Source organism: Rheinheimera soli (assembly GCF_031457405.1).
GTDB classification, from domain to species: Bacteria; Pseudomonadota; Gammaproteobacteria; order Enterobacterales; family Alteromonadaceae; genus Pararheinheimera; species Pararheinheimera soli_A.
The window spans coordinates 863,177-978,519 of record NZ_JAVDWR010000001.1 but is presented as its reverse complement, the minus strand read 5'-3'; the positions used below and the strand labels follow the sequence as shown (position 1 = coordinate 978,519).

The following is a 115,343-nucleotide window of genomic DNA, read 5'->3' as shown; positions in this document are numbered from 1 at the left end:
ACGGGTAGAATAGGGCTCATTTACAACTTTGGGTTTAAAAGCTGTGCCAAATCAAACGGATCCTTTTCAGGATATTCGCCCTTATTTTGACCATGAAGTACCAGAAGCGATTAGTCGTTTATTGGACGACGCCGATTTTTTGCATGCCATTTTAAATTACCGTCTGGCCAACTGGCCTAAAACCGTTCGTTATTTGTTTACTCCTGTATTGCGCTGGTTACTGGCGCGCAAAGCCAAAGGCCTGCGGACTGTGGCCGATGTGCAAAATATGGTGGCAGACTTCTTACAGCAAAGCCTGCAGAAAAGTTCGGCGGGTGTCAGTGTCAGTGGTCTGGAACACTTGGATCCAAAACAAGCTTATTTATTTATATCCAACCATCGCGACATTGCTATGGATCCGGCATTGCTGAACTGGTGTTTGCATCAAAAGAGCATGGACACTGTGCGTATTGCCATAGGCGATAATCTGCTGAAGATGCCTTGCGCCACCGAGCTGATGAAGCTGAATAAAAGCTTTATCGTTAAGCGCTCTATTAAAGCCCCCCGCGAAATGCTGAAAGCTTTGGGCCATTTGTCGGCTTATATCAAAGATTCTCTTGAGACGGGTCACTCTATCTGGATAGCGCAAAAAGAAGGCCGGGCTAAAGATGGCCTGGACCAAACCGACGAAGCTATTTTAAAAATGTTTAATATCGAAGGTAAAAAACGCGGTATGGATTTTGCGACTTATATGCAGTCGCTGAATATAGTGCCAGTGTGTTTATCTTATGAATTTGACCCTTTGGATCAGGCCAAAGCCAATGAGCTGTATATGCTTGCCAGCACGGGTGAATACAAAAAATCTGAAATGGAAGATATTCAAAGCATAGTGCAGGGCATAGTAGGCCAAAAAGGCCGGGTGCATGTGCACTTTGGCGAAGCCATTCAGGCTGTTTTTCAGGACCCTGCCGCTTTAGCTGCGGAGATTGACCGCCAAATCTGGGCTGGTTATCGGTTATATCCGGTTAATTATTTAGCCGCAGAAATGGACGTAGAATTGGACCCTGGTGAAGACAGTTTGTGGTATCAGACCAAAATGGCTTCATTACCGACAGAATTAAGATCCTATGTGCAGCAAATGTATGCAGCACCGGCACTGAAACAACAGCAAACCTTAGCGCAGCAAGAACAGCTGGCTGCACAACACAAGGAGCTGGAAGATGGCGCGACATATCAGTTATAAATTCAAAGGTGAATGGAAAAAAATTCCCTTCAGCTACGACAAATACGCCGATAGCTACGAGGCCGTAGCAGCAGCCGAAGGCATAGACCTCACTGCGTTTCGTAAAATGGAGCAGCAAGTCGCCATGACCGCCAAAGGCACAGGTGCGCTGAAGGACTATCGCAAAAACGCTTTTGTCAAAATGGGCTTTAGCGAAATTCTGCTGCTGCGGGATGATCAGGAACCTTTTAATCTTTGATCGGCAGGGTTTTTAGTGTGCAATAGCATCAAGCTATTGCACTTGTACAAGTACTAATATTTTTCTCACTCAGTTACAGATAAACCTCTATAAGTTTTCCATTCTTCACGATGGGGGCTATTAAATGCTGCCAATAGTCTGTAAAGCTTTAGGTATTAACTTCTCGTCAAAGCCCCACTGATTAACAAGCAGTGATAATGCGGAGTGTTCTTTTTCTTTGTCTTTTAAATGATCTGCCATAGTTCGTTGCCTTTCTTCCTTGTTTTCACATGAGGTGAATATCTGAACCGCCTTAGCGCTGTTTATGGAAACAAGATGATATGCGACAAAGTTTTTTTAAATTCAGATTAGTGCCTCTCATAGTGAGAGGTTAAATATACTTGCCTGCGCATATTGATGCGCATATGCTATTTTTATCGAATGGATAATAATACGGAGGCTTTTATGGCCGATTTTTATGATGTAGCAGCACCAAAAAAAGCAGCGAATCTCAGTGTGAATAGCGATCTGCTGCTTAAAAGCCGGGCGTTGAATATCAATCTTTCCGCCACCCTGGAGAGAGCACTGAAAGAAGAGTTGGCGAAGTACGAAGCGGCTCAGTGGGTTAAAGAGAATAGTGCAGCCATTAAAAGCTACAACGATTTCGTTGAACAACATGGCTGTTTTGGTGATGAATTCAGGAGCTTTTGATGGCTCAGTTTGATGTGTATGCTAACCCCGGTAGCCACAGCAAAGTCCATTATCCCTATTTGGTTGATATTCAAAGTGCCGTGCTTACTAGCCTTGCGACTCGTATCGTTGTTCCTTTGGGCAGAAGTTCAGCTTTTGGTGGCGAAGCAATGAAGGGACTGACGCCACAGATAAGTTTCGATGGCGAAGAATTGCTGTTACTCACGCCACAAGTTGCGTCGATACCACAAAAGCAGCTGAGGAAGCCGGTAGGTTCTCTCGCGCATTTCAGAGATCAGATTGTCGCAGCTTTGGATCTTGCTATTACGGGTATTTAATTAGTCTTTTTATAGCTTACTAAACATCAACAGCCACTTCTCATCCACCCAAGGGATAAGCACTAACATGGATAGTTCTGCTTCTGATAAAAGTCGCCTTAACGGCTTGGACACGCTGCGTGCCATCGCTATTATCATAGTACTGATTTATCACTACAAGGTCGTTGTCAGCCGTGAAAATCTGTTTGGCTTTATCAGTTCAGTGGGCTGGACAGGGGTTGATCTGTTTTTTGTATTGAGTGGCTATTTGATTGGTAACCAGATCCTGTCGGCCTTTTCCAAAGGGCAGGATTTTTCACTCAAGCTGTTTTACATTCGCCGTTTTCTGCGCACTCTACCTAATTATTATTTTGTGCTCGGGCTTTATTTCATTTTTCCTGTGGCGCTCGGCGGCACTGCGACTGCACCGATCTGGTCATTTTTAACTTTTACTCAAAATCTGGGATTAGGTCCGGGAGAAACTTTTACTCACTCCTGGTCGCTGTGTATTGAAGAACAGTTTTATTTAATCTTTCCCGTTATTGCATTACTCATCGCGTATAGCCGACGTTCTATTGGCCTCGCCTGGACGGCTATTGTTGGCGCTATGTTGCTGGCTATGTTTCTGCGTGGATTTAATTGGTATGCACATGGCGAAGAGAACATCTCCGCTCGATCTTTTATGGAACATATTTATTACTCAAGCTTTACCCGCTTTGATGAATTACTGCCCGGTGTGGCCATTGCTTTATTGAAAAACTTTCATCCCACTGTTTATGCAGCACTATTACGCAGAGGTAATCTGCTATTGCTCGCCGGATTGGCAAGTGTGGGAACCATGTTTTATGTATTTCTGAACTATGAGTACATCAGCGGCTATGGCCGCACATTCCAGGTAGCGACCTTTGGTTATTCATTTCTGGCAATCAGCTTTTCAATTCTTGTACTCGCAGCCCTGAGCCCTGGTTGTTGGCTGAACCGTATACGAATTCCCGGCGCCACATACATTGCACTTTGGTCCTATGCGATTTATTTGATCCACAAACCCTTATTTCAAGTGCTGAAAGCGCCACTCACAGAATATGGCATTGATATTAATGGGGGCTTGGGTGTAACCATTATTATGACTGTGAGTATTTTTTGTGGCTGGGCACTGTACTTTTTGGTAGAAAGCCCCTTTATGAAAGTGCGGGAACGGTTTTATCCGTCCAATACCCGAAGCTCTTCCTTTACTCATCAACAGAGGGCTTAATCCTCTCAAGCAGATTTTTTCCTGCTATAGATCTGCCTTATGTAGATGTTGCAATGCCGCTTCGCAGCGACTGCAACTTAATCACACTTCTTCCCACAGCGGATAATCTTAGTGCCAGCTGCTAAACCCTGAGCTTTAAACCAGCCTTGCGGCATTTCCAAAGCTCCTATGGCCGGGCCTTGGGATTTTTTGCCTTTTTTATCATAGGGATAAAGGAATTGTATTGGCTCTATGGTCCAGTCCGCTTTGATATAGGCTATATCCAGTGGCACTTTGGTGTTCAGCATCCAAAATGACAATATGCGCTCTTCGTCGTAAATAAATAACATGCCGTTTTCTACTTTATCGCGATACATCAGGCCACGGGCGCGTTGCTCTGTGGTTAAGGCCAGTTCTACTTCCAGTTCAAGGTGGCCGACTTTGATCCATTCTTTTTCAAACTGGATATCTTCAACAGCAACAACAGAAAAACTTAAAGCAAAAAGTGCAGATAACAGATAGTTCATCAGAAGAACCCTTTGAGAATCAAGCAGAAAGACTAACGGAATTTGCAGTAAAAAAAAAGGGCGACCCTAAGGCCGCCCTGACAAGAAGTGCTGTACAAATTACAGTGCAGCTAAAGCTTGCTTAGGCTCAACAAATGGCAGATTTAACGCATCAGCGACGTGTTGGTTTACCACATGACCGTTGATCACGTTTAAGCCGTTTAACAGGTGTGCGTCGTCCAGCAATGCCTGTTTGTAGCCTTTGTTAGCTAAACGGATAATAAATGGCAAAGTGGCGTTGTTCAGTGCAAAAGTAGAAGTCAGTGGCACTGCGCCTGGCATGTTGGCTACGCAGTAGTGCACTACGTCATCCACAATGTAGGTAGGTTCAGCGTGAGTCGTGGCTTTAGAGGTCTCTACACAACCGCCCTGATCGATTGCCACGTCCACTATGGCTGAACCTGGTTTCATACGTTTGATATGATCTGCAGTCACCAGTTTAGGAGCTGCAGCACCTGGAATTAGTACGCCACCAATGACTAAGTCAGCAGACAATACATGTTTTTCCAGCGCATCTACAGTGGAGTACACAGTTTTGACTGCACCGTTAAACTGAGCATCGATACGACGTAATACGTCTACGCTGCGGTCCAGGACTACTACGTCAGCACCCATACCTACAGCCATCTGAGCTGCGTTAGTACCGACCATACCGCCACCAATGATAACCACTTTGGCTGGTTCAACACCTGGTACGCCACCTAACAACATACCGCGGCCAGCACATGATTTTTCAAGTGCACGGGCACCAGCCTGAATAGACATACGGCCAGCAACTTCAGACATAGGGGCTAATAAAGGTAAGCCGCCACGGTTGTCTGTCACTGTTTCGTAAGCAATACAAATAGCTTTGGATTTGATCAGGTCTTCTGTTTGTGGCAGATCCGGTGCTAAGTGCAGGTAAGTAAACAGGATTTGGCCTTCACGCAGCATGGCGCGCTCGACAGCCTGAGGCTCTTTTACTTTTACAATCATGTCCGCCTGAGCAAAAACCTCAGTTGCAGTGGCTAATACTGTTGCGCCAACGGCTTGATAGGCGTCGTCACCAAAACCAATGCCACTGCCCGCATTGTGTTCAACAATAACGCTGTGGCCCAGAGCCGTCAGTTCACGCACGCTGGCTGGGGTCATACCGACGCGGTATTCGTGGTTTTTAATTTCTTTAGGTACGCCAATAATCATGATATTCCGCCTGTGTAGGGTTGGGTAAAATTTTTGCCTAGTATAGTTATAGATTTGTAGTTTTACCTGTTGTTTTTTCGATGAAGTGCAGTTATAAATCCCGTTATAAATTCAAAAGTGAAATTTTTATCTGCTATGTACGAAACCAGTAAAAGTGTTAAAAAATTAGACCGGATCGACCGTAAAATTCTGACTGAATTACAACAGGATGGCCGTATTGCCAATGTTGAATTGGCCAAAAGGGTAGGGCTCAGCGCCACTCCTTGCCTGGAACGGGTGCGTAAATTAGAAGCCGAAGGTTATATACTGGGCTATACAGCACAGGTCGACCCGAATAAAGTAGGTTCCGCGTTACTGGTTTTTGTTGAGATCACCTTAAGTAAAACCTCACCCGAGGATTTTGATGAGTTCAGCAAAGCGGTGCAGAAGTCGCATGAGATACAGGAATGCCATCTAGTGTCCGGTAGTTTCGACTTCTTACTCAAAACCCGGGTTGCTAATATGGCGGCTTACCGTGAATTGTTGGGCGAAACCTTATTACGTTTACCCAGTGTGCGCGAAAGCCGTACTTATGTGGTAATGGAAGAAGTAAAACAGACCACTTTTATTGCGGTGAACTGATTCAGGCGTCTTCAATAGGGCTATAGCATCAAAGACGCAGGGGGTTTGTACAGCCGGTGTTCAGGCGTTAAAGTTTATATAAGCCTTAGTCGCTGTAGTTATAGTCAATAAGGCTGTAGCTTCAGGTTATGCGGCCATAAAGGGGTGCATCAGAGTTGTCTCTCTGGTATCTTAAGTGGGTAGAATTCTTAGAATAAATGGGACTTGTTGTGTTGAGTGAAGCCAGAAGGTTGCGAGCCAAATTATTGTTTTCTTTAAACGGAATGCAGCGTTTATCTGAAGTCGGGTTAATCCTCAGCTTTGGTTTAGCTGCCTTTATGTTATTGGCTTTGATGTCATTCGATCCGGCCGACCCAAGCTGGTCTCAGGCGGGTTATCAAACTGCTGTGCATAATTACGCAGGGCCTAAAGGCGCCTGGATTGCTGATATTCTGTTATTTACCTTTGGCTGGATAGCTTATTTAGTGCCGCCACTGGTGGCCTTTGCTGGTTATTTGTTAACTCGCCGCGCTAAAGCGCTGATGGAGATGGACTTTCTGATCCTGGGTTTACGCCTTATAGGTTTAGTTTTAACTATCCTCTGTGCCAGCGCCATCAGCAGCATTAACTTCAACGATATTTTCTATTTTTCATCCGGCGGCGTAGTAGGGGATGTTGTCACTTCTATGCTGATGCCGAACTTTAATTTTATTGGCACCATACTGTTGCTGCTTTGTGGTTTATCTATGGGCTTAACTTTGGCTACAGGTATTTCCTGGGTCACAGTGGCGGATGAGTTGGGCGCTTTAACTATGCGTATGCTGGTGGCTTTGTATCAGGCTCCAACCCGTTTAGGACATTATCTGGCGCAGCGTTCTGCGGCTAAAGCTGCGTCGCCTTTATCCTTTCAAACCGAATCCACAGTACCGCAACAGCGTCGTGAACCAGAAATGGACACTGAAGTGTCCAGACTGACGCACACCGAACCTGCTGTAGTGCCGGAAATTATCAGATTAAGCCCGGTTCGTAACGACGCCACAGATCCGGCCTTTGTTGCACCTGAAGAAGTACAAATTCCTTTGCCAGAGATTGAAGAAGTGCAAACTCAGCCAAGCCGGGCTTATTTCCCCGGGGTAGAACGGGTAGAGCCTTTGCCTTTTCCACCTTTGGATGAAAAAACCGAAGCTGTGGCTTTTGTCAGTGTCGATACGCTGGCCGATGATGATTTAAGTTTTTCTGCTGTGGACGATGCTTATTATCCTGAGCAATTGCAGCATCTGGAACAAAGTTTTGCAGAGGTAGAACGTCAGGCTGTGGTTGAGCCTGTGATTGTCGACGAGGAAGAAGACGATACACCGGAAGCGGCTCATTTCAGTCCGGATGATTTACCTTCGTTAGCTTTGTTAGACAGACCTGACAAGGCCACTAATCCGATAGACCCAGCTGATTTAGAACGGGTATCCCGTTTAGTGGAAACCAAACTGCTGGATTTTGGTGTCGATGCCAAAGTGGTGGCTGTATTGCCTGGCCCTGTAGTGACCCGTTTTGAGCTGGATTTAGCACCAGGCGTGAAGGTCAGTAAAATTACCGGTTTATCCAAAGATTTAGCCCGTTCTTTATCTGCTATCAGCGTGCGGGTAGTAGAAGTGATCCCTGGTAAATCCTATATAGGTTTAGAGCTTCCAAACCAGTTCCGCGAAATAGTACGTTTATCTGAAGTGATAGGCGACGAAATTTTTATTCAGTCCAAATCACCTTTAACTATGGTGTTAGGTAAAGATATTGCCGGTAAATCTGTAGTGGCGGATTTAGGCCGTATGCCGCATTTGTTGGTTGCCGGTACTACAGGCTCTGGTAAGTCTGTGGGCGTCAACGTGATGATTTGTAGTTTGCTGTATAAATCTACGCCTGAAGATGTGCGCTTTTTAATGATTGACCCCAAGATGCTGGAATTGTCTGTCTATGAAGGTATTCCGCATTTGCTGACCGAAGTAGTCACAGATATGAAAGAAGCAGCCAATGGCTTACGCTGGTGTGTTGGTGAAATGGAACGTCGTTATAAACTGATGTCGGCTTTGGGTGTGCGTAACTTAAAAGGCTACAACCAGAAAATTCAGGACGCTATAGCTGCAGGTACACCTATTCGTGACCCGATTTGGAAGCCAAGCGATAATATGATGACCATGCCACCAGAGCTGGAGAAGTTGCCTTCTATAGTGGTGGTCATTGACGAATTTGCCGACATGATGATGATTGTCGGTAAAAAAGTAGAAGAGCTGATTGCCCGTATAGCGCAAAAAGCCCGTGCTGCCGGTATTCACCTGATTCTGGCAACACAACGTCCGTCTGTGGATGTGATCACAGGGTTAATTAAAGCCAATATTCCAACCCGTATGGCCTTTCAGGTATCGTCAAAAATTGACTCCAGAACTATTTTGGATCAGCAGGGCGCGGAAAGCTTATTAGGTCAGGGCGATATGTTGTATCTGCCGCCTGGTTCTGGTGTGCCTACCCGTGTGCATGGTGCTTTTGTGGATGACCATGAAGTGCATGCAGTGGTATCGGACTGGAAACGCCGTGGTAAACCGAATTACATTTCCGAGATTTTAAACGGTGAGCCATCGGAAGATAGTTTGCTGCCGGGCGAGAGTATGGAAGGTGATGATGCCGAATCCGATCCGCTGTTTGATCAGGCGGTGGCTTTTGTTACAGAAAGCCGCAAAGCTTCGGTTTCAGGTGTACAAAGACGCTTCCGTATTGGCTATAATCGCGCCGCCCGTTTGGTGGAACAAATGGAAATGAGTGGAATTGTCAGTGGTGCAGGCCACAACGGCAACCGCGAAGTATTGGCGCCTCCTCCTCCTAAAGTATTTTAACTAAGGTGTATATGAAAAAAACTGTAGCAAATAAAGCTGTTGCCCTGGTGTTGTCTGTGATGCTGCCTGCTTTTATGGCTGTGGCGGATCAGGCGGATGCGTTACAGAACAAATTGGCTCGTTTAACCAGTTTTCAGGCCAGTTTTGATCAAACCGTCGTGGATGCCAGCAATAAGCTGATCCAACAAGGCGAAGGCATGTTGTCACTGAAGCAGCCATCTTTATTTCGTTTTGAAACCCAGACCCCAGAACCAAATTTGTTTATCGGCGATGGTAAAACACTGTGGTTTTATGCTGAAGTTTTAGATCAGGTCAGTATTTATGATGCCAAAGAGCAAGTGCAGAAAACCCCTTTTGTGCTCTTAACTTCGCATGACCCTAAATTATGGGCTCAGTATGATGTCACAGGCGCTGATGAGCAGTTTGATATCACACCAAAAGATCCTGGCAATGCAGTGAAAAAACTCAGCCTGAAATTCTCTGGTTTGGCGTTATCGCAAATGGTCGTGATGGACAGCAATGGTCAGAACAGCACTTTTGAATTTAATCTGGTGCAATACAACACGCCGCTGGCATCAGAGCTGTTCCAGTTTGTGATTCCAACGACTGCTGAAGTGGATGATCAACGCGTCAAGTGAACAACCTCGGCTTTGAATTTCACGACGATATAAGGCCTCTGGCAGCGCTGCTGAGGCCAACTCAACTATCGGACTATGTAGGGCAGCAGCAAGTGCTGGGGCCTGGCACACCGCTGCGTAAAGCGATAGAAGCAGGGCGCATCTCTTCGCTTATTTTATGGGGCCCTCCTGGTACAGGCAAAACGACTTTAGCAGAGCTCATCGCCATTTATGCCAAAGCCGCTATTGCCCGTTTATCTGCCGTGACAGCTGGTGTCAAAGAAATACGTGAAGAAATTCAGGCGGCCAAACAACGTTTAGCCCAGAACCAGCGTACTTTGTTATTTGTTGATGAAGTGCACCGCTTTAACAAAGCGCAGCAGGATGCGTTTTTACCTCATATCGAAGATGGCACTATTATTTTTATTGGGGCGACCACAGAAAATCCTGCCTTTGCACTGAATAACGCTATGTTATCCCGCGCCCGTGTCTGTATTTTAAAAAAGCTGACAGCAGAAGATCTGACCTCTGTGACAGAGCGTGCCTTGGTTCATTATCAGCAGCAAGGCCAGCTGGTACAGATAAGCAGTGACGCCCAATCTTTATTGCTGCAGCTGGCTGATGGCGACGCCCGGCGTTTATTAAACTTATTTGAACAAGCGGTTGAAACTGCGCAGCAGGGTGTAGCTGTCACTGAATTAACGGCTGACTTATTCCGCCAGTTGGTGCCACGGCAATTGCCGGGTTTTGATCATCAGGGAGATATTTTTTACGATTTAATTTCTGCCTTTCATAAATCGGTGCGTGGTTCAAACCCAGATGCGGCTTTGTACTGGTACTGCCGTATTTTAGAAGGCGGTGGCGATCCTTTGTATGTAGCACGCCGATTGCTCGCTATCGCCAGTGAAGATATAGGCAATGCCGACCCACGAGCTTTAACTATAGCTTTGGATGCCTGGGATACCTTTGCCCGGGTAGGACCTGCTGAAGGTGAGCGGGCTATAGCTCAGGCTGCTGTGTATATGGCGTTAGCGCCTAAATCCAATGCGGTCTATAGCGCCTTTAACCAGATGCGCCAATACGTGCAGCAACACCCCTCTTATGAAGTGCCGGATCATTTACGCAATGCGCCTACTGCTTTGGCAAAACAACAAGGTTTTGGTAAGGCCTATCGTTATGCCCATAACGAGCCCGGCGCTTATGCGGCCGGGGAAGTCTATTTGCCCGCAGAGATGGCAGGCATGAAGTTTTATCAGCCTTCTGATCGTGGTTTAGAGAAACAACTGCAGGACAAAATGGCCTATTTAGCTATGCTGGACCAACACGCAAAAGGACAGGATTAATGCATGCCTATCTGGCTGTGGCTATTGGTGGCGCTTTGGGCGCTTGTTGCCGTTTTGGTTTAGGCGAATTAATGCTGCATCTTTGTGGTAAATCATTCCCTTTTGCGACTTTGCTGGTTAATATTCTCGGGTCTTTTGTATTGGGTCTGCTTTATGGCCTGTTTTTAGCCGAACATCTGACGGTTGATCCGTGGAAAACCTTGATCGGCGTAGGTTTTTTAGGTGCCTTTACTACCTTTTCGACTTTTTCACTCGACACTGTTTTATTGCTGCAACAAGGTGATTTGGTGAAAGCCGGCCTGAATGTTGTGCTGAACGTGCTGATTTGTTTAACACTCGCCTGGCTGGGTTTAAAGCTGGGCTCAATGAAGTAATCACTATGTTAGATGCAAAATTTTTAAGAGCCGAATTGGCTCAGACCGCCCAACGTTTAGCGGACCGTGGTTTTGTGCTGGATGTTGCTACGCTAGAGACGCTGGAAGCACAGCGCCGCGAGTTGCAAATGGCGACTCAGGACTTACAGAATTCACGTAACACCAAATCCAAGGCGATAGGCCAGGCCAAAGCCCGTGGTGAAGACATCGCGCCATTACTGGCGGAAGTGGATGGTTTAGGTGCACAGCTCGAAGAGGCCAAGCAAAAGCTCGATGCTGTATTAGCCCAGTGGGATGCTATTGTCAGCGCTATTCCAAACTTACCGCATGAGTCTGTGCCGGCAGGTAAAGATGAAACGGGCAATGTGATGGTGCGTCAGTGGGGGGAAGCCCGTGCTTTTGATTTTGAACCTAAAGATCATGTGGCTTTAGGCGAAGCGCTGGACAAAGGTCTGGATTTTGAAAATGCGGTAAAAATCGCAGGTTCACGTTTTGTCGTGATGCGTGGTCAAATTGCCCGTCTGCATCGTGCTTTAAGCCAGTTTATGCTGGACTTACACACAGAGCAGCATGGTTACACTGAATTGTATGTGCCTTATCTGGTCAACGCTGCGTCTTTGTACGGCACTGGCCAGTTGCCAAAGTTTGGTGCAGATTTATTCCATACCAAACCAGCCACTGAAGAAGGTGTGGGTATGTCGTTGATCCCAACGGCTGAAGTACCAGTGACTAACTTAGCCCGCGACTGTATTTTTGAACTGACTGAATTACCACAAAAATACACTGCACATACGCCTTGTTTCCGCAGTGAAGCTGGCTCTTATGGCCGTGATACCCGTGGTTTAATCCGTCAGCATCAGTTTGACAAAGTGGAATTAGTACAGTTAGTGCATCCGGATCAGTCTTTTGCTGCTTTGGAAGAGTTAACAGGCCATGCAGAAAAAGTACTGCAGCTGTTAGGGTTGCCTTACCGCACCATGTTGCTTTGTACTGGTGATATGGGTTTTGGCTCAACCAAAACCTATGACCTGGAAGTCTGGTTACCTGCGCAAAATACTTACCGTGAAATTTCTTCCTGCTCAAGCATGGGCGATTTTCAGGCCCGTCGTATGCAAGCCCGTTTCCGTCCGGGTGAGGGCAAAAAGCCTGAGCTGCTGCATACCTTAAACGGTTCTGGTTTGGCTGTGGGTCGTACTTTGGTTGCTATTTTAGAAAATTATCAGCAAGCTGATGGTTCTATTCAGATCCCAGTTGTGTTACAGCCTTATATGGGTGGTAAAACGGAGATCCGCTGTTAATCTGAACTCCTTGTTCTTTCTGAAAGGAGCAGCTTTCTGCTCCTTTGTACTGGGTAAAACTGATGTCATTAATCAAAGAACAACAACAAAATTCAAAAAAAACTCCTATACCCCGTCATGTGGTTGTGCGTAAAACCAGACCAAATCCGGTAAAGACCATGTTGCGCTGGGTGTATTGGCTGCTATTGATTGGTGTGATTGCAGCGGTGGTGATCACCAGTTTTGACGCTGGAATGAGCATGTACAAAGGGCTGAATTAACAGCCTTTGTTTTTAAGCCGCCAGATTCAAAGGCACTTGGCAGGTTTTGGCAAACCGGCAATACGTGTGGCTTGTTTCGCCGGACCTTCCGGAAACAACAAAAACAGATACTTGCTATTGCCTTTATCTGCTCCCAGTTTTTCTCCCATACTTTTGACTAATAAACGTATGGCAGGAGAGGTTTGATACACCTGGTAAAAAGCACGGACAAAATTCACCACTTCCCAGTGTGCATCTGTCATTTCGATCTGTTCTAAACGGGCAAATTCGTCTGCCAGCTCCGGCGTCCACAAGGTCAAATCAGCCAGATAGCCATGTTTATCCAGAGGGTAGTGCAAGTTATTTAAAATCAGTTCTGTCATCAGAGTTGTTGCTTCGCTTGTAGCACTAATGCGAACCACTGGCTGTCATTGAGTGCGGTAAAAGGTTCGGAGATAATCACGCCGCGAGCTGCGGCATCTGTGGCCAGGCAATAAAGAGTGCAAGGCAGCTTATTGAGCTGAGCGCTTTTCATTAAATACACAGCCTCTTGCCTTAACAGCACTTTATCTTCTGTGCTGACTAAGCGTAACAGAGCAGGCAACTGGTTATGGCTTAGATCAAAGAGTCTCATATCAGGCCTTAATCAGATGCTGCTGCGTTAAAAGCAATTGGCCAAGCTCTGTACTATCCAGAGGCTGAACATCCAGCACAAGCTCAGTGGCTTCGAGTTTACGTTGCCGTAACGATTCGGCGCATACATACAACTGCTCAATCTCGTACAGCTCAAACAGTTTAAAACTACGTCTGAAGTCTTTGACCATTAAACCAGAGCTGTCATCGGCTTTTAGCAACTGATACACAGCATCATCGCTAAATATAACGCTGACCTGATGGTCTACCGCAGCTAAAGCAAAAATTAAATCCAGACTTTCGCGGGCTTCAATACCTTGCAGCGGCAACTTCGTGACTAACACAGCTATTTTCATCAAAATTGCACCAGTTTATCTGTTTGCGCCAAACGCATCGCAAACTCGGCTAAACCAGCAGCCGTATAACCTTGAGCTGGTTGTACCTCATTAGAGCAGACACCGCGTTTTTCCGCTGCCGTGACACAAAACAGCAAGGGGATTTGATGCTGGCAGCAAAACTGCTGTAGCCTGGCTGAAAGGTTGGGTTCGTCTGAAGGTAAATCAATCAGAGCCGAAGCTGCATGCACCGCATCCCGGTATAAAAACACCGAATCTACAGTATGGCCAGCCAAAACCGCCTGCTGCATAAAACGCAAGGCGCTGACAAAACTTTGGCCCTGCAATACCGGGCCTTCAATCAGAACGACAAAACTGGTCATTAACCTACCTGTCACATCAAGCTTTTTTATCAGGGCAAAAAAATACCCCGCAACTAAGGCGGGGCATTTTACTGCAACATCAGCTTATCTCAAGCCTTAATTAATCATCGCTGCCCATAATACCCAGTAACTGCAGCAATGAAGTGAACAGGTTAAAGATATTCAGGTATAAACCTACAGTAGCGCGGATGTAGTTGGTTTCACCACCATTCACGATACGGCTGGTATCAAACAGAATTAAGCCAGACATAATCATCACTACAGCTGCGTTAATCGCCAGGTGCAGGGCTGGGATTTGCAGGAAGATGTTTGCCAAACCAGCGACTATCGCCACAATCAGACCTACAAACAAGAAGTTGCCCATAAAGCTGAAATCTTTACGTGATGTTAAAACATATGCAGACAAAGAAAAAAACACGACAGCAGTAAGCGCCAGTGCCTGCATAATCAATTCTGGTCCGTTTGCCATCGCAACAAAACGGTTCAGCATCGGACCAATAGAAGCACCCATACAGCCTGTGAACGCGAAAATCCAGCCTAACGCGCTAGCGCTTTCAGCTTTTTTCATCACCACAATACTCAAAACTATGCCAGCAACTAAAAACGCCAGCCCCATCAGAAAACCGAAGTTCATCGCCATGGAGATACCGGCAGTGACTGCGCTGAATGCTAAAGTCATGGCCAGCAGGAAATAGGTATTACGTAGTACTTTGTTGACTTCAACGCTATGGCCGATATGGCCAGTTTGCGTGTTTTGGTTGTAGGACATTGCTGTTCTCTCCATTCAATAGTTACTTTTCTGACTTTATATTACTTGGGAAGTTCCCAAAGTGCCAGCAGTTATCTTTGTAAAACAATTCAATCATTTACCTTGTTTTATCAAAGTATAAAAAAATGCTTTTCTTTCACAACTGATCTGATTATCATACGCGGCGCCGGAGGGGTGGCAGAGCGGTTTAATGCACCGGTCTTGAAAACCGGCGAAGGTTAATAGCCTTCCGAGAGTTCGAATCTCTCCCCCTCCGCCATTATTCCCAGAACCCGTATCAGCGAAAGTTGATACGGGTTTCGTATTTTAGTGGATCTGATTTTTTCACTAGATGTAAAAAAAGCCGCACGAGGCGGCTTCTTTAATCGATTTAAGACTTCACTTAGTTCACCGCTGTACAACTCATACAGACTGAGTAGATACCTTTTGGATCATTAAACTGTTCCAGTACTTTAAAGTCCTGATTTACCTGAGTCACAATTTTCTTCAGTAGCGGGCTAAGGCTTGACTGACTGGATTCAGGTAACAAAGCCTGCACAGTACTTGAAGCAAACATGTCACGCAGCAACTGTTCTGCAGGCGTTAATTCCTGTTCCATCACTTTAATGTCGTATTGCTTTAAGCCTGCTTTTTCAGCAGCTGCCGCAATAGCATCATCAAAGGTGCCCAGTTTATCCACCAGGCCAAATTCCAGCGCCTTGGTGCCAGTCCAGACCCGGCCCTGGGCAACCTGGCCAACAGCTTCTTTACTCATATTGCGATTCTCGGCCACCATGCCAATAAAGTCATCGTAGCCTTTGTTGATAAGCAGTTGGAAAATACCTGACATTTGTGGTGTTAAGCCTTTAAACAGTGGTAAGCCTGAGCTTAAACCTGCCAATTCTGAGGTGGCAACGCCATCGATATTCAACCCTAAGACTGGCATGGCATTTTCCAGCGTATGGAATAAACCAAAGATACCAATAGAACCTGTAATGGTAGTAGGAGAAGCCCAGATTTCGTTAGCTGGCGCTGCTATCCAATAGCCACCTGATGCAGCCACTGCGCCCATAGAGGCTATAACAGGTTTGCCAGCAGCTTTTAACAGTTTGATTTCCTGACCAATAATTTCAGAAGCAAAAGCGCTGCCACCACCACTGTCAATACGCAGAACCACAGCTTTTACTTTTTCATCAAAGCGGGCACGACGTAACAAGGCGGCTGTGGTGTCACCACCAATGGTGCCTGCTTTGGCTGAACCATCGATAATAGTGCCACGAGCTACCACTACAGCTACTTTTTCAGTTAATGGGTTGTCGTACTGTACAGGACGCAATACCAGACCCTGATAATCTTTAAACTGCACCTGATTGAAGCTGTGTTTTTTGTTTTCACCCACTAAAGCAATCAGGTCCTGACGGAATTCTTCGCGGGTCTTGATGCTGTCTACTAATTTAGAATCCAGCGCATACTGGGTCATATCACCATTCACCGCCTGCAGCTTCTGGTATAAGGCCGTGATTGTTTCATCGAAGTTATCGACCGCAAATCCACGACGTTCAGCCACTTGTTGTTTGTAGCTGGCCCATAATTCGTCTAACCACGCTTTGTTGGCTTCTTTGGCTTCATCCGACATGGTATCGCGGGTATAGGGTTCTACGGCAGATTTATAAGTGCCAACTTTGAAGACATGAGTGGTCACTTTTAATTTTTCTAACGCAGACTTGTAATACATAGGGAAGCTGCCAAAACCTTCCAGCAAAACTGTGCCCATAGGATTTAAGTTGATGCTGTCGGCATAGGACGCCAGGAAATACTGGTTTTGGCTGTAATAATCGCCTGTCGCCAGTACTTTTTTGCCTGCAGCTTTAAAGTCCTGCAATGCAGAACCAACCATGGTTAATTTATCCATAGAGCCTCTGCCAAAAGAAGACAGGTCCAGCACTATGGCCTTGATGCGTTCGTCTTTTTTGGCTGCCTGAATGGTTTTTACCAGATCAGTGACTAAAATTTCTGGTTCTTCGTCCTGTGACCCCATACCTTCACTAAGGATCTGGTCCAGAGGATCAACATAACGTTTCTCTTCAACCAAATCACCGGACAAGTTCAGAACTAAAGCTGCACTTTCAGGGACTTTCACTTTATTGTCGCTGCTGAAAATGGAGACCAGAATAACGATAAATAAAATGGCAAAAATCAGATTAAAAGTGATGTGGCGAATCAGACTGATAGCGCGCCAAATACCACCAAAAAAGCGTCTTAAGATCCCGGTTTTTTTCTCAGACATATGATGTACCTATAGTTTTGGCAAAGTAATAAAGAGCTATGCTAACGAATTTAATGCTAAAGCTCAGGGTCGAATTTGTAAGTAAATGTTTATCTCTTGCGATAACGCTGCAAAACGGCTACATTCTTTCCATTCAACAGGTACGACCAGAGAGAATGTTGTGGCATATCCGCATTTATTAGCCCCACTGGATTTGGGCTTCACTCAGTTAAAAAATCGCGTCATTATGGGTTCTATGCATACTGGCCTGGAAGAAGAAAAACAAGGCTTTGATAAACTGGCTGCCTTTTATGCTGAACGGGCTAAAGGTGGGGTTGGTTTAATTATCACCGGAGGCATCAGTCCTAATTTTCGTGGCAATCTGGTGCCTTTTGGCAGCCAGCTCACCTGGTGGTGGCAGGCTGGTAAACATAAAAAGGTGACAGCAGCTGTGCATCAGCATGGCGGAAAAATATGCATTCAACTGCTGCATGCAGGCCGTTATGGTTATCATCCATTTAGTGTGGCGCCAAGCGCCGTGCAATCACCTATTACACCTTTTAAGCCCAAAGCTTTGTCTGACAGCCAAATTCGCAGCACTATTGCTGACTTTGCCCACTCCGCCAAACTAGCCAAAAAGGCAGGGTACGATGGCGTGGAAATTATGGGCTCGGAAGGGTATTTGCTGAATCAGTTTTTATGCAGCCGTACCAATCAGCGCACTGATCAGTGGGGTGGTAGTTTTGAAAACCGTTGCCGTTTTGTGCTGGAGATCTTAAAAGCTGTACGTGAAGCCTGTGGCGAAGATTTTATTATTATTTACCGTTTGTCGATGCTGGATTTGGTTGAAGACGGTAACAGCTTCGAGGAAGTCATAGCTTTAGCCTCTTCTGCGGCCAAAGCTGGCGCCACTATGCTCAACACAGGTATTGGCTGGCATGAAGCCCGGGTACCAACCATTGGTACTATGGTTCCTCGCGCTGCTTTTAGCTGGGTGACAGAGCAAGTTCGCAAACATGCCAGTATTCCTGTGATTGCAACCAACCGTATTAACGACCCGCAAGTGGCTGAGACTATTCTTGAATCAGGACAGGCGGATATGGTTTGTATGGCGCGGCCATTCTTGGCTGACGCTGACTTTGTCAATAAAGCCGCAGCTGATCAGGCGCATCTGATTAACACCTGTATCGCCTGTAATCAGGCCTGCCTGGATCATGTATTTCAGAAAAAACGCGCCAGTTGTTTAGTCAACCCGCGGGCTTGTTACGAAACCGAGCTGAATTTTGAAACAGCTGCTTCGAAGAAAAAAATTGCGGTTGTAGGAGCAGGACCGGCAGGTTTGGCGTTTAGTGTTTATGCAGCGTCCCGTGGCCATGAAGTGACTTTGTTTGATCGTGGCAGTGAAATTGGCGGTCAGTTTAACTATGCCAAACAAATACCTGGTAAAGAAGAGTTTTATCAGACGCTGCGTTATTTTGGCGAGATGCTGAAACTAAACAAGGTGAATGTGCAGCTGAATTCTGAGCAAACGGCGGAGAGTTTGTCCGCTGGTGGTTATGATCATGTGGTCTTGTCCAGTGGCATCAAAGCCCGTCAGCTGGATATTCCGGGTTTTGATCACCCTAAAGTATTAAGTTATCTGGATGTGCTGAAACATCATAAGCCTGTTGGCCAAAATGTAGCCGTGATAGGTGCAGGTGGAATAGGTTTTGACGTATCTGAGTATCTGACAGAACCTCATTCATTGACCTTGCAACCCGATGCCTGGTTAAAAGACTGGGGCATAGATAAAGACTATCAAAGCCGTGGTGCTTTGTTGGCTGATGCGCCGGCACAACCTTCAGAACGTAAAGTATTTTTGTTGCAACGTAAAACCAGCAAGGTAGGGGCTGGCCTTGGTAAAACCACAGGTTGGATCCATCGCAGTTCGTTAAAGAAAAAAGGCGTGGAGATGCTCTCTGGCGTTAGTTACAACAAGGTTGACGATGCTGGTCTTTGGATCACTATTGATGGTCAGGAACGTTGCCTGGCCGTTGATAATGTCATTATTTGCGCCGGACAGGAGCCAGAACGTAGTTTGCAGCAGCAACTGCTGGATGCTGGCCAACAAGTGCATCTGATAGGCGGTGCTGATGTGGCTGCTGAGCTGGATGCAAAACGGGCTATCCGTCAGGGCGCAGAACTGGCTGCCCGTCTGTAATAAAACCTCTGTAGTGAATTGGGTTCCACCCAATAACAATTGGGTGGAACTGTGTTTATCCTGCTTATTGCTCTGTTCTGATCGACCCCATGAAATATATTTTTCTAACTTTCACTTGCTAAGCCTACCTAATTCCCGCTATTACTCAGGTCGTGATTGCATTCGTATGCATAAAACTGCTGTTCAATTCTGGTGCACTAGTGAATCTCTGCACCAAAATGGAATTTTGTCATACCTGTGTCATCTGTTGTTCCTAAATTAAATGTCCACAGAGGCGTTGATTCAGTTGGAAAACAACAATTTTTTCAGGCTGTTGCCTGTTGTGGTATCAGCTTTGCTTTCACAAAAACAGAATAAAAAAGTAATAGTTAAATTGTCGGGTTTATTAACAGGGAGACTTATATGTCTGGTGTACTTACCATGATTTTAGCGGGGGGCGAAGGGACCAGACTGGCACCTTTGACCGGAGTCAGAGCCAAACCGGCTGTGCCCTTTGGTGGCAATTACAGGATTATCGATTTTGTACTGAATAACTTTGTGAATTCAGATCTGCTACAGATTTTTGTGATCACTCAGTTTAAATCACATTCACTGATGAAACATTTAAGCCGTGCATGGCGGGTCACAGGTTTAACCAACAGATTTATTGACCCTATTCCTGCGCAGATGCAAACAGGTAAGCACTGGTACCTGGGGACTGCAGATGCGGTCTATCAGAATCTGCACCTGATCCAAGGCATAGATCCGGAGCAAGTCTGCGTATTTGGTGGCGACCATATTTACAAAATGGATGTGCGGCAGATGTTAAACTTTCATCGGCAGAACAATGCGCTGCTGACTGTCGCTGCTATTCCTGTGCCTGTGTCTCAGGCCCATGAGTTTGGTGTCATTGAAGTCGACAGCACAGGAAAAATGGTCGGTTTTGAAGAAAAGCCTAAATCAAATCCTAAAACCATTCCGGGACGGCCTGATTATGTGCTGGCCTCTATGGGCAATTATATTTTCGACGCTAAAACTTTAGTTGAGGTATTAAACGAAGATGCGGCTCAAATTGATTCAAAACACGATTTTGGTCATAACATTATTCCGAAGATGTACCCGGCAGGTAATGTGTATGTGTATGATTTTTCGACGAACATGATCCGTGGTGAGCAAGCAGACTCCAAAGGCTACTGGCGGGATGTGGGGACTATAGATTCTTACTATGAAGCCAACATGGATTTAATTTCAGTGCAGCCGCCGCTGGATTTATACAATAAATACTGGCCGCTACGCAGTTACACACCACCTATGCCGCCAGCGAAATTTGTGCATGATGAAGCCAATAGAACAGGGCAGGCCATCAGCTCTATGGTGGCCTCAGGTTGTATTGTCAGTGGTGCTATCGTCTATCAGTCTATTTTGGGATATAACACTGTAGTGCACAGTCATGCTTATATTGAAAAATGTGTATTGATGGGTAATAACGATATAGGACGGGGTTGCCGTATACGTCGTGCTATCATCGACAAAGATGTGAAAATAGCACCTAATACCATTATTGGTGAAGATCCGGTGCTGGATCGTCAGCGTTTCCATGTGTCGGCTGACGGTGTTGTGGTGATCCCTAAAGGGGCAATGGTAGGATTTGACTGATGCTGTGGTCGTAAAGGCCGCAGATCAAACAGCGGCCTTTAGTGGGAAATAATCAATGCGTGTGTTGTTTTTATGCAGTGAGTTTGAAGGTGTAATTAAAACCGGGGGTCTGGCTGATGCCAGCCGGGGTTTAGCTACAGAAATGCAAAAGCTGGGACATGAAGTCAAGGTAGTGCTGCCTCGTTATGGCAGCCTTTACTCTGTTCCGGTCGAAGAGAACTGGCAGTCCGTCTATTTTGCGTTGGGCGGACAGGCGCAGGGCTGCGCTGTCCGTCCTCTGTTAAATTCAGAAGTGCCGCTGGCACTGATTGAGCATCATGACTATTTTGGCCGGCCACGGCCTTATGATGACGGGCAAGATGCTTATCCGGATAATGCATTGCGTTTTGCATTTTTCTGCAAAGCAGCTTTGCAGTGGTGTGTGGAGACAGGCTGGGTCCCTGATCTTATTCATGGTCATGATTGGCAAACCGGCATAGCGGCCTATTATTTAAAGCAGTTTTATCAACAGGCTTTGCCTGGTACCAAAATACTCTTTACCATTCACAATGGCGCTTATCAGCAAGCTTTGTCTGCTGCTGATCGGGCTCAGACTGAAGTTTATCCATCCACTGCTATGGCAGGTTCAAGCATGCTGGCTTTGGGCCTGGCTTATGCGGATAAAGTAAATACCGTCAGCAAAGGTTATGCCACTGAATTATTGTCTGAACCCGCTGCAAACGGCTTGGCTGCTTTGTATCAGGCCCGGGGGGAGGATTTCTCCGGTATTCTCAATGGCTGTGATTATGAGCAGTGGGATCCGGCGACGGATCTGTATCTGACGGCTAAGTACAGTCGCACTAAACTCAAAGGCAAACTGGCCTGTAAAACTGAACTGAAGCAGCGTTATGGTCTTGAACAAAATACAGCACCACTTTTTGTGTTGGTGAGTCGGGTGACTGAGCAAAAAGGTTTTGCTTATTTATTGCCTGCTTTAGAGCAATGGTTGATTGAAGCTGATGCGCAAGTGCTGATGATGGGCACTGGGGATCTGGCTTATATTGGCCGATTGCAGGCTTTAAACGAAAAATTTCCCGGACGTTTTGTTTTTGTCGAAGGCTTTAATGAAGCTTTATCCCATCAATTGGAAGCCGCAGGCGATTTTTTCCTGATGCCATCTTTGTTTGAACCTTGTGGTTTAAATCAAATTTACAGCTTACGTTATGGCACTGTGCCTCTGGTGCGTTTAACCGGCGGTTTAAAAGATACGGTACGGGATTTAGCCGATAGTGAGCCGACAGGTATAGGTTTTTTTGAACCTACATCGACAGCATTGCTGGAAGCATTAAACAGAGCATTGAAATTGTATCAGCAACCCGAATGGTACAAAGAAGTGCAACAAAGGGGTATGCAACAGCGGTTTGGTTGGGCAGAATCAGCCTTGCACTATCAGCTGTTGTATCAACAGCTTCAGGCCTGATCCGGACTTTATTCTATTATTCCGCCCAGTCCTTGAGCAAACAACGACTGTAAGTGCAAAAGCTGTTGTATGGACAAAATAAAGTTTGGTAGCCTTAACTGAGCTAAATCAAAGGGTTTCTATATGGATGCTGTTACGTTATTAACAACCCGCTATTCTTCTGCACGTTTAACTGAACCTGCGCCCAGTGGCGAAGCTCTGGCTATCATCAAACAAGCAGCCTTGCAGGTGCCTGATCATGGTCATTTAAGACCCTGGCGTTTTGTGGTGGTTAATGGCAAAAAATCTCTGGAAAAGTTAGGCGATATTTTTGCCGAAGCTGCGCTTGAGGAAGATCCTTCAGTGGCCAATGAGCTGATTGAACGTGCCCGGCAGTTACCTTTGCGTGCTCCTATGGTGATTGTGTGTATCGCCAAATGTGTCAATCACCCTAAAGTGCCTTTGTCTGAGCAAACCCAGTCGGCTGCTTGTGCTGTGATGGCAATGCAGCAGGCTGCTTTTGCTTTGGGGTTCGGTGGTATTTGGCGCACAGGCGCTTACACTCAATATGAATTTGTAAAGCAGGCTTTTGAGCTTGGGGAAGACGATGAAATTGTTGGTTTTCTGTATTTAGGCACTTGCGCGCAGGAAGTTGCGGCCAAAGCGCCTTTGGCTGTAGAAGAGTTTTTCAGCGATTACCAGTAATTACAGTTCGAAGGATTGAAATCAGACCATGGATCAACGCAGTATTTTTATCAATCAGGTCAGGCAGCAGTTTGACCAGCTGTTCCAGGCGAAAAAAGCCGGTCAGAATGTACTGGCATTAAAACATAGGGCTGAAGGCTTTTTTTATGCTGGAGAGTTGCTTGGACTGGTGGATAAAGCGTTGTTACAGCAACTGATGGAGCAAAGTTACCTTGAGGTCTTCGGTGTCGCTTTGTCCAAAGCGAGCTCTTATCAGACTGAACGCAAGCAAGCCTTAGAGAACGAATTTTATCAGTATTTTGAAGAACCTGCGTTTAACAGGGTGCCTAACTAAAGCTGCTTCGCCAGCTAAATGTCAGAAAAAAGGCCTCAAATGAGGCCTTTTTGCTCTATCAGCTATAGCTTAGAAGTCAGCGTTACCAGGTGTACGAGGGAAAGCGATGACGTCACGTACGTTGCCCACACCAGTGACATAAGACACCAGACGTTCAAAACCTAAACCAAAACCAGCATGTGGCACTGTGCCGTAACGGCGCAGGTCGCGGTACCAGCTGTAGTCTTCTTTGTTCAGACCCATCTGGTCCATACGGGCATCCAGCTGCTCTAAACGCTCTTCACGTTGGCTGCCGCCTATGATTTCACCAATACCTGGTGCCAGAATATCCATAGCAGCCACAGTTTTACCGTCTTCATTCATCCGCATGTAAAAGGCTTTGATATCCTTTGGATAGTTTTGCAGAATCACAGGAGCGCCTACATGCACTTCAGCTAAGTAGCGTTCGTGCTCTGACTGTAAATCCACACCCCATTCCACAGGGTAATCAAACTTCTTACCGCAGTTTTTCAGAATTTCGACAGCGTCTGTGTAATCCATACGAACAAAACTTGAATCGATCATGTTCTGCAAACGGCTGACTGCATTTTCGTCCACACGTTCAGCAAAAAATGCCATATCGTCAGCACGTTCTTCTAATACGGCTTTAAATACAAACTTCAGCATGTCTTCCGCCAGCTGCGCCACGTCTTTTAATTCGGCGTAAGCTACTTCGGGTTCAATCATCCAGAATTCAGCTAAGTGACGGGTAGTGTTTGAGTTTTCAGCACGGAAAGTCGGGCCGAAGGTGTACACCTTAGACAAAGCACAGGCATAGGTTTCAACGTTCAACTGGCCTGATACCGTCAGGAAGGTTTCTTTACCGAAAAAGTCCTGTTTGTAATCAATAGCGCCTTTGTCGTCACGGGGCAGGTTTTCCATATCCAGGGTGCTGACACGGAACATTTCACCAGCGCCTTCAGCATCAGCACCTGTAATAATAGGTGTGCTGATCCAGTAGAAACCACGTTCGTGGAAGAAGCGGTGAATGGCCTGAGCTAAACAGTGACGCACACGGGTGATAGCGCCAACCATATTAGTACGGGCACGTAAATGCGCCTGTTCACGCAGGTATTCCATGCTGTGGCGTTTTGGTGCCATAGGGTAGGTGTCCGGGTTTTCCACCCAGCCAACTACTTCAACAGAAGAGGCCTGAATTTCAAAAGCCTGACCCTGACCTTCTGACTTCGCAATAGTGCCAGTCACAATCACAGAACAGGCTGTGGTCAGACGTTTCACTTCGTTTTCGTAATTATTCAAATCAGCCGGAGCAACGGCCTGAACTGCATCAAAGCAGCTGCCGTCGTGCACGGCTAAAAATGAAATCCCGGCTTTGGAATCACGTTTAGTGCGGATCCACCCTTTTACTGTGACTGTATCGCCAACCTGATACTGGCCAGACAGCACATCTTTGATTACTGCATGCGTCATGCAACCTGCTCCAACTTACTTAAGAAACTGTAAAAACCCAAAAGCAGACATCATACTGAGGCAAAGACTGAACACAAGTAAAAATTGTGAGGAATTCCAAAATGAGCGCTTCAGAGCCCGATCTTAAGCCAAAAGAGCGTCGTAAAGGTGCCGATTGGCTGATGTTACTGTTGGCTATGCTGAATTTGGGCGCCTGGTTTTTACTGATCATGGGCTTGGCTCTGGCACATTTGGCCAAACCAGAATTTAACAGTGGTTTGGTGCAGTATTGGGGCATTGCCATTGAACAGGAATGGGATAAAGCATTAGTGGTGAAACTTGAAGTATTAGTGCGATGGTGTCTGGTGTTTACTGCCGCCACTTTAGTGCTGCATCAGTTTCGCAACAGACGCCGTGACGATGGCTGGCGCCTAAACTTATTTTTTCTGCTGTTTTTAAGCGCCGTGGTGTTATTTGTATTTTCGACTATTGATTAGACGCTTCAGGCTCCGGGTAAAGCCTGGATATCCTTCTGCTGCGCCTGATTGCTCAAAAGGCAAAGTGCAGAGGTCAATTTAGCAAGTTGGGCAGGGCTGATAATATAAGGTGGCATTAAATACAGCAGTTTGCCAAAAGGCCGGATCCAGACGCCCAGTTCAACAAAAGCTTTTTGCATGGCTGCCACATCGACATTCTGCTTCATTTCGACCACACCAATAGCACCCAATACCCGCACATCAGCGACAAAAGGTGAAAGACGGCAGGGCGCAAGTTCCAGTTTTAACTGCTGTTCTATAGCTGCGACCTGAGCTTGCCACTGGTTTTGTTGCACTAATTGCAGGCTTTTTAGCGCCACAGCACAGGCCAGCGGGTTAGCCATATAAGTAGGACCGTGCATTAAAGCCGGCACTGCGCCCAAAGCTATGCCGTCTGCGACTTTGTTATTGCACAAAGTCGCGGCAAGCGTCAGATAACCACCTGTTAAGGCTTTGCCCAGACAGATAATATCCGGGCTGATGTCTGCATGATGGCAAGCAAAGAGTTTTCCGGTCCGGCCAAAACCTGTGGCGATTTCATCGGCAATCAATAACACCTGATACTGATCACAAAGCTTACGCGCTAGTTTTAAATAATCCGGATGATAAAAACGCATACCTCCGGCGCCTTGTAATATAGGTTCCAGAATAAAAGCCGCCAGCTGCAGGTGATGCTGCTCAAATAAAGCCGTCAAAGCCTGCTCATCTTCAGCTAAAAAGTCGCCGTCAAACTGGCTTTGTGGAGCGGGAGCGAATAACTGCGGGATAATTTGATCTTTGAACATCGAATGCATGCCATCCACCGGATCGCAGACCGACATAGCGGCAAAGGTATCGCCGTGATAGCCCTTTTGAATGGTCAATAAACGGCTTTTTTCTGGCTGGCCTAAACCTAACCAGTATTGCAGCGCCATTTTGATCGCCACTTCGACTGATATAGAGCCGCTGTCGGCAAAAAAGACTTTAGTTAAACCCTGCGGCACCATCTCAAGTAATAACTTCGCCAGATCCACTGCAGGCTGATGGGTGATGCCGCCAAACATCACATGGCTCATTTTCTGGCTTTGCGCCACAAGCGCTGCATTTAATTCCGGGTGATTGTAACCATGAATAGCAGCCCACCAGGACGAAGTACCGTCAACCAGAGTTCGGCCATCTTCCAGCATCAGATCACAACCTTGCGCGCTGACCACTGGATACACAGGCAAAGGTGTGCTTAAAGACGTATAAGGATGCCAGATATGCTGACGGTCAAACTCAAGATTTATGCTCATAAAATAACCTACAGTAAACTTTGTGAACTGGTTGGCGTTGACATGGCGCTAAGGGCCGATAGACTAACGGAAAATTTAAAAGACCACAATTTGTCTGTGGCTTGTCTTCGGGGAATTTTATGTCTGCAGTTTTACCACTTCGTCACAACTGGACTCTGGCTGAAGTAAATGCCTTATTTGCTTTACCTTTTAATGACTTAGTTTTTCAGGCCCAGACGGTGCACCGTCAGTTTTTTAAACCGAACGAAGTGCAGATCAGTACCTTGTTGTCGATTAAAACCGGCGCCTGCGCTGAAGACTGTAAATATTGCCCTCAAAGCGGTCATTACAATACCGGCCTTGAACGCGAACGTTTATTAGAAGTGGAAAAAGTGTTAACTCAGGCTAAAGCCGCGAAAGACAAAGGTGCCAGCCGTTTTTGTATGGGGGCGGCCTGGAGCAATCCAAAACAGCGGGATATGCCGTTCCTGATGGAAATGGTCAAAGGCGTGAAAGAAATGGGCTTAGAAACCTGTATGACGCTGGGTAAACTCGATGCAGGTCAGGCGCAGGAGTTAAAACAGGCCGGTTTGGATTATTACAACCATAACCTGGACACCTCTCCTGAGTTTTACGGTGAAATTATCACTACCCGTACATATCAGGACAGATTAGACACGTTGCAGCATGTGCGTGATGCTGGTATGAAAGTCTGTTGTGGTGGCATAGTGGGTATGGGCGAGTCGGCCAACGACAGATCCGCACTGTTGATGCAGCTGGCAAATTTACCAGAACACCCACAAAGTGTGCCTATTAATATGCTGGTGAAAGTGCAGGGCACACCTATGGAAAATGTCGAAGACTTAGATGGCTTCGAGTTTATCCGCACTATTGCAGTAGCCCGTATCATGATGCCACAAAGCCATGTGCGTTTATCTGCTGGCCGTTCACGCATGAACGAGCAAATGCAGGCGCTGTGTTTTCTATCAGGCGCCAACTCGATATTTTACGGTGATAAGTTACTGACCACAGAAAACCCGGAAGCGGATGCCGATATGTTGTTATTCGCCAAGCTAGGCATTGTGCCTGAGCAGCGTCATGATGTTTCAGATGAAGCGCATGAAGCGGCTTTAGCCGACGCCATTAAAGAGCAAAATACGCCGTCTTTATTCCACAGCGCGGTTTAAGTTTATTTATGGACAGGTTACAGCGCTTTGCGCAGCAGATTTTGGAGCGCAAAGCAGCTGGCTTGTATCGGCAGCATCCGGCTATTGATTCGTATCAGGGCCGTTTGCTGCAAAATAAGCAAGGCGCATATCTCAATTTTTCCGGTAATGACTATCTGGGTTTAGCCACAGAACCACAGCTGATCAAAGCTCTGGCCGAAGGGGCTGAACGTTTTGGGGTGGGTAGTTCAGGTTCGCCTTTAGTCACAGGGTTTCATTATGCCCATCGTGCTTTATCCGATGAGCTATGCGACTGGCTTGGCGTGGATGATGTATTGCTGTTTTCCTCTGGTTTTGCTGCCAATCAGGTAATGCTGCAGCATTTAACGGATAAAACCGATCAACTGCTTTTAGACAAGCTTTGCCATGCGTCCTTGATTGATGCGGCGCTCCATGCTGATGCTGGCTATAAACGTTTCCCTCATCAGGATTTAGCTGCGCTGGATATGCTGTTACAACGTTACCCATCCGCTTTGGTGGTGACCGAAGGCGTATTTAGCATGGATGGCGATAGTCCGGATTTACCCGCTGTATCTGCACTTTGTAAAAAAAACAAAGCTGATTTGCTACTGGATGATGCTCATGCTTTGGGCGTGCTTGGCGCCGAAGGCAGGGGCAGCTGGGATGCACAAGGCCTTCAATCCGGCGATATGTTGTGTCTGATGGCCAACTTTGGCAAAGCATTAGCAGGTCAGGGCGCTTTTTTGGCAGGTTCAGCCACCATGATTGATTATTTACGCCAGTTTGCCCGGCATTATATTTACAGCACAGCCTTATCACCGGCTTTGTGCTGGGCGATGAAAATTTCTGTTGAGTTAAGCCGCAGTCAAGGGTGGCGCAGAGACAAACTGAACGACAATATTCAGCTGTTTAAAACTCTGGCTGCTGATGCTGGTTTCACTGTATTGCCATCAAACACCGCGATACAACCGCTGATTATTGGCGATTCAGACAAGGCGATGTTGATCAGCGCCTCGCTGAAAAAACAAGGCATTTGGCTTAGCGCCATACGTCCACCTACGGTGCCGCAGGGCAGTGCGAGGTTACGCATTACCTTATCTGCCTTACATCAGAGCGACGATATTCGATTTTTAGTACAAAAGCTGGAGCAGCTGATATGAATGCGCTGGCTTTAACGGACGATATAGCCCGCCATTTTGGTCGTGCCCGTGAGAGTTATGAACAGGCAGCACGTTTACAGCGCCTGGTTGCAGCTAAAGCTTTGACTTTATTAAAACCAACAGATGGATTGTTACTGGATTTAGGCTCTGGCCCTGGCTGGTTTCATCCAAAGTTAAAACAACATTGCACCGACTTAATAGCACTGGATTTAAGTCATGACATGTTACAAAAAACCAGGGAAGCACAAGATGCCACTTTGGCGGTTCAGGCTGATGCTCAGGCTTTGCCTATAGCGAGTGAAAGCATCAACCGGGTCTTCTCCAGCCTGATGTTGCAATGGTGCGAACAACCACAGCTGGTGCTGCGAGAAATCAACCGTGTGTTAAAGCCCGGTGGTTCAGCTGTGCTGAGTACCTTGCTTGATGGCACTTTAGAGGAATTTAAACAGGCCTGGGCACAGGTGGATCATCATCAGCATATCAACCAATTTTTGCCTTTAAGCTTCTTTCTGCAACTACAACAGCAGTATCCGGAATCAGGCTTAGAGTTGCAGACTGAGCAAGTGCAGCTGTCGTATCCGGATGTACTGGCGTTGGCTCGGGAACTGAAAGATTTAGGCGCCAATACAGTCACCCAAGGCCGTAATAAAGCCTTAACTGGTAAACAACGCTGGCAAAAAGTACAGCAGGCTTATCCATCCCGTTGCATCGACGGAAGCATCAGTGCCAGTTATCAGGTGTTGCACCTGGTCCTTACTAAGAAAAGCAAAGAGTAAAAAATGCAGACAGTCTTTATCACAGGCACAGATACTGATGCTGGCAAAACTTATGTGGCGGTAGCCTTGCTGCAAGGCTTAAAAGCTCTGGGCCATCGCACTGTGGCGCAAAAGCCAGTAGCAGCCGGAGTCAATGAGTCGGGCTTTAATACCGACGCTTTGCAATTGCAGCAGCATGCGACAGCGGCGCTTAGTTATCAGCAGGTGAATCCCTATTGTCTGACCGATGCAGTAGCCCCGCATTTGGCGGCTGCAAAAGCAGAGCTTGTTATTGACTCTAGCATTCTGACTAAAGAGTTACAAAAGCTCCAAAATGTGGATGCTGATATAGCTTTAGTAGAAGGTGCTGGTGGCTGGTTATTACCACTGGGTGATCACAGCACTATGGCAGATTGGGTGACAGAACAGCAATTGCCGGTGCTACTGGTGGTGGGGATGAAACTCGGCTGCTTAAACCACGCCTTATTGACGGTACGCGAAATTGAACACTCTGGCCTGAAGCTGCTGGGCTGGGTGGCTAATTGTATTGACCCTGATATGGCGTATCAGCAGGAAAACATCCGTTATTTGCAACAAAAGCTGACAGCGCCATGTCTTGGCGTTTTACCTTACCAGTCCGAACCACAGATCAATACAGAGCTTGCCACGGCTTTTGTTCAGGCGCTGCTGGATTAGTGTTAAATAACGCACTGACAACGCCATTCATCTTTCTTTACAATTGCTTGTCGCACTTTCATTGAAAAAACACTTCTAAGCCATATAGTACAAGCAGTAGCTTAATAAACGAGGTATCTATGAAGCGAATTATACTGTTCTTAGCCACAAACCTGGCGGTCATGTTGGTGTTAAGTATTGTACTTAGCATTGTTTTCAGAGTGCTGGGCATCGATAGCCGCAGCATAGGCGGCCTGTTGGTGTTTGCAGCAGTATTTGGTTTTGGTGGGTCGTTCATTTCATTGTTTATGTCGAAATGGATGGCCAAACGCTCTACCGGTGCTGTGGTGATCACCCAGCCACGTAATGCCACTGAACAATGGTTGTTTGATACGGTGCGCCGTCAGGCTCAGCAGGCTGGTATTGGTATGCCTGAAGTGGCTATTTACGACTCACCGGAAATGAACGCTTTTGCCACAGGGGCCAGCCGTAATAATGCTTTGGTGGCGGTTAGCACAGGCTTAATGCGCAATATGCGTGAAGAAGAAGTGGAGGCCGTGCTGGCGCATGAAGTCTCACACGTTGCTAATGGTGATATGGTGACACTAACGTTGATTCAGGGCGTGGTGAACACTTTTGTGATCTTCTTTGCCCGTTTAATTGCCGGTGCTATCAGTGGTAACCGCAATGACGAAGGCGGCAGTAGTAATGGTTTTGCTTATATGATGACTGTTATTGTGCTGGAAATGGCTTTTGGTGTACTGGCTAGCATTATCGTCATGTGGTTTTCGCGTCAACGTGAATACCGTGCTGATGCAGGTGCAGCCAAACTGGTTGGTGCCAATAAAATGGTCGCAGCGCTGGAGCGTTTACGTAATAACCACGAAAGTCAGCTGGAAGGTTCGATGATGGCTTTTGGTATAGCCAGCAAACCAGCTGCATCAGAGCTGTTTTTAAGCCATCCGCCGCTGGAAAAACGTATTGCAGCATTGCGTGGTGCTTTTTAAGCCAAGGCGGTAATAACATAGTACAAAGAGGAACTTCGGTTCCTTTTTGTTTTTACAAAACCAGTGTTAACACATCATTACCTGATTTCTGCCTGCTGCTTTAGCCTGATACAAGGCTTCATCTGCGGCCTGAATTAAGTTAAAGGCTGTAGTTCCATGCTCAGGATAACAAGCCAAACCAGCAGACAAGGTAATACTGATGGTCTGATGTTTTGCAAAAATCTGAGCTTGCTGTACATGCTGCCGCCAGTTTTCCGCCAGATGTCTGGCTTGTGCTGCGTTGGTATTAGGTAAAATCACCAGAAACTCCTCCCCGCCGTAGCGGAACAAAATATCTGTTCGTCTGCTTTGACGAAGTAAATGTTTTGCCACCATCTCAATGACAGTGTCACCTGTCTGATGCCCAAACTGATCATTGAGTTGTTTAAAGTGATCCAGGTCCAGCATCACCACCGCCAAAGGTTTTTGGTTGCGTCTGGCTAAAGCCAGCTCACGCTCCATAAACTCATTGAGGAAGCGGCGATTAAATAAATTGGTTAAGGGATCGCGGATGGCTTGTTCACTGATGCGATTTTTCAGCTGCTCTATATCGGTTAGCCGCTTTTGCAGCTCATCTTTCTGTTGCTGCAGCAACAGCAGAGCAGTCTGCTGTTCGCTGATATCCTGCATCACCAGCAAGTAACAGGCAGGATCCGAGGGGTCTGGTTGCTCGAGTTGCATTTTAAACTGCCGGCAGTTGTCCTGGTCACTGCTCAGGCACCAGAACACTGGCTTTTGATGCTGGCACAGCAGCTGCAATTGGCTGATAAAATCGGCTGGAAGCTGGTTTAAACCTTGAGTACGGGAGGTCAGCCGCAGATTAAATAACTGCTGAAAGGCTGTGTTGCTTCGCAGCAGTTTTATTTTCTGATTGGTTTGGCGTTGCAGCAACACAAAGGGCATAGACAAAGACTGAAATAAGTCTGTCCAGCCAGGAAAGCTATGTGGTGTTGATGGTCCTTTTGTCACGAGGTTTGTGCTCTTTGACGTTTGCCTGACTATAGGAAATATATGCTTAAAAATACAGCAAACCGTATTAAAAACAGTCGGTTTTTGCTAACGAAGAACGGAATGTAAAGAGTACAGGCACTTTTGCTGGAAAAGTTGTCAAATAGGGTCTAGTTTCTAGCAAAACAACGACAAAGGAAAAGACGAGATGCCGGTAAATTCACAATTGAATGATGAGATTCGTATTTTGACTTTATTTAACCTGGATACTTCGCTGGAAGGCATTAAGGCCCATAAATCAGCCGATCCAGGTGCAAAAGAAGCCATTGAGCGTTTACATAAAAAAGGCCTATTAACCCAGGCTGACGGCGGTTATCTGACCGATCTGGGGCGTAATTGCGCCGAGCATTTACAAAGCGCGTTGCGTATCCTCAGTACTTAATAGCCCCAACTTTGAACTGACAGCACTTTTAACCAGCAGTACTGTTATGTTTTGCCAATTGATGGAGCAGTTTGCGGCACTGTTGCAACTGCTCCTGCTGCTCTGCAAATTCAAACTGCTGATAGGCGGACAAGAGTTCATTCAGTTGTGTTGTCAGTGCGGGATGCAGATCGATCAGTTGGCGCAGGTAGGACTCCATACTTTGATGATCTGCCTTTTCACCATAAGGCCGCAGTACCTTTAGCATGCGTTGGCGTAACAGACTGTTTTGGCTTTGGACGCTGCGGTGTAGCCAGAGGTAAATGATCAGCACCAGAAGCAATGATGTTGTGATGCCTGTGCCTATCCATAACCAGGGCATGGTTTTAAAATAATGCCAGATAAAACGCTGCTCTGTCTGGTCAAAACTCAGTACCCACACCGACCAATAATAATCCAGCCATTCCAGCTGTTGCAGCCAGCTGCCTAAAAAACCGCGCTGAAAGAATTGATCTAAAAATTGCCGTTCAGACAAAGACAATGCATCAGATAAGCCCTGGGTTAAACGCAGCGGCGCCACTATCACTGTGGCATCAAAACGCCGCCAATAGCCATCTTCCAGATATTCGACCCAGGCATGAGCATCTTTTTGTAATACCTGCAGATAATCGCCTTGAGCCTGCCATACGCCGCCCTGATAGCCTGCAACTACGCGGGCAGGAATACCAGCAGCGCGAAACAGGTATGCTGCTGCAGAAGCATAATGACCACAAAACCCCACTTTATGCTGAAACAAAAACTGGTCCACCTGAGCTTGTTGGTTCAGTACGGGCGGGCGCAGACTGTAACTGAATTGCTGCTGTTCAAAATACTGATATAGAGCACGGGCATAAGCTGAAGCTGTTGTGTGTTGTTGTTTTAGTTGGTGCGCCAGCTCACTGGCTTGCGGGTTGGTATGACGCAATACCAGATTGCGTTTTGCTTCCCCGGTGTTTTGTTGGGCAACAGCCGAACCATTTGAGGTCAGGCTATAAGAAAAACGTCTGCTGATTTGCTGGCGGCTTTCAATCAAACCAGCAGCAACAGTCTGGACTTGTCCTTGCAGTTGACTGACCTGGCCCAAACTAAAGAGGCTACGCTGAAAATGAGCTTCAACCACCAGTTGATAGTGATAGCGGCCTGGTGTGGTCACAGGCTGTTGTGGCGTGCGCTGTAAATCGGGTAGCCAGTCCTGACCATTAAAAGCTTCAAACACTTTGGCCCGCCAGTAGAGTTCATGCTGAGCAGGTTTTTCATCCTTAAATTCAACCCTGAATGCCAGACTGTCGTTTTGCACTAATCTTTCCAGTCCTCCCAACGACAGCTCATCGGCTAAACCTGTTTGGGCCTGATGCTGGCGTTCGGTTTGCCATAAAGGCGGCAGCCTCGGAAACAACACAAAAAGCGTGATACAAAAAGGCATGACCCAAAGCAGTAAACGAATGTCGCTCCAGCGAAATTTACTTTGTTGCACCGGAGCAAAGAGCAGGTAATGCAAATACAAATTGCAGAAAAATAACAAAAACACAGCGCTGGCAAACCACAGGCTTTGATTGAGCATAAAACCTGTGGTGATTAAAAAATACTGCACCCACACCAGTTTTTTGGCGTGTTGGAGCTCAGAGTGAATAGAAAAAAGTCGCAGTGCGGCCGAAAAAAACAACAACTGCAGCATGGAGTCCTGCATATCCTGTTGCCATAGCTGCGAAAGCAACAACAGGCACAACATAACAGCCAGCGCATTAATCGTCATCATCCTGACTTTTTGCTGTGATTTGAAGCTGATGTATTTAAACAGCAGTATGCCCATCAGCACCAGACTGGACCACCAGCTTAAGCCTTGCTGCAACAGTGCCAGTAACATCAGCTGCAACAGCAGGGCGTTGGGAATAAATGCCGGATTCAGCATAAGGTCAGAGCCTGTAAACAACGATGCAAATGGGCTTGCCCCTGATCGGGGCCAATAGTACTGAGTGGGGTGCTCAGGCTGTAACTTTCGCCTTGGTGTTCATACTGATGCAGCAAAAAACAAAATTGTGACAACTGCAGCTCTAAAGCAGCGCCTGTGGCAGTGACAACAAGCGTCTTAGGTAGAGCAGGCATACTGGACTCTGAGTTCTGCCGAACCACAGGTTGCCAGGGATTTTTTGCCAGTCGTTTCCAGTCAATGCTTGAAGCCTGATCTCCGGGCAGATAAGGTGCCAGTTGATCCGGCTGATCCGGGATCTGTTGGTGTGGCGTTGCATGGGTGTTTTTTAATTCAGCGGGTGCCGGATACACCCAATAGGGTTGCTGCAACTGAATATAGGTCCAACAACGGATCAAACCAAAGGGAAAATAGGACTCAAGCTTAAAGCGTTGTAGCTGATAAAAACCCCGCTGACGCGGATAAAGTTCCAGCGGCAATAGCTCTGGCAGAGTTTCAAATAAAAGAGCTTCAAACTCATCACCGGAAAAAGACAGCATTTTTTTATGCTCTGTATGGCTTAAGGCCAAGCTCAGCGTCAGGCTTTGGCCGGCATAGGTGTGTAAGGGCATAGATAAAGGTGGGCTGGTTTTTAGCTGTAATCTGTACAGATTAAAAAAAGCCGCCAGAATGCAGCAACAGAATAACGACAGCAGCAGATAAGCACAAAGCAGGATCAGGTTGTTTTGATAGTTGCTACCAAAGATGTATAACAACATGATCAGCAGCACAAACCAGGCGCCATAAGCACTGGGGAAGACATAAAGCAGATGCTGGCGCAATGTGAGTTCAGTGGAGGCTGGCTGACGTTTATCCAGCCAGCGATAAAATCGCAGCCTGAATTTCTGTTTAATTTTTTGCCACACTGTCATCTTTAGTGTCATAGAGGGCAAGGCACCTTGCGCAGTAATTGCAGACTCAGGCTTTTGTTGTCTCTGGAAGAACCTGGATTGAGCCTGTGTTCTGCCACAGAAGGAAACACCTGCTGCACATCCTCTGCTGTGGCGTAATGACGGCCGGACAACAAAGCAAAAGCTTTAGTGGCTCGAAGCAAAGCCTTAGCTGCCCGTGGTGAAAGTGGCAGGCAATCCTGTTGCTGCCTGCTTTGTGTCACCAATGCCAGCAGATAATCAAGCAAGGCGTCACTGACTTTGATCTGAACCACTTGCTGTTGCAATAACAGCAGTTGCTGCTCGTTAAGACAAGGGGTCAGTCCTTCTAAACGGGATTGGCCATGATCTTGCTGCAGAATCAGTTTTTCCGTCTGCAGATCCGGAAAACCAAGGGCAAGCCGCATCAAAAAACGGTCGAGTTGTGATTCAGGTAAGGCATTGGTACCTGCATGAAATAACGGGTTTTGGGTGGCTATAACAAAAAAGGGCTTAGGCAAAGCGTAAGACAAACCATCGACAGACACCTGTTTTTCTTCCATGGCTTCGAGTAAAGCACTTTGAGTACGGGGGCTGGCCCTGTTGATTTCATCGGCCAATAAAATCTGACTGAAAATAGGGCCACTGCGGAATTGAAACTCCTGAGTATCTCTTAAAAATACCGATTGCCCCAGCAGATCGGCTGGCAACATATCATTAGTAAACTGCACTCTTTTATAGTGAACACCTAAACTTAAAGCCAGCGCATGGGCGAGGGTGGTTTTGCCTAAACCTGGTAAATCTTCGATGAGTAAATGACCTTCCGACAATAAACAACACAAGGCCAGCCGCACAGCCTGAGGTTTACCTAAAATCACCTGATTCAGCTTCTGCTCCAACTGCTGTAAAGCCTGAATTTCCACCATAAAAGCTCCATTTTAAATGCCGCTTTCAGCGCCAAAACCCTGCTAAAAAAGGCTTGATATTTTCAGATGTTTAGACATCTGGGTGTTTTTGTCGATAAATTTCGGACTATTTATACATTTCAGCGCAATATACTCATTTAAGCATTGAATTTAGCCGCCAATAAATTTACTTTGTCTGCGGATAAATAACCTAGTGACATTAACTATCAACTCAGAATTATAGGACTACTTAAAGTGACGACCTGGACGCCTCAAAGTTGGCGAGCTTTTCCAATCCAACAACAACCACATTACGATGATCAGGCTTTGCTCAGCACTGTTGAGCAGCAATTGCACAAATATCCGCCTTTGGTGTTTGCGCAAGAGACTCGTGATCTCTTTAGTCAGCTTGGACAAGTGGCTGAAGGCAAAGCATTTTTACTGCAAGGTGGCGATTGTGCGGAAAGTTTTAGTGACTTTAATGCACCAAAAATTCGTGACACTTTTAAAGTATTACTGCAAATGGCCGTGGTGCTGACCTTTGCCGGCGGTTGTCCTGTAGTTAAAGTAGCACGTATGGCTGGCCAATACGCCAAGCCCCGCTCCAGCGATTTAGAAACCATAGCTGGTGTCTCTCACCCCAGCTACCGTGGTGACATAGTCAACAGCTTTGAATTTACAGCAGAAGCGCGTAAGCCAGATCCAAACCGTTTAATGACGGCTTACCATCATTCAGCGGCCACCTTAAATTTGTTACGTGCTTTTGCACAAGGTGGATTAGCCGACTTGCATCAGGTCAGCCGCTGGAATCTGGGTTTTGTCGATGCCAATCCACTGAAAGGCCGCTATCAGGATGTCGCTCAGCGTATTCAGGAAGCACTGCGTTTTATGGAAATCTGTGGTATCACGGCTGAAAATTCACCGTCCATTCGTGAAACGTCTTTGTATACCTCGCATGAAGCCTTGCTGCTGAACTACGAAGAGGCCCTAACACGCCGTGATTCATTAACAGGTGAATGGTACGACTGTTCGGCTCATATGGTCTGGATAGGTGAACGCACCCGTCAACTGGATCATGCGCATATTGAGTTTTTCCGCGGTATCAAAAACCCTGTGGGTGTGAAAGTAGGCCCTGGTATGGATGAAGTGGATTTATTGCGTTTAATTGACGCTTTAAATCCGGAAAACATTCCTGGCCGCCTGACCTTAATCACCCGGATGGGCGCTGATAAGCTGGCGGAGAAATTACCTGCCTTAGTACGTCGGGTAGAACGCGAAGGCCGCAAAGTGGTCTGGAGTTCAGATCCGATGCACGGCAATACAGTCAAAGCCAGCAATGAATACAAAACCCGTGACTTTGAAGCCATTTTGCGTGAAATCCGCTATTTCTTTGCGGTGCATCAGGCAGAAGGCACTCATGCTGGTGGTATTCACCTGGAAATGACCGGCGATAACGTCACCGAATGTACGGGTGGCGCTTATGGTTTATCAGAAAACGATTTAAGCAAGCGTTACACCACTCAGTGTGATCCTCGCTTAAATTCAGATCAGGTGCTGGAACTGGCTTTCCTGATCGCAGACACCCTTCGTGCGGTCCGCAAATAAACATACTGCTGCTGAGCTGCTGTCTGATTTTTCAGCCAGCAGTTCAGCGCCTCTGCGTGTTGCTGTAGTTGGTGCTGGTGCTATAGGCTGTTACCTCGGCACCATGCTTTGCCAGTCTCCTGCTTTTGAAGTGTTTTTTATCGGGCGCGAAAAAATGGCGCTTGAAGCCGCTGCTTATGGCTTAACAGCTCAGGATTTAAATGGCGCCTGTTATCGGCTTGCCTCACCTGCTGTTTATACTGAACTTGACGTACTTCGTAGTGCAGAGCTGGTGCTGGTCACAGTCAAAGCTTTGGATCTGGAATTCCTATTACCCCAACTTGGGTTTCATCTTTCAGCCGATTGCACTGTGGTTGCTTTACAAAATGGTGTGGCGATCAGGCCCTTGTATCAGCAATTTTTAACTCAGACTGTGATCCGCGCCATAGTGCCCTTTAATGTGGTAAAAATCAGGCCAGGCTTTTTTGCCCGGACTACAGGCTCGGACATGATCTGGCAACAGACGGCCGATCCACGAATTTTAGCTGTCCTGACTCAGTTGCAACGCCAGGGCATCAGTTCAAAACAGCAGGACAGTATGAAAGCGGCCGAGTTCGGCAAATTATTGCTCAACCTGAACAATGCCATTAACGCTTTATCTGATATTCCATTGCAGCACCAATTATTACAACGTCCTTATCGGCTATTACTGGCAGCTGCCATGCTGGAGCTGCTGGACTTATGCAGGCGCCTGCAGATAGAAACTTACTCTTACACCAGCATTCCCAACAGTTATATTCCGTTGCTGTTACATAGCCCAAATTGGTTATTTAAGCGACTGGCAAAAAAAATGCTGGCCATATCGCCAGATGCGCGTTCTTCCATGTGGGATGATATTCAAGCCGGCAAAAACACCGAAATAGATTTTCTCAATGGCGCTGTTGTGACTTTGGCTGAACAATTGAAGCTGGATGCGCCAGTCAACAGATTGCTGGTGCAACTCGTCAAGCGTAAAGAAAAAGGCGAGCCGATCCGGCTTTGCCCCTTGCATGCACAGCGGTTGCTGCAAGAGGCTAGCACAAGCGAAAAGACTTAATACTTTTGACGTTTTAAACCGGTTTGCGACAAAATTTTCGCCGAAATTTCCTCAATCGACAAATGAGTCGAATTTAAAAAAGGGATTTTTTCTTTCTGATACAAAGCTTCTACTTCATCTAATTCCAGTTTGCATTGGCGTAAAGACGCATATTTGCTGCCGGGCCGACGTTGTTCACGGATCTTGCTTAAACGCTCAGGGGTGATGGTCAGGCCAAAGAGTTTGCCTTTTTGCGCCTTAAGTTCAGGCGGCAAACGCAGCATATCCATATCTTCCTGCACAAAAGGGTAATTGGCCGCTTTAATGCCGTACTGCAGCGCCAGGTATAAACTGGTGGGGGTTTTACCTGAGCGACTGACACCTACAAGAATAATATCGGCCTTGGCGTACTCCTTTAAATTTACGCCATCGTCATTAGCCAGTGCATAGTTCACTGCATCAATACGAAAATCATAAGTTTTTTCATGAATGCTGTGAGTGCGGTGCGTTTTGGGCATAGCAGCTACGCCTAATTCTTTTTGCATGGGCTCAATAAAGGCATTTAAAAAGTCATAACAGACGCCATCGCTGCTATTAATAATCTGGCGTAATTCTTCGTCGACAAAGGTCTGGAAAATTAAGGGGCGGATACCGGTTGTTTTATAACGATCGTTTATTCGTTGCTTGGCTTGTAATGCGATCTCGGCAGTTTCAACAAATGGGATGGTGACATGGTCGAATTCCGCCGGAAACAGTGACAGCAGCGCGTGTCCGAACACCTCAGAAGTAATGCCTGTGCCATCAGATATATAAAAGGCTGTTCTCACGGTTTTCTCCATTTTGTCGTTATTAAATTACATTATAAATTAAGGTTTTATTTAACTTTAGTGCCAGTGTAGAATTAGCCTGCTTATGTGGCTTGTCATGTAAGCTTACATAACCTGCAACAAAAATTGGAGACTCATTGTGCAAGAATTCGTTGTTTGGTACCAGGACCTGGGCATGCACGACGTTCCTCGCGTTGGTGGTAAAAATGCTTCATTGGGTGAAATGATCAGTAACCTGGCAAATGCAGGGGTACAAGTTCCGGGTGGTTTTGCCACTACAGCTTATGCCTTTAATCAATTTCTTGAACAGAGTGGTCTGAACGAGCGTATTTATCAAGTGTTGGACGGTCTCAACGTTGATGATGTCACCGCTCTGGCCAAAGCCGGTGCTCAAATTCGCCAATGGGTGATTGACACACCGTTCCAAAGTGAATTCGAACAGGCTATTCAAACCTCTTACCAGCAGCTGCAACAAGGCTGTGCTGAAGATGTCTCCTTTGCAGTGCGTTCATCGGCTACAGCTGAAGATATGCCTGATGCTTCGTTTGCGGGTCAGCAGGAAACTTTCTTAAACGTCCGTGGTTATGCTGCTGTCATTGAAGCCATCAAGCACGTATTTGCTTCACTATTTAACGACCGCGCTATTTCTTATCGTGTGCATCAGGGCTATGACCACCGCGGTGTGGCTTTGTCTGCCGGTGTACAGCGTATGGTGCGCTCAGACTTATCCGCTTCAGGCGTGATGTTCAGTATTGACACTGAATCAGGTTTTGAAGATGTGGTCTTTATCACGTCCTCTTATGGTTTAGGTGAAATGGTGGTGCAGGGCGCAGTCAACCCTGATGAATTTTATGTGCATAAACCTACAGTGATGGCGGGGCGTCCGTCCGTAGTGCGTCGTAATTTAGGCAGCAAGCTGTTGCAGATGGTGTATTCCAAAGACTTGAGCCACGGCAAACAGGTCATTGTTGAAAACGTTCCAGAGGCGTTACGCCAGCAGTTTTCTTTGACTGATGCTGAAGTGCAGGAACTGGCGAAACAAGCCATTATCATTGAAAAACACTATGGCCGCGCCATGGATATCGAATGGGCTAAAGATGGTCAGGACGGTAAGCTGTATATAGTTCAGGCTCGTCCTGAGACTGTGCGCAGCCGCGAAGACAGCAATGAAATGGAACGCTTCCAACTGCAGGGCACAGCGCCTGTTGTTGTTGAAGGCCGTGCCATTGGTCATAAAATTGGTTCAGGTAAAGCCAGGGTTCTCGCCAGCATCGCTGATATGGATCAAATTCAACCAGGTGATGTATTAGTCACCGACATGACAGACCCGGACTGGGAACCTATCATGAAACGTGCTTCAGCCATTGTGACCAACCGTGGTGGTCGTACTTGCCATGCCGCTATTATTGCGCGTGAGCTGGGTATTCCGGCTGTAGTGGGTTGTGGTGATGCCACCAAAAAAATTAAAAATGGTCAGGAAGTCACAGTATCCTGTGCTGAAGGCGACACAGGTTTTGTCTACAACGGTATTTTAGGTTTTGACGTGATGACCTCACGTGTAGACAAAATGCCGGCGCTGAAAATGAAAATCATGATGAACGTCGGTAACCCTGAACGTGCGTTCTCTTTTGCCAAGTTGCCGCACGCCGGTATTGGTTTGGCCCGTCTGGAATTTATCATCAACCGTATGATTGGTGTGCATCCAAAAGCGTTGTTGAACTTTGATGCTCAGACTGACGAGCTTAAAGCCACCATTAGCCAAATGATGGCTGGCTACAGCTCTCCGGTCGAGTTTTACACCATGAAACTGGTTGAAGGCATTTCTACTTTGGCGGCGGCTTTTTCACCGGAGCGGGTGATAGTGCGGATGTCCGACTTTAAGTCGAACGAATACGCCAACCTGGTCGGTGGTCGTCAGTACGAGCCACACGAAGAAAACCCTATGATTGGTTTCCGCGGTGCGTCACGTTATATCTCTGAAGACTTCCGTGACTGTTTTGCCATGGAATGTGAAGCCTTAAAACGGGTTCGTAACGAGATGGGCTTTACTAATGTTGAAGTGATGATCCCATTCGTCCGTACATTGGAAGAAGCTAAAGCTGTGATTGAACTGCTGGAAGCTCATGGTCTGAAACGCGGTGATAATGGCTTAAAAGTCATTATGATGTGTGAGCTGCCATCGAACTGCTTATTGGCAGAAGAGTTCCTTGAGTATTTTGATGGTTTCTCCATAGGCTCAAACGACTTAACTCAGCTGACTTTAGGTTTGGATCGCGACAGCGGCTTAATTGCTCATCTGTTTGATGAACGTAACCCTGCTATTAAAAAGCTGTTGTCTATGGCGATTCAAACCGCCAAAGCCAAAGGCAAATACGTGGGGATTTGTGGCCAGGGACCTTCGGATCACGAAGACTTTGCTGCATGGTTGATGGATCAGGGCATAGATTCAGTGTCATTAAATCCGGACACTGTACTGGAAACCTGGTTGTATCTGGCGGAAAAATACGGCCAGTAAGTTGTGATATTTGTATCGAAGCCAGCCTGAGTGCTGGCTTTTTTTATTGAGAAAAAATGCATCTATTTACTTGATTTTAAAGCGAAGTACTTGGCTTCTTAGCTGCAATACCTTATAAATTAGATATGCGCAAAAATTAGCCTCAGATGGCTTTATAACAACGGAGGTCTGCATGAGCGACCCGGTGCTCAAATCCAAAGCGCTTGGTTTGATGTATGGCTTATTGGCCGGAGAAGTTTTGGGCTCCGCTGTTGAAGGCTTGGCGCAAAACGAAAGGGATGAGCGACTGAGCTTTGAACTCACTGAAATTTTGCTGCAAAACCCATGGCAAACTTTGTCAGGACAAACCACAGACAGTGGAGAGCTCTCGCTATTGTTATGCCGCTTATTGGCCCATTATGGTGAATACCAGGAAGAGGGCGCCTGGCAAGCTTATGAATATTGGCTTAGAACCGAACCTTTTGCCGTACCTGATGAATTAAAACGTGCTTTGTTGTCTGAGCAGGATGAAGAGTCTGCTGCCACTACAGCTTTAGCTCGTGTGGCGCCCGTGGCTTTGATGGTGCCTTACCAGTCTTTACCCCAGCTTGCGGCCTGGGCTATGGCCGATACGGCGCTGACTCATCCCAATATGCTTTGTCAGCAAATTAGCTGCCTGTATGTCATGGCGCTTGGGCATGTGCTGGAAAATGATTGCAGTGCAGATGAACTGTATCAGATGATCAAGGACTGGGCGTCACAACTGAAAGTGGACAAACGTATTATCCGGGTTATTGATCAGGCCCTATTTATGCCACCCATAGACTTTGAGCAATCAGATGCTCAGGTGCTGGTCTGTTTTCAGAATGCGATTTGGCAGCTGTTGTATGCACAGGATTATCTGGATGCCATGCTTGATACTATCAAACGAGGCGGAGACACAGCCAACAACGCTGCTGTGGCCGGGGCTTTATTAGGCGCCTGTTATGGTGTGGCAGAAGTGCCACAATTGCTGCGAAATGCTATTACCCACTGCAGACCACTCAAAGGCCAGTTTGGTGTGCATCAGCCTCGCCCTGAATGCTGTTGGGCCAATGAGGTGGAGTATTTAACAGAGCAAATTTTAACAGGCACAAAAAAACCGGACTAGCCGGTCTTTTTAACGTCACACCTGGTGTACCAGATCAAAAACTTATTTGCTGTTACGAGTTGCTTCGCAAGACTTTTTATCGACACATTCACCGTACAGATACAAACTGTGGTGAGTCAGCTTAATGCCGTTTTTCTCAGAAATCTCCAGTTGCTTCCGCTCAATATCGTCATCTTCAAACTCAATAACTTTACCGCAGTTTAAGCAGACTAAGTGATCGTGGTGATCAATGCGGCTCAATTCAAATACCGACTTACCACCTTCAAAATGGTGGCGGGTGACAATGCCTGCATCATCAAACTGGTTTAATACACGGTATACAGTGGCCAGACCAATATCTTCACCTAATTCCAGCAAAATCTTATACACATCTTCGGCACTGATATGCTGATGATTCGGGTCCTGCAATATATCGAGGATCTTCACTCGTGGCAGTGTGACCTTAAGGCCTGCTTTACGTAATTCGGTATTATGATCTGACATGGATTCTTCTACTCTTTCTTGAATTTCAAATGATTATAAGGCCATTACCAATAGAAGCAACCTATAAATCTGCCCCTTAATGCATACAAAGCGCAGACAAAGCTCAAACAAGGGGTTAGAATTCGGTCAAACAGGTCTTACCAGAGGTGGTTATGCGTTGGGCGTTTAATCCTGCCGTGATGCGGCATTTATTAAATTTGTGGCCGCCATTTTTTTTCAGTGGCATTAAAGTGGTGGAATTGGCGCAGGACTACAGATACTGCAAAGTTGAGCTAAAAAACAGGCCCTGGACCCGTAATATTAATAGCAGTCAATTTGGTGGCTCTATGTTTGCGATGACCGATCCTATTTACCCTTTGATGCTGATGGGTACTTTGGGTAAAGAGTATATGGTCTGGGATAAGCAGGCGGATATCAATTACATTACACCGGGCCGGGGCAAATTAACGGCTGAGTTTTTGCTGACAGACAGCGAGCTTGAACATATCAAACAACAAACCGAGGCAGGGGAGAAATATTTTCCTGATTTTGTCGTGCATGTAAAAGACAACAAAGGTGAGTTGGTGTGCGAAGTAAAGCGTAAGGTGTATATCCGCAAAAAGCCGAAGTACCGCGATGTATCTTAGTCAAACAATGGGGCAGAGCTGAAGCTCTGCCCCTGAATATTACAGATTCTCCAGCTCTTTTAAGCTCAGTTCATCATAAATCTGTTTACACCATTGTTTCACTCGTTGTTCTGTTAATTCAGGCTGACGGTCTTCGTCTATGCCTAAACCAACAAAGTGGTCGTTGTCCGCCAGTGCTTTAGACGCCACAAAGTTGTAGCCTTTGGTTGGCCACTGACCGACCAGAATAGCGCCTTTAGGCTCAATAATGTCACGTAGGGTGCCCATAGCGTCCAGGAAATACTCGGCGTAATCCTCCTGATCACCACAGCCAAAAATAGCGACCAGCTTATTGTTGAAGTCGATATTTTCCAGCTCAGGGAAAAAGTCGTCCCAGTCACACTGGGCTTCACCGTAATACCAGGTTGGGATACCTAACAGCAACAAATCATAACCGGCAATTTGTTCTTTTGTGCTTTTGGCAATATCCATCACATCAAACAAATGTTTGCCCAGCTCTTTTTGAATCATTTTTGCGATATGTTCAGTATTACCTGTATCGCTACCAAAAAATATACCTACAGTTGCCATAACTTTCGCCTTCTACCTGGTCAACGCTTGTTCTAAAACCCATTCAATATAGGCGCTACGTGTCATATTTTGCTGCTCTGCAGACAAACTCAGTTGTTGATACAACTGTTCTGACACTTTGCACTCTATACGCTTTAAACCTTTACTTCGATCGCGTTTGATTTGATTGCGCTTGTTCAGTTTTAACTGTTCTTCCCTTGGCAAAGGATTAGTCCTTGGCCGGCCAGGGCGCTTTTCATGCGCAAACAAATCTATTGTTGTGCGATCTGTGGCTATTTTAGCCATGTCGCGCACCTCATTTATTCGACAAAATACTCAAAAATCACTTTAGCTAAAAAAGCAGCCGGTGATAAAAACAGCACTAACCACACAAAAATTTTGCCAAAACGAGGAGCGTTACTTTTTTTAAGTACATCCCAGATGGCCATCACGATAAACAGATAGAGGGCACCTACACCCAGAAACAGACCTAAGGTCTCAAACTGCTCAATATTCATAATGACCCATAGCCCCAAAAAATTGCGCGCACTATAGCACAATTTTATTGGGAATTAGTTGCGTCAACTCAATAAAAAGTCAGTGACTATTTTCGCAAAAGCGACAGGTTTTTCTGCGTGTAGCCAATGCCCTGTGCCCATAATGACTTTTGCTTTACTGTGGGGAAACAGTGCGCTGATCTGGCCCTGGTGTTCCGGCAACAGGTAGTCTGACTCCGAGCCTTTGATAAAGAGCGTTGGTCCAGGGTAAGGGCCTTTGCTGGTGGGCGCTTCCAGTAACTGCTGATAATTAGCAATTAAGGCTTTGATGTTAAAGCGCCAGCGGAACTGATTTTCCTCTTTATATAAACTTTTTAGCAGAAACTGCCGTACCCCGTTTTCTGAAATAGCTAAAGCCAGTTGCTGATCGGCTTCTTGTCTGCTTTGTAAGCTGTTCAAGTCAATAGCATCCAGCGCAGATAAAATCTGCAGGTGCCGTGGTCTGTTTTGCACTGGCGAAATATCAGCCAAAATGAGTTTACTGACTCTGTCCGGGTAGCGCAGCGCAAACTCCATTGAAATTTTGCCACCCATTGAATGGCCTAATAATGCCACTTGATCCAAACCCAAATGATCAAGAGTATCTTTGATATCCTCTGCCATCAGTGCATAGGACATGCTATCGTGCCAGTCTGAGCGACCATGATTACGCATGTCCAGATTGACCACTTGCCATTGTCCGGCTAAAGCGCGGGCAATCACGCCAAGGTTCTCGTAACTACCAAAAAGGCCGTGGATCAATACAATAGCTTGACCCTGGCCTGTGATCTCGGTATGTAATATCATTATTGTTTCCGATTTAACGACCTGAATTAACGACATAGCGCATGGTATCAAAACAGCTGGCTGGCGTCAGCGACTACCTCTGTGTATACCCAAAGTAATTGGTGTTGCAGGGAGGCGACAAGTGATTGAGACCCCAGGAGCATAGTTGTCCTATGTGACTGGGGCGAAGAGCGCAGTCAACAAAGCTGCAGCTTCAAGTACGAAGGGTATATAATGGATTCATTTTCAAAAACGCGGAATAACTTCATGAAAACCATCGAAATAGATGACGACCTTTATCAATTTATCGCCAGTCAGACTCAACAGATTGGTGAAAGCGCCTCTGATATTCTGCGCCGTCTACTGATTGTCAGCCTGACAGAAGCACAAGCTCCTGCTGTACCAGCTGCAAAACAAGTGGCTAAAGCCGCAGTTGAAGTTGCTCCGGAAGCTGCAGCGGAAAAGGCTACAGCCAGTGCTGCAGCTGTGGAAAAAACAGGTTCGGTTTTTGATTTTATCAGTCCACAGGACTTATCGGCTGAGCAAAGTGTAGTAGGCCGGTTTTTGTTTATTTTATCGGCCTTATCCCGTGCTCATCGTGGTGATTTTGCTCAGGTACTGGAAATTAAAGGTCGTAACAGACTGTATTTTGGTCAGTCTGAAGCTTCTTTGTTGGAAGCGGGCAGTAGTACCAACCCAAAACCTATTCCAAATACAGATTTTTGGGTGATCACCAATTCCAATACCACTCGTAAAAAAATGATGCTGACGGAAGTTGCCAGCAAATTAGGCTACAGCTCTGTTGAGGTTGAACGGATCCGCGATTTGTTATAAGGAGTTTTTATGTCGTTACATCCGCTGGCAGGGCAAACTGCCCCGGCCGCCATGTTACCTAATATAGCTCAACTGATGGCTGCCTATTACAGCCTGAGCCCTGATGTGGCTGTGACCAGTCAGCAGGTTAGTTTTGGCACTTCAGGCCACAGAGGTGGGGCTTTATTAAAGTCCTTTAATGAGGCTCATATTCTGGCCATAGTGCAGGCTGTTGCAGAATATCGTAAGCAGCAGGGATTTAGCGGGCCATTGTTTCTGGGTAAAGATACCCACGCTTTGTCTGAAGCTGCTTTTGTCACTGCTTTGCAAGTACTGATTGCCAATGGTGTTGAAAGCCGTATTCAGCAGGATGGCGGTTTTACGCCAACCCCTGTGATTTCCCACGCTATTTTAGGGTACAACAAAGGCCGTACAGCGGATTTAGCCGACGGTCTGATCATTACGCCTTCGCATAATCCGCCAGAAGATGGTGGCATTAAATACAATCCACCTCATGGCGGCCCGGCAGATACTGATGCGACAGACTGGATCCAAAAACGTGCCAATGCTCTGTTAGCCGGTCAGTTAGCCGGGGTACAAAAATTAAGCTACGAAGCGGCGCTGGCATCACCTTTGTGTGTGCACATCGACTATATCCAGCCTTATGTGGATGACCTGGCGAACGTCATTGATATGGCCGCTATTGCCAAAGCCGGTGTAAAAATTGGTGTCGACCCTTTAGGTGGTTCAGGCATCGCCTTCTGGCCTGTGATTGCCAAAACTTATGGTTTGAATATCACTGTCGTCAATGAGCGGGTGGATCCGGCTTTTAGTTTTATGCCTTTGGATAAAGACGGCAAAATCCGTATGGATTGCTCCTCTGCTTATGCCATGGCAAATTTGATTCAGCTCAAAGATCAGTTTGATGTGGCTATAGGCAACGATCCTGATTTTGACCGTCACGGCATAGTGACCCGAAGTGGCGGCCTGATGAATCCAAATCATTATCTGGCTGTCGCTATTAACTATTTATTAAGCAACAGACCTTTATGGTCCACCGACTTAGCTATAGGCAAAACTCTGGTGTCTTCGGCCTTAATAGACAGAGTGACAGAAGGCCGTGGTCGTAAAGTGTACGAAGTACCAGTTGGTTTTAAATGGTTTGTTGAGGGTTTGCACCAGGGCACTGTGGCTTTTGGTGGCGAAGAAAGTGCCGGGGCCAGTTTCCTGCGATTTGATGGCACTGTCTGGTCAACGGATAAAGATGGTTTTATTTTAGGTTTACTGGCGGCAGAAATGCTGGCAAAAACCGGAGTGGATCCGTATCAGCAGTATCAGGCATTAACCAAAGAGTTTGGTTCACCTTTGTATCGCCGTCTGGATGCTGCTGCTTCAGCAGAGCAAAAAAACGCATTGAAAAATCTCGATGTCAGCAGTGTTCAACAAACAGTGTTGGCTGGTGATCCTATACTGGCAGTGCTGACAAAAGCACCAGGAAATAATGCCAGTATTGGCGGGGTAAAGGTCGTTACGAAAAATGGCTGGTTCGCTGCAAGGCCCTCAGGTACAGAAAATAGTTACAAAATTTACTTAGAGAGTTTTGTTGATCAAAACCATTTAATGCAGCTTGAATCTGACGCCAAAGCCTTTGTGGACGCGGTGTTTGCAAGCATTTAAGCCTCTGATACAGCCTGTTATCGTGTTGTAATAAAATTACGATAATAGGCTTTATTTGCGCAAATTCTTGACTATTGCCCGCCATTTTTGTAATTTTTCTACAACTACAGTTATAAAAAAAGCGGCTCACCGCTCATCAAACCGGGATTTGGCAATGAAAAAAACGACTTCAAAGGCAAAAGCTTCAGTGGCTATTGCAGCGCTTCCGAGCACGGAAGAGTTAAAAAACAGCATTATTAAACATTTACACGGGAGCCTTGGCACTGATGTCAACAAGGCCAGTCCACAGGCCTGGTGGCGTGCAACCTGCGCTGCGGTGAACGAATATGTGTACGATGGTTTGCGTAATACCCAGCGCACTCACTATCAACAAAATACCCGTGCCATTCACTATTTCAGTCTTGAATACTTGATGGGCCGTTTATTCAGTAACAACCTGCATAACATAGGTATCTACGACGCTGCAAAAACTGCGCTGGCTGAGTTGGGGTTAAATATTGCTGATCTGGAAGATCAGGAAGAAGATATGGCATTAGGCAACGGCGGTTTAGGCCGTTTAGCTGCGTGCTTTATTGACTCTATGGCTACCTTAAACTATCCGGCTATTGGTTATGGTATTCATTACGAACACGGCTTGTTTAAACAGGATTTCTCTGACGGTCGTCAGATTGAGCGTCCGGACAGCTGGCGTGAATACGGCAACCCATGGGAAATTTGTCGCCCTGAGTCTGTGCAGGAAATTTCGGTCTATGGTTATGTCGAAACTACCTATGACTTGCAAGGCAAAATGAAAAAAGTCTGGCACCCGGGCCGTATTATCAAGGGTGTGCCTTGGGACATTCCAGTGGTGGGTTATCAGGGCAGCTCAGTGAACGTATTACGCTTGTGGGAAAGCCGTGCCAGTGATTTCTTCAACTGGGACGTGTTTAACTCAGGGGGTTACATTGATGCAGCCCGTCAGAACATCGAAGCTGAAACCATTTCTAAAGTCTTGTATCCAAATGACGAAACAGATGCAGGTAAAGAGTTACGTTTAATTCAGCAGTATTTCTTCTGCTCATGCTCGCTGAAAGACATTATTCGCCGGTACAAACGCGCCAATGGTGATGACTGGAGCAAGTTCCCGGAACAAGTGGCTATTCAGCTGAATGACACTCACCCTGCAGTGGCTATTCCTGAACTGATGCGCATTCTGGTCGACCGTGCTGAAATGAGCTGGGACGATGCCTGGAACATTTGTCAGCATGTATTTGCCTATACCAACCATACCTTGTTACCAGAAGCACTGGAAAAATGGTCAGTGCGTTTATTTGAAAAAGTATTGCCACGCCATTTAGAAATCATTTACGAAATTAACCGTCGTTTCCTGGTAGAGCAGGTGGATGTGTTATGGCCTGGCGACAACGACAAAAAACACAAGCTGTCTATTATCGAAGACGGCCACGAACCTATGGTGCGTATGGGCCATTTGTCTGTGGTGGGTTCATTCCGTGTCAATGGTGTGGCGCAGGTTCACTCTGATTTAGTGAAATCTGACTTATTCCCGGAAATGGTGGCTTTGTGGCCGGATAAATTCACCAACGTCACCAACGGTGTTACACCTCGTCGCTGGTTAAAAGCCTGTAACCCACGTTTAGCTAAATTGCTGGATGAAACCATTGGCGATGAATGGCCACGAGACTTAAAACAGCTGAATAAATTTGCTGCTTTTGCTGATGATCCTGCCATTCAGGACGCCTTTATGGCGATTAAACAGCAAAACAAAGCTGACTTGGCCACTGTAGTGAAAAAGCTGACTAATATCAGCATCGACCCTCATGCTATTTTTGATATTCAAATCAAAAGGTTGCATGAATACAAACGTCAGCATCTGAACTTGCTGCATATTCTGGCTTTGTACCGTCGTATTTTGCAAAACCCGGATTACGACATGGTGCCTCGTGTTTTCCTGTTTGGCGCTAAAGCGGCTCCTGGCTACAAGCTGGCCAAAGAAATTATTTACGCCATCAACAAAGTGGCTGAGAAGATCAATAACGACAAAAGAGTTAAAAACCGTCTGAAAGTGGTCTTTATGCCAAATTACCGTGTGACGCTGGCAGAAAAAATGATCCCTGCAGCTGATGTGTCAGAGCAAATCTCTACCGCAGGTAAAGAAGCTTCGGGTACAGGTAATATGAAGCTGGCGTTAAACGGAGCTATCACTGTGGGTACGCTGGATGGTGCCAATATTGAGATTGCTGAGGAAGTAGGGGCTGATAATATTTCTATCTTCGGTTTAACTGTCGATGAAGTGAAAGCACTGCAGGCCAAAGGCTATCACAGCTGGGATTATTATTATCAGGATGCTGAAATCAAAGCCATTCTCGACTGGCTGGAAACCGACTACTTCACGCCGGGTAAACCAGGTGAGTTGTCGGCTATTAAACGCAGCTTATTGGAAGGTGGCGACCCGTACTTAGTACTGGCCGATTTCCAGTCTTATGTCAAAGCACAAGAGAAAGTGGATGGCTGGTACCGTGATCAGGCAGGCTGGGCGAAAAAAGCCATACTGAACACGGCCTTGATGGGCAAATTCACTTCCGACCGTTCTATTGAAGACTATGTAGAAAAAGTCTGGAAACTGGATGCCTGTAAAATCAGTCAACAGTAATTCAGTACTTCTTTGAAAGAGCCCACTTCGGTGGGCTTTTCTTTAGCTGATGAGATAGCACTTCAAAGAGCAGGCTGAACTATTTGTTACACTTTGCAGTCTTACCCGGCATTGGGATTTCGTTTTATCATCCCCATTAAGTCTTACAGAGCCAATGAACAGGCGTTTTAAAGAGAGCAATCAATGAATTATCAACAGCAAGCCCAACAATGGCAGGCCTTATTCCGTCAGAAACAGCAGGGCAGTTTCCTTAGCCGTGTTCTGCTTTGGCTGGTGGCCGGCATCATGCTGGTGTTTGCCATGGGTGTGTTACTTTTTGTACTGATGCTGAGCTGGTTACTTATTCCGGTGTTTTTGTACAAAAGACACCAACTGCGTAAACAGGGCAAATCTTTTTTCGAGCAAGCGCAACAGCAAGGCAGAGCTTCAGAAACTTCTGGCCGGGTGATTGAAGGTGAAGTGCTGGAACGTAAAAACGACAACTAACCCACTTATCCCTTCAATGTAAGCGCAGCAGGGCATTGGAAAAACTGTAATTTTTTTCCGACGCCCTGACCATCTATCCTGTGCTTTGGTATACTCGGCCCAGTTTTAAATCTGGTGCGTCCTATGATCCCGAAGTTAACTGCGACAGAAACACTTAATCCCCAGGTACAGGCTTATGTCACTGCTTTAACAGCTGCTGGTTTTACCGGCGATATTGAAGTGAGTTACGCCAGCCGTTTAGCAGTAGCAACAGACAACAGCGTGTATCAGCAACTGCCTGCTGCTGTGTTATTGCCTAAATCTGCTGCAGATGTGCAGCTCATTTGTTCTTTGTCCCAGACGGTGAGTTTTAGCGGCATAAAATTTACCCCTCGTGGTGGTGGCACCGGCACTAACGGTCAGGCCTTAACTTCAGCAGTGGTGGTGGATTTATCCCGCCATATGCGTGAAATTATTGAAATTAATGTGGAAGAGCGCTGGGTTCGGGTGCAGGCCGGCGTGATTAAAGATCAGCTGAATGCTTTTTTAAAACCTTATGGCTTTTTCTTTTCACCGGATTTATCCACCTCAAACCGCGCTACTATAGGCGGTATGATCAACACAGACGCTTCAGGTCAGGGATCTTTGGTCTACGGCAAAACCAGTGATCATGTGTTATCCCTTGATACAGTGCTGATTGATGGTACAGCGCTGCATACTTATGCCATGTCTGTAGCTGAAGCAGAGCAACTGGCAGAGCGTCAGGACAGTATTGGGCGTGTGTATCGCCAGGTGTTATCCAGCTGCCGTGATTTTCGCTCTGATATTCTAAAAACTTTTCCTCGCCTGAACCGCTTTTTAACCGGCTATGACTTAGAGCATGTGTTTAACGAGGACTTAACTCAGTTTGATTTGTCCCGTGTTATTACGGGTTCTGAAGGCTCTTTAGGTTTTGTCACCGAAGCTAAATTAAATATTACGCACATAGCTCCTTACAAATGTCTGGTCAATGTTAAATACGACAGCTTTGAAAGTGCGCTTAGAAATGCGCCATTTTTAGTGGCGGCTCAGGCGACCTCAGTGGAAACCGTCGACAGCAAAGTACTGGATTTAGCCCGCAACGATATTATCTGGCATCAGGTAAAAGACTTTATTGAAGATGTGCCTGGCAAAACTATGCTGGGCCTGAATATGGTCGAATACAATGCTGAAAACGAAGCGGATATGGCGCAAAAGGTTCAGCAATTAGAAGCTCGTTTGCAACAGTCTGTCGAAAACGGTGAGTCGGGCATTATTGGCTATCAGCTGACGTATGATAACAATGCTATTACCCAGATTTATGCGATGCGTAAAAAGGCAGTAGGTTTGTTAGGAAACGCCAAAGGCAGCAAAAAGCCTATTCCTTTTACCGAAGATACCGCAGTTCCGCCTGAAAATCTGGCTGATTTCATCATGGAATTCAGAGCCTTACTCGACAGTCACGGTTTAGCCTATGGCATGTTTGGTCATGTCGATGCCGGGGTGCTGCATGTGCGTCCGGCTTTGGATATGTGTGACCCGGAACAAGAAAAACAGTTACGCGTTATCTCTGATCAGGTGGTCAAACTGACGGCTAAATACGGCGGGCTGATGTGGGGCGAACATGGCAAGGGTTATCGCAGTGAATATGGCCCGGATTTTTTTGGCGAGGTTTTATTTACCGAACTGCGCAAAATAAAAACGGCGTTTGACCCTTTTAATCGCGTCAACCCAGGCAAAATTTGTACTCCTATCAACAGCACAGAACAGTTAGTCAGTGTCGATGATGTCAAACGTGGTTTTTATGACCGGCAAATACCAGTGGTGGTGAAAGACAGTTTCGACAGCAGTTTAAACTGCAACGGCAATGGCCTCTGTTTTAATTACGAAGAAAATTCCCCCATGTGCCCGTCCAGTAAGGTCACGAAAGACAGGCGCCATAGTCCAAAAGGCAGGGCTGGTTTAATGCGTGAATGGCTACGCTTAATGAGTAATCAGGGCATAGATGTATTGGCGCAGGAGCAAGAGCTGCTAAATAAATCCCAGACGCTGTCGGGTATAGTTGGCAAAATCAAAAACAGCTGGCAAAAAAAACAAGGCCAGTATGATTTTTCACATGAAGTGATGGAAGCAATGGAAGGCTGTCTGGCTTGTAAAGCCTGCGCCGGTCAGTGTCCTATTAAAGTGGATGTGCCATCCTTCCGAGCTCGTTTTATTCAGTTGTATCACAGTCGTTACTTGCGACCGGCCAAAGATTATCTGGTTGGTAATATTGAACGCTCAGCGCCTTTGCTTGCCAGTATGCCGAAAGTAGTGAATTTTTTCCTGCAGCAAAGCTGGATGGCCGCATTGCTGAAAAAGACGGTGGGCTATGTTGATACACCGCAATTATCAGTACCCACCTTAAAGCAAAGGGTAGAGGGCCAGTACCACTTTGATTTAACAGCCCTGCAAGCCTTGCCAGAGACTGAAAAGCAAAAACTGGTGCTGTTGGTGCAGGACCCTTTTACCAGCTTCTATGAGGCTGATTTAGTGGCTGATGCGTTAAAGCTGATTGAGAAACTGGGTTTTCGCCCTGTGTTATTACCTTTTTTACCTAATGGCAAACCCCAGCATGTAAAAGGCTTTTTACGCGATTTCGCCAAAACAGCAAAAACAGCCTCTGACTTTTTAAATCAGGTGGCGTCTTTGGGTGCACCGCTGCTGGGTTTAGATGCTTCTTTAGTGCTGGTGTACCGGGATGAATATGTCAAAGCTTTAGGCTCGCAGCGTGGCAACTATCAGGTGGACTTATTCCACGAATGGCTGGTAAAACAAGAGCTGCCAGCAGTTGCGAGTCGACAGAGTTTTAGCTTATTAGCCCATTGCACAGAAAAAACCGCCTTGCCATCGACAGAAAATCAGTGGAAACAGATTTATGCCAAAGCCGGATTGGAACTCAAAGCTTTGTCTGTTGGTTGCTGTGGTATGGCCGGTACCTATGGTCACGAAGCGCAGAATTTTGACAACAGCAAGACCTTATACGAGATGAGCTGGCAGCAGAATGTGAAAAACACTGGCGCTGATCAGGTGCTGGTGACTGGGTTTTCCTGTCGCAGCCAGGTGAAACGTTTAGAAGGCGTTAAACCTAAACATCCACTACAGCAACTATTGTTGTTGCTGTAGTTAATTCGGGTGCCTGGGGGCAGGCGCAAAGCCTGCACCTGCTGATGTACACTCCCACTAAAAGTCATCAAGTTCAGCTAAGGTTTATGCCACTGGGCTATGCTATGCATTAGATTTTTATCAGGTCGCTCAGTTTTGATTGACCCTAAGTACAAATGACCCAAAGGAAAATGGATATGAATTGGTTGAAATGGCTGCTGGCTGCCGTTGTTGGTCTTATTGCAGTAACGGTATTTTATCTGCTGGTTCTGTTTGATTTAAATGACTTTAAAGCAGAAATTACCCAAAAGGTTGAACAACAAACCGGACGACAACTGCAAATCGCAGGGGACATAGGCTGGACTGTCTACCCAAGTCTGGGCCTGTCGCTCTCTGATGTCACCTTATCCAATCCTGAAGGTTTTGTGCCTGAGCAAATGCTGGAAGTTTCAAAACTGGTGGCCGCAGTGGCGTTGATGCCATTACTGAATAAAGATCTGCAAATTCAGCAACTGCATATGGACGGTGTGACAGTTAATCTGGTCACAGCTAAAAATGGCCGAACCAGTATGGATGGCCTGACTTCAGACAAAGCTGCTGCTTCTGCTCCGGCTGAAACTGCAACACCTGTAACTGCTCCGGGCTCGCAGCAACTGAAATTGGAAGACCTGTCCATTCGCAATCTGCAACTAAATATGATCACTGAAGGCAGCCCGACTCAAAGCTTAGCGCTGAAATCATTCAATTTAACTGATTTTAAAGCCAATGAATGGGCACCACTGGATTTTGAGCTGGTGGTGAAATCCACTCCAACCCAATTGGAAGTCAAAGGTTCAGCGCAGTTGCAACTGAGTAACAACAATCAGTTGGTGCAGCTGAAAGACTTTGTACTGGATACTGAGTTTCAGGGCCTGCCATTGAAGCAGTTGTTGTTAGAGACAGATTTAACAGTAGCGCTGGATAAAAAACAACTGGATTGGCAATGGCAGAAGCTGGAGCTGGATGACATCAAAGGTTCAGGCCAACTGGCCGTGAATTACGCCAAACAAGCCGTGATTAAACTGGATTTAAAGCTGGACGAGGTGGATACAGCTGCTTATATCACTGAAAACACTACTACAGCAGAAGCTGAAGCTGCGGCCAGCACTGAACCTGATTTAACAGCTTTGCGCCAGTTTGATCTGGATCTGACTTTAGCGGTCAAAACGTTAAAAGCCGCAGGCCTTCATACAGAAAATCTGCAGTTGTCGTTGAGCAATAAAGCAGGTTTGGTCCACATTCAGAACGCCAGCGCAGATTTATACGATGGCAAAGTGGTGGCCAAAGCCACACTGGACGCCCGTAAAATGCCGGTTAATTATAGCTTTACTAAGCAACTGTCGGGTCTGGCGCTGCGGCCTATGCTGATAGATGGCGCGGATATTGATTTATTAAGTGGCACAGCAAAACTCAGTATTGAGGGCAAAGGCCAGAGTTTATTGTCAGAGCAACTGAAGAAAAACCTGCTGGCCAATGGCAGTTTTGAAATCACAGATGGTTCTTTGTATGGCGTCAATATTGCGCAAATGATCCGTAACGCCAGAGCCACTTTAAAAAATGAAGCGCAAAGCACGGACAATACAGAACAAAAAACCGACTTTTCCAGCTTAACAGGCAGTTTTAATCTGACGGACGGTGTACTGACCAACCCTGATCTAAAAATGGCGGCACCATTATTACGTCTCAGTGGTAAAGGCTCAGCCAACTTACTGACAGAAGCTTTGGATTATCAGCTAAGTACGGCGCTGGTGAATACCTCTAAAGGTCAGGGCGGTAAAGAAAAGGACGATCTGGCTGGTGTGGAAATACCATTGAAAATCAGCGGTACTATGCAAGAGCCGAAGTATTCACTGGACACCAAAGCATTATTTGAAACTCAGCTGAAAGACAAAGTTGAAACGCAAAAAGACAAACTTAAAAACAAGCTGCTGGAAAAACTTGGCGGACTTTAATTTATTTTAAGTGGATCGACACAAAAGCAGGGGCATAGTAGCCCCTGTTTTTGTTTTAAGCTGTTGTTATTGCATGGAATGCACTGCGACTTTATTGCCTTCCGTATCAATAAAACTGCCTATAAAACCATGTTCACCTATAGGCGTTTTTTCCATCACCAGACTACCTCCGGCTGCAACCACTTTAGCCAGAGGCTGATTAACATTATCGGCCACAAAATACACCAAAGTACCAGTGGTGGAGGGCTGACAATCAGGATCTTTGACTAAAGCTCCGGCACAACCGGGCGCTGCGTGGTCGTAACTAAACATCGCCATCAGGCTGGGGCCCATTTCCATCATTTCAAATTCAGCGCCCAAAACAGCGGCGTAAAAAGCACAGGCACGGTCCATATCCAGCACAGGAATTTCAAACCAACCTACAGGGTTTATGGCAGACATAAGCTCTCCTTGTTGTGAAATACGAATTAAATGCAAAAAGTGTAGCGCAAGCATGGATAAATGGTTGTGATTAAAAAGGGTAAAAAGCTCAGAAACAAAAAACGGAGCCAAAAGCTCCGTTTTTTTATTAGAAATCATCGTCAGAAGGCAGAGGTATCCTGGAATAACCCTACTTTCAGCTCTTTGGCCGTATAGATCTCACGACCGTCGACACTGACAGAGCCTTCCGCTATGCCCATAAACAATTTACGTTTGATCACACGGGTCATATCGATACGGTAGGTCACTTTTTTTGCAGTAGGCAGAATTTGACCGGTAAATTTCACTTCACCCACACCTAAAGCACGACCCTTACCCGGACCACCAGCCCAACCCAGGAAGAAACCGACCAGTTGCCACATGGCATCTAAGCCTAAGCAACCAGGCATCACCGGATCCCCTTTAAAGTGGCAATCAAAAAACCACAATTCCGGATTGATATCGAATTCAGCGATAATTTCCCCTTTGCCGTATTTGCCACCTTCTTCCGAAATGTGTACAACACGGTCAATCATCAGCATATTGTCTACTGGCAACTGGCTGTTGCCTTCGCCAAATAATTCCCCACGGCCACAGGCCACTAAATCTTGTTTTGTAAAGCTATTCTTAGTCATGTATGTTAGATCCATCATCAAGGCTGGGCCACTTTAGCGAACACTTGTAAGCTAAACAAGTCCGATTAGTCAAGCTGACCTTCCGAAATCAAATTAACAGCATAAGATAGAAGCATTATGACGGAACAGGAAAAAAAACGAATTTCTAATGCTGAAAAACAACAGCGTTACAGAGAGCGGCAAAAAGGCTCTGGCAAAAAAGAGTTGCGCGGTTATTTAACACCGGAAGCTTTAGCCTGTTATCAGGAAATTCAGCAAAAAACCGAATGGAACGACAGTGTACTGCTCAGCAATGCCATTCGTTTAATGTATGCAGCCCACAAACTTGGACAAATAGGTTTACTGAATGGCTGGCTGACTGAACATAAAAAATAAGGCCAGCTTAACGGGCGCACCGTATTGCTTTATAATGCCGCCACTTTTTGCTGTTACAGCGCCATCCGGAAGTATTTTATGATTTTATTTGTCCGCGACTTAACCGTCATCGATTTTTCGTACCTTTGCCAGCAGCGTGGTTTGTTGGGCGAAAGTTATATTGTTGATGTGGAGTTGCATGGGGACTTGGATCAAACCTCTATGGTGTTTGATTTTGGTCTGGTAAAAAAAGTCATTAAAAAAGCCATCGACCAGTTGGTGGACCATAAGCTGGCTATTCCTGCCTTGAGTGCTGCTACACAACTGATTAAAGGCGAAGTGGAGCAGGTGTTGTTTCAAAGTGCCAAAGGGCTGCTGCAAGTGGCATCGCCTGCTGAAGCTTTTGCGGTTATTCAGGCTGAAAAAATTGATATGGCTTCAGTCACCGAATTTTTAACCGAACAGATTAAACCTCTGCTGCCGGATAACGTCGCCAAACTGGTGTTGCAGCTGCGCACTGAACAAGTCAGCGGCTTTTCTTACCATTACACTCACGGCCTGAAAAAACACGACGGCAACTGCCAACGTATTGCTCATGGTCACAGATCTACTATTCAGATTTTTGACAACGGTATGTTGTCGCCTAAGTTAGGTAAATACTGGAGTGAGCGCTGGGAAGATATTTATCTGGCGACCGCTGAAGACCAAATTGACGCTTCAGCTTTGCGTTTTCTCAAGGCTGAAACTGATGCGCTGAACTTTGCTTACAATTCCGCTCAGGGGTATTTTGAAATTTCATTGCCAGCCAGCACCTGCGAAGTGGTGCCTTGCGATACCACAGTAGAATGTTTGGCTGAGTATATAGCCACTACAGTGAAAGAATTGCATCAGCTTACTGCAGTAAAAGTGGTTGCTTTTGAAGGTGTAGGTAAAGGCGCCATCGCTTTTGCTTAAAAATCCCGGGTCAGAGTTTGCGTTCTGACCCGAATTTTACTTCACCAAATCAGACAACGGAATTTGAGTTTTAGCCAGGACACGTTGATACAACCAATCAAAACTTGCCGTATTGTCGCGTGGAAACTCCAGCTGCACCGGTGCTTGAGGTTGTTCATTCGTTGCCACCACGAAACTAAAACTGTAAAAAGGCGCCATGCCCATCCGCAGATCTGTCAGCAGCAGTTGATCCTCTTTTTGTTCCAGTTGATAAAAACCATGACTAAACCAGGCTAGTCGTGCAACAGCAGGGTTATCTTGCCATTGTTTAATCAAGGCTGTATCTCTGGGGAAACTTCGCCATTGCATCTGTGTTGAGCCATCAAGCAAAGAGTAATAGCCTTCAAGGTACTGATCGTCATTCACCACCACAGCGCGCCACAATAAGGTATTAAAGGGGGTTGCAGTCACCAGTAGTTGATCTACTTGTTGGCCTGAATAGGCGAGTTGTTGTTTCACTTCTGCATAAGCCAGTTGCTGCGCCACTACACCAAACAGCAAATAAGCGCTGCTCAAGGCCAGACCTGCAGTATTCCAGTGGGTTTTGGACCAAAACGCCAGCAAAAGCCCTAGCAGCAAGGGCAGAGTGTAAAGCGGGTCTATGATAAAAATGCTGCCCACTCCAAAAGGATAGTCGCTAAAAGGCAGCGCAAGCTGGGTACCATAAATAGTCATAGTGTCCAGTAGCGCATGGGTCAGCAACACCAGTACTACCGCCAGCACGCTCTGTTTGAACAGTTGGGGGCGACCTGATAACTTGACTAACAGCCAGGCAAAAAGCGGCGAGACCAAACTTAAGTAAAACAAGGAATGGCTTTCAGTGCGGTGCATGGTCATGTCGCTGATCGGATCGCCATGGGATATCAATACATCCAAATCAGGCAGAGTGCCAAATACAGCGCCAGCAGCAGCTGCATGCCAGACTTTCATCTGTTTATTACGGATGGGTTTATTAAAAACCGCCACACTGACGGCTGCACCCAGTGCTATTTGTGATAAAGAATCCATATTATTCCTGTGTTACCCCAAGCCATGCTGTGGCCTTTTCCTGATCAACAAGCTGTAAATACGTCAAAGTGGCAGGTGCAAGTTCGACTGGCATCGACAATTGCACCAGCCGTTGTTTACGAAATACATGCAAGGTCAGTACGCTGCCAATCTGGCTTTGGTTGAGCTGACGCCAGAAGTTTATTTCTGTAGCTTTGACCGCATTAACCGCAATTAACTGATCCTGTGCCATCAGGCCTGCTTTGTAGGCAACAGAATCCAGAGGCACATTGGTGATCTTTAAGCCTTCAGAACTGGTGCTAAATGCAGCACCAAAAGCACGCACCGGATAAACTGGCGCTTTACTGCCGGATAAGTCTTTACTGTGTTCCTGTTGGCGCAGGGCTGTGCTTAAACCAAGATGGGGCAAAAGTTCAGCCAAAGGTAAAGCCGTGTTGCCATAGACCCAACTGTATAATTGGCTTGCTATGTCTTTCCCTGCATAGTCTGAGCAAAGCTGAATAAACTGCTGTTCAGTGCTGCCTGACGCCGGCTCGCCATAGGTTTTCCAGGCTAACTGCATTAAAGGATCCAGTGTCAGGCCATTACTGCGTAACAAAGCATCCAGACACAACGCAATCAGACTGCCTTTGGTGTAATAACTGACCACGGCATTCACTGCATTTTCGTCTTGCTTATAATACTTAGTCCAGGCGTTGAAGCTGCTTTCTGCCACAGATTGCACTTGCTCTGATGGGCTAAGCTGCACTCTGTTGATGGTTTTTTCCAGGGCAGCAAAATACTGATCCTGGGTCAGTACACCACAACGAACCAAAGCCAAATCATCGTAGTAGGAGGTAAAACCCTCGTATAACCAAAGCTGACTGGTGTATTGCTCTGTATTTAACCGGTAAGGCAAGAACTGGGCTGGTTTAGCGCGTTTTACCCACCAGGTATGAAAGTACTCATGGCTGCAAAGGCCAAGCAGATTCTGATAATCGGCTGTGCTTTCGTCAGGGCGTTGTGGGTTAGGCAGATCCTGATGAGTCAGTAGCAATAACGTAGAATTATGATGCTCCAGGCCGCCATAGCCTGAATCTGTCACCCAACATAAAAACCAGTACTGGGTTAAATCTGCCGGCAGGCCAGCAAATACCTGCTGTTGTTGCAGGCATATGCGTTGCAGCTCTGTTTTAAAACGTTCGAGATCCACCTGCTCATGGCCTGCCAGCACCAGATAATGTGGTACTCCGCAGACATCAAATTCGGCGATATCCAGTTTACCCAACATCAAAGGGGTGTCGATCAGTTGCTGATAGTTTTCAGCCTGATACAAACCACATTGCAATGGTCGCGTTGTGGGGGCTGGGGATAAACCTGTAGCCACCTGCCAGTCTAAAAACTCAGGTGCCAGAATAGTTAAACTGACTGGTACGGCTTCCATGCCTTTGACTTCAAGACAAAGGGCCGCCGGATTTAAAATAGCCAGTTGATCGTCCAGGTAACAACCGCGCACCGACAGATCAAAGGCATAGACTTTATAACGCACTGTCAGCTGTTTTTGATGGTGACTCAATTGCCAGCTTTGTTTGTCGAACTGAGTCAGGAGCAAATCACCTGAATCATCAAAAGCTTCAACAGAGTGCAGATGTTTGGCAAAATCCCTTACCATATAGCTGCCCGGGATCCAACTGGGCAGGCTTAAGGTGATCGCCTCTTTATTCTGCGGTGTAAAATGCAGTTCAACCGCAACCAGATGTGCTGTAATGTCAGCAATGCTAAGCTGGTAAGCCAATGGCGTCATACCCTATACTCCCGAACGTTATCTGCGCATTATTTTATAAGGATCTTCTGATGGCTCAAGAAACTATTTTCAGCAAAATCATTCGCCGCGAAATTCCGGCCGACATTTTATACCAGGACGAATTAGTCACTGCCTTTCGTGACATTAATCCACGGGCACCTACTCATATTCTTATTGTACCTAACGTATTGATACCTACAGTAAACGATGTGGAAGCACAACACGAGCTGGCTTTAGGCCGTTTATTTACCGTAGCCCGTAAACTGGCAGCTGAGGCGGGCATTGCCGAAGACGGTTACCGTTTGATTATGAACTGCAATCAGCATGGTGGTCAGGAAGTCTACCATATTCATATGCATCTGGTAGGCGGCAAAGCCTTAGGCGCTATGGTGGCGCGTTAATCCGTATCCCCTTCGTACTTGAAGCCGCAGCGTTGTTGACTGCGCTACTCGCCCCAGTCACATAGGACTACTATGCTCCTGGGGTCTCGCTCGCTTGTCGCCTAGCTGCAACTCCAATTACTTTGGGTATAAAGATGGAGGATTGGGTTGCAATTGCCGGGAAAGCTTTTAAAATTCGCGCCTTATTTCTGCCGGAGAACCTTATGACTGACGACGCTTTACTTGCCAAACGTATCGAATACGCTGTGACCCGTGTCACAAAGACGGTATTTCCTGGTCGCACTAACCATCACAATACCTTATTTGGTGGTGAAGCTTTAGCCTGGATGGATGAAGCAGCCTTTATTGCGGCTACCCGTTTTTGCCGTAAACCTTTGGTAACTGTGTGTTCGGACAGAGTAGATTTTAAAGAATCTATTCCTGCGGGTTCCATTATTGAGCTGGTTGCCCGCATTGAGCATGTAGGTCGCACCAGTATTAAGGTGAACGTCGATATTTTTGTAGAAAATATGTATGACGACGATCAGCATAAAGCCATCTCAGGTAACTTCACTTTTGTGGCTTTAGGCCCGGATCGTAAGCCAGTTCCAGTGTTAGGTTGATTTGCCAAGGTGCCGGCTCAGCAGTAGAGTAGGGTTATCCTGTACTGACTCTGAGCCTGCACTATATGAAAACTATCCACCAATGGTTTGCTGAATATGGCGTCAGCCATCAAGACCCCACCAACAAACTGATCCACTGGTTTGCTGTACCCGTCATTTATTTCACTGTGTTTGGCCTGCTGTGGCAAATCCCTATGCCTTTTAGCTTGTTTGCAGAACAACAAATTACCTGGCCTTTAATACTTGCCATGCCTGTGCTTGGTTTTTATTTCAGCTTGTCTTTTGCCATAGGTGTGGCAATGACCTTGTTTACCGCTTTGGTGGTGATGCTTATTCGTTTTTATGAACAACACTTCAGTTTAGATATCTGGCTGGTCTCGTTGCTGTTATTTATTGTGATGTGGGTATTGCAGTTTATTGGCCATAAAATTGAAGGCAAAAAGCCGTCATTTTTTCAGGACTTGCAGTTTTTACTGATAGGGCCGGCCTGGTTGATGGGTTTTATCCTGCAAAAATTGAAGATCCATTATTAACTGATCCTACCTGTATTGCGACTAATGGAGATCTAACCAAGTCTAATCCCCGACATGAGGCTCTCCAAGCTCCTGTTGCTGAGATACAATAGGGCTAAGCTTTTATTTAGTTGTATCTATTTTGCAAAAATTGTTTGAAGACCGTCATCGCCTGTTTTGGTTACTGCACACTCTGGGTTGGGTGGGCTTTGCCTTAATCAGCTATTTAGGTTCCTTGTTTCAGGAAATGCGCAGTGCCTACTGGATAGTAGTAACGCTGGATGCATATGCTGGCTGGTTGCTGACTATTCCATTGCGTTACGCCTTTCAGCGGGTATGGCACTGGGAACCCTGGAGAATGATGCTCAGTGTACTGGCTGTCGCTATTCTGATTGCCGCAATCTGGACTGTGTTTCGTAACTTTAACTACTGGGAAATTTACCGCCACGGTTTCAGACCGGATAGCTGGACTCAGTACTTCCGTCAAACCACAGTGGGTTTTTACGTATTGTTAAGCTGGAGCGGCTTGTATTTTGGTATTAAGTACTATCAGACGCTGCAGCAGGAAAAACAAAAGTCGCTGACGGCCAGTAATAAAGCCCATGAAGCTCAGCTGAAAATGCTGCGTTATCAGCTCAATCCACACTTTTTGTTTAATACCTTAAATGCAATATCGACTTTGGTCTTATTAAAAGAATCGGATACAGCGAATAAGATGCTGGTTCGGCTCAGTGATTTCTTGCGTTATTCACTCTACAAAGATCCAATTAAAAAAGTGCCGCTGCAACAGGAGTTGTATGCTGCCAATCTGTATCTGGAAATAGAAAAGGTTCGGTTTTCAGAACGTCTGACTATTATTTATGACATTGATGAAGCGGCCGATCAGGCTTTAGTTCCTAGTCTGATTTTGCAGCCTTTGGTTGAAAACGCTATTAAATATGCGGTTGCCAGCCAAACCTGTGGCGGCAAAATAATGATCACAGCACAAAAATTTGGCCATGACTTACTGATGGAAGTGGCTGATGACGGGCCTGGAATGGTGATTTCCGATGGTCTGCCAAAAGGGGAATCTGGCGGAGTAGGTTTGGTTAATACCAAAGAGCGATTAGCGGCATTGTACGATCGCAATTTTTCTTTGGTCTTAACACACAACCACCCTCGGGGTTTGAAAGTAAATATCAGAATACCATTTGAAACAGAGAGTACAGATGAAACAAATGCTTAAGGTCATAGTGGTCGACGATGAACCGTTAGCCCGCCGCGGTATGCTGGTGCGTTTAGCTGACTTCCCTGAACTGGATATTGTGGCAGAGTGCAGCAACGGTGATGAAGCTGTAGCTGCTATCCGCGAACATCAGCCTGATGCGGTGTTTTTAGATGTCGAAATGCCGGGTTTGGATGGTTTTGGCGTATTAAAACAATTGCAACAACAGCAGATTGATTTGCCTTATGTGGTTTTTGTGACTGCTTACGATCACTACGCATTAAATGCCTTTGAAGTGCAGGCTTTGGATTATGTGCTCAAACCTGTAGAAAAAGAGCGTTTAGCCGCTGCAGTCAGTAAACTGACGAAAAACTTTGAAGCCAAAGATGACCAGCGTCATAAAGGCCAATTGGCTGCTGTAGTGGCTCAACTGACAGGTGAAAAAACTGATCAGATTTTACAGCGTCTGGATCAGTCACAGCCTGTGATGAACGAACGTTTCCCTGAAGCTATTAGCATCAAAGACAGTGGCGAAATCACTCGTGTACCCGTCAGTGCTATCGACTGGGTGGATGCAGCCGGTGATTATATGTGTATTCATACCCGCGATGGTCAAACCCATATTTTACGCCGCACTATGAAAGAGCTGGAGCAAGAGCTGGATCCTAAGTTATTTGTGCGGGTGCACCGCAGTGCCATAGTCAATGTGAATACCATAGCCAAGTTGCAAATGCTGGCCAATGGTGAACATCAGTTGATGCTGACCAATGGTCAGGCCGTGAAAGTCAGCCGAAGCTACAAAGACAGAGTAAAAATGGTGTTTAACTCTTAAGTCGCTTAGGCTGCCTTGCATAAAAAAACCTCCGTCCGGAGGTTTTTTTTCGAACATTCAATCAATACTGCGCAACCTGCTGTTGCCAGCGTAACAAATAACTGTCGACTTGTTTTTTCTTATCCCCTGTTAATGCCAAAGGATACAAACCCGCTTTGCCGTTGATTTCGCCTGCCATCATTAAATGCGCGCCTTGTACTAACTGCTCCACCGCATAAGCACCTAATTTAGTCGCCAGAATACGATCAGCCCCTACAGGACGGCCTCCACGCTGAATATGACCCAAAATTGAAGCCCGGCATTCGATGCCTCGTTGTTCCAGATCTACAGCTAAAGCCGAGGCGCCGCCCGGATACATAGTTTCGGCAATCACAATGATATAACTGCAATTGCCTCTGTGTTTACGGGCTTGTTCTACATGTTCTGCTATTTTGTCCAAATCCAGCTCGGACGCAAGTTCAGGGCAGATAATTTGCTCAGCACCTGCTGCTATGCCAGCAGCAACAGCTAAATAGCCGGTGTGGCGTCCCATCACTTCGACTAAAAAAATCCGTTCAAAGGCATCCGCTGTATCGCGGATTTTATCTATGGCATCCAGAGCTGTGTCCAAAGCTGTGGCAAAACCAATACTGAAATCAGACCCATCCACATCATTGTCTATAGTGCCTGGAATACCTAACAACTTGCCCTGGTAATAGGGGGCAAGCTCAAGGACGCCACGAAAGCTGCCATCACCGCCTATCACCAGCAAGGCATCAAGTTCAAGATCATGCAGGTTGGCTGCAGCCTGTTTCAGGCCTTCTTCAGTGTGCATGGCCGGGCAACGTGCACTTTTTAAGAGGGTACCACCATCCTGAATAATGCCGCTGACATGATAAGGCGATAAGGTCTGATATTCCTGATCGAGAACACCGTTAAAACCACGCTGAAAGCCAATCACTTCCAATTCATTGGCATGAGCTGTCAGTACCAATGCGCGTAAACAGGCATTCATGCCAGGCGCATCGCCGCCGGAAGTTAAGACACCAATTCGTTTCATCTTGTTATCCTTATAGCTTGTGTCTGGACGATACCCAAAGTAATTGGAGTTGCAGAGAGGCGACAAGTGCGTGAGACCCCAGGAGCATAGTGTCCTATGTGACTGGGGCGAGAGCACGCAGGTAACAAAGCTGCAGCTTCAAGTACGAAGGGGAAATGAGCTTATCCTAACGTATAAACAAGGCCGCGTATTGATCTGCTGCAAGAACTGCACATTCTGGCTTATTTTCTCTGGCGCAGGTCGAAGTGCAGAGACAAGACCAAAGCTTCTGGAGGATAATAAGGTTTAGGAAAAGGAGAGGGTATGCATCAGTCGTCTGGCCGTGTTGGTCTGGGTTTTAGTCTGGCATTATTAACAGCTGTTTTATGGGGCTTATTGCCTATAGCGCTGAAATGGTTATTAAATTCGATGTCGGCAGCTACCATCACCTGGATACGTTTTTTGGTGGCCGCTGTGCTGGTAGGGCTGGTGTTGCTGGCGCGCAAACAAATTCCGTCGCTTCGTGGTTTAACGAAACGAAAAAAGTTGCTGATCCTGATTGCCGTTGCCGGTTTATTGCTTAATTACATTTTGTATCTGAATGGTTTGTTTTTGCTGACGGCAGAAACGGCTCAGGTGGTGATCCAACTGGCACCATTTCTGATGATGTTGGGCGCTGTCTATTTGTTTAAAGAGCGTTTATTGCTGTGGCAAAAAGTAGGAGCCTGGTTACTGGTGTTTGGCTTGTTGCTGTTTTTTAACGACAGGCTGGCGTTATTACTCACCCAGTTTGGTTCTGAAGCTGTTGGTGTGCTGCTGGTGATAGTAGCTGCTGTAGCCTGGGCTTGTTATGCCTTAGCGCAAAAGCAATTGTTGATGAGCTTTAATTCCCAACAAATTATGTGGCTGATTTATATGGCCGGTGCTTTGTGTTTTATGCCAGCTGTTGAATTAGCGCCTGTACTGGAATTGTCCGCCTGGCAATGGGGTTTAGTGGTATTTTGTTGTCTGAATACTATTGTGGCTTATGGCGCTTTTGCTGAGGCTTTGCAGCATTGGCAAGCCGCCAACGTCAGTGCGGTATTGGCGATTACGCCTTTGCTGACTATAGGTTTTGCCCAACTGCTGGCTTATTTTTATCCGCAGTTCCCAAGTGAATCGCTGAATATCTGGGCTTGGGTAGGCGCTTTATTGGTGGTAGTGGGTTCAATGCTGACGGCTTTAGCGCCAATGCTGAGGCAAAGGATAAATTAAAAATAGTCACAAACAAAAAAGGCGCCTTAATAAACAGGCGCCTTTTACATTCAAGCAATCACTTAATTAATTTGCACTATCTTACAGGTGTTTGAAGCGCCAACAGTTTCCATCATATCGCCGTAGGTCAAAATCACTAAATCGCCGCTTTTTAAGTGAGCGATTTCCTGTACAGCTTCAATAGCAGCAGCTGATACTTTTTGTTGACCCAGGTTTTGAGTACTGTCAAAAAATACCGGATACACACCACGGTACAGCGCCATTTTATTTAAGGTCTTCTGGTGACGTGATAAAGCATAAATTGGTTGAGACGAGGTGATACGCGACATCAGCTTAGCGGTATAACCCGATTCAGTTAACGAGATAATGGCTTTAATACCCGTTAAGTGGTTCGCAGCATACATAGCCGACAAAGCAATAGTTTCACTGATTTCTGTAAAAGCCACATCCATACGGTGCTTAGAGATTTGCACTCGCGGGTGTTTCTCAGCACCATCACAGACACGGGCCATAGCTTTTACGGTTTCAGTTGGGTATTTACCAGCAGCAGTTTCACCGGACAACATCACCGCATCTGTACCATCCAACACTGCGTTGGCAACATCCATCACTTCAGCACGGGTTGGCATTGGGCTTTCAATCATCGACTCCATCATCTGAGTCGCAGTGATCACCACACGGTTTAACTGACGTGAGCGGGCAATAATACGTTTTTGCTGGCCAACCAACTCGGCATCACCAATTTCTACACCCAAATCACCACGGGCCACCATGACAGCGTCTGAAGCGCGGATAATATCATCCAGAGTTTCGTCATCAGCTACAGCTTCAGCACGTTCTACTTTAGAGACAATTAAGGCTTCAGAACCAGCAGCACGGGCTAATTCGCGGGCGATACGTAAATCATCACCACAACGTGGGAAAGACACGGCCAGATAATCCACATCTATATAAGCGGCTAAAGAGATATCGGTTTTGTCTTTTTCCGTCAGGGCAGGGGCTGACAAGCCACCGCCTAAACGGTTGATACCTTTGTTGTTGCTGAGTTTGCCTGCCACTGATACTTTGGTATGAATACGTTGGCCAACCACATGCTCAACCACCATCTGGATACGGCCGTCATCTAACAACAGCACATCACCTGGCTGCACGTCAGCAGGCAATTCTTTATAGTCGATACCGACCTGAGTTTCGTCGCCTTCGCCTTTTGGCAAATCAGCATCTAATACAAAGTGTTGGTCTTCTTCTAAAATCACTGAGCTGTTTTTAAAGGTAGAGACACGGATCTTCGGGCCTTGTAAATCACCCAGAATGGCTACGTGAACGCCGGTTTTGGCTGCTGCAGCACGCACCATTTCAGCGCGTTGTTTATGATCTTCGGCACTGCCATGGGAAAAGTTGAAACGAAATACGCTGGCACCGGCCAGGATCAATTTCTCTATAGCGGCTTGTGAATTCGTTGCTGGTCCAAGGGTGGCGACTATTTTAGTTCTTCTGGGCATCAAGAGCTCCTGAAAGCTTATCTAAGGATGGGTCTGTTTTAGTGTAATGTAATTTTATTACAGAATATAGCCGCAGTTTGAATAAAACTTTCAGCTTTTGTCGGTTGTCCGACCTGTTTAGTCTGTTTACGGCTAAAAAAAGAGGGGTTTCTTACAGGAAACCCCTCTCTATTACAGTTGAAGCTATTAGTTTTGAAAGTCTTTTTTATCAAAACGCGAACCGCGTAAGCTGTCTTTGACCTTTTTCAGGTTTTCACGGAATTTAGTGCCACGACGCAAAGTAAAACCAGTTGCCAGAATATCAATCAGCACCAGTTGCGCCACACGGGACGCCATCGGCATATACATATCTGTATCTTCAGGCACATCCAGTGATAAAACCAGAGTACATTCTTTGGCTAACGGGCTGTCGTACGCAGTAATTCCTATCACTGTTGCATCGTTTTCACGGGCAATAGCAGCGATATCACATAAGTTTTTCGTACGGCCTGTATGGCTGATACAGACCACCACATCACCTTCGGCACTATTAATAGCACTCATGCGCTGCATGACGATATCGTCAAAACAAACCACAGGAACGTTAAAACGGAAAAACTTGTTTTGTGCATCATGGGCCACTGACGCTGAAGCGCCTAAGCCAAAAAAGGAGATCTTTTTGGCCTGAGTGAGTACATCCACAGCACGATTAATGGTAAGAATATCAACGTTTTGGCGTGCAGCATCTAATGCAGCCATAGTGGACTCGAAAATTTTCGCTGTATAAGCCTCAGGGCCGTCATCTTCTTCCACATGACGGTTTACATAAGGTGTACCGTTGGCCAGACTTTGCGCCAAATGCAGTTTGAAATCCGGGAAACCTTTGGTGTCCAGACGACGGCAAAACCTGTTCACTGTAGGTTCGCTGACATCCGCCATTTTGGCGAGAGCCGCTATACTACTATGAATAGTGGTTTGCGGATTGGCCAGGATCACGTCGGCGACTTTGCGCTCTGATTTACTGAAGCTGTTGACGCTATTAATTATTTTTTCCAACACATTCATCGGATTTTCCTGACTGAAAAACACTGAACAACACAGTGCAAAATGTTGTAACTCGCTTTGTTATACAACCTGGTGCCACTGCAAAATAGTGATAAAGTTACGACAAAGCAGCTGATTCATTGCCTAGGCTGCCTTATTATATGAGAATAGTCAAAACTTTAGCGTCTCTGTAATTTAATTACAACTTATCTGGTTTACATCTGGCTTTTGCTCGGCTAGTATGCGGCTAAGTGTTGTAAAATTACATCTAATCAAGGGTCATTCATGACAACAACAGCACCACACAACAAAGCCTGTGATCTGATTCTCTTTGGTACTAAGGGCGACCTTGCGCGCCGTAAACTATTGCCAGCCTTATATCAATTGGAAAAATCCGGCCTGTTGCATGCCGACAGCAAAGTCATAGGCGTAGCCCGTGATGAAATGGATTTGGATGGCTATAAAGAGCTGGTTGAAATCAACTTACAGAAATTTATTAAAGAGCCGCTGGAAGCTGACGTCTTAGCGCGCTTAAAAGCCAAACTGCAGTATGTGCAGGTCGACTTAAGTAAAGAGGGCGATTATCAAGCCTTAAAGTCTGTGACTGATCCGAAAAAACGTATTCCGGTCAGTTATTTTGCGACTGCTCCTTCTTTATTCGGCAATATCTGTAAAGGATTATCAGCTGCGGGTTTATCGGCTGAGCCGGCCCGTGTGGTACTGGAAAAACCTATTGGTCACGATTTAGCCTCATCTAAAGTGATCAACGATGAAGTGGCCAAATACTTTGGCGAATGCCAAATCTACCGTATTGACCATTACTTAGGTAAAGAAACTGTACTGAACCTGTTAGCGCTGCGTTTTGCCAACTCTATCTTTGCCGCCAACTGGGACCACAACGCCATTGATCATGTGCAAATTACTGTGGCCGAAGAAGTTGGGGTAGAAGGGCGTTGGGGTTATTACGACGACGCAGGTCAAATGCGTGACATGGTGCAAAACCATTTATTACAGGTGTTATCGCTGATTGCGATGGAACCACCAGCTCGTCTGGATGCCGACAGTATTCGTGATGAAAAGTTAAAAGTGTTAAAAGCGCTGCGTCCTATTAATGTGTCGAACGTGCAGGAAAAAACGGTTCGCGGACAATACGCGGGCGGTTATGTGGCCGGTACTCCGGTTCCAGGTTATCTGGAAGAAGAAGATGCACGTCCAAACAGCAAAACCGAAACTTTTGTCGCCATTAAAGTGGATATCGACAACTGGCGTTGGGCTGGTGTGCCGTTCTATTTAAGAACGGGCAAACGTATGCCGAAAAAAATGAGCGAATTAGTTATTTGCTTTAAGCCGCAGCCACACAATATTTTCTTCGAAACCTACAAACAGTTGCCAGCCAATAAGCTGATTATTCGTCTGCAGCCGGACGAAGGTGTTGAAATTCAGATCATGAACAAAATTCCTGGTCTGGGTGAAACCATGCAACTGCAACAAACCAAGCTGGACTTGAGTTTCGACGAAACCTTTAAATCGCAGCGTATAGCTGATGCCTACGAGCGTTTGTTACTGGAAGCCATGTTAGGCAATCAGTATCTGTTTGTGCGCCGTGATGAAGTGGAACATGCCTGGAAGTGGGTTGACGGTATTCTGGACGCATGGAAAGTGACGAACGAGCCACCAAAACCTTATCAGGCTGGTACCTGGGGCCCTGTAGCCGCTATTTCGTTGTTGGCTCGTGAAGACAGAAACTGGGACGAATAACAATGCAACTTCATACGTTTGATTCAAGCGCTGCATTAAATCAGCAGTTTGCCAGCGAGATCAGCAGCCGTTTAGCTGCAGCTATCGCCCAAAAAGGTGCAGCCACTTTAGTAGTGTCTGGTGGTAAAACCCCTTTGCCTTTATTTAAAACCCTGTCAGAAACTGATTTGGATTGGTCACGTGTGACTATCACTTTGGCGGATGACCGCTGGTTGCCTGACACTCATGCTGATAGCAATGAAGGCTTGGTCAAAGCCAACTTATTGCAAGGTAAAGCTGCAACTGCACGTTTTATCAGCTTATTTGACAGCGCATCACCGGACAACGCCTATAAAGGTGCGGCGACAGTGGCACAGCGCATAGAAGCTTTACCCGAATTTGATGTAGTGATCCTGGGCATGGGTGAAGACGGTCACACCGCCTCTTTATTTCCATGCAGCAAAGAAATTCAGCATGGTTTAGCTGCAGATGCGCCAGTTGCTTTAGCGGTTACACCATCTACTGCGCCTTATCAGCGTTTGAGTTTAAGCAAAACACGCTTACTCAATAGCGCTGTGATTTATTTACATTTGGTTGGCCCCAAGAAGCTGACCGTTCTGGAACAGGCCATGGCAGGTCAGGACCCTTTGCAAATGCCTGTACGGGCGTTTTTGCAACAGCAGCAGGTCCCTGTGCATGTAATGTTTACAGCTAACTAATCGACAAGACGAGGTTAACATGAATCCGGTTATACAACAGGTCACAGACAGAATAGCGGCACGCAGCGAAAAAAGCCGTGCGCTTTATCTGCAGCGGATGGAACAGGCCCGTGCCAAGGGGCCGCACCGCGGAGCTTTGGCCTGTGGCAATCTGGCTCATGGTTTTGCAGCTTGTTCCACTCAGGAAAAAACTGATTTACGCAGCTTAACTAAAGCGAACATCGGTATTATTTCTTCTTACAACGATATGCTTTCTGCACACCAGCCTTACGAAGCTTACCCGGCCATTATCAAAGCCGCTGTGGCTGAAGTCGGTAGTGTGGCGCAGTTTGCCGGTGGCGTACCTGCTATGTGTGATGGTGTGACTCAAGGTCAGCCAGGCATGGAGCTTAGTTTATTAAGCCGCGACATTATTGCGATGTCTGCAGCTGTTGGCCTGTCGCACAATATGTTTGACGGCGGCATGATGCTGGGTATTTGTGACAAGATAGTACCGGGTTTATTAATGGCCGCTTTAAGTTTTGGTCATTTACCTTTTGTGTTTGTGCCAGCAGGCCCTATGCCATCAGGTATTCCAAACAAAGAAAAAGCCCGTGTTCGTCAGTTGTATGCTGAAGGCAAAGTAGGTAATGAAGAGTTATTAGATTCAGAATCTGCTTCTTACCACAGCGCCGGCACTTGTACTTTCTACGGTACTGCTAACTCTAACCAGTTAGTGGTTGAAGTCATGGGTCTGCATTTACCTGGTTCTTCTTTCGTAAATCCTGGCACGCCATTGCGTGATGAACTGACTAAAGCTGCGGCTCGTCAGGTGACGCGCTTAACAGACTTAGGCACCGATTATCTGCCTATCTCTCATATAGTTGACGTGAAAGCTGTAGTGAACGGTATTGTGGGTTTACTTGCAACTGGTGGTTCTACTAACCACACCATGCACTTAATAGCTGTAGCCCGTTCTGCTGGTTTTATTGTGAACTGGGATGACTTTGCAGAGCTTTCGCATGCAACGCCACTTATTACCAGAATTTACCCTAACGGACAGGCTGATATTAACCACTTCCAGCAGGCTGGTGGTATGGCGTATTTAATCCGTACTTTATTAGACAACGGCTTGCTGCATGAAGATGTAAATACAGTAGCTGGCCCTGGTTTACGCCGTTATACCCAAACTCCGGTATTGCAGGACAGCAAATTAGTATGGATTGATGGCCCAACTGAGTCTTCTGATTTAACAGTTTTGGCTGATGCCGCTAAACCATTTAAAGATCACGGTGGTTTGCAGGTGTTATCCGGCAACGTAGGCCGGGGTGTAATTAAAACTTCAGCGCTGCGTGAAGGTACTGAAATAGTTCAGGCTCCTGCTGTTGTATTTTCCAGCCAGCATGAATTAGATGCGGCTTTTAAAGCCGGTGATTTAAATAAAGATTGTGTAGTGGTCGTGCGTTTCCAGGGCCCTCGTGCCTGCGGTATGCCAGAGCTGCATAAACTGACGCCTCCACTTGGTGTATTACAAGACCGGGGTTTCCATGTGGCTTTAGTCACAGACGGTCGTATGTCGGGCGCTTCAGGTAAGGTGCCTGCTGCTATCCACGTCACACCGGAAGCGGTAGACGGTGGCGTAATAGCCAAAATCCAGACCGGTGATATGATGCTGGTGGACGGTATTAACGGCGTGCTGAAAGTAATGGTTTCTGATGAAGAGCTGGCTAAACGTGAAGCTGCAACCCGTGATATGAGCGACAGTCATTGGGGCATGGGCCGCGAGATGTTTGGCGGTATGCGTATGGTGATCACTGGTGCAGAACAAGGGGCTTGCAGTCTGTTTAACACAGAGGATCAGTACCATGGCTGATATCCAGTTTGCTATTGTTGCTGATATTGGTGGCACTAACGCACGTTTTAGCCGTGTTGATTTAGAAACTCTGCACCTGGATAACGTTGCCGTTTATCCTTGTGCTGATTTTGACACCCTGGCCGACGCTTTGCAGTTTTACCGCGAGCAACAAGGCCTGACGGCTATCCGCCATGTAGCTTTGGCCATTGCCTGCCCAGTGACAGGTGGTTTTGTCAAAATGACCAACTTTCACTGGCAGTTTTCTGTAAGCAGCATGAAAGCCGATTTAGATTTAGCCGAGTTTATCGTGCTGAACGATTTCACTGCTGTGGCCATGAGCTTACCTGCGCTGAAATCTACTGAACTGGTGCAAATTGGCGAAGGCCATGCCGATCAGTTTAAACCTATGGCGGTGTTAGGTGCCGGCACAGGTTTAGGTGTAGCGCATTTAATTCCAACAGCTTTAGGTTATGTGCCATTACCGGGCGAGGGCGGTCATGTCGACTTTACCGCTCAAACCGAACAGGAATGGTTTATTCAGAAATTTTTAGCCAATAAATACGGCCATGTCAGCCCTGAGCGTTTGTTATCAGGCCCTGGTCTGGAAGATTTGTATCTGGCGATCGCCGCTTTTAACAACAAAGTAGTTGAGCCCTTAAACGCTGCTCAGATTGCAGGTAAAGCTTTAGATGGCAGCTGTGCCTTATGCAAAGCCGTTATCGAACAGTTTTTTGCCAGTTTAGGTGGTTTGGCAGGGGATTTAGCCCTGACATTAAGCACCTTTGGCGGCGTTTTTGTCGCTGGTGGTATTACCCCCAAATTATTGTCGCTGATGAATCAAAGCGAATTCAGAAGCAGATTTGAAGCAAAAGGCCGGTTTACAGATTTTAACCGCCGTATTGCAACTTTTGTCGTCACTGCAGAGCAACCAGGTTTAACCGGCTGTGCAGTCTACTTAAAACAACATATGGCGAGTTAACACTATGGCATTTGAAAATTGGCAACTACAACCTGACGTTTTGTTCGCACAAGGCCCTGTGGTGCCCGTCATTGTGATCAAAGATTTAGCAGACGCTGTTCCTATGGCGAAAGCCTTAGTAGCAGGTGGCATTAAAGTACTGGAAGTGACTTTACGTACTCCTGTGGCTTTAGATGCAATACGTTTATTGGCCATTGAAGTGCCTGACGCCATAGTAGGCGCTGGTACTGTCACTACAGCCAAACAATTGGAAGAAGTGATAGCAGCAGGCGCTCGTTTTGCGATTAGCCCGGGTTCGACCCGCGAGTTGCTGCAAGCAGGCAAAGACAGTGTGATCCCATTAATTCCAGGCATTGCCAGTATTTCTGAATTAATGGAAGGCACAGCAGTAGGCTACACCCACTTTAAATTTTTCCCGGCGGAAGCAGCAGGCGGCGTAAAAACCTTAAAGTCTATCCACGGCCCATTCTCTGATATACGTTTCTGCCCAACAGGCGGCATTAACGAGAAAAACTTCAAAGAATACTTAGCCTTACCCAACGTACGTTGCGTAGGCGGCAGCTGGATAGTGCCAGACGATGCTATTCAAAACAAAGAATGGCATAAGATCACAGAGCTGTGTTTAGCGGCTGTGGAAGAAGCGAAGACAGTGCAGAAGTAAGAGCTTTTGTGTAGTTTTATCTGATGTAAGGAACCCGGCTTTGGTCGGGTTTTTTTATGGTTTTTTGAAACCATGGAAAATTAACTGAACCGATTCTTAGCAGAGTAGAGCAAGGCTGAGTACAACTATATGACCTCCAAAAAGTACTGGAAAAAATGACAGTGGTATATCCTGAGTAAAAATATGAAGAACTAGCGTACTGCTTGTATAGATTTTGTCGGCCATATTTTGGTAATTTCAGAAAATGTTGTTGAAATAGAGGTACATCAGCGTTAATTTGGTATGAGTGGAAATCAGGAAAGAAGGCAGAACAATGTTCGACTTGCGGGCAGTCTGCCTTTGAAAATGGATTGTTATGTTTCAAAAGGAGATTTGCGAACTTGAATAGGACTCTATCCACAATAGGGGTACTTTGTACTGTATTCGTCTTTGCTTCTTGTGCTCCTGTTCCAAGAGATTTCTATAAGCCTGCTTATCAAGGGGGGAGTCTTGTTTCCAGAGGATGCGGAAGTTCTGGACCACAAGACACAATTAAAATATTGCTAGAATCAGGAGTTGAAGTTCAGATAAGGGCGTCTAGTGGTGACAGTCATCCTGAATTAGCCAATTTTTATTTGGATGCGAGTCTAACTGCGGCAGAAGGTGCGGAATTTCAACTACTTACTGATTACATCATAGTAAAAGACAATAACTCTCCTAATCACTGGAAATTAAAGGTTAATTACTTATCAACGAATAAAGAAAATTATCCAGGCCCTAAGAGCTTGATCATCGACAGGACATTTAATGGGCTTAGTCCTGAGCAGGTTGATAGAGTGAAAGAGTCTGATTCGGAATCAGGCTATATTAGCGTCCCTGTTTTATCGAAACTGAACGGGAAAACACATTCTTATGAGGTCGCTTTCGGTAGGAAACGATATTTCGATACAGGCATGTCGTTTTCAATACATACGAGTGAAATCAAATCAAGATTAGAAAGCTTCTCTATTTTCTACCCTGAGATTGTTATTAATGGTAAGAGGGTTGTCCTTGGAGAGGTTCGGTTTGATCGGGTTCAATACATAGGTATAGACCTGCTAAATTGTTGAAACATAACAAGCACCATCAACAATGCGCCCGTTGGGCGCTCGACTTGCAACAAGTTGCTCGCGTTTGTGGCTGGCGTTAAATTGCTTTTCAAGCGCATGCTCACTACAATGTATTACATTGTTTCTGGTTGAAGGAGTTTATCATGAGCGTTACTACAGTTCGATTACAGGCTGATGTTGAGCATCAATTGGAAGCTATTGCGAACAAACTTCATCGTACTAAAGGGTGGGTAATCAACCAAGCTCTATCGGAGTACATTGATAAGCAGAATTTAGAGCAAGATCGCTGGCAACAAACCCTGGATGCAATGGAATCAGCTACCCAGGGAAAAGTGGTTGATGTGAGTGAGGTACACAGCTGGTTAAGTAGTTGGGGCACAGGAAATGAGCTGGATGCACCGAGGCCTGATTTTGAGCGTCATCAGAAGTGAAGTTAGTTTATACCATTGAGGCTATTGAAGATTTAAAGCGTTTGCGGGAGTTTATCGCGGTTCATAACCCAACGGCAGCCAATAGAATAGCGGGTGAGTTGATTGCCAAAATTGAGTTGCTGCCAGAATTTCCGAAAATAGGCGCTCCAGTTCAAATGGCACCAGTACCTGAAGACATACGCGATATGGTTTTTGGAAAGTATATTGTTCGTTACTCACTGCATACCAAAACGATCATTATTCTCAGGGTATGGCATGGACTTGAAAATGAGCGATAACAATTTAACAAGTTACTGCACCGGAAAAATTACTCGCTGGCGCTCCCAATTTTCCGGTGTGTAACGCGTTAGGAGCGAGCGAATGCCAGTCAAGATTATCCATCTCAGTAAAAATGACGTTGTTTTATTGCAATCTATAAATGCGATGTTCGGTGAGGTATTTGATGACGAAGTAAGCTACTCCAGCAACAAGCCTTCGTCAATCTACCTGCAAGCATTGCTTAGCACAACTCACTTTATTGCGCTTGCTGCCGTTGATGGAGAGAAAGTGGTAGGTGCTATCGCTGCGTATGAACTGAAGAAGTTTGAACAGGAAAGAAGCGAAATATATATCTATGACCTCGCGGTAATTTCGACTTTTCGCAGAAAGGGCGTTGCCACGGCCCTTATCCAAGAGCTAAAGGCTGTTGGCGCTGCACGCGACGCGTACGTGATCTACGTTCAAGCCGACAAAGGCGTAGAGGATCAGCCAGCTATTGAATTGTATTCAAAACTGGGCACCATCGAGGATGTATTCCACTTTGATATTGCAGTTGAGAACGACAGCAACAATGCCTGACAATGCACTGCTGCCGGACAAATTTTCCGCTGCGCTCCGAATTTGCCGCAGAGTGCTGCGTTATATGCCCGCTCCGAGCCCAATGCCCCCCAAAGTTTTGTTGATTCTGATGGTATTGAGTTTCAGTGCTTTTAGTAGTGATTTGACTACAGAAAAAGCCTCCTTGGCTGGAATAAATTGGCTTGAGACACTTAACTTTGACACTAAAGAATTTACTGTTGATGCAAAGTGCGATGTCAATGAATGCAAAGTTGACGTTTATCCGATAGTTATGGATAGGGGAAGTAAAAGTATCCGGGGTTGCCTGGAAAAAGTTTGCGCGACGCTCAGATATTCACTGAAAGACGATGAAATCATTGATGTAGTTCATTGGCGGTAGCAATGCGGGCATATAACAAGCCGTTAAACGAATAACAATTGGCGTCAAGTCTTGCCCCTTGCCCCGATCTTTTCGGGCCAGAGCACATTAGTAGTGGCAAATAGATTAGCGATAAATTTTTGTTAGTTTTCCAATTTTTTATTCTTTTTTGTTTGATTCTGATTTATAGGGGCACAGGGCAAGACTTGCCCCCAAAAATGATAATCGCACTGCATCAAGCCGGAAGAAATGCTTTATCCCGAATGCCCACCCTCTGGTCACAACAGGTTGGAGACACAAGCATCAGCGGCCCAAGCTCGGCTCATCTTAATCAGGGCAACCATAACGAAACTCTCAGTATGAAAACAAGCTTCAATAGGGTGGCGATATGTGTACTACTTTAAAGCCTGTTTAATTAAGTTGAGCGCTATATCAACCACATTTTAATAAGGATATGTTATGAAGCGTATTTATATGTCAGCGGCTCTGGTGTTTTCAGCTTTATTTGTCGTTGGCGAAGGTTACGCAGAAAACGGATCTCCAGTGCTAACAGGCCCTTACCTTGGGCAAAAGCCACCAGGTTCAACGCCAGAAATTTTTGCATCAGGCATTGTTTCCACTGAAGGTTGGGAAGTGAGTGGAGTATTCACGCCTGAGCTCAATGAGTTTTATTTCATTCGAGATAGCAAGGACAGCGAAAAGCAAGAAATGGTTGTTTTTATAAATACCAATAATCAGTGGCATGAATCAGTTGTTTCGCCAAGGGTGGGAACCCCTTTAATCGCGCCAGATGGTAAAACCATGCATTTGGGTAAACGTTACAAGGAGCGCACCGAGACTGGCTGGTCTGAAGTGAAGAAGCTGGGTGCTCCTTTCGACACATTGCCTATCATGCGCCTTACAGCGTCTTCAAAAGGAACTTATTTTTTTGACGAGTTCAAAAAGGATTTCACTGGATCAATTCGCTATTCACGGCTAGTGGATGGAAAATATGAAGAACCCAAGTTGCTGGGGAAAGAGATCAATAGTGGAAAAAGTTTTCATCCCTTCATAGCCGCAGATGAATCTTATCTGATATTTGATAGTAAAAGAGAAGGAGGTTATGGCGACTCAGATCTTTATATCAGCTATCGACAGCAAGATGATACATGGGGGGAAGCCATTAATTTAGGCGACAAAATAAATACCGAAGGCTGGGAAGCAATGGCCAGCGTAACATCGGATGGTAAATATCTTTTTTTCAATCGAAATATGGCTCCGGGCAACCATGAAAACGTAGACATATTCTGGGTAGACGCACAATTTATTGAAACTCTCAGACCCAAGCAGTAAACCATATAACAAATAAGGATAGCTTATGAAATCACTTGTTCTCTCTGTTGCGTTACTTTTCGCCTTTCATTCAATTCCTGCAAAAGCACAAAGCACCGATGCAGAGCTTATCCAACAAGTGGTCCAATCGGCTTACATCGATGGGTTTGCGAATCTGGTTGATATCTCTGCCATGGAGAAAGGCTTTCATCCATCATTTGAAGTGTTGCGGTTAAAGGACGGCAATGTCGAAAAAACACCTATTGCTCACTGGATTGCCGGTGCCAAAAAACGTGTAGAAAACGCCGCCGGAGCAGCACCAGAAATCATTTATACCGGAAAATATTTGCAGCTTGATGTTACAGGTTCTGTTGCAGTATCCAAACTGGAAGTGTACAAGTCAGACAAACTGGCTTATACGGATTATCTGAGTTTGTACAAGTTTGATGAAGGCTGGCGCATCGTTTCAAAAGTGAGCCATAGTCACTAATTTTTGTGGCGTTTACCTATTTTCAAACAACTCAGGGGCTGGACATGGATCTTGCCTCTGATTTTCGTGGGGCTTAAGCTGTAAGACAATAGACGTAAAGCTTAAATACCTGAGGAGGCCCAGCTTTGTGCTCTGGGTTAACCGATATAAATAGTAACTAAAACATATAAACGGAATTAAAAAATGTTAAATAGCATCATCAAATCTGGCTTCGTTGTTTTCATGTCCATTAGTTTTGGTATCAATGCTTCACCCCGTATTCTCAGTATGGAAAAAGATGGTGCTGTAGGTAAGTATTACCCAGCCTCGTCCCCTGACAAAAGGGTCGGTGTTTTGGTGCTCGGAGGCTCTGAAGGTGGACACCCGGAACTGCTTGCTAAAGCGGTCGTTGACGCAGGTTACCCTACATTAGCTTTAGCCTATTTTAACGCTCAGGGTTTAGCTCCTGAATTGGAGCGGATCCCTTTAGAATACTTTGATCAGGCCAAAACATGGCTGCAACAGCAGCAAAACGTGAAATCAGATGAGCTGATTGTTGTAGGTTGGTCAAAAGGCGCTGAGTTGGCTTTGTTACTGGCGTCTAAGGATAAACAAATCTCACGGGTTGTGGCCATAGCGCCAAGTTCTGTAGTGTGGGCAGGTATATTAAAAGACTGGACCAAAGTGCCGGCATCAAGCTGGACACATCAAGGACAAGAGTTAGCTCATGTTCCCTTTAAACCATCCGGCCCGGTAAACAGCTTGTTGGATCTGTATAAGCAGTCATTGGCGAATAGAGCAGATCAAGACAAAGCCACTATCCAGGTTGAAAATATTGCTGCCAAAGTAGTGCTGATGACAGGTGAGAAAGATGAAATATGGCCATCGCCACAAATGGCAGAAGATATATGCAGCAGAATGAATCTAAAGCAGCACGATAGCTGTGAACACTTGAACTACGAGGGTTTGGATCATTTACTGGATAATCGATTTCTGGACAAAAATGATGTCTTAAATCAAACCTTTACCACTAAGCTGAATGGTGAATAGCTAGCACAGGCTACCAAAGTTTACGGCGCAGCTGTTTTGAGAGTCATAAATAAAGTGAATATTTGCATATTACGTGAGGAAGCTCTCTTAATCAGACGTAAAATAGAGTTTATTTCAAATAGTGATTCACTCTTTTTCAATCCTGATTTTCCCGTCAATGCCTGCAAACATGCTTCTCAATTGTACTGCTACCATATGAGGCTTAAAGGTTATGTTAAACCAATGAGCCTTGTTTTCGGTATTTCGAGAATGCGAGTTGGTGAAGTTGGGCATTGGTGGATTGAAAGTGAAGGCGTCTTAATTGACCTAACGGCGGACCAATTTAACGTTATTAGTGATAACGAGCTTAGTTATAAAATTAGGGCAAAACGTCAATATCTTCCAGTTTACTGTTGCTTGATAGAAAAGGCTCCTCATTCTAAGGTCTTCAACTTAGTTCCGAAAGAGCGGTGGACGTGGAATATTAACGAAATTAATGAAACATATGTCGAAGATTTAGAGCTCTTATATGGTCGTCTGAATCTGTAAAACGGTCAGAATCAAAACGTCATCATTACACAACGATATTTAGTCACTGTCGAAGGAACCAAAGCTGCACAATTAAAGTTACTTTATTGTTAATAAATCCCTGCATCTAGTGGCCGTTTTTCTATACTTATAGCAGTGTCTGTTAAAGCTGGAGGGGGCTTAGCATGGAAAACACCATAGAACTGATACAGATAATACTTATCGGCTTATGTCTTTATCTCTTATCTATGCATTTGGAATACAAAAAGCATTTTTTTATGCTGCAGGCCAAGCTGGATATGTTGTTAAAACAACAAGGGCTGGTTTTTGACTGGTTAGAACAATTGCCGCCTGAAGCGCGGCAACAGCTGTTGCAACTGAAAGAAAAAGACGGTATTCAGCTGATACGGCAGCATACAGGCCTGGGGTTGATGGATGCCAAAGTTTTGCTGGATGACTACAAACAAAAACATGCAGCCAATTCATAGCTGCATGGCGGTGGCTTGGTCAGTGGGTGGTGTCGGCAAAGTGCTATTCGCTGCACTCTAGTTGTGCTTGCTGCTGACAACGCGCTTCGGCTTCAGCTAAGGTGGTACCACCCATACAAAAATCCAGTCTCATAATTTTTTCTTCGGCACTGTCTGCTTTGCCTGTTGTATTATGCCACTGCCATTTTTTGATCACCTTGGTGGCACCTTTGGCTATACCTTTTGCCGGAACCGAGTTCATCAGTTCAACACTTTCGGTTTCACCTTCTTTATCAATAATGACCTTAAATACTGCACAACCCGCGACACCTTTTCTTGCCATATCGACAGGATAAAGAGGGGGGCCGGATTAACTCTGGTCCACAAGGCTTCATGCTGCTGTGGTTTTAACTCAGTTAAAATGCTGTAACCGTAGTTCATTTGTGCAGCACTTAGTGCGGTGCTTAGGGTCATGGAGAACAGGGCGAGGCTAAGAGTATGTAGTTTCATAAACAGTCCTTGAGTATCAAAGTTGCCTTAAAGGGCCTCTCCGGGGTTCCTATGATTTATCTTGTTGAATAAACTAAAGAATAATTAACTTTGCGTCAACATAATTTCCCTGGACACAGCCAGCTGTTTATTCACAAAGCCGATACCCCACACCAGCTTCAGTTTTCAGGTGTTTGGGCGCTGAGGGCCTGTCTTCCAGTTTTTGTCGTAGCTGCGCCATATGGACGCGAATGTATTCGGGCCTGTCCTGATAATGTTCGCCCCATACCTGCTGTAAAATCTGATTATGGGTTAATGCAGAGCCTAAATGCCGCACCAGCAGCAGTAAGATATCGTATTCGGTTTTGGTGAGATGCACAGGTTCACCAGCTTTGGTCACCAGCCGCTGCACCGGATCTAACTTGATATTGGCAAAAGCTAATGGACTGGCGGTTTTTTGTTGTTGCCGCAAGGTGGCTCTGATCCTTGCTAAAAGCTCAGCTGAGCTAAAAGGTTTAGTCACATAGTCATTGGCGCCACTATCCAGCGCCTGAACTTTGTCCAACTCTTTGCCCCGGGCTGATATCACAATAACAGGCACTTCAGACCAGGAGCGTAGCTGCTGCAGCCATTGAATGCCATCCATATCGGCTAAACCTAAATCCAGTAAAATCAAATCAAAACTATGTTCTTTGAGTAAAGCAAAGCCTTGTTTACCCTGAGCATGGATCAAACTCTGATAGCCCTGACTATCCAGCAGGGTTTGTAAAAAGCTTTGCAAGCCGGTGTCGTCTTCAAGCACCAGCAAACGTACAGGCTGCGTTTTTTCAGCGCTGTTATTCATCGTGGCCACTCCAATACCGCCGTTACATGCTGTGAATTGTGCTGTAATTCAAAACTACCCTGATGCAAACCAGCCACAGCCCGGCAAATATTAACCCCCAGGCCATGGCCTTTATCCCGCTGTGACGGGGCTTGGTCATTCAGGGCGTTTGTCAGCCGGATATAAAACTGCGAGCCGTTGTGTCCCATCTGTAACTCAAAAGGGGCCGCGCCATGATACAAAGCATTTTCCAGCATATTTGCCAGCGCAATTTCCAGTAACTCCAAATCACCGTGCAAAGATGCTGCTGCGCTGCAGTGCAAAGACGCGCTTAATTGTGTGGCTTTATCGCCTCGTCTGGCCAAAGCGCCGGCCACCAAGTCGTCTGAACTAAAATTCGTTAACTGAATATGATGCCCTGTCAGTTGGGCTTTGCTCAGCTCCAGCACTTTCTCAAAATGCTGATTTAAGATCTGGCTTTGCTGGTAAATATTCAGCGCCTGCTGCTGACGTTGCTCTGTACTGAATTGCAACTCTGGATCGGCCAGCATGCTGGATGACCCCATAATAGTGGCCAGTGGTGTACGCAAGTCGTGCGACAGGGAGCGTAGCAGCATAGTTTTTTGTTGCTCTAACTGGGCTTTTACTCTGTCTTGTTGAGCTTTTTCACTCAATTCCAGCCGGGCGTAACTTTGGGCCAATAAAGACTGAGCTGTATGTAATAAAGTGGGATGGCTGATCAGAAAAGCAGATGGCACCAGGATCCAGGCTGTGGCAGGAGAGCCAACAGCTAAAACCGAATGATCGGCTGTGGATTCAGGCTCTGCTGTGGTAATTACCTGAACAGAAGCTCCTAAGCGGCGGCTTAATAATTTGGAGGTGTAATCACATTGTTGTTGCCAGTTCTGCCTTTGGCCTAAACCTTTGGCCAGCATATACATGCCACGGGTTTGTGACATGGCATAACGTAAACGTTTTAACTGTTGTTTGGATTGATCAGACAACAGGCTGATTAATAAACCCAAAACCACCATCACCACAAAGCTGATAAAAAAACTGGCATCGTGCACATCAAAAGTGTAATAGGGCGGTACAAAACACCAGTTCAGCACTAACACTGAAACCAGCGTTGTGATCGCTGCCCAGCGCCAGCCATAGTGCTGCGCCTGCCATGCTACCCAGAGCAATTGCAGCATGGCAACGTCTGTTGGGCTTATCCAGTTGCGCAGCGGTAAACAGAGCAGCACTATCAGCAGCGGGGCTAACAAAGTGCCAGCCAGCTCCGGCAGATAAGAAAATGAAACACGCCGTGCTTTTGCCATTTCAATAGCGCCAGTAAGAGGGAGTAAATAAAATCAGTAAGGTCAGAATTTCCAGTCGTCCCATCAGCATACCTAAACTCAGCCACCATTTTGCTGCATCTGGTAAAGTCGCAAAGTTACCGGCAGGACCAATAATGCTGCCAAGGCCTGGCCCTACGTTCGCTACTGCAGTTGCAGCGCCAGTGATTGCAGTGACTAAATCCAGTTCGCAGAAGGATAACGCCATCGCAATAAAGGCTATGGTAGCAAAATAAATAAAACAAAAGGCCAGCACGTTACCCAATAGCTGATCATCTACTTTTTTACCGCCGTAACTCTGGCTCCAGACTGCTTTGGGATGCACCAGCAATTTTAACTGTTTCACCAGTAACATTGCGGCGAGCTGCATACGGAATATTTTTAAACCACCTGAAGTTGAACCAGAACAGGCGCCGGCAAAGGTCAGGTAAAAAAACAGCATAATGGCCATATTGCCCCACAATGTATAGTCTTCTGAGGCATAACCACAAGTAGTGATTATAGAGACTACATTAAACAGGCTGTGGGTGAGGGCATCAAACACAGCTCTGTCATTATGCACCACCTGATACACAGTCAGCAGCAGGCTGCAAAATGCCACTATGGCTAAAAACGCCCGTACTTGCGGGTCTCGCCACAATGAGCTTTTATCGCCTTTGGCGAAGCTGACAAAAAGCACAAAAGGCATAGCGGCCAGCATCATAAAAAAACTACTTAACCAATAAATTTGTGGCAGATTTTTAAACTGGCCAAAAGACGCATCGTAGTTGGCAAAACCACCAGTGGCCACTGTGGTCATGGCATGAGTCACAGCATCAAAGCCATTCATGCCCGCCAGATAATACGACACCATAGCGCATAAAGTTAATACCAGGTAGACAGAACCAATAGCGGCGGACAGGGTAGAGCTGCGGGGCAAAATTTTATCTGAGGTATCGGAGTTTTCGGTTTTAAATAATCGCATACCACCAATTTTTAGCGCAGGCAAAATGGCGATGGCCATCACTATAATGCCTATACCCCCTATCCAGTTCAGTACGGCGCGCCAGAACAAGATACCTTTTGGCATAGTGTCCAGGCCTGACAATACGGTAGAACCCGTGGTGGTGACAGCTGAGACTGTCTCAAATACGGCATTGGAGATACTGATGTCCGGCACTATCAACCACAAAGGGATAGCCGAAAACACACACAAAGACAACCAGCTTAAGGTGGTGAGTAAAAACAACTGGCGATGTTTAATATCTTTTGCTTCGCGGCCTTTGTACATCAGGCTATACCCCACAGCAGCAGTAAAAAGTGCAGAGCCAAGAAAAACCCAGAAGCTACTTTCGTTATAAAGAATAGAAACTGCCATAGCCACCAGTTTGACGGCCGACAACAGCAACAATAAATGCCCAAGCACCCGGTACATCAAATAACGACTTGAGCTTTTTACTGCAGAACCCAACACCAAAGTGGCGGCCATAGAATTTTATCCGGCGTGAAACAACAGCCAAATTTTATAGCTTTGGGTTAAGGCGGGTTATAAAGATTGTATAAGGATTTGCTGTAGGGACGGGTCTTGCACCCGGCCGTTTCAAGATATCGCGGTACATATGGAAGGGCCGGGACAAGCCACGGCCCTTCCATCCCGGGCGCCTCAAATTATGATCCAAACCTGAAAAGGTTTATTCTTGCTCGTCGGGCTGAAACTTATAACTGGCCTTTGAGATAACTCACCACACTTCGCGCCAGCGGGCTATGTTCATAACCTCCTTCCAGCATCGATACCAGACGGCCTTCAGAATAACGATCCGCCAGCTGTTTTAGTTGCTGGCCCAACCATAAATAATCCAGCTCTGTTAGTTTCATCTGGCCCATATCATCTTCGATATGAGCATCAAAACCGGCCGAAACCAATATCAGCTCAGGCTGAAATTCGTGCATCAGCGGTAGCCATTCATCGGTAAAACGTTGTTGATACAAAGCACCGCTGGTGCCTGCAGCTAACGGCATTTTGACAATAGAGGGTGAATGACTGATGGGGTCTGTGTATGGATAAAATGGATGCTGAAAAGACGAGAAAAACTTTACTCTGGGATCCAATTGGAAAATATCTTCAGTGCCATTGCCGTGATGCACATCAAAATCCACAATCAGTACACGCTGCAACCCATACTGCTGCATGGCATAAGCAGCGGCTATGGCGATATTATTAAAGATACAAAAACCTTTGGCGGCTTTGTATTCAGCGTGATGACCAGGCGGGCGTATTAAACAAAAAGCCTGAGTATCCTGGTGTTGCATCACACAATCCACCGCATTAATGCCGGAACCTGCTGAATACAAAGCAGCGTTTAGCGATTTAGCATTGGCCTGAGTATCGTCATCCAGCCAGATATGGCCCGTATCAGGTATTACATCAAATACATGGTCCACATAAAGTGGGCAATGCGCTAAACACAGCTGCTCGCGACTGGCGGGGCTGGCATCACGTTGCTGCACTACAAATTCAAGACCCGAACTTAACAGTTGATCCTGCACTGCATGAATACGGGATGCGGCTTCCGGATGATCATGCCCTATATCGTAGGACAAACAGCGACCATGACTGAATATCACTAAACTCATTTACTGCTTCTCTGGTTCAGCCGCTTTTAACAGCAGCTCTAAATACACTTCATCCGGATCACCACTGGCGATGCGTTTAAATCCGGCCTTTTCAAACACCTTTTGCATTGGTTTATTATCGGCACGCACATAAGCCAGCATACGATTGAGTTCGCGCATACGGGCAATTTTGATCATTTCTTCCAGCAAACGTTTGGCCATACCTTTGCCATGTTGCCGCTCGCGGGTGACAAAAGCCACTTCAGCGCTGTTGTCGTTATCGTTCAGGTAATAACGGCCTACAGCCTGAATCTCCATCACTGAGCCGCGTTGTCTGACAATACAAAGCGCTAAATCGCGGGACTGATCCACACTGACCAAAGTGCAGGATTTTTCTCTGCTCATTTGTTTAGGATGATGGTTGTAGCGCAGCAGCAGGGTTTCTTTGGTATGGGAGTAAAAAAACTCCTGCAAACGGCGCTCATCTGCCGGGTTTAATGCCCGCAGGTCATATTGCTCGCCTGCAATGGTTAAGGTTTTTACACCCACTTTGCCAAGTTCAACCACATCTTTAGGGTAATCTTTTTGATAATGCGGCACCCAGTAGCGGGTTCGCACTTCATCCAGCAGCTGTCTACGAAATTTAGGATGAGCAACCCGAATAAGCTCCAGCGCCCGTTCACGAATACTTTTGCCGCGTAAGGATGCGACACCAAACTCGGTCACTACATAATGCACATGGCCGCGGGACGTGACTACACCGCCGCCTTCAGTGATGGTGGCGACTATACGGGATACAGTGCCGTTTTTAGCAGTTGAGGGCAGGGCAATAATAGGTTTGCCGCCTTTACTCATCGAAGCGCCACGGCTGAAATCCACCTGGCCACCAATACCGCTGTAAAATTTATGACCTATGGAATCTGATACCACCTGGCCGGTTAAATCCACTTCTATGGCGCTGTTAATCGCAATCATGGCATCGTTACGGGCAATATTAGTGGGGGAATTGACGTATTCGCTTGGGTAAAACTCAACATGAGGATTGCCATCAACAAAATCGTACAAGCTTTTGCTGCCCATACAAAAACTGGTGACGGTTTTTCCAGGGTGAAAGGTTTTTCTTCTGTTGTTAATCACGCCTGTGGTGATGAGCTCCATCACACCGTCGGAGATCACTTCAGAGTGCACGCCTAAATCTTTGTGATTGCCCAAATAACGTAAAACAGCCTCCGGAATTTTGCCTATGCCCAGCTGCAAGGTTGCGCCGTCTTCAATCAACATCGACACATACTGACCAATACGTTCTGTGACTTCATCCAGCACTGGCGGTGGTAATTCAGGAAGCTCTTCTTCCTGCTCAATAAAAGCGTGGATTTGGCTTTGATGAATAAAGGTATAGCCATTGGTGCGGGGCATTTTGGGGTTGATTTGGGCTATGACTTTTTTCGCTGAACGCACAGCTGCTGATACAGCATCAACCGACACCCCTAAGGAGCAATAGCCAAAGGCATCAGGTGGGCTTAGCATCACTAAAGCAGCATCTAAAGGCAGAATTTCTTCTTTAAAAAGCGCAGGTACTTCAGATAAAAAACAAGGGGTATAGTCGGCGCGGCCTCCAGCTACAGCGTCCCGCACCTTATCACCTGCAATAAACAAGGCATTGATTTTAAATAAATCGCTGTAACGTTGTTCTGCCCAGTAATTGTCCGCCAGCACCATCAGTTGCACCAGCTCTATATCATGCAGGTTTTTACTGCGCGCCATTAAATCGGCCAGCAAAGCCTGAGGCGCTGCGGCATGCGAGCCAATAAAAATACGATTACCGGATTGCAACAAGGCACTCCAGTCCAGCGATTTATCTGATGTTTTGGCCATACCGCATCCTTTTTCTGTAGCTTGTCAGAGTAAAGCTGTTTTGTCAGTGCGACTTAAGTAGATAATCTGCTTTTTACTTTGTCATTACTTTGAGCAAGCGCAATTCATCTTCCAATATCTGCCAAAATTGTTCATCCAGACACTGCGCCACATTGAGTCTGGTGTAGTTATCAGCATCGGGCAGGGTGCTAAACTGCGAACCAGGTGCCAATACGACCTGACGTTGTTGCAAACGTTCAGACAATACGCTGCTGCTGACCCCTTCAGGTAACTTTACCCAACATAAAAAACCGGCCGAAGGTTCTGCCCATAACTGGCAATCCAGTTGCTTGAGTTTTGCAAATACCAGGTTACGGGCCTGCTGCAGTCGCCGCTTAAGCTGCTCGATATGACGACGATACCCGCCACCTGTTAATAACAGGTAGACCAAACGCTCCATGGTGTTGGAAGTTGAAATACCACTAATAAGTTTTAGATCGGTCAGGGCCGCAATAGTGACAGGATTGGCCGCAATAAAACCTACCCGCAGATCTGCCGACAGCGTTTTGGACATACTGCCTAAGTAAATGGTTTCAAAGCCATTTTGTGATTGAAAACCAGACATCGAAGCGTAACGCGATACCGGCTGGCTTTCAAAATCAGCATAAATGTCGTCTTCAATCAGCAAACACTGATGCTGCTGTAACAGCTGTAATACCGCAAAAGCCCGTGCCGGATGGATACTTAAACACACAGGATTCGACAGCACCGAATTGGTTAAATAGGCTTTGGGTTGATACTGCTGCACCAGTTGCTGCATCACAGTTATATCCGGACCTTCTTTGGTGCGTGGCACGACCAATAACTGCACCTGATGCAAACGCAGCAAAGCAAAAAAGTTATAAAAACCCGGATCGTCCACCATCACCCAGTCGCCTGGTTTTAAATGCAAACGAAACACCAAATCAAGGGCATGAGAGGCGCTATAAGTCAGCATGATCTGCGCTGGCTCTGCCGCAATAGACAACTGCGCTAAACGCTGGCTTAGATGTTGACGCAACGGGAAATAACCCTGAGCCGGGCCATAATCGGTCAGGGACTGAGGCTGACGGGCTAAATCCCGCATCGCCTGGCGTATTTCCTGATCCGGTAACCAGTCCGGTGCTAACCAGCCTGCTGAAGCTTTGATCCAATGAGGCTCTCTTAATAGAGTTTGGCGCATCAAAGCGACATCCTGCTGCCTGTTGCTTTGGCTGGCGCTGGCTTCCAGTTGCTGTTGCTGCTCAGTTAACCGACTGACATAAACGCCACTACCTGGCTGAGAGCGGACAAAACCGGCAGCAGAGAGTTTTTCGTAGAGCTCAGAAACGGTAAATTTACTGATCTCTAAATGTGCCGCCAACAGCCGGATAGAAGGCAGACGAGCGCCCGCATTCCAGCGGCCGGACTGAATGGCTTGCTGTGCCTGCAGATACAACTGACTGCTGAAACTTTCTTTGCTGGCTTTATCCAGTTGCCACTGCGTCAATGCAATTGTCATGGAATTCCCACCTGTACAGTCCAGTAAAATTTAGCGCCAACTGTCCTGATTGTCATGGTTGATTGCTTTATATACTAACGGAAGTTGGCTGACTGTCCAGTCAGTTTTTGGGAGCATCTTTTATGTCCGTAGTTTCTGTGTCACCACAAAACCCAAATGCCTTGCCGTTTTGGCAAAAACCATTGGTGCAAGGCTTATGGTTTGGCAGCTTAGGCATGTTGATGTTCTCTGCCGGATTACCAGCAACCCGAATGGCAGTGCTGGATATGCCGCCGGTATTTGTTGGCGCGGGCAGGGCTTTAATAGCGGCACTACTGGCTTTGATATTGCTACTGATCACAAGGCAAAAGTTACCTACTGCAAAACAGTGGCAGGGTTTGGCCTTGGTCGCCTTGGGTTCGGTATTTGCATACCCGGTGTTATCTGCTTTGGCATTACAGCAGGTAGGAGCCAGTCACGGCATTCTGGTGACCAGTGTGATGCCACTTTTTACTGCCTTTTTTGGCGCTTATTTAACTAAACAATGGCCCCGACCGGGCTTTTGGCTTTTTGCACTGCTGGGGGCCACTTGTGTTGCGCTTTATGCGTTAAAGCACAGCGTTGGTCCTTTTCAGCTCGCTGATGGTTATCTGGTGTTAGCGAGTTTTTTATGCGGTTTTAGTTATGCCAAAGGGGCTATTTTATCTAAGGAACTCGGTAGTTGGCAGGTGATCTGCTGGGCGCTGGTGATGTCGATTCCGGTCTTGCTGCCCTGGGTTTGGGCTTATCAGCCGGATTATGCGGCGGTATCGCTGCAATCCTGGCTGGCGCTGGGTTATTTATCGGTCTTTACCATGTTTATCGGCTTTTTCTGCTGGTACAAAGGCTTATCTATAGGTGGCATAGCTAAAGTCAGTCAATTACAGTTGTTATCGCCTTTTAGCGGACTGGCTTTGTGTGCTTTGTTGCTGGGCGAACCTTTGCAATGGATCCACTGGATATTGGCTTTAGTGGTGGTTGCTTGTATAGCTTTAGGAAGACGTTTTGGCTAACTGCTACCAAGCGCTGGCAAATTTGTCATAAAACACAGAGATACTTTGAGTTTAGCGCCGAAAAAGCGTATAGTGGCGCGCTATTTTTGGGGCTGTGCTGATGGGCTAAAACTGTCAGCACAGCTTGTATATGACTCTTTGTTGGATCAAAAACACTGTGATTTCTACCGCAAATATTACGATGCAATTTGGCGCTAAGCCGCTTTTTGAAAATATCTCCGTTAAATTCGGCGACGGCAACCGCTATGGTTTGATTGGCGCCAACGGCTGCGGTAAATCAACCTTTATGAAGATCCTCAGCAAAGAGCTAGACCCAAGTGGTGGTAACATTTTTGTTGAACCTAACCACCGTGTGGCTAAGTTGCACCAGGATCAGTTTGCCTTTGAGCAATACAGTGTCATTGACACAGTGATCATGGGTCACGCTGAGCTGTGGAAAGTGAAAGAAGAACGTGACCGTATTTACTCTGATCCAAATATGAGCGAAGAAGACGGTATGCGTGTGGCCGATTTAGAAGTGGCTTTTGGCGAAATGGATGGCTACAGCGCTGAATCCCGTGCCGGTGAATTATTAATTGGTGTAGGTATTCCGGTTGAGCAGCATTTTGGCTTAATGTCTTCTATAGCTCCGGGCTGGAAACTGCGGGTGTTATTGGCACAGGTTTTATTTGCCGACCCGGAAATCATGTTATTGGACGAACCCACCAACAACTTAGATATCAATACCATCCGTTGGTTAGAAGAAGTGTTGGCTGAACGTAACAGCACCATGGTTATTATTTCGCACGACCGTCACTTCTTAAACAGCGTTTGTACTCATATGGCCGACTTAGACTACGGCGAATTGCGTGTTTACCCTGGTAACTACGACGAATACATGACGGCTGCTACTCAGGCGCGTGAGCGTTTGTTGTCTGACAACGCCAAGAAAAAAGCCCAAATTGCTGAGCTGCAAACTTTCGTCAGTCGTTTCTCTGCCAACGCTTCTAAAGCACGTCAGGCCACGTCTCGCGCTAAACAAATAGATAAAATTACCCTGTCTGAAGTAAAAGCCTCCAGCCGGGTGAACCCATTTATCCGTTTTGATCAGCAAAAGCAGCTGTACCGTTTAGCGTTAGAAGTGACTGAATTAAACAAGAGCTTTGATGATCTGCATGTACTGAAAAACCTCGACCTGACGATTGAAGTGGGTGAGAAGGTAGCTATCCTCGGTACCAACGGTATTGGTAAAACGACTTTCTTAAAATGTCTGGTCGGCGATTTAACCGCTGAAAAAGGCATAGTGAAATGGTCTGAAAACGTCAATATTGGTTATTACGCTCAGGACCATGAATACGAGTTTGAAGGCGCTCAAAAAGATATGACGCTGTTTAGCTGGATGAGCCAGTGGAAACAACCTTCAGATGATGAACAGGCTATCCGTGGTATTTTAGGTCGTTTATTGTTTTCACAAGATGACATCGCCAAGCCAACCCGCGTATTGTCAGGTGGTGAAAAAGGCCGGATGTTATTTGGTAAGCTGATGCTGCAACGGCCAAATATTCTGGTAATGGATGAACCTACCAACCACCTGGATATGGAATCTATTGAATCTTTGAACATGGCACTTGAAATGTACAAAGGCACACTGATTTTTGTCAGCCACGACCGTGAATTTGTATCTTCACTTGCGACCCGTATCGTTGAAATGACGGACAGCGGTGTACGTAACTTCGCTGGTACCTACGAAGATTATTTAGTGCAGCAAGCTGAACTGGCTGCTCGTTCGTAACAACAGCGCTAATGTTGTAAGCTAAGAAGCCGGTCTGAACACCGGCTTTTTTACTTTTGGCTGAGGGCTTATCCGTAATGACAGAATGGCAGACAGTGGCTGAACTGGTCAGCAGCATCCGGACCATGGATTTTAGCCAACGGCTGGCGGCTTTTCTTAAAACAGAGTTGCACTCTGACCATATGCTGTTACTGGGCTGCAGAGCAGATAAACATCCGATTTATTTGTACGACTGCATAGATACAAAACGTGAGTTTTTGTTTCATCACTATCTAATGGACTCCTACCTGCACGACCCTTTTTATCTGCATGCTCAGCAAGCGACTGAAGACGGGTTATGGCGTTTGCAGGATCTGTTTGATTCGGCTAAAGCCCGTAAAAGCTACCAGCAGCTGTTTACCGAAAAAACCGGTCTGTATGATGAGTTCTGCCTGAGCTTTAAGCTGGAACCAAGCCGCTGGATCCTGTTGTTTATCGGTTATCGCGAACCCAACCAGAGCCGTTATCAAGCCAGCTATAAAAAGTTGTTACAACTGCAAGGCCTGCTCAGTGCTTTCATTCGCCAGCACTGGGGCCAGGACAGCTTTGTCGTATCCAGCGCTTCGCCGGAAAAAACTGGCTTGCAGCATCAATTGAGCCAGGCCTTTTCCTGTTTGGGCCAGCAGCTGCTGACAGACAAAGAGCAGCAGATCGTCTGTTTATTGCTGCAAGGTTTTGATTCAGTGGATATAGCCCAGCTGCTGCACATTAGCGCTGGTACGGTCAAAAATCATCGCAAAAAATCTACGCTAAACTGCAAATTGGCTCATTAAGCGAGTTATTTCAGTTGTTTCTTACTCATCTGCTGGCCAGTTAAAATGCCTTTCTTATCCCTTTAGGGATATGCCTTTTTCTGCATCTGAACTTTAAGCTGCTGCTTTTCACTTTATCTTTAGAAAGAGAGTAGCCAATGACAACAGCAGCGGTGAGCAAACCTCAGTTAGTGGATGATTTGCTCGGGCGTGGTCTGATAGCCCAATGTTCAAATCCAGAATTTTTACGCGACTTTCTAAGCAGCAGACAAAGCCTCTACTGTGGTTTTGATCCCACAGCGGGCAGCTTGCATATAGGCCATTTGGTGCCATTGTTGATGCTAAAACGCTTTCAGGATGCAGGCCATCAAGTGATAGCTTTAATAGGCGGGGCTACAGGTTTTATTGGTGATCCAAGCTTTAAAGCGACGGAACGCAGTTTAAACGACACAAAAAGCATTCAAGCCTGGACTGAGCAGCTTGGTTGCCAGATCACGGAGTTGCTGCAACCCGTGTTGTCCGAACCGCTAAAGCTGGTTAATAATGCAGACTGGCTGGCAACATTAGATGTGATTAGTTTCTTCCGGGATGTGGGCAAACATTTTTCAGTCAATGCCATGATGCACAAAGAATCAGTACGCCAGCGACTGGAGCGGCCCGATCAGGGCATTTCTTTTACAGAGTTTAGTTACAGCCTGCTGCAGTCTTACGATTTTGCCATGTTAAACCAACGCTTTGGCTGTACTTTGCAATAGGTGGCAATGATCAGTGGGGCAATATAGTGGCAGGTATAGATCTGACCCGACGATTAAACCATGCCAAAGTGGAGGGCTTAACTTTACCTTTGATCACTAAAGCCGATGGCACTAAGTTTGGCAAAACTGAATCCGGCACCATCTGGCTGGATAAAACCAAAACCTCGCCTTTTAGCTTCTATCAGTTCTGGTTAAATACCGACGATAAAGATGTGTACAACCTGCTGCGTTATTACAGTTTTTTAAGTTGTGACGAGATAGCAGCTCTGGAGCAGACGGATCGCAACTTCGGCAGCAAACCTCAGGCTCAACGTATTCTGGCAGAGCAGGTGACATGTTTTGTGCATGGCGAAGCAGGGCTGCTCTCGGCAGAACGGATCACTAAAGCCTTGTTTACAGGACAACCGCAGCAACTGAGCCAGGCCGAATTACAGCAACTGGAACTGGATGCTTTACATTGCGTGGAGATAGAAGGGAGCCAGACACTTTCGGAGTTAGTGCTAAAAGCTGGCCTGGCTGCTTCCAAAAGCAAAGCCAGAGAATTACTAAGCTCCAAAGCCATAAGGCTTAATGGTGAAGTGATGCAACTAGACCTGAAGATGTCTGACATTCAGCCGCTGCATCATCAGTTCTGGTTATTGCAACGAGGGCACAAGCAGTTTTGTCTGGTGAAATCGTCAAAGTGATACAGCTGGTATGCAGATTAAAGGCTTAATTTCGCTCTGCATCCTTGTTTTCTCTTTATTCAATCCCATTGATCTATAACAGCTTAACCCTTTGTCTAATTGAGCGCGCCGCTTTATCTGTGTTAGGGTTACAGCGTAATTTCAGCAACACGGAGTTTCTTATGAAAATTAATATTGGTATTGAAGACGATGATCGTAAAGCCATAGCTCATGGTTTAGCGACTTTACTGGCTGATACGTACACTCTGTATCTGAAGACGCATAATTATCATTGGAACGTGACAGGCCCAATGTTCCAGACTCTGCATGTTTTATTTGAAACTCAGTACACTGAGCTGGCTTTGGCCGTTGATTTAATTGCTGAACGTATTCGTGCTTTAGGTGAGTTTGCACCAGGTTCTTACAAAGAGTTTGCCAAACTGACCAGCATTAAAGAAGCCGATGGTATTCCGAATGCTCAGGAGATGATTAAAGATCTGGTGAAAGGCCAGGAAGCCTTAGCCAAAACAGCACGTTCTATAGTGCCGGTTGCCGATAAAGCTTCAGACGAACCTACGCTGGACTTGTTAACCCAGCGTATGCAGGTGCATGAGAAAAATGCCTGGATGCTCAGAAGCCTGTTAGGTTAAATAACAAAGATTTTTTAGTTATATCAAAGCCTGTCAGGTTTATTCCTGACAGGCTTTTTATTTGCACACCGCATTACTCCAGGTCAAGACTGGCACGCCAAAGGGAAGGAATAGTAGGGCAGAACAAGATGAACCTGAGTGGCGATAATTTACTTACAGTTAACACTGCAACTGTTTTATAGTTTTTCTTACCAATTCAAGAAAACTATGTAATAGGGCGGATTTATTTTTTCCGGAGTAAACGACCGACACCCCCATGGACAATGCTTCTTTTTCATAATGTAGCTCACGGAACACAACACCCTGTCGTTTTATTTTTTGCAGTGAGGCTGACATAATCGCGATCCCTTTGCCTTCAGCAATGGCTCCAAGCAACATATGGTGATCGGCGGGCTCTTCAATTAACTCAAATGTAAAATCATTTTCGCGAAAGAACGAGTAACAATAATCGTAGTATCCGGGGTTTAAGCGCCTGTCAAACCAAAACATAGCTTCACCACAGAGGTCCTGAAAGTATATTTTTGGTTTACGTACTAAGCGGTGTGTCGCAGGGAGTGCAACAATTAATGGCTGTTCGAAAACGATTTCTGACTTCAGATTTTTTATATCTGTATGCTGAGTGATAAATGCAACATCCATTACACCATTCGTAATATCCTGGATCAGCCGGATGGAATGTTTTCCAACTGAGCTTATTTGACATTGCAAATAGATCTCCCGCAGTTGATCCAGCACATCTGGAATCTCAGATCGATCAAACACTGTTGTGTAACCGACGACAAACTTCCCATCATCGCGGCCCCGTAGTTCCTGAGCCGTTGCAACCGCTTTTTCTGCCTGCGTTAAGGTACGACGAACTTCAGGCAAGAATGCAGTACCTGCGGCGGTAAGTGTTACACCTGAACTACCACGCACAAATAAATCAATACCAAGCTGCTCTTCCAACTGTTTGATTTGGCGTGTTAAAGGTGGTTGGGATATGTTCAAACGTTTAGCCGCCCGCCCGAAATTTAACTCTTCGGCGAGAGCAATAAAATAACGAAATTGCCGTAAATCTATGGATACATTCATACCGAAAAGGTATCACACAAAAGGTATTAGACACTATAAAAAGAATCAATTAATTTCAGTCTGGCAATCTGGTTCCAAGGATTAACAAAGACTAAAGCTACTAGGACTTTTCAGATGAAAATCACTGATTATGCAAAACGCTTGATACCTGTTTTTTTTATAACTGCACTGACAATTTTTACGGTAAGTGATGTTTCAGCCAACGGAGCTTCAACAACCAATACGACCGTCGAAGCTCAGGTATCTTCTTATCAACGTGTCTTTATTGATGCTCTTTCTCTTAGTAACAACATCATCAGTGAACCGACATTGCGCGATATTTTGGTTTATCTGCCAACAGCTTATTTCACGTCTGAAGCTCGCCTGCCGGTTATTTATTTTCTGCCTGGATTTGGCGCCAACTCGATTGGTGACGTTAAAGTGAAAACGGATTTTGATCAGAGCTTTACTAAGCTCCAACCGAGCATCGTAGTGATTATTCCCGGAACGACACGCTTTGGCGGCGGCTTTTTTGTTGATTCAGCTGTTACAGGAAAGTGGAGCGAGTTTGTGGTTAAAGATGTCGTTAACTACATAGATGCTAATTATCGTACCTTAGCAAAACGTCAGTCCCGAGGTATCGCAGGTCATTCTATGGGAGGGTTTGGAGCACTCGATTTGGCAATGCGACATTCAGACGTATTTGGTTCTGTGTTTGCAATGGCGCCGGGATTGGTCAGCAATAAAGGTATTACCGACACTCAGATGTTTGATTCTGACGCACACATCAAACAATTTATTACTTCAACAGCACCGGTCAAAAACAGCACAGCAAAAGAGGCTTTAATCAGCCTGCTCAATCATCCGAATAAATTTGATATCGCTTATGGTATGGCGTTTGCGCCAATGGATAAACCACCTTACTTTGAATATCCATATCGCTTACAAGGTAATACCTTAGTTCGCGACGATGCAATACTGGCCAAATGGAATTCAGGTTTTGGCGCTGTGCAAAGCGAGATTTCCGAATTTAAAACGCAGCTAAAATCATTAAATGGCATTGGCCTCGACTGCGGGCGCAACGATGAGTTTCAATGGATTGTAAGGGGATGTGATTATTACAGCAGCGAACTAAAAGCTGCTGGTATTGAGCATATTTACACAACACATGAGGGGTTTCATATGAAAAACCTTCGGGAACGAACTCTGGACTTTATGCTGCCATTTTTTTCACATAGGTTGGAAACCAAATAAAGGGGAATGGAGTTTTAAATTTTGGTACCTACTCAATTATTGATCGAACAAATTGTTTAGTCCGCTTCTCTCTCACTATTCGATTTAGATGGACCATGGCTATGGCCTATGGTCCGTTTAAGTCGGATCCTGTGGTGCGGTTGTTTTACACTGGCCCTCCAAGCCATTAATATCAGTTATAAACTGTGAATTTGTTAGCTATATTCGATTTTACCTTACTACCTTGTCCGGCTTATTATCTCAGCGTTCCCTGAATAACCCCGCAAAGAGCCGAAATGCTGATGTTGGGGTGGGCAGAACCAATACGTACTTGTTGTGGTCATTAATCCGCCCTTTGCCTCTGTTACAGCAATGAAACAGGGGCTTTTTTAGCAACAGGCGTTTTGAACTTAGCAGTTTTCCGAATTACAGAGGTTGTTATGAAACGTATAGTGCTATTTTTAATCACGAACTTAGCTGTGATGTTAGTGCTGAGTATCGTTTTGAGTATTGTGTTTAAAGTTTTTGGTATAGATAACCGCAGCATGGGTGGTTTATTGATATTTGCTGCTGTGTTTGGTTTTGGTGGCTCCTTTATTTCTTTGGCTATGTCCAAGTGGATGGCAAAACGTTCGACAGGTGCTGTGGTGATCACAACGCCGTCGAATGCAACTGAGCATTGGCTGGTTAGCACTGTGCAGCGTCAGGCAAAACAAGCTGGCATTGGTATGCCTGAAGTGGCGATTTACGACTCACCGGAAATTAATGCTTTTGCCACAGGCATGAGCCGTAATAATGCACTGGTGGCTGTCAGCACAGGTTTATTGCATGCGATGACACAGCAGGAAGCCGAAGCTGTGTTGGCGCACGAAGTATCACACGTCGCCAACGGTGATATGGTGACCCTGACTCTGATCCAGGGTGTAGTGAATACCTTTGTTATTTTCTTTGCCCGGGTGGTTGCCGGAATTATTGATAACTTTTTCCGCTCCAATGACGAAGAAGAAAGTCAGGGTGGCGGTATCAGCTATATGATCACTGTGTTTGTGCTGGAAATGATCTTTGGTGTGCTCGCAAGTATTATTGTGATGTGGTTTTCCCGTCAGCGTGAATACAAAGCCGATGCTGGTGCAGCCCGTTTAGTGGGGGCTGAAAACATGGTCGCTGCGTTGCAACGCTTAAAAGGTAACAATGAAAGCCAGTTACAAGGTTCAATGACGGCTTTTGGTCTGGCCACTAAAGCTGCGCCTTCAGAGCTTTTTATGAGCCATCCGCCGCTGGATAAACGTATTCATGCGCTGCAAAGCCGCTCCTTTGAAGGCTAATTACAGCTGAGTATAAATAGGAAAATGTGAAAAGCCCCTGCATGTGCCGGGGCTTTTTGTATCGGGACCAGTTAAACCCGAAAGGCTCTGGCGTTACTTAATAACTCAGTCGCCAGTTTTTCCTGCTCTTTTGCCGTCATGTTTAATTCAGCCATCGCTTGTTCGGTATGAGCTGCTAAACCTTGTACAGCTGTCAGTTCATCACGCATCTGCTGATTGTGCTGATATTGCTGCTCACTGGCCTGGGCTATCTTGGTTGTCTCAGTGCTAACCTCTGCAATCAGCTGCTTAATATCTCCTAAAGCTTGCAAGGCCTGCTCCGAGCCTGTGACACAAAGCTCAGCACTTTGTCGCTCTTTGGCTAAATCCAAAGCAGTTTCATCCACTGTGCTCATTAAGCGATCCAGCATTTGCTGAATTTCCATAGTTGCCTGGCGGGTGCTGCCTGATAAACGCCTTACTTCATCTGCTACAACCGCAAAACCGCGGCCATGTTCGCCAGCTCTGGCGGCTTCAATGGCCGCATTGAGCGCCAAAAGGTTAGTTTGTTCTGAAATACCTTTGATGGTATCAAGCACAGTGACTATATCAGTGGCGGCAGAGCGTAAATGATCCATGCTCTGACTGGATGAACTGACTTGCTCGGCCAGATGACGCATTGAACTGGCGACCTGATCTACCGCCTGATAACCAGAGTCAGCCTGTTGGTTGGCATGATTCGCCTGACTGGCTGAACGACGTAACTGATCCGCTGAATGTTGCAGTTGCTGATCCAGGCTTTGAGATTGCTGCAGCAAATGACTGATAGCCGCGCCTTGTTGCATAGCTGAACTTTTACATTCCAGACTAATTTGCAGGTTTTGAGTGGCAGCTGAAGCGCTTTGCTCAGAAGTGCTGGACAGTTTTGCCACCAGGGATCGAAAAGCTCCAAAGAGTTTATTCAAAGCAGCACCAATATCCGCCAACTCATCTTCAGACTGCAAATCAAAGCGCACTGTCAGATCATGGGACTGGGCAGATGCTTCGATACGTTGATGTAATGCCAGCATGGGTCTGGCAAAACGTCGCGCTAAGATATAAACCAGCAACACCACCAGTATTCCAAGCAACAGCACTGAGAGCAGGGTACTTAAAACCAGGTTGGTTCTGATCGTGCTGACAGCCGCCATACTCTCTGATAAGTCTTGCTGCACAATAAGCGCATACTGCTGCTGACCTATCTGCAGAGGACGCCAGCTTATCAATGAATCTACACCCCGGTAATCTTCAGCTTCAGCGACACCGGATTGGCCGGCCAGCGCTGCTTTCACTTGTGGCAAGTCTAATTTGGTATGGCCACCTAAACCATAAGGACCGGCTTTCAACTCAGGATATTGTGCTGTAAAGCGGCTTTTATCCGTCAGATAAGGCCTTAATTCGGTCACCAGTTTCTGGTCCTGATCAACCAGATACAAATCACCGGTTTCGCCTAAACCTAAATCCTGCCACTTTTGATTTCCGGTCATCAAATCTGTGAAACGACTGACCGGATACTGAGCTATTAAAAATCCAATTGGAGTGTCGGCGCTATTGGGATGAAACACAGGCACACCAAAAAACAACACTTGTTGCTGAAAAGCGCCGGTAAAGGCTGTGATGGCAGAGATCTGTAAACCTGCTTTAGGTTTTTGCTTTAAGTTTTTAACTAAGTTTGCCAGTTGGCTGTCAGCAAAAGCTCCGTTTTGCAAATTGCTGGCAAAAACCGGCCCTTTATTGACGTTATACAAGACGTCCAGACTGTTGGCATCGACCAGCATTAAATCCTGAAAGCCGTAACGGTCGACTATTTCTTTAAAACTGCTGTGGTATTTTTTATGCTGCTGGCCATAGACAGAACCGTCACTGCGATCCTCCAGCAACTGCTGTTTACCCAAAGGCTGTGGGTTTTCTGCAACATAAAATTTTTGCAGTAATAAAGTTTCAAATTTGGATTTTTCCAGCCATGCACTGGTATTGACCGACAAGCCTTGAGTTTGCGCCTGAAAGTAGGGCTGGTATTTCGTGTTGTACCAGTCTGCCATCTGTTGTTTTAATCCATCCAGATTAGGGGCTGACACTTCATAACGGTAGGACACAAAAGGATTTTTAAAACTGTAAATAGCTTCTTGTGTCAGGCGGTTGTGCGCCAGTGCATTGAGTAATTGCTGCTGGCTATCGAGCTGGGTAAGCAGCATGGTATGTCTGCTTGCTGCCAGGGCCTGAAATTGTTGCTCTGCACTTTGCTGCACTGCATCTGAACTGTCTTTTAAGGCTAATAAACCGCTGGTGCTGGCGGACAAAATCACAGCCATGACCGTCAGGACACCGGCTCCGAGGGTTAATTTTCTGGCGATATTCATACGACTTCTATCTCCGCTAAGTTTCAGGCACAGGCAGAGTAGAGAAGGGGGATTGCAAAATTATGACAAAACCTTGATTGGATGTGTAGATGGCTATTTAGTGCTCGTCAAACAAATTTAAAGGAATAATCTTATATCTTTATGGAATAAATAAGCTTTGCTAAGATAAGCCAAATTCTGGCCAGTCCATATAGAGTAGTGACCTATGCAACAGCCTGTTGTCCATGCTTTTTTTGAGCCTCAAAGCTTTACCTACAGTTATTTGGTTTGGGATCCTTTAAGCAAAGAAGCTGCGGTTATCGATCCGGTATTAGAGTTTGATGCAGCGTCGGGTAGCACCAGCACGAGCTTCGCACAGCGAATCATCACTAAGGTGAAAGCACATAACCTGACGGTGCAATGGCTGCTGGAAACTCATGTGCATGCCGATCACTTATCTGCTGCGCCTTTTCTGAAACAACAGCTGGGGGGCCGTATTGCCATAGGCTCACGCATTACCGAAGTGCAGCAACTGTTTGGCCAGGTGTTTAACCTCAACGATCTAAAAACAGACGGTTCAGCTTTTGACAAACTATTTGCCGATGGGGAAGACTTTATGTTGGGAACCCTAAACTGCTCTGTAATCCATACTCCAGGTCATACGCCTGCTTGTGTCAGTTATTGCATAGGCGATACGGTGTTTGTCGGTGATACCTTGTTTATGCCGGACTATGGTTCAGCCCGCTGCGATTTCCCTGGAGGCGATGCAGCCACTTTGTATCACTCAGTGCAAAAGTTGTATCAATTGCCGGATCAAACCCGAATGTTTTTATGCCACGACTACAAAGCTCCAGGCCGGGAAGAGTTTGTCTGTGAGACCACAGTAGCAGCACAAAAACAGAAAAATATTCATTTAAAACAAGGAGTCAGTGTACAGAGTTTTGTCAGTATGCGAACCAGCAGAGACAAAACCCTTGGCATGCCAAAGCTTATTTTGCCTTCGGTACAGGTGAATGTGCGGGCAGGGCAGTTTCCTGCGGCAGAAGACAATGGCACTGTGTATTTAAAACTTCCGGTGAATTTGTTTTGAGAAGGACAAACAGCATGCGACTGGTGATAGTGACTGATATTTTTGGTGCCCAGCCTGAAGTGCTTTTGCAGTTTGACCAGCTAGGTTCGGATTATCTTTGTGTGCAGCCTTATGATCATCAACCTCCTGTGTTCGCTGATGATCAAGAGGCCTATCAGTATTTTCTGGATCATTGCGGCATAGAGGCATACCGCAACGCAGTGGGCGAGGTGCTCAAAGCACAGACAGAGCCGGTATTTTTAGTGGGTTTTAGCGCCGGAGCTGCTGCATGCTGGGCTAGTCTTGCGCTTGAACATCTGACAGTCAAAGCTTGTGTTGGATTTTATGGCGGGCAAATCCGTCAGATGACTCATCTTCAGCCTCTGTATCCAACGGAGCTGATATTTTCTGAAGAAACGCATTTTTCTGTGTTGGAACTGATGGATGCTTTGAAACATAAAACGAATGTAAAGCAAAGCCTTGCGCCTTATCCTCATGGTTTTATGAATGTTTTGTCTCAAGGTTATCAGGTTGAAGCAGCACAGCAGTATTGGAAAAAAATAAAGGCCGGATATTTATCCAGCCTTTATTAGTCAGAATGACCAGAGCCTATTAACGAACGTTAGTACTTTCAAAAATTTTATCCGCAGAAGCTGCAACAAAACCACCGTACAACTGGCCATTGGCCATAGGGTAACGACGGGCAAATTCGTAAAAACAACTTGGGATATTACGGGTGCCATCCGTAAACTGAACCGGTGCTTCGTCTGCTAAAGTTGAAGACTGTTCCAGCAAGACTTCTGGCGTGCCTTTGATTTCGCCACCAGAGGTGTTTAACGGGAAGCCTGCATCTTTTAAAGCCTGATTCACTGACTCTAAGGTTTCATAGTTGTTCAGTGCATTGACGCTGACGGTGAAGTGGTTAGCACGGTAACCCCAGACGGACATCCAGGCGGCATATTCACTTTCTGCCAATAACGTTTCATAGCTTTGCTGATCAATAGTCCAGTGACGGCCTGAGTACAGGAAATTATCTGCGGTCACTGCGGCTTCCGGGATTTGATCAACCAGTTTGCGCACAATGCTTTGCAGCTCTTCAGAGCATTTTTCTAGCAGTAGCTCGGAAATAAACACTTTTGGCAAGGTTGGATCTGTGTGCTCAAAGTGTTTGGCATACAGTTTTTTTGCTTCAAAGTGGTATTCGCCACCTTCGGTATAACCTAAAGCCAACAGGTGAGCCGCCAGCTTTTCAAGGCTTACTTTTTCGATATTAAAAGTACGAAGTGCGATGTGATCGTTGATCACATCATCCTGTTGCGATGAGCCTAAAATGGCGTGAATTTTTTTCGCAGAAGGAGTCACTTCCAGGTAATTTGCCCAGAGTTGGTTAAACAGTTCTTTCACATCAGTATGCATAACGGGTCCTGCTCTGTTGATTATGGTGTTTACGCCGGCAAGTGTAGCTACTTTACCGGCTTATTGTTTTGATCTGGTTCAGCTTTACAGCACTAAACCCGGACTTAAAGTGGCCGGCAATATCACCTGTTCAGCTTCAACTGATGAGACAGGGTAAGCACAATAGTCAGCTGCATAATAAGCACTGGCTCTGTGGTTACCACTGGCGCCTATACCACCAAAAGGTGCTGCGCTGGATGCGCCGGTAATAGGTTTGTTCCAGTTGACTATGCCTGCACGAATGCGCTGGAAAAACAGCTGATAATCTTCAGCTGAATCAGCCAGTAAGCCTGCAGATAAACCATATTTGCTGTTATTCGCTTCAGTAATAGCCTGTTCAAAATCATCGTAACGATAGACTTTTAACAGTGGACCAAAATGCTCTTCATCAGGAATACCCACAATATCTGTCACATCCAGAATACCAGGAGTTGCATAAGCGCCATGGGCTTCAGGTAAAGTGAGCTCAACCAGAACCTTAGCACCCATAGCAACCAGCTGTTGCTGAGCTTTAGCCATGCCTTCTGCTGCTTTGGCAGAAATCATAGCGCCGTAAAAAGGTTGCTCTGTGGCAAAAGGGTCGGCGACCCGAATGTTTTTTGTTGCTGCAACCAGTTCAGACAAAATGGCGTCACCATTGGCTGTATTTGGCACAAACAAACGGCGGGCACAGGTGCAGCGCTGACCTGAACTGATAAAAGCCGACTGAATGATGTCATGCACTGCAGCTTTTACATTGGCCACATCTTTGATAATCAACGGGTTATTACCACCCATTTCCAGCGCCAGAATTTTCCCCGGCTGACCTGCAAATTGCTGATGCAAATAATGACCTGTACCGGAGCTACCGGTGAAAAACAAACCATCCAACTGAGGATGAGCGGCCAAAGCTTTGCCCGTTGCCACTTCACCTTGTAATAAAGTCAGTACGCCTGCAGGTAAACCCGCTTGTTGCCATAACTGCACTGTGTATTCAGCTACTTTTGGCGTCAATTCTGATGGCTTAAACACCACAACGTTACCAGCAATGAGAGCAGGGACTATATGACCATTAGGCAAATGACCAGGAAAGTTATAAGGACCAAATACCGCAACTACACCATGAGGCTTATGGCGGATAAAAGCCTTAGCGCCTGGCATAGGGTTTTCCACTGTGCCGGTACGCTCTTCGTGGGCGCGTTTGGATATCGCAATTTTGCCAATCATAGCTGCGACTTCAGTACGGCTTTCCCATAAGGCTTTACCAGTTTCTTCGGCGATGGTGCGAGCCATGGTTTCAGTATTTTCCTGCAACAGGGCCGCAAATTTTTCGATCACAACCAGACGTTGTACCAGTGAAAGTGTCGACCAGCCATAAAATGCCTGACGTGCTGCTTTCAGAGCCTGATGCACCTGAGCTTCATCTGCGCCATTACCTTGCCAAATCACTTGGCCTGTAGCCGGATTTACAGACTGAAAAGCAAGGCCAAAACCTGCTTGCCATTGGCCTTCGATAAACTGCACTGCAGCTTTTGCAGGTGCTTTTGTATTCACTTCAATCATTTCACTGCCTTTTCTAAGGAGAGGTAACGCACAAAATCACCATTGGCAACCATCAGCGCTTCAGCAAGCTCTGGACTAATCACCAGTTCGTGGTTGTCATTCAGTAGCGCATTTTTGCTGAACACAGCACGGAAATTAGCGGTGTGAGTGTTACAAATAGCGAGAGTTGCATTACCTTCAACAGGCGCAACCAGTACTTTAATTTTATGGCTGTTACGCACAGATTTAATTTGTTTCAATTGGCATTCAACCGTTGGTCCACCGTCGAATAAATCGACATAACCGCGGTGGAAAAAACCTTCGTTTTCCAGTAGTGCCAAAGCAGGTTTGGTGTTTTCATGCACTTCACCTATGACTTGCTGCGCAGATTCCGGCAGTAAGCTGACGTAAATAGGGTGGCGTGGCATCAAATCGGCGATAAAACCTTTGTTGCCGACACCAATCATGTAGTCAGCCGTAGGGAAGTCGATGCTGAAAAAATAGGACTGCAGCCATTTCCAGAATGGTGGCAGGCCAGAATCGTCGGCCACACCACGCATTTCGGCAATCACCATTTTCGAAAAGCGTTTGGGGTGTTCAGCCATAAACAAAAAACGTACTTTGGATAAAAAGCGGCCGTTTAAACCCTGACGGTAAGGCTCACGTAAAAATAAAGTACAAATTTCAGAGACTCCAGTGTAGTCATTACACATGGTCAGCACTTCGACTTGTTTAAATACATCCAGCTCTTTGGAGTGGTGCACTACTGTGCTTTTATGGAAATGGTACAAGGGGTTTTCCAGGCCAACCGAGGCTTCAATGCCTGAAGTGCCTACAATTTCCCCTGTGCTGGTATCTTCCAGCACAAATACATACCCCTGATCGCCCATAGTCTCAACGGCTGTTGCAAAGCTTTGCTCAGAACGGGCAATTTTGGCCTGCAGTTTTTGCTCATTGACCGGCAAAGAGGTAAAACCAGCACCTGATTCAACGGCAATTTGCATCAGGACAGGGTAATCCGATTGTCGGATAGGACGGATCAACAACATAAATTCAGTATTCCTGCGTTGTAGCTGCTTAATAAGATAAGGGAGCTCAACGAACTCCCTTCAATGGCTTTAGGCCTGGACCATCTTGGCGACAGCTTTTTCAAAACGTTTTAAACCTTCGGCAATGTCCGCTTCCGGAATAACCAAAGACGGAGTCATACGAAGAACGCTGTAACCCGCCACTAACATCATTAAACCTTCGTCGGCAGCAGCCAGCATAAAGTCACGGGCTTTGCCCTGGTATTTTTCGTTTAGTGCAGCACCAATCAGCAGGCCTTGACCACGAATTTCACTGAATACATCGTATTTAGCGTTAATTGCATTTAAACCGTCGCGGAATAACTGCTCGCGGTGTTTCACACCATTTAATACTTCAGGCGTATTCACTGTATCAAAAGCAGCGATACCTACAGCACAGGCCAGCGGATTACCGCCATAAGTAGAGCCATGGGTACCCACTACTAAGTGCTTAGCGATAGCTGTGGTTGTCAGCATAGCACCTATAGGGAAACCGCCACCTAATGCCTTGGCTGTAGTCAGAATGTCAGGCACGACGCCCAAGCCCATATAGGCATATAACTCACCAGTACGGCCGACACCAGATTGCACTTCATCAAATATCATCAGCGCATTGTGCTTTTTACATAAAGCAGCCACACCCTGGATAAATTCCGCAGTTGGAGTGATGATCCCGCCTTCACCTTGCAATGGCTCTAGCATCACAGCACAGGTATTGTCGGAAATAAGTGCTTCTAAGCTTGCCAGGTTGTTGTATTCAGCATGCACTATATCGGCAGGTTTTGGACCAAAACCGTCTGAATAGGCAGGCTGGCCGCCCACTGTGACAGTAAAAAACGTACGGCCGTGGAAACCTTGTTTAAAGGCGATGATTTGAGTTTTGTGATCACCAAATTCATTTTTCGCAAAGCGACGCGCCAGCTTTAAGGCTGCTTCGTTGGCTTCTGCACCTGAGTTAGCAAAATAGACTTTTTCAGCGAAGGTAGCGTTCACCAGCTTTTGCGCCAGAATAAGGGCTGGCTCGTTGGTCATCACATTCGATAAGTGCCATAACTTATCGGCCTGATCTTTTAATGCGCTGACTAAAGCAGGGTGGCAGTGGCCTAAACAGTTCACCGCTATACCGCCTGCAAAGTCGATAAACTCACGACCTGTCTGATCCCAGACTTTTGAACCTAAACCTTTGACCGGGATCACCGCTGACGGTGCGTAGTTAGGAACCATAACTTCATCGAATAAGGATCTGCTGACTTGCATTGTTGTTCTGCCTTTATACTTTTTGTGGATCACCCGGAAACACAGGGTAACTTAAGGAATTTCATTTATTATATTGGCCAGACCTACCAATATGCAGTAGCATTATTAACAATATTACAGTTAATTCTGGCATTTTGATAAGGTGGTTGAGCAAAGTGATAAGTTTGGACGACGAAAAGTTACTGGGTATGTTACGTCGTAACGCCAGAGCCAGTATTTCTGATTTAGCCAGAGCACTGAATGTGTCCCGCAGTACAGTGCAAAACCGCTTACAAAGGTTAGAACAAAGCGGGGTGGTCAAAGGTTATGTACTGGAATATGGCAGTGCGTTTTTAAGCCAGTTGGTCTCAGCTCATGTCGCTATTAAAGTGCGGCAAAAACTGACGACAAAAACCAATATAGAGTTAAAACAAATCAGTCAGATTTCCGAGTTATATGCCATCAGCGGAGAATATGACTTAATAGCTGTAGTACAAGCTCAAACTACTGAGCAATTGAGTCATATTTTGGATGAAATCGGCAATCTGGATGGAGTAGAGCGTACCAACTCTTCGGTGATTTTGGAGACTAAATTCAAAAGATAAGACTGAAAATGGCGTATTTCAGGTCTGACCAGCGTGAAATGATCGTCATTTAACAACACTTTACCTGAAGTGAGGTTGCTGCCTCAGTCAGACCTGTTATGATCGGCAGCAATTTGAGCCAGCAGGCTAATTTTGAGAGATCCCCATGAGTACAAAACAACCTCTTTATACCTCCTACGCAGGTCCGGCTTTATTAGAAACTCCATTGTTGAATAAAGGCAGCGCCTTTACTAAAGAAGAACGTATTGCCTTTAACCTGATTGGTTTATTGCCTCCACGTTACGAAACTATTGAGCAGCAACTGGCTCGTGCTTATATGCAATATTCAAGCTTTGCTGAGCCGATCAACAAGCATATTTATCTGCGCGCCATTCACGATAAAAACGAAACTTTGTTTTATCGTCTGGTGAAAGAGCATCTGGAAGAAATGATCCCGGTGATTTATACGCCAACAGTAGGGGATGCCTGTGAGCGTTTCTCTGCTATCTATCGCAGCGCCCGTGGTATTTTTGTCTCCTACAGCGAACGTGAGCATATGGACGACATACTGCGTAGCGTCACCAAGAAAAAAGTCAAAGTAATAGTAGTGACAGACGGCGAACGTGTGCTGGGCTTAGGCGACCAGGGCGTTGGTGGTATGGGCATTTCCATAGGGAAGTTGTCTTTATATACAGCCTGCGGTGGTATTAGCCCAGCTTATACCTTACCTGTGATGCTGGACGTAGGTACTAACAACGAAAAACTGCTGAATGACCCGGTTTATATGGGTTCTAAACATAAACGTATTACCGGCGAAGAATATGACGCCTTTATTGATCAGTTTATGAAAGCAGTAAAACGCCGTTGGCCAGAAGCTTTAGTTCAGTTTGAAGACTTCGCTCAGCCAAACGCCATGCCTATCCTAAAACGTTACCGCGACGAATATTGCTGCTTTAACGATGATATTCAGGGCACTGCAGCTGTCACAGTTGGGTCTTTATTGGCGGCCTGTCGCAGTAAAGGCATGAAACTCTCGTCACAACGAGTGGTTTTTGTCGGCGCAGGCTCTGCCGGTTGTGGTATTGCCGAACAAATCATCAGCCAAATGAAAACCGAAGGTTTGGATGATGCGACTGCGCGCAAACAAGTTTATATGGTTGACCGTTTTGGTTTGTTAACCGAAGGCATGGCGGATTTACGTGATTTCCAGCAAGCTCTGATGCAGAAAAAATCAGATTTGGCAGACTGGGTATACAGTGGCGAATACGCTTCTTTACTGGATGTGATGAACTGCGCTAAACCGGATATCTTAATTGGTGTTTCTGGCCAGCCAGGCTTGTTCACTGAGCAAGTGATCACGGCAATGAAGAAACACTGTGAATTGCCGATTATTTTCCCGTTAAGTAACCCGTCGAAACAAGTGGAAGCCACACCTGAGCAAGTGATCAAGTGGACAGATGGTAAAGTGATTATCGCCACCGGCAGTCCGTTTAAGCCAGTGACTCACAAAGGCCAGACTTACCATATTGCGCAGTGTAATAACTCGTACATTTTCCCTGGCATTGGTTTAGGTGTAGTTGCTGTGAAAGCCAGCCGCATCAGCGATGATATGTTACGTATCGCCAGCGAAACTTTAGCTGCTGCGTCGCCATTAGCCAATACAGGGCAGGGTTCTTTACTGCCGGCTTTGTCTGAATTGTCTGAGCTGAGCAAAAAAATCGCATTTGAAGTGGCTAAAATTGCACAAAAGCAAGGCCTGGCACTGGAGATCAGTGACGATGAATTACTGCAAAAAATTGAACGCAATTTCTGGAAACCAGAATACCGCCAATACAAGCGAGTCAGTGGTAACTAAGTTTTCAGCTCAAAAGCTTTAAATAAAAAGTTGGTTTAATCAGTGAGTTAGCTATTAAACCAACTTTTTTGTTTTTCCTGTCCAACTATTTTTAATGCTGCTCCGACTTAGTCATAAGAGAACCACTGGAGCCTGTCATGAAATATCAAAAAACCTTTACCTGCACATTGTTATCTGTTGCTATTGCAATCACTGTTGGCTGTACAGCTCAGGCTGAAACCGATACGACAAACCTTACTGCTGCACCTCAACAAATTGCCTTTATTAAAAACTGCAAAGTGATACAGCAACGTGCTATGACCACAGATGAATTCGCTGCTTACCAACGCTTAGAAGCTGTTGAGCAACAAATGCAAGAGTTGCATTTACCTTTGAAAGCCTTTGAGCTTGAAATGGAGCAACACAGCGAACGTATGGCTGAGCTTGCAGATCTTGTCCATCAGGAAGATGAACACAGTATTCGTATAGACAAAGTCAAAATGGCTGAGCAGCAAAAACTAGCCGGAGAAATTCACGAAGTGACCAAAGGCTACAAGCCACATTTTGCGGCTCTAGAACAAAAAGGTGATGAAATCAGCGATATAGCCGATGATTTTACTGAGGTGCTGAAGAAGTCAGCGCCAGCCGGTGGCTTTGATCATATCCAGGTGATGTCGGATTCTGACAAAACAACTGAATGTTACGATGACGGTATTAAACTAATTTCACGGAATTAATCTTCATCTTGATCAGGAAACCATAGACGTTGATGTGTATGGTTTTCCTGTTTAGCTTAGGCATGTGTTCTAATTAACGAGTTTAACGCTGCAAATAGAGGTTTATATCGAAAGTAATAACAGATAAGCAGCAGAACAACAGTCATGTGAAAATCTGATATCTGATTGATAAGTATAGATATTTTCCCTTTGCCTTCAATATGCATAGTGGCACATAATGATTATTATGTTAAATTGGATGTTATGGTTGAATGATCAACCTTAACTCGCCACCCTAATTCCTATGTTCAAACAGTATTAACGCCTTATGCCTGATTAAACTCATTTATCCGGCATAAGGCTTATTTCTTTAGATTAAGCCGACTTAATACCCACCTGCAGTATTTGGTCCTGATCGTCAATTTGTCGTACGGTTAGGACCAGCAGGTCAAGCTGTACCTGATCGCCAACTACTACACGTCTGTGGAATTTCTCGGTAATGTATTCGGACAGACTTTGTGTCAGGTCCTGATCTTCTGCAAATGTAATGCTGTAGAAGCCATCCAGCTCGTTTAAGGTAATTTCACCGTTAAGTATAAAGTCTCCGAAGAAGTCCAGTTTATCTAACGAGGTTTGTTCTGCACTGGTAGACACTTTGTCACTCACCGCTTTTACATCTTTGGCTTTGCTTAATACCAGCAGCATATCATTGAGCTGGAAGCTTGGGCTTTGCTCAGCGTTAAGCCATTCTCCTTTACGCAGTACACCTAAATAGCTGACATCCGGCGACATATTCAGTTGCTGCCAGTCGCTGTCGACAATAGGTGAACCTTTGCCGACTTTAAAGGACAACACCTGCAACAAATCATTACTGTCGACGCTATCCAGTGTCATGGAGTGATCCGGACCCGGTTCTGGTGGTACTTCCAGCTTCAGCCAGCGTGCTACAGGAGCTATAGACCAGCCCTGAATAAGTAACGATACAATCACCACGAAAAACGCGACGTTAAAGTACAAATCTTTATTCGGCACGCCAGCCAGCCATGGGAATAAAGCCAGAATAATAGGCACAGCACCACGAAGCCCTACCCAACTGATAAATAACTGATCTTTCTTTGGAAAATGAAAAGGTACCAGACTTAAAAACACAGCTATGGGCCTGGCGATAAAAATCATCACCAATGCCAGTAGTAAAGCAGGAATGGCGTGCTCCATCAGTTTGCTTGGCGTTACCAGTAAACCCAGCATCAGAAACATTATGATTTGACTCAACCAGGCTAAACCGTCGTGCATACGCAATATTTGCTGAATTTGGGGTAAACGGGCGTTGCCTATTAAGAAGCCCATTAAATACACAGCCAGAAAGCCGCTACCACCAAATTGGTTGGTTAGACCAAAAATCAGCAATGCGTAAGAGACGGCCAATAAAGGGAAAAATGCAGCACTTAATGGTAGTTTTCGGCAAAGAAAAACAAAGAAGCGCCCTGCTCCATAACCCACAGCTGCGCCCACTATGGCCTGCTGAAAGAATACAGTCGACAAAGACCAGTTCAATTCGCTTTGGCCTGCTAAAACCCCAACCAGAGTGAAAGTCAGCATCACAGCCATAGGGTCGTTACTACCCGACTCTATTTCCAGTGTCGAGGCCACCCGCTCTTTAATATTTAAGCCGGCAGACTGAAAGATAGAAAATACCGCAGCGGCGTCAGTTGAGCTTAAGATGGCGCCCAGCAGTAAGCCTTCGAGCAAGGTCAAATCAAACAGATAAGAGGCTGCGACGCCTAAAATGCCGCAGGTCAGTACTACACCCAAAGTTGCTAATACCGCTGCAGGCGCTAAGACCACGCGAACTCTGTCAGGATGGGTACGCATACCACCATCAAACAGGATGATCACAAGAGCTATAGAGCCAATCAGCAGAGCAACATCAGGATTGCCGAACTTGATGCCCAGCACACCGTCTTCACCAGCCAGCATGCCAATGACGAGGAAAATTAATAATAAAGGCGCACCTAAGCGCGCCGAGATCAGAGTGGCAACG

111 protein-coding genes and 1 tRNA gene (1 of these 112 cut by a window edge) are annotated in these 115,343 nt (G+C 46.0%); 71 read left to right on the top strand and 41 right to left on the bottom strand.

Annotated elements, in window-relative coordinates; all coding sequences use genetic code 11:
- Positions 1–43 precede the first annotated feature (43 nt).
- The 5 genes from J2W69_RS04450 (at position 44) to J2W69_RS04430 (ending at position 3,698) form a co-directional block, all read left to right on the top strand.
- On the top strand, positions 44–1,222 hold the full coding sequence (locus J2W69_RS04450) for a lysophospholipid acyltransferase family protein (protein WP_310274936.1): 1,179 nt from the start codon (positions 44–46) through the stop codon (positions 1,220–1,222).
- Complete coding sequence (locus tag J2W69_RS04445) at positions 1,200–1,460, top strand: DUF2960 domain-containing protein (RefSeq protein WP_300930440.1); 261 nt, start codon at positions 1,200–1,202, stop codon at positions 1,458–1,460. Before J2W69_RS04450 ends, J2W69_RS04445 begins: the two co-directional genes overlap by 23 nt.
- Before the next feature lie 444 nt (positions 1,461–1,904).
- Entirely contained in the window at positions 1,905–2,150 is a 246-nt protein-coding gene (locus J2W69_RS04440; RefSeq protein ID WP_310274934.1) for a type II toxin-antitoxin system CcdA family antitoxin, read from the top strand.
- On the top strand, positions 2,150–2,467 hold the full coding sequence (locus J2W69_RS04435; protein ID WP_310274932.1) for a CcdB family protein: 318 nt from the start codon (positions 2,150–2,152) through the stop codon (positions 2,465–2,467). Before J2W69_RS04440 ends, J2W69_RS04435 begins: the two co-directional genes overlap by 1 nt.
- A 67-nt stretch (positions 2,468–2,534) precedes the next feature.
- On the top strand, positions 2,535–3,698 hold the full coding sequence (locus tag J2W69_RS04430) for an acyltransferase family protein (RefSeq protein WP_310274930.1): 1,164 nt from the start codon (positions 2,535–2,537) through the stop codon (positions 3,696–3,698).
- Positions 3,699–3,775: 77 nt separating this feature from the next.
- Here the strand turns inward: J2W69_RS04430 and J2W69_RS04425 are convergent, their stop codons facing one another.
- The gene (locus J2W69_RS04425; RefSeq protein ID WP_310274928.1) at positions 3,776–4,204 is read right to left on the bottom strand and encodes a DUF192 domain-containing protein; all 429 of its coding nucleotides are present in this window, start codon (positions 4,202–4,204) and stop codon (positions 3,776–3,778) included.
- 99 nt (positions 4,205–4,303) lie between these two features.
- The gene (gene ald / locus J2W69_RS04420; protein ID WP_310274926.1) at positions 4,304–5,425 is read right to left on the bottom strand and encodes an alanine dehydrogenase; all 1,122 of its coding nucleotides are present in this window, start codon (positions 5,423–5,425) and stop codon (positions 4,304–4,306) included.
- A gap of 135 nt (positions 5,426–5,560) precedes the next feature.
- Here ald and lrp point away from each other — a divergent pair, with 135 nt between their 5' ends.
- The 7 genes from lrp to J2W69_RS04385 all read left to right on the top strand — a co-directional run bounded on the left by lrp (position 5,561) and on the right by J2W69_RS04385 (position 12,793).
- A complete protein-coding gene (gene lrp / locus J2W69_RS04415; protein ID WP_310275085.1) occupies positions 5,561–6,046 on the top strand; it encodes a leucine-responsive transcriptional regulator Lrp in 486 nt (161 codons plus the stop codon).
- A gap of 263 nt (positions 6,047–6,309) precedes the next feature.
- The gene (locus J2W69_RS04410; RefSeq protein WP_310274923.1) at positions 6,310–8,901 is read left to right on the top strand and encodes a DNA translocase FtsK; all 2,592 of its coding nucleotides are present in this window, start codon (positions 6,310–6,312) and stop codon (positions 8,899–8,901) included.
- Positions 8,902–8,912: 11 nt separating this feature from the next.
- Positions 8,913–9,539: an outer membrane lipoprotein periplasmic chaperone LolA gene (gene lolA / locus J2W69_RS04405; RefSeq protein ID WP_310274922.1), complete on the top strand. Its 627-nt coding sequence runs from the start codon at positions 8,913–8,915 to the stop codon at positions 9,537–9,539.
- Complete coding sequence (locus tag J2W69_RS04400) at positions 9,536–10,861, top strand: replication-associated recombination protein A (RefSeq protein WP_310274920.1); 1,326 nt, start codon at positions 9,536–9,538, stop codon at positions 10,859–10,861. Before lolA ends, J2W69_RS04400 begins: the two co-directional genes overlap by 4 nt.
- Positions 10,861–11,235 carry a fluoride efflux transporter CrcB gene (gene crcB, locus J2W69_RS04395; RefSeq protein ID WP_310274918.1) on the top strand — a complete coding sequence of 125 codons (375 nt, stop codon included), beginning with the start codon at positions 10,861–10,863 and terminating at the stop codon, positions 11,233–11,235. The genes J2W69_RS04400 and crcB overlap by 1 nt, the downstream gene beginning before the upstream one ends.
- Positions 11,236–11,240: 5 nt before the next feature.
- The gene (serS, locus tag J2W69_RS04390; RefSeq protein ID WP_310274916.1) at positions 11,241–12,533 is read left to right on the top strand and encodes a serine--tRNA ligase; all 1,293 of its coding nucleotides are present in this window, start codon (positions 11,241–11,243) and stop codon (positions 12,531–12,533) included.
- A gap of 62 nt (positions 12,534–12,595) precedes the next feature.
- Positions 12,596–12,793 (top strand): hypothetical protein, encoded by a 198-nt coding sequence (locus J2W69_RS04385; RefSeq protein WP_310274914.1) that lies wholly within the window; start codon positions 12,596–12,598, stop codon positions 12,791–12,793.
- Between the two features lie 26 nt (positions 12,794–12,819).
- On the opposite strand, the gene J2W69_RS04380 is transcribed toward J2W69_RS04385, so the two are convergent.
- The 5 genes from J2W69_RS04380 to J2W69_RS04360 all read right to left on the bottom strand — a co-directional run bounded on the left by J2W69_RS04380 (position 12,820) and on the right by J2W69_RS04360 (position 14,892).
- The gene (locus J2W69_RS04380) at positions 12,820–13,155 is read right to left on the bottom strand and encodes a TusE/DsrC/DsvC family sulfur relay protein (RefSeq protein ID WP_310274912.1); all 336 of its coding nucleotides are present in this window, start codon (positions 13,153–13,155) and stop codon (positions 12,820–12,822) included.
- Positions 13,155–13,406 (bottom strand): DsrH/TusB family sulfur metabolism protein, encoded by a 252-nt coding sequence (locus tag J2W69_RS04375; RefSeq protein ID WP_310274910.1) that lies wholly within the window; start codon positions 13,404–13,406, stop codon positions 13,155–13,157. The genes J2W69_RS04380 and J2W69_RS04375 overlap by 1 nt, the downstream gene beginning before the upstream one ends.
- A 1-nt stretch (position 13,407) precedes the next feature.
- Positions 13,408–13,761, bottom strand: a complete 354-nt coding sequence (gene tusC, locus J2W69_RS04370) for a sulfurtransferase complex subunit TusC (RefSeq protein ID WP_310274908.1) — start codon at positions 13,759–13,761, stop codon at positions 13,408–13,410.
- The gene (gene tusD, locus J2W69_RS04365; protein ID WP_310274906.1) at positions 13,761–14,123 is read right to left on the bottom strand and encodes a sulfurtransferase complex subunit TusD; all 363 of its coding nucleotides are present in this window, start codon (positions 14,121–14,123) and stop codon (positions 13,761–13,763) included. The genes tusC and tusD overlap by 1 nt, the downstream gene beginning before the upstream one ends.
- 100 nt (positions 14,124–14,223) lie before the next feature.
- On the bottom strand, positions 14,224–14,892 hold the full coding sequence (locus J2W69_RS04360; RefSeq protein ID WP_310274904.1) for a Bax inhibitor-1/YccA family protein: 669 nt from the start codon (positions 14,890–14,892) through the stop codon (positions 14,224–14,226).
- A gap of 168 nt (positions 14,893–15,060) precedes the next feature.
- Here J2W69_RS04360 and J2W69_RS04355 point away from each other — a divergent pair.
- A tRNA-Ser gene (locus tag J2W69_RS04355) sits at positions 15,061–15,151 on the top strand.
- Positions 15,152–15,274: 123 nt separating this feature from the next.
- Here the strand turns inward: J2W69_RS04355 and sppA are convergent.
- Positions 15,275–17,158 (bottom strand): signal peptide peptidase SppA, encoded by a 1,884-nt coding sequence (gene sppA / locus J2W69_RS04350; protein WP_310274902.1) that lies wholly within the window; start codon positions 17,156–17,158, stop codon positions 15,275–15,277.
- A gap of 160 nt (positions 17,159–17,318) precedes the next feature.
- Between sppA and J2W69_RS04345 the strand changes: the two genes are divergently transcribed.
- The 5 genes from J2W69_RS04345 (at position 17,319) to J2W69_RS04325 (ending at position 23,449) form a co-directional block, all read left to right on the top strand.
- Entirely contained in the window at positions 17,319–19,337 is a 2,019-nt protein-coding gene (locus J2W69_RS04345) for an oxidoreductase (RefSeq protein WP_310274900.1), read from the top strand.
- Positions 19,338–19,739: 402 nt separating this feature from the next.
- A complete protein-coding gene (gene glgC / locus J2W69_RS04340) occupies positions 19,740–20,972 on the top strand; it encodes a glucose-1-phosphate adenylyltransferase (protein ID WP_310274897.1) in 1,233 nt (410 codons plus the stop codon).
- 55 nt (positions 20,973–21,027) lie between these two features.
- Positions 21,028–22,431, top strand: a complete 1,404-nt coding sequence (locus tag J2W69_RS04335; RefSeq protein WP_310274895.1) for a glycogen synthase — start codon at positions 21,028–21,030, stop codon at positions 22,429–22,431.
- Positions 22,432–22,554: 123 nt separating this feature from the next.
- Positions 22,555–23,115: an NAD(P)H nitroreductase gene (locus J2W69_RS04330; RefSeq protein ID WP_310274893.1), complete on the top strand. Its 561-nt coding sequence runs from the start codon at positions 22,555–22,557 to the stop codon at positions 23,113–23,115.
- 28 nt (positions 23,116–23,143) lie between these two features.
- Positions 23,144–23,449, top strand: coding sequence for a hypothetical protein (locus J2W69_RS04325; RefSeq protein ID WP_310274891.1), 306 nt, complete (start codon positions 23,144–23,146; stop codon positions 23,447–23,449).
- A gap of 69 nt (positions 23,450–23,518) precedes the next feature.
- On the opposite strand, the gene asnS is transcribed toward J2W69_RS04325, so the two are convergent.
- Positions 23,519–24,919: an asparagine--tRNA ligase gene (gene asnS / locus J2W69_RS04320; protein WP_310274888.1), complete on the bottom strand. Its 1,401-nt coding sequence runs from the start codon at positions 24,917–24,919 to the stop codon at positions 23,519–23,521.
- A gap of 101 nt (positions 24,920–25,020) precedes the next feature.
- Between asnS and J2W69_RS04315 the strand changes: the two genes are divergently transcribed.
- Positions 25,021–25,395 (top strand): hypothetical protein, encoded by a 375-nt coding sequence (locus tag J2W69_RS04315; RefSeq protein ID WP_310274886.1) that lies wholly within the window; start codon positions 25,021–25,023, stop codon positions 25,393–25,395.
- 5 nt (positions 25,396–25,400) lie between these two features.
- Here the strand turns inward: J2W69_RS04315 and bioA are convergent, their stop codons facing one another.
- Positions 25,401–26,708, bottom strand: coding sequence for an adenosylmethionine--8-amino-7-oxononanoate transaminase (gene bioA, locus J2W69_RS04310; protein ID WP_310274884.1), 1,308 nt, complete (start codon positions 26,706–26,708; stop codon positions 25,401–25,403).
- Positions 26,709–26,827: 119 nt separating this feature from the next.
- On the opposite strand from bioA, the gene bioB reads away from it, so the two are divergent.
- The 5 genes from bioB (at position 26,828) to htpX (J2W69_RS04285) (ending at position 31,471) form a co-directional block, all read left to right on the top strand.
- Positions 26,828–27,874, top strand: coding sequence for a biotin synthase BioB (gene bioB, locus J2W69_RS04305; protein WP_008897416.1), 1,047 nt, complete (start codon positions 26,828–26,830; stop codon positions 27,872–27,874).
- Between the two features lie 8 nt (positions 27,875–27,882).
- The gene (locus J2W69_RS04300) at positions 27,883–29,034 is read left to right on the top strand and encodes an aminotransferase class I/II-fold pyridoxal phosphate-dependent enzyme (RefSeq protein ID WP_310274881.1); all 1,152 of its coding nucleotides are present in this window, start codon (positions 27,883–27,885) and stop codon (positions 29,032–29,034) included.
- The gene (gene bioC, locus J2W69_RS04295) at positions 29,031–29,810 is read left to right on the top strand and encodes a malonyl-ACP O-methyltransferase BioC (protein ID WP_310274879.1); all 780 of its coding nucleotides are present in this window, start codon (positions 29,031–29,033) and stop codon (positions 29,808–29,810) included. Before J2W69_RS04300 ends, bioC begins: the two co-directional genes overlap by 4 nt.
- A gap of 3 nt (positions 29,811–29,813) precedes the next feature.
- Complete coding sequence (gene bioD / locus J2W69_RS04290; protein WP_310274877.1) at positions 29,814–30,485, top strand: dethiobiotin synthase; 672 nt, start codon at positions 29,814–29,816, stop codon at positions 30,483–30,485.
- Between the two features lie 119 nt (positions 30,486–30,604).
- Entirely contained in the window at positions 30,605–31,471 is an 867-nt protein-coding gene (gene htpX / locus J2W69_RS04285; protein WP_310274875.1) for a protease HtpX, read from the top strand.
- A 66-nt stretch (positions 31,472–31,537) separates the two neighbouring features.
- Here htpX (J2W69_RS04285) and J2W69_RS04280 read toward each other — a convergent pair whose 3' ends face one another.
- The gene (locus J2W69_RS04280; RefSeq protein WP_310274873.1) at positions 31,538–32,479 is read right to left on the bottom strand and encodes a GGDEF domain-containing protein; all 942 of its coding nucleotides are present in this window, start codon (positions 32,477–32,479) and stop codon (positions 31,538–31,540) included.
- A 187-nt stretch (positions 32,480–32,666) separates the two neighbouring features.
- Here J2W69_RS04280 and J2W69_RS04275 point away from each other — a divergent pair, with 187 nt between their 5' ends.
- Positions 32,667–32,900 (top strand): TIGR02647 family protein, encoded by a 234-nt coding sequence (locus tag J2W69_RS04275; protein WP_008897422.1) that lies wholly within the window; start codon positions 32,667–32,669, stop codon positions 32,898–32,900.
- 28 nt (positions 32,901–32,928) lie between these two features.
- Here J2W69_RS04275 and J2W69_RS04270 read toward each other — a convergent pair whose 3' ends face one another.
- The 3 genes from J2W69_RS04270 to J2W69_RS04260 are packed head-to-tail and all read right to left on the bottom strand — an operon-like array spanning position 32,929 to position 36,679.
- Entirely contained in the window at positions 32,929–34,827 is a 1,899-nt protein-coding gene (locus J2W69_RS04270) for a transglutaminase TgpA family protein (protein WP_310274871.1), read from the bottom strand.
- Positions 34,821–35,768 (bottom strand): DUF58 domain-containing protein, encoded by a 948-nt coding sequence (locus J2W69_RS04265; RefSeq protein WP_310274869.1) that lies wholly within the window; start codon positions 35,766–35,768, stop codon positions 34,821–34,823. The genes J2W69_RS04270 and J2W69_RS04265 overlap by 7 nt, the downstream gene beginning before the upstream one ends.
- A complete protein-coding gene (locus J2W69_RS04260; protein WP_310274867.1) occupies positions 35,765–36,679 on the bottom strand; it encodes an AAA family ATPase in 915 nt (304 codons plus the stop codon). Before J2W69_RS04260 ends, J2W69_RS04265 begins: the two co-directional genes overlap by 4 nt.
- Before the next feature lie 234 nt (positions 36,680–36,913).
- Here J2W69_RS04260 and J2W69_RS04255 point away from each other — a divergent pair, with 234 nt between their 5' ends.
- Both J2W69_RS04255 and J2W69_RS04250 read left to right on the top strand, forming a co-directional pair.
- Positions 36,914–38,263, top strand: coding sequence for a class II 3-deoxy-7-phosphoheptulonate synthase (locus J2W69_RS04255; RefSeq protein WP_008897426.1), 1,350 nt, complete (start codon positions 36,914–36,916; stop codon positions 38,261–38,263).
- Positions 38,247–39,338, top strand: coding sequence for a 2-dehydropantoate 2-reductase (locus J2W69_RS04250; RefSeq protein WP_310274864.1), 1,092 nt, complete (start codon positions 38,247–38,249; stop codon positions 39,336–39,338). Before J2W69_RS04255 ends, J2W69_RS04250 begins: the two co-directional genes overlap by 17 nt.
- Here J2W69_RS04250 and ppsR read toward each other — a convergent pair.
- The gene (ppsR, locus tag J2W69_RS04245) at positions 39,335–40,144 is read right to left on the bottom strand and encodes a posphoenolpyruvate synthetase regulatory kinase/phosphorylase PpsR (RefSeq protein WP_310274862.1); all 810 of its coding nucleotides are present in this window, start codon (positions 40,142–40,144) and stop codon (positions 39,335–39,337) included. The two genes, J2W69_RS04250 and ppsR, sit on opposite strands and share 4 nt — an antisense overlap.
- A gap of 139 nt (positions 40,145–40,283) precedes the next feature.
- On the opposite strand from ppsR, the gene ppsA reads away from it, so the two are divergent.
- Together ppsA and J2W69_RS04235 are read left to right on the top strand one after the other, a co-directional pair.
- On the top strand, positions 40,284–42,659 hold the full coding sequence (gene ppsA / locus J2W69_RS04240) for a phosphoenolpyruvate synthase (protein WP_310274860.1): 2,376 nt from the start codon (positions 40,284–40,286) through the stop codon (positions 42,657–42,659).
- 172 nt (positions 42,660–42,831) lie between these two features.
- Positions 42,832–43,788, top strand: coding sequence for an ADP-ribosylglycohydrolase family protein (locus J2W69_RS04235; RefSeq protein ID WP_310274858.1), 957 nt, complete (start codon positions 42,832–42,834; stop codon positions 43,786–43,788).
- A gap of 42 nt (positions 43,789–43,830) precedes the next feature.
- On the opposite strand, the gene fur is transcribed toward J2W69_RS04235, so the two are convergent.
- A complete protein-coding gene (gene fur, locus J2W69_RS04230; protein ID WP_310274857.1) occupies positions 43,831–44,271 on the bottom strand; it encodes a ferric iron uptake transcriptional regulator in 441 nt (146 codons plus the stop codon).
- A 152-nt stretch (positions 44,272–44,423) separates the two neighbouring features.
- On the opposite strand from fur, the gene J2W69_RS04225 reads away from it, so the two are divergent.
- Entirely contained in the window at positions 44,424–44,897 is a 474-nt protein-coding gene (locus tag J2W69_RS04225) for a DUF4442 domain-containing protein (protein WP_310274855.1), read from the top strand.
- A gap of 39 nt (positions 44,898–44,936) precedes the next feature.
- On the opposite strand, the gene fldA is transcribed toward J2W69_RS04225, so the two are convergent.
- The 4 genes from fldA to J2W69_RS04205 all read right to left on the bottom strand — a co-directional run bounded on the left by fldA (position 44,937) and on the right by J2W69_RS04205 (position 46,789).
- The gene (fldA, locus tag J2W69_RS04220; protein ID WP_008897432.1) at positions 44,937–45,467 is read right to left on the bottom strand and encodes a flavodoxin FldA; all 531 of its coding nucleotides are present in this window, start codon (positions 45,465–45,467) and stop codon (positions 44,937–44,939) included.
- A gap of 12 nt (positions 45,468–45,479) precedes the next feature.
- Entirely contained in the window at positions 45,480–45,752 is a 273-nt protein-coding gene (gene ybfE, locus J2W69_RS04215; protein ID WP_008897433.1) for a LexA regulated protein, read from the bottom strand.
- Positions 45,753–45,766: 14 nt separating this feature from the next.
- Entirely contained in the window at positions 45,767–45,964 is a 198-nt protein-coding gene (locus J2W69_RS04210) for a DUF2788 domain-containing protein (protein WP_008897434.1), read from the bottom strand.
- A 63-nt stretch (positions 45,965–46,027) separates the two neighbouring features.
- A complete protein-coding gene (locus tag J2W69_RS04205) occupies positions 46,028–46,789 on the bottom strand; it encodes an alpha/beta fold hydrolase (RefSeq protein WP_310274851.1) in 762 nt (253 codons plus the stop codon).
- 246 nt (positions 46,790–47,035) lie between these two features.
- Between J2W69_RS04205 and seqA the strand changes: the two genes are divergently transcribed.
- From seqA to J2W69_RS04175, 6 genes are all read left to right on the top strand, one after another.
- Entirely contained in the window at positions 47,036–47,602 is a 567-nt protein-coding gene (seqA, locus tag J2W69_RS04200; RefSeq protein ID WP_310274849.1) for a replication initiation negative regulator SeqA, read from the top strand.
- A 9-nt stretch (positions 47,603–47,611) separates the two neighbouring features.
- Positions 47,612–49,258, top strand: a complete 1,647-nt coding sequence (gene pgm / locus J2W69_RS04195) for a phosphoglucomutase (alpha-D-glucose-1,6-bisphosphate-dependent) (RefSeq protein WP_310274847.1) — start codon at positions 47,612–47,614, stop codon at positions 49,256–49,258.
- Positions 49,259–49,412: 154 nt separating this feature from the next.
- On the top strand, positions 49,413–51,908 hold the full coding sequence (locus J2W69_RS04190) for a glycogen/starch/alpha-glucan phosphorylase (RefSeq protein ID WP_310274845.1): 2,496 nt from the start codon (positions 49,413–49,415) through the stop codon (positions 51,906–51,908).
- Positions 51,909–52,091: 183 nt separating this feature from the next.
- A complete protein-coding gene (locus tag J2W69_RS04185; RefSeq protein ID WP_310274843.1) occupies positions 52,092–52,394 on the top strand; it encodes a hypothetical protein in 303 nt (100 codons plus the stop codon).
- Between the two features lie 123 nt (positions 52,395–52,517).
- Positions 52,518–55,556 (top strand): D-2-hydroxyglutarate dehydrogenase YdiJ, encoded by a 3,039-nt coding sequence (gene ydiJ, locus J2W69_RS04180; protein ID WP_310274841.1) that lies wholly within the window; start codon positions 52,518–52,520, stop codon positions 55,554–55,556.
- A 176-nt stretch (positions 55,557–55,732) separates the two neighbouring features.
- Positions 55,733–57,526, top strand: coding sequence for an AsmA family protein (locus J2W69_RS04175; protein ID WP_310274839.1), 1,794 nt, complete (start codon positions 55,733–55,735; stop codon positions 57,524–57,526).
- A 66-nt stretch (positions 57,527–57,592) separates the two neighbouring features.
- Here the strand turns inward: J2W69_RS04175 and J2W69_RS04170 are convergent, their stop codons facing one another.
- Together J2W69_RS04170 and fabA are read right to left on the bottom strand one after the other, a co-directional pair.
- On the bottom strand, positions 57,593–57,967 hold the full coding sequence (locus tag J2W69_RS04170) for a VOC family protein (RefSeq protein ID WP_310274837.1): 375 nt from the start codon (positions 57,965–57,967) through the stop codon (positions 57,593–57,595).
- Between the two features lie 140 nt (positions 57,968–58,107).
- The gene (gene fabA / locus J2W69_RS04165) at positions 58,108–58,620 is read right to left on the bottom strand and encodes a 3-hydroxyacyl-[acyl-carrier-protein] dehydratase FabA (protein WP_008897443.1); all 513 of its coding nucleotides are present in this window, start codon (positions 58,618–58,620) and stop codon (positions 58,108–58,110) included.
- Positions 58,621–58,737: 117 nt separating this feature from the next.
- On the opposite strand from fabA, the gene J2W69_RS04160 reads away from it, so the two are divergent.
- Positions 58,738–58,995: a hypothetical protein gene (locus J2W69_RS04160; RefSeq protein WP_008897444.1), complete on the top strand. Its 258-nt coding sequence runs from the start codon at positions 58,738–58,740 to the stop codon at positions 58,993–58,995.
- A 78-nt stretch (positions 58,996–59,073) separates the two neighbouring features.
- On the top strand, positions 59,074–59,928 hold the full coding sequence (locus J2W69_RS04155) for a 6-pyruvoyl trahydropterin synthase family protein (RefSeq protein WP_310274835.1): 855 nt from the start codon (positions 59,074–59,076) through the stop codon (positions 59,926–59,928).
- 36 nt (positions 59,929–59,964) lie between these two features.
- On the opposite strand, the gene J2W69_RS04150 is transcribed toward J2W69_RS04155, so the two are convergent.
- A complete protein-coding gene (locus J2W69_RS04150; protein WP_310274833.1) occupies positions 59,965–60,975 on the bottom strand; it encodes a metal-dependent hydrolase in 1,011 nt (336 codons plus the stop codon).
- Between the two features lies 1 nt (position 60,976).
- On the bottom strand, positions 60,977–62,758 hold the full coding sequence (locus J2W69_RS04145) for a M61 family metallopeptidase (RefSeq protein ID WP_310274831.1): 1,782 nt from the start codon (positions 62,756–62,758) through the stop codon (positions 60,977–60,979).
- A gap of 50 nt (positions 62,759–62,808) precedes the next feature.
- Here J2W69_RS04145 and hinT point away from each other — a divergent pair, with 50 nt between their 5' ends.
- From hinT to J2W69_RS04120, 5 genes are all read left to right on the top strand, one after another.
- Entirely contained in the window at positions 62,809–63,159 is a 351-nt protein-coding gene (gene hinT, locus J2W69_RS04140; protein ID WP_310274829.1) for a purine nucleoside phosphoramidase, read from the top strand.
- A gap of 203 nt (positions 63,160–63,362) precedes the next feature.
- On the top strand, positions 63,363–63,761 hold the full coding sequence (locus J2W69_RS04135) for an acyl-CoA thioesterase (protein ID WP_008897449.1): 399 nt from the start codon (positions 63,363–63,365) through the stop codon (positions 63,759–63,761).
- 65 nt (positions 63,762–63,826) lie between these two features.
- The gene (locus tag J2W69_RS04130) at positions 63,827–64,294 is read left to right on the top strand and encodes an Mpo1 family 2-hydroxy fatty acid dioxygenase (RefSeq protein WP_310274825.1); all 468 of its coding nucleotides are present in this window, start codon (positions 63,827–63,829) and stop codon (positions 64,292–64,294) included.
- Between the two features lie 121 nt (positions 64,295–64,415).
- Positions 64,416–65,498, top strand: coding sequence for a sensor histidine kinase (locus tag J2W69_RS04125; protein ID WP_310274823.1), 1,083 nt, complete (start codon positions 64,416–64,418; stop codon positions 65,496–65,498).
- Positions 65,482–66,309 (top strand): LytR/AlgR family response regulator transcription factor, encoded by an 828-nt coding sequence (locus tag J2W69_RS04120; protein WP_008897452.1) that lies wholly within the window; start codon positions 65,482–65,484, stop codon positions 66,307–66,309. Before J2W69_RS04125 ends, J2W69_RS04120 begins: the two co-directional genes overlap by 17 nt.
- 61 nt (positions 66,310–66,370) lie before the next feature.
- On the opposite strand, the gene J2W69_RS04115 is transcribed toward J2W69_RS04120, so the two are convergent.
- Positions 66,371–67,348 (bottom strand): ATP-dependent 6-phosphofructokinase, encoded by a 978-nt coding sequence (locus J2W69_RS04115; RefSeq protein WP_310274819.1) that lies wholly within the window; start codon positions 67,346–67,348, stop codon positions 66,371–66,373.
- Between the two features lie 303 nt (positions 67,349–67,651).
- Between J2W69_RS04115 and J2W69_RS04110 the strand changes: the two genes are divergently transcribed.
- Positions 67,652–68,581, top strand: a complete 930-nt coding sequence (locus tag J2W69_RS04110; RefSeq protein ID WP_310274818.1) for a DMT family transporter — start codon at positions 67,652–67,654, stop codon at positions 68,579–68,581.
- Positions 68,582–68,643: 62 nt separating this feature from the next.
- On the opposite strand, the gene pyk is transcribed toward J2W69_RS04110, so the two are convergent.
- The gene (pyk, locus tag J2W69_RS04105; protein WP_008900049.1) at positions 68,644–70,083 is read right to left on the bottom strand and encodes a pyruvate kinase; all 1,440 of its coding nucleotides are present in this window, start codon (positions 70,081–70,083) and stop codon (positions 68,644–68,646) included.
- A gap of 186 nt (positions 70,084–70,269) precedes the next feature.
- Entirely contained in the window at positions 70,270–71,127 is an 858-nt protein-coding gene (locus tag J2W69_RS04100; protein ID WP_008900048.1) for a MurR/RpiR family transcriptional regulator, read from the bottom strand.
- A gap of 264 nt (positions 71,128–71,391) precedes the next feature.
- Between J2W69_RS04100 and zwf the strand changes: the two genes are divergently transcribed.
- The 14 genes from zwf (at position 71,392) to J2W69_RS04030 (ending at position 83,575) form a co-directional block, all read left to right on the top strand.
- Complete coding sequence (gene zwf / locus J2W69_RS04095; RefSeq protein ID WP_310274814.1) at positions 71,392–72,864, top strand: glucose-6-phosphate dehydrogenase; 1,473 nt, start codon at positions 71,392–71,394, stop codon at positions 72,862–72,864.
- A 2-nt stretch (positions 72,865–72,866) separates the two neighbouring features.
- Positions 72,867–73,562: a 6-phosphogluconolactonase gene (pgl, locus tag J2W69_RS04090; protein WP_310274812.1), complete on the top strand. Its 696-nt coding sequence runs from the start codon at positions 72,867–72,869 to the stop codon at positions 73,560–73,562.
- Between the two features lie 19 nt (positions 73,563–73,581).
- Positions 73,582–75,414 carry a phosphogluconate dehydratase gene (gene edd, locus J2W69_RS04085; RefSeq protein ID WP_310274810.1) on the top strand — a complete coding sequence of 611 codons (1,833 nt, stop codon included), beginning with the start codon at positions 73,582–73,584 and terminating at the stop codon, positions 75,412–75,414.
- Positions 75,407–76,375 carry a glucokinase gene (gene glk / locus J2W69_RS04080; RefSeq protein WP_310274807.1) on the top strand — a complete coding sequence of 323 codons (969 nt, stop codon included), beginning with the start codon at positions 75,407–75,409 and terminating at the stop codon, positions 76,373–76,375. The genes edd and glk overlap by 8 nt, the downstream gene beginning before the upstream one ends.
- Before the next feature lie 4 nt (positions 76,376–76,379).
- On the top strand, positions 76,380–77,036 hold the full coding sequence (locus J2W69_RS04075; protein WP_310274805.1) for a bifunctional 4-hydroxy-2-oxoglutarate aldolase/2-dehydro-3-deoxy-phosphogluconate aldolase: 657 nt from the start codon (positions 76,380–76,382) through the stop codon (positions 77,034–77,036).
- 380 nt (positions 77,037–77,416) lie between these two features.
- The gene (locus J2W69_RS04070; RefSeq protein ID WP_310274803.1) at positions 77,417–78,124 is read left to right on the top strand and encodes a hypothetical protein; all 708 of its coding nucleotides are present in this window, start codon (positions 77,417–77,419) and stop codon (positions 78,122–78,124) included.
- Positions 78,125–78,267: 143 nt separating this feature from the next.
- Positions 78,268–78,555: a CopG family ribbon-helix-helix protein gene (locus J2W69_RS04065; RefSeq protein WP_310274802.1), complete on the top strand. Its 288-nt coding sequence runs from the start codon at positions 78,268–78,270 to the stop codon at positions 78,553–78,555.
- Entirely contained in the window at positions 78,552–78,833 is a 282-nt protein-coding gene (locus tag J2W69_RS04060; protein WP_310274800.1) for a type II toxin-antitoxin system RelE/ParE family toxin, read from the top strand. Before J2W69_RS04065 ends, J2W69_RS04060 begins: the two co-directional genes overlap by 4 nt.
- A gap of 82 nt (positions 78,834–78,915) precedes the next feature.
- Positions 78,916–79,392 (top strand): AAC(3)-I family aminoglycoside N-acetyltransferase, encoded by a 477-nt coding sequence (locus J2W69_RS04055; RefSeq protein WP_310274797.1) that lies wholly within the window; start codon positions 78,916–78,918, stop codon positions 79,390–79,392.
- Entirely contained in the window at positions 79,385–79,771 is a 387-nt protein-coding gene (locus J2W69_RS04050; protein ID WP_310274796.1) for a hypothetical protein, read from the top strand. The genes J2W69_RS04055 and J2W69_RS04050 overlap by 8 nt, the downstream gene beginning before the upstream one ends.
- 438 nt (positions 79,772–80,209) lie before the next feature.
- Positions 80,210–81,082, top strand: a complete 873-nt coding sequence (locus J2W69_RS04045) for a hypothetical protein (protein WP_310274794.1) — start codon at positions 80,210–80,212, stop codon at positions 81,080–81,082.
- A 25-nt stretch (positions 81,083–81,107) separates the two neighbouring features.
- Positions 81,108–81,551, top strand: coding sequence for a nuclear transport factor 2 family protein (locus tag J2W69_RS04040; protein ID WP_310274792.1), 444 nt, complete (start codon positions 81,108–81,110; stop codon positions 81,549–81,551).
- A gap of 183 nt (positions 81,552–81,734) precedes the next feature.
- The gene (locus J2W69_RS04035; protein WP_310274790.1) at positions 81,735–82,580 is read left to right on the top strand and encodes an acyl-CoA thioester hydrolase/BAAT C-terminal domain-containing protein; all 846 of its coding nucleotides are present in this window, start codon (positions 81,735–81,737) and stop codon (positions 82,578–82,580) included.
- A 692-nt stretch (positions 82,581–83,272) separates the two neighbouring features.
- Positions 83,273–83,575, top strand: a complete 303-nt coding sequence (locus J2W69_RS04030) for a hypothetical protein (protein ID WP_310274788.1) — start codon at positions 83,273–83,275, stop codon at positions 83,573–83,575.
- 43 nt (positions 83,576–83,618) lie between these two features.
- On the opposite strand, the gene J2W69_RS04025 is transcribed toward J2W69_RS04030, so the two are convergent.
- The 7 genes from J2W69_RS04025 to J2W69_RS03995 form a co-directional block, all read right to left on the bottom strand.
- Positions 83,619–83,897, bottom strand: a complete 279-nt coding sequence (locus J2W69_RS04025) for an energy transducer TonB (RefSeq protein WP_310274786.1) — start codon at positions 83,895–83,897, stop codon at positions 83,619–83,621.
- A 294-nt stretch (positions 83,898–84,191) separates the two neighbouring features.
- Positions 84,192–84,887: a response regulator transcription factor gene (locus tag J2W69_RS04020; RefSeq protein WP_310274784.1), complete on the bottom strand. Its 696-nt coding sequence runs from the start codon at positions 84,885–84,887 to the stop codon at positions 84,192–84,194.
- Complete coding sequence (locus J2W69_RS04015) at positions 84,884–86,188, bottom strand: sensor histidine kinase (protein WP_310274782.1); 1,305 nt, start codon at positions 86,186–86,188, stop codon at positions 84,884–84,886. The genes J2W69_RS04020 and J2W69_RS04015 overlap by 4 nt, the downstream gene beginning before the upstream one ends.
- A gap of 1 nt (position 86,189) precedes the next feature.
- Entirely contained in the window at positions 86,190–87,674 is a 1,485-nt protein-coding gene (locus tag J2W69_RS04010; protein ID WP_310274780.1) for a TrkH family potassium uptake protein, read from the bottom strand.
- Between the two features lie 227 nt (positions 87,675–87,901).
- Positions 87,902–88,819, bottom strand: a complete 918-nt coding sequence (locus J2W69_RS04005; RefSeq protein WP_310274778.1) for a histone deacetylase family protein — start codon at positions 88,817–88,819, stop codon at positions 87,902–87,904.
- Positions 88,820–90,673 carry a GNAT family N-acetyltransferase gene (locus J2W69_RS04000; protein ID WP_310274776.1) on the bottom strand — a complete coding sequence of 618 codons (1,854 nt, stop codon included), beginning with the start codon at positions 90,671–90,673 and terminating at the stop codon, positions 88,820–88,822.
- Positions 90,674–90,746: 73 nt separating this feature from the next.
- Positions 90,747–92,192: an aminotransferase-like domain-containing protein gene (locus J2W69_RS03995; RefSeq protein WP_310274774.1), complete on the bottom strand. Its 1,446-nt coding sequence runs from the start codon at positions 92,190–92,192 to the stop codon at positions 90,747–90,749.
- Between the two features lie 122 nt (positions 92,193–92,314).
- On the opposite strand from J2W69_RS03995, the gene J2W69_RS03990 reads away from it, so the two are divergent.
- The 6 genes from J2W69_RS03990 to J2W69_RS03965 all read left to right on the top strand — a co-directional run bounded on the left by J2W69_RS03990 (position 92,315) and on the right by J2W69_RS03965 (position 97,855).
- Positions 92,315–93,223 (top strand): DMT family transporter, encoded by a 909-nt coding sequence (locus tag J2W69_RS03990; protein WP_310274772.1) that lies wholly within the window; start codon positions 92,315–92,317, stop codon positions 93,221–93,223.
- A gap of 157 nt (positions 93,224–93,380) precedes the next feature.
- Positions 93,381–94,994 carry an ABC-F family ATPase gene (locus J2W69_RS03985; protein WP_310274770.1) on the top strand — a complete coding sequence of 538 codons (1,614 nt, stop codon included), beginning with the start codon at positions 93,381–93,383 and terminating at the stop codon, positions 94,992–94,994.
- A 77-nt stretch (positions 94,995–95,071) separates the two neighbouring features.
- Positions 95,072–95,806 (top strand): response regulator transcription factor, encoded by a 735-nt coding sequence (locus tag J2W69_RS03980; protein ID WP_310274768.1) that lies wholly within the window; start codon positions 95,072–95,074, stop codon positions 95,804–95,806.
- 137 nt (positions 95,807–95,943) lie between these two features.
- Positions 95,944–96,540: a tyrosine--tRNA ligase gene (gene tyrS, locus J2W69_RS03975; protein WP_310274766.1), complete on the top strand. Its 597-nt coding sequence runs from the start codon at positions 95,944–95,946 to the stop codon at positions 96,538–96,540.
- A gap of 26 nt (positions 96,541–96,566) precedes the next feature.
- Positions 96,567–97,226 carry a tyrosine--tRNA ligase gene (gene tyrS, locus J2W69_RS03970; protein WP_310274764.1) on the top strand — a complete coding sequence of 220 codons (660 nt, stop codon included), beginning with the start codon at positions 96,567–96,569 and terminating at the stop codon, positions 97,224–97,226.
- Positions 97,227–97,387: 161 nt separating this feature from the next.
- Entirely contained in the window at positions 97,388–97,855 is a 468-nt protein-coding gene (locus tag J2W69_RS03965) for a Dps family protein (RefSeq protein WP_008899029.1), read from the top strand.
- A gap of 159 nt (positions 97,856–98,014) precedes the next feature.
- On the opposite strand, the gene J2W69_RS03960 is transcribed toward J2W69_RS03965, so the two are convergent.
- Entirely contained in the window at positions 98,015–98,926 is a 912-nt protein-coding gene (locus J2W69_RS03960) for a LysR family transcriptional regulator (protein WP_310274762.1), read from the bottom strand.
- A gap of 114 nt (positions 98,927–99,040) precedes the next feature.
- Here J2W69_RS03960 and J2W69_RS03955 point away from each other — a divergent pair, with 114 nt between their 5' ends.
- Complete coding sequence (locus tag J2W69_RS03955; protein WP_310274759.1) at positions 99,041–100,159, top strand: alpha/beta hydrolase; 1,119 nt, start codon at positions 99,041–99,043, stop codon at positions 100,157–100,159.
- Positions 100,160–100,578: 419 nt separating this feature from the next.
- Positions 100,579–101,463 carry a protease HtpX gene (gene htpX / locus J2W69_RS03950; protein WP_008899027.1) on the top strand — a complete coding sequence of 295 codons (885 nt, stop codon included), beginning with the start codon at positions 100,579–100,581 and terminating at the stop codon, positions 101,461–101,463.
- Positions 101,464–101,534: 71 nt separating this feature from the next.
- Here the strand turns inward: htpX (J2W69_RS03950) and J2W69_RS03945 are convergent, their stop codons facing one another.
- A complete protein-coding gene (locus J2W69_RS03945; RefSeq protein WP_310274757.1) occupies positions 101,535–103,841 on the bottom strand; it encodes a methyl-accepting chemotaxis protein in 2,307 nt (768 codons plus the stop codon).
- Between the two features lie 205 nt (positions 103,842–104,046).
- On the opposite strand from J2W69_RS03945, the gene J2W69_RS03940 reads away from it, so the two are divergent.
- A complete protein-coding gene (locus tag J2W69_RS03940; protein ID WP_310274755.1) occupies positions 104,047–104,910 on the top strand; it encodes an MBL fold metallo-hydrolase in 864 nt (287 codons plus the stop codon).
- A 14-nt stretch (positions 104,911–104,924) separates the two neighbouring features.
- On the top strand, positions 104,925–105,482 hold the full coding sequence (locus tag J2W69_RS03935) for a dienelactone hydrolase family protein (RefSeq protein WP_310274753.1): 558 nt from the start codon (positions 104,925–104,927) through the stop codon (positions 105,480–105,482).
- A gap of 19 nt (positions 105,483–105,501) precedes the next feature.
- Here the strand turns inward: J2W69_RS03935 and J2W69_RS03930 are convergent, their stop codons facing one another.
- The 4 genes from J2W69_RS03930 to J2W69_RS03915 form a co-directional block, all read right to left on the bottom strand.
- Positions 105,502–106,305, bottom strand: coding sequence for a DUF1338 domain-containing protein (locus tag J2W69_RS03930; RefSeq protein WP_310274751.1), 804 nt, complete (start codon positions 106,303–106,305; stop codon positions 105,502–105,504).
- Between the two features lie 84 nt (positions 106,306–106,389).
- The gene (gene astD, locus J2W69_RS03925) at positions 106,390–107,886 is read right to left on the bottom strand and encodes a succinylglutamate-semialdehyde dehydrogenase (RefSeq protein WP_310274749.1); all 1,497 of its coding nucleotides are present in this window, start codon (positions 107,884–107,886) and stop codon (positions 106,390–106,392) included.
- Positions 107,883–108,914, bottom strand: a complete 1,032-nt coding sequence (astA, locus tag J2W69_RS03920) for an arginine N-succinyltransferase (RefSeq protein ID WP_310274747.1) — start codon at positions 108,912–108,914, stop codon at positions 107,883–107,885. The genes astD and astA overlap by 4 nt, the downstream gene beginning before the upstream one ends.
- 69 nt (positions 108,915–108,983) lie before the next feature.
- A complete protein-coding gene (locus tag J2W69_RS03915; protein ID WP_310274746.1) occupies positions 108,984–110,189 on the bottom strand; it encodes an aspartate aminotransferase family protein in 1,206 nt (401 codons plus the stop codon).
- Positions 110,190–110,344: 155 nt separating this feature from the next.
- On the opposite strand from J2W69_RS03915, the gene J2W69_RS03910 reads away from it, so the two are divergent.
- The 3 genes from J2W69_RS03910 to J2W69_RS03900 all read left to right on the top strand — a co-directional run bounded on the left by J2W69_RS03910 (position 110,345) and on the right by J2W69_RS03900 (position 113,323).
- A complete protein-coding gene (locus J2W69_RS03910) occupies positions 110,345–110,773 on the top strand; it encodes an Lrp/AsnC family transcriptional regulator (RefSeq protein ID WP_310274744.1) in 429 nt (142 codons plus the stop codon).
- Between the two features lie 145 nt (positions 110,774–110,918).
- On the top strand, positions 110,919–112,607 hold the full coding sequence (locus tag J2W69_RS03905; protein ID WP_310274742.1) for an NAD-dependent malic enzyme: 1,689 nt from the start codon (positions 110,919–110,921) through the stop codon (positions 112,605–112,607).
- A gap of 137 nt (positions 112,608–112,744) precedes the next feature.
- Positions 112,745–113,323: a hypothetical protein gene (locus J2W69_RS03900; protein ID WP_310274741.1), complete on the top strand. Its 579-nt coding sequence runs from the start codon at positions 112,745–112,747 to the stop codon at positions 113,321–113,323.
- A 354-nt stretch (positions 113,324–113,677) separates the two neighbouring features.
- Here the strand turns inward: J2W69_RS03900 and J2W69_RS03895 are convergent, their stop codons facing one another.
- A protein-coding gene (locus J2W69_RS03895; protein ID WP_310275083.1) for a potassium/proton antiporter crosses the window boundary here: on the bottom strand, positions 113,678–115,343 show its 3' portion. 47 nt of this gene lie beyond the right edge of the window; the window shows 1,666 of its 1,713 coding nt (coding positions 48–1,713); the start codon falls outside the window, past its right edge; its stop codon occupies positions 113,678–113,680.

Excerpts from the sequence above, each read along its gene's own strand:
- J2W69_RS04445 (WP_300930440.1), top strand. The coding sequence starts at position 1,200 with ATGGCGCGACATATCAGTTATAAATTCAAAGGTGAATGGAAAAAAATT.
- J2W69_RS04440 (WP_310274934.1), top strand. The coding sequence starts at position 1,905 with ATGGCCGATTTTTATGATGTAGCAGCACCAAAAAAAGCAGCGAATCTC.
- J2W69_RS04435 (WP_310274932.1), top strand. The coding sequence starts at position 2,150 with ATGGCTCAGTTTGATGTGTATGCTAACCCCGGTAGCCACAGCAAAGTC.
- J2W69_RS04430 (WP_310274930.1), top strand. The coding sequence starts at position 2,535 with ATGGATAGTTCTGCTTCTGATAAAAGTCGCCTTAACGGCTTGGACACG.
- J2W69_RS04425 (WP_310274928.1), bottom strand. The coding sequence starts at position 4,204 with ATGAACTATCTGTTATCTGCACTTTTTGCTTTAAGTTTTTCTGTTGTT.
- ald (WP_310274926.1), bottom strand. The coding sequence starts at position 5,425 with ATGATTATTGGCGTACCTAAAGAAATTAAAAACCACGAATACCGCGTC.
- lrp (WP_310275085.1), top strand. The coding sequence starts at position 5,561 with ATGTACGAAACCAGTAAAAGTGTTAAAAAATTAGACCGGATCGACCGT.
- J2W69_RS04410 (WP_310274923.1), top strand. The coding sequence starts at position 6,310 with ATGCAGCGTTTATCTGAAGTCGGGTTAATCCTCAGCTTTGGTTTAGCT.
- lolA (WP_310274922.1), top strand. The coding sequence starts at position 8,913 with ATGAAAAAAACTGTAGCAAATAAAGCTGTTGCCCTGGTGTTGTCTGTG.
- crcB (WP_310274918.1), top strand. The coding sequence starts at position 10,861 with ATGCATGCCTATCTGGCTGTGGCTATTGGTGGCGCTTTGGGCGCTTGT.
- serS (WP_310274916.1), top strand. The coding sequence starts at position 11,241 with ATGTTAGATGCAAAATTTTTAAGAGCCGAATTGGCTCAGACCGCCCAA.
- J2W69_RS04385 (WP_310274914.1), top strand. The coding sequence starts at position 12,596 with ATGTCATTAATCAAAGAACAACAACAAAATTCAAAAAAAACTCCTATA.
- J2W69_RS04380 (WP_310274912.1), bottom strand. The coding sequence starts at position 13,155 with ATGACAGAACTGATTTTAAATAACTTGCACTACCCTCTGGATAAACAT.
- J2W69_RS04375 (WP_310274910.1), bottom strand. The coding sequence starts at position 13,406 with ATGAGACTCTTTGATCTAAGCCATAACCAGTTGCCTGCTCTGTTACGC.
- tusC (WP_310274908.1), bottom strand. The coding sequence starts at position 13,761 with ATGAAAATAGCTGTGTTAGTCACGAAGTTGCCGCTGCAAGGTATTGAA.
- tusD (WP_310274906.1), bottom strand. The coding sequence starts at position 14,123 with ATGACCAGTTTTGTCGTTCTGATTGAAGGCCCGGTATTGCAGGGCCAA.
- J2W69_RS04360 (WP_310274904.1), bottom strand. The coding sequence starts at position 14,892 with ATGTCCTACAACCAAAACACGCAAACTGGCCATATCGGCCATAGCGTT.
- sppA (WP_310274902.1), bottom strand. The coding sequence starts at position 17,158 with ATGTCTGAGAAAAAAACCGGGATCTTAAGACGCTTTTTTGGTGGTATT.
- glgC (WP_310274897.1), top strand. The coding sequence starts at position 19,740 with ATGTCTGGTGTACTTACCATGATTTTAGCGGGGGGCGAAGGGACCAGA.
- J2W69_RS04335 (WP_310274895.1), top strand. The coding sequence starts at position 21,028 with ATGCGTGTGTTGTTTTTATGCAGTGAGTTTGAAGGTGTAATTAAAACC.
- J2W69_RS04330 (WP_310274893.1), top strand. The coding sequence starts at position 22,555 with ATGGATGCTGTTACGTTATTAACAACCCGCTATTCTTCTGCACGTTTA.
- J2W69_RS04325 (WP_310274891.1), top strand. The coding sequence starts at position 23,144 with ATGGATCAACGCAGTATTTTTATCAATCAGGTCAGGCAGCAGTTTGAC.
- asnS (WP_310274888.1), bottom strand. The coding sequence starts at position 24,919 with ATGACGCATGCAGTAATCAAAGATGTGCTGTCTGGCCAGTATCAGGTT.
- J2W69_RS04315 (WP_310274886.1), top strand. The coding sequence starts at position 25,021 with ATGAGCGCTTCAGAGCCCGATCTTAAGCCAAAAGAGCGTCGTAAAGGT.
- bioA (WP_310274884.1), bottom strand. The coding sequence starts at position 26,708 with ATGAGCATAAATCTTGAGTTTGACCGTCAGCATATCTGGCATCCTTAT.
- bioB (WP_008897416.1), top strand. The coding sequence starts at position 26,828 with ATGTCTGCAGTTTTACCACTTCGTCACAACTGGACTCTGGCTGAAGTA.
- J2W69_RS04300 (WP_310274881.1), top strand. The coding sequence starts at position 27,883 with ATGGACAGGTTACAGCGCTTTGCGCAGCAGATTTTGGAGCGCAAAGCA.
- bioC (WP_310274879.1), top strand. The coding sequence starts at position 29,031 with ATGAATGCGCTGGCTTTAACGGACGATATAGCCCGCCATTTTGGTCGT.
- bioD (WP_310274877.1), top strand. The coding sequence starts at position 29,814 with ATGCAGACAGTCTTTATCACAGGCACAGATACTGATGCTGGCAAAACT.
- htpX (WP_310274875.1), top strand. The coding sequence starts at position 30,605 with ATGAAGCGAATTATACTGTTCTTAGCCACAAACCTGGCGGTCATGTTG.
- J2W69_RS04275 (WP_008897422.1), top strand. The coding sequence starts at position 32,667 with ATGCCGGTAAATTCACAATTGAATGATGAGATTCGTATTTTGACTTTA.
- J2W69_RS04270 (WP_310274871.1), bottom strand. The coding sequence starts at position 34,827 with ATGCTGAATCCGGCATTTATTCCCAACGCCCTGCTGTTGCAGCTGATG.
- J2W69_RS04265 (WP_310274869.1), bottom strand. The coding sequence starts at position 35,768 with ATGACACTAAAGATGACAGTGTGGCAAAAAATTAAACAGAAATTCAGG.
- J2W69_RS04260 (WP_310274867.1), bottom strand. The coding sequence starts at position 36,679 with ATGGTGGAAATTCAGGCTTTACAGCAGTTGGAGCAGAAGCTGAATCAG.
- J2W69_RS04235 (WP_310274858.1), top strand. The coding sequence starts at position 42,832 with ATGAGCGACCCGGTGCTCAAATCCAAAGCGCTTGGTTTGATGTATGGC.
- fur (WP_310274857.1), bottom strand. The coding sequence starts at position 44,271 with ATGTCAGATCATAATACCGAATTACGTAAAGCAGGCCTTAAGGTCACA.
- J2W69_RS04225 (WP_310274855.1), top strand. The coding sequence starts at position 44,424 with ATGCGTTGGGCGTTTAATCCTGCCGTGATGCGGCATTTATTAAATTTG.
- fldA (WP_008897432.1), bottom strand. The coding sequence starts at position 45,467 with ATGGCAACTGTAGGTATATTTTTTGGTAGCGATACAGGTAATACTGAA.
- ybfE (WP_008897433.1), bottom strand. The coding sequence starts at position 45,752 with ATGGCTAAAATAGCCACAGATCGCACAACAATAGATTTGTTTGCGCAT.
- J2W69_RS04210 (WP_008897434.1), bottom strand. The coding sequence starts at position 45,964 with ATGAATATTGAGCAGTTTGAGACCTTAGGTCTGTTTCTGGGTGTAGGT.
- J2W69_RS04205 (WP_310274851.1), bottom strand. The coding sequence starts at position 46,789 with ATGATATTACATACCGAGATCACAGGCCAGGGTCAAGCTATTGTATTG.
- seqA (WP_310274849.1), top strand. The coding sequence starts at position 47,036 with ATGAAAACCATCGAAATAGATGACGACCTTTATCAATTTATCGCCAGT.
- pgm (WP_310274847.1), top strand. The coding sequence starts at position 47,612 with ATGTCGTTACATCCGCTGGCAGGGCAAACTGCCCCGGCCGCCATGTTA.
- J2W69_RS04190 (WP_310274845.1), top strand. The coding sequence starts at position 49,413 with ATGAAAAAAACGACTTCAAAGGCAAAAGCTTCAGTGGCTATTGCAGCG.
- J2W69_RS04185 (WP_310274843.1), top strand. The coding sequence starts at position 52,092 with ATGAATTATCAACAGCAAGCCCAACAATGGCAGGCCTTATTCCGTCAG.
- ydiJ (WP_310274841.1), top strand. The coding sequence starts at position 52,518 with ATGATCCCGAAGTTAACTGCGACAGAAACACTTAATCCCCAGGTACAG.
- J2W69_RS04175 (WP_310274839.1), top strand. The coding sequence starts at position 55,733 with ATGAATTGGTTGAAATGGCTGCTGGCTGCCGTTGTTGGTCTTATTGCA.
- J2W69_RS04170 (WP_310274837.1), bottom strand. The coding sequence starts at position 57,967 with ATGTCTGCCATAAACCCTGTAGGTTGGTTTGAAATTCCTGTGCTGGAT.
- fabA (WP_008897443.1), bottom strand. The coding sequence starts at position 58,620 with ATGACTAAGAATAGCTTTACAAAACAAGATTTAGTGGCCTGTGGCCGT.
- J2W69_RS04160 (WP_008897444.1), top strand. The coding sequence starts at position 58,738 with ATGACGGAACAGGAAAAAAAACGAATTTCTAATGCTGAAAAACAACAG.
- J2W69_RS04155 (WP_310274835.1), top strand. The coding sequence starts at position 59,074 with ATGATTTTATTTGTCCGCGACTTAACCGTCATCGATTTTTCGTACCTT.
- J2W69_RS04150 (WP_310274833.1), bottom strand. The coding sequence starts at position 60,975 with ATGGATTCTTTATCACAAATAGCACTGGGTGCAGCCGTCAGTGTGGCG.
- J2W69_RS04145 (WP_310274831.1), bottom strand. The coding sequence starts at position 62,758 with ATGACGCCATTGGCTTACCAGCTTAGCATTGCTGACATTACAGCACAT.
- hinT (WP_310274829.1), top strand. The coding sequence starts at position 62,809 with ATGGCTCAAGAAACTATTTTCAGCAAAATCATTCGCCGCGAAATTCCG.
- J2W69_RS04135 (WP_008897449.1), top strand. The coding sequence starts at position 63,363 with ATGACTGACGACGCTTTACTTGCCAAACGTATCGAATACGCTGTGACC.
- J2W69_RS04130 (WP_310274825.1), top strand. The coding sequence starts at position 63,827 with ATGAAAACTATCCACCAATGGTTTGCTGAATATGGCGTCAGCCATCAA.
- J2W69_RS04120 (WP_008897452.1), top strand. The coding sequence starts at position 65,482 with ATGAAACAAATGCTTAAGGTCATAGTGGTCGACGATGAACCGTTAGCC.
- J2W69_RS04115 (WP_310274819.1), bottom strand. The coding sequence starts at position 67,348 with ATGAAACGAATTGGTGTCTTAACTTCCGGCGGCGATGCGCCTGGCATG.
- J2W69_RS04110 (WP_310274818.1), top strand. The coding sequence starts at position 67,652 with ATGCATCAGTCGTCTGGCCGTGTTGGTCTGGGTTTTAGTCTGGCATTA.
- pyk (WP_008900049.1), bottom strand. The coding sequence starts at position 70,083 with ATGCCCAGAAGAACTAAAATAGTCGCCACCCTTGGACCAGCAACGAAT.
- J2W69_RS04100 (WP_008900048.1), bottom strand. The coding sequence starts at position 71,127 with ATGAATGTGTTGGAAAAAATAATTAATAGCGTCAACAGCTTCAGTAAA.
- zwf (WP_310274814.1), top strand. The coding sequence starts at position 71,392 with ATGACAACAACAGCACCACACAACAAAGCCTGTGATCTGATTCTCTTT.
- pgl (WP_310274812.1), top strand. The coding sequence starts at position 72,867 with ATGCAACTTCATACGTTTGATTCAAGCGCTGCATTAAATCAGCAGTTT.
- edd (WP_310274810.1), top strand. The coding sequence starts at position 73,582 with ATGAATCCGGTTATACAACAGGTCACAGACAGAATAGCGGCACGCAGC.
- glk (WP_310274807.1), top strand. The coding sequence starts at position 75,407 with ATGGCTGATATCCAGTTTGCTATTGTTGCTGATATTGGTGGCACTAAC.
- J2W69_RS04075 (WP_310274805.1), top strand. The coding sequence starts at position 76,380 with ATGGCATTTGAAAATTGGCAACTACAACCTGACGTTTTGTTCGCACAA.
- J2W69_RS04065 (WP_310274802.1), top strand. The coding sequence starts at position 78,268 with ATGAGCGTTACTACAGTTCGATTACAGGCTGATGTTGAGCATCAATTG.
- J2W69_RS04055 (WP_310274797.1), top strand. The coding sequence starts at position 78,916 with ATGCCAGTCAAGATTATCCATCTCAGTAAAAATGACGTTGTTTTATTG.
- J2W69_RS04050 (WP_310274796.1), top strand. The coding sequence starts at position 79,385 with ATGCCTGACAATGCACTGCTGCCGGACAAATTTTCCGCTGCGCTCCGA.
- J2W69_RS04045 (WP_310274794.1), top strand. The coding sequence starts at position 80,210 with ATGAAGCGTATTTATATGTCAGCGGCTCTGGTGTTTTCAGCTTTATTT.
- J2W69_RS04040 (WP_310274792.1), top strand. The coding sequence starts at position 81,108 with ATGAAATCACTTGTTCTCTCTGTTGCGTTACTTTTCGCCTTTCATTCA.
- J2W69_RS04035 (WP_310274790.1), top strand. The coding sequence starts at position 81,735 with ATGTTAAATAGCATCATCAAATCTGGCTTCGTTGTTTTCATGTCCATT.
- J2W69_RS04030 (WP_310274788.1), top strand. The coding sequence starts at position 83,273 with ATGGAAAACACCATAGAACTGATACAGATAATACTTATCGGCTTATGT.
- J2W69_RS04025 (WP_310274786.1), bottom strand. The coding sequence starts at position 83,897 with ATGGCAAGAAAAGGTGTCGCGGGTTGTGCAGTATTTAAGGTCATTATT.
- J2W69_RS04020 (WP_310274784.1), bottom strand. The coding sequence starts at position 84,887 with ATGAATAACAGCGCTGAAAAAACGCAGCCTGTACGTTTGCTGGTGCTT.
- J2W69_RS04015 (WP_310274782.1), bottom strand. The coding sequence starts at position 86,188 with ATGGCAAAAGCACGGCGTGTTTCATTTTCTTATCTGCCGGAGCTGGCT.
- J2W69_RS04010 (WP_310274780.1), bottom strand. The coding sequence starts at position 87,674 with ATGGCCGCCACTTTGGTGTTGGGTTCTGCAGTAAAAAGCTCAAGTCGT.
- J2W69_RS04005 (WP_310274778.1), bottom strand. The coding sequence starts at position 88,819 with ATGAGTTTAGTGATATTCAGTCATGGTCGCTGTTTGTCCTACGATATA.
- J2W69_RS04000 (WP_310274776.1), bottom strand. The coding sequence starts at position 90,673 with ATGGCCAAAACATCAGATAAATCGCTGGACTGGAGTGCCTTGTTGCAA.
- J2W69_RS03995 (WP_310274774.1), bottom strand. The coding sequence starts at position 92,192 with ATGACAATTGCATTGACGCAGTGGCAACTGGATAAAGCCAGCAAAGAA.
- J2W69_RS03990 (WP_310274772.1), top strand. The coding sequence starts at position 92,315 with ATGTCCGTAGTTTCTGTGTCACCACAAAACCCAAATGCCTTGCCGTTT.
- J2W69_RS03980 (WP_310274768.1), top strand. The coding sequence starts at position 95,072 with ATGACAGAATGGCAGACAGTGGCTGAACTGGTCAGCAGCATCCGGACC.
- tyrS (WP_310274766.1), top strand. The coding sequence starts at position 95,944 with ATGACAACAGCAGCGGTGAGCAAACCTCAGTTAGTGGATGATTTGCTC.
- J2W69_RS03965 (WP_008899029.1), top strand. The coding sequence starts at position 97,388 with ATGAAAATTAATATTGGTATTGAAGACGATGATCGTAAAGCCATAGCT.
- J2W69_RS03960 (WP_310274762.1), bottom strand. The coding sequence starts at position 98,926 with ATGAATGTATCCATAGATTTACGGCAATTTCGTTATTTTATTGCTCTC.
- J2W69_RS03955 (WP_310274759.1), top strand. The coding sequence starts at position 99,041 with ATGAAAATCACTGATTATGCAAAACGCTTGATACCTGTTTTTTTTATA.
- htpX (WP_008899027.1), top strand. The coding sequence starts at position 100,579 with ATGAAACGTATAGTGCTATTTTTAATCACGAACTTAGCTGTGATGTTA.
- J2W69_RS03945 (WP_310274757.1), bottom strand. The coding sequence starts at position 103,841 with ATGAATATCGCCAGAAAATTAACCCTCGGAGCCGGTGTCCTGACGGTC.
- J2W69_RS03940 (WP_310274755.1), top strand. The coding sequence starts at position 104,047 with ATGCAACAGCCTGTTGTCCATGCTTTTTTTGAGCCTCAAAGCTTTACC.
- J2W69_RS03935 (WP_310274753.1), top strand. The coding sequence starts at position 104,925 with ATGCGACTGGTGATAGTGACTGATATTTTTGGTGCCCAGCCTGAAGTG.
- J2W69_RS03930 (WP_310274751.1), bottom strand. The coding sequence starts at position 106,305 with ATGCATACTGATGTGAAAGAACTGTTTAACCAACTCTGGGCAAATTAC.
- astD (WP_310274749.1), bottom strand. The coding sequence starts at position 107,886 with ATGATTGAAGTGAATACAAAAGCACCTGCAAAAGCTGCAGTGCAGTTT.
- astA (WP_310274747.1), bottom strand. The coding sequence starts at position 108,914 with ATGTTGTTGATCCGTCCTATCCGACAATCGGATTACCCTGTCCTGATG.
- J2W69_RS03915 (WP_310274746.1), bottom strand. The coding sequence starts at position 110,189 with ATGCAAGTCAGCAGATCCTTATTCGATGAAGTTATGGTTCCTAACTAC.
- J2W69_RS03905 (WP_310274742.1), top strand. The coding sequence starts at position 110,919 with ATGAGTACAAAACAACCTCTTTATACCTCCTACGCAGGTCCGGCTTTA.
- J2W69_RS03900 (WP_310274741.1), top strand. The coding sequence starts at position 112,745 with ATGAAATATCAAAAAACCTTTACCTGCACATTGTTATCTGTTGCTATT.